This window comes from Flavobacterium sp. (genome assembly GCF_027484705.1).
GTDB lineage: Bacteria > Bacteroidota > Bacteroidia > Flavobacteriales > Flavobacteriaceae > Flavobacterium.
This window is the reverse complement of record NZ_JAIXSL010000012.1, coordinates 115,343-206,011: the sequence shown is the minus strand read 5'-3', so window position 1 is coordinate 206,011 and position 90,669 is coordinate 115,343. Positions and strand designations below refer to the sequence as shown.

At 41.6% G+C, this 90,669-nt stretch carries 76 protein-coding genes, 3 tRNA genes and 1 pseudogene (1 of these 80 running past the window's edge); 36 read left to right on the top strand and 44 right to left on the bottom strand.

The genetic code is table 11. The annotated features are described in order from the left end of the window. Positions 1-228 precede the first annotated feature (228 nt). Both Q0058_RS07640 and Q0058_RS07635 read right to left on the bottom strand, forming a co-directional pair. Positions 229-1,215, bottom strand: coding sequence for a glycosyltransferase family protein (locus Q0058_RS07640; protein WP_298222519.1), 987 nt, complete (start codon positions 1,213-1,215; stop codon positions 229-231). A gap of 41 nt (positions 1,216-1,256) precedes the next feature. Then, entirely contained in the window at positions 1,257-2,609 is a 1,353-nt protein-coding gene (locus tag Q0058_RS07635) for a GH1 family beta-glucosidase (RefSeq protein ID WP_298222517.1), read from the bottom strand. A 336-nt stretch (positions 2,610-2,945) separates the two neighbouring features. Here Q0058_RS07635 and Q0058_RS07630 point away from each other — a divergent pair, with 336 nt between their 5' ends. Continuing rightward, a complete protein-coding gene (locus Q0058_RS07630; RefSeq protein ID WP_298222515.1) occupies positions 2,946-3,701 on the top strand; it encodes a hypothetical protein in 756 nt (251 codons plus the stop codon). Positions 3,702-3,779: 78 nt separating this feature from the next. Here Q0058_RS07630 and Q0058_RS07625 read toward each other — a convergent pair. Then, positions 3,780-3,859: transfer RNA gene (locus Q0058_RS07625), tRNA-Leu, on the bottom strand. A 257-nt stretch (positions 3,860-4,116) separates the two neighbouring features. Between Q0058_RS07625 and Q0058_RS07620 the strand changes: the two genes are divergently transcribed. The 4 genes from Q0058_RS07620 (at position 4,117) to Q0058_RS07605 (ending at position 7,259) form a co-directional block, all read left to right on the top strand. Beyond that, positions 4,117-5,058 carry a ribose-phosphate pyrophosphokinase gene (locus Q0058_RS07620; RefSeq protein WP_298222513.1) on the top strand — a complete coding sequence of 314 codons (942 nt, stop codon included), beginning with the start codon at positions 4,117-4,119 and terminating at the stop codon, positions 5,056-5,058. A 256-nt stretch (positions 5,059-5,314) separates the two neighbouring features. Continuing rightward, a complete protein-coding gene (locus tag Q0058_RS07615) occupies positions 5,315-5,920 on the top strand; it encodes a 50S ribosomal protein L25/general stress protein Ctc (protein WP_298222511.1) in 606 nt (201 codons plus the stop codon). 255 nt (positions 5,921-6,175) lie between these two features. Continuing rightward, on the top strand, positions 6,176-6,742 hold the full coding sequence (gene pth / locus Q0058_RS07610; protein ID WP_298222509.1) for an aminoacyl-tRNA hydrolase: 567 nt from the start codon (positions 6,176-6,178) through the stop codon (positions 6,740-6,742). Between the two features lies 1 nt (position 6,743). Continuing rightward, positions 6,744-7,259 carry a hypothetical protein gene (locus tag Q0058_RS07605; protein ID WP_298222507.1) on the top strand — a complete coding sequence of 172 codons (516 nt, stop codon included), beginning with the start codon at positions 6,744-6,746 and terminating at the stop codon, positions 7,257-7,259. A gap of 80 nt (positions 7,260-7,339) precedes the next feature. On the opposite strand, the gene Q0058_RS07600 is transcribed toward Q0058_RS07605, so the two are convergent. Then, positions 7,340-10,024 (bottom strand): reprolysin-like metallopeptidase, encoded by a 2,685-nt coding sequence (locus tag Q0058_RS07600; protein WP_298222505.1) that lies wholly within the window; start codon positions 10,022-10,024, stop codon positions 7,340-7,342. Between the two features lie 296 nt (positions 10,025-10,320). On the opposite strand from Q0058_RS07600, the gene Q0058_RS07595 reads away from it, so the two are divergent. The 3 genes from Q0058_RS07595 (at position 10,321) to bioB (ending at position 12,957) form a co-directional block, all read left to right on the top strand. Further along, positions 10,321-11,250, top strand: coding sequence for a bifunctional riboflavin kinase/FAD synthetase (locus Q0058_RS07595; protein ID WP_298222503.1), 930 nt, complete (start codon positions 10,321-10,323; stop codon positions 11,248-11,250). A 101-nt stretch (positions 11,251-11,351) separates the two neighbouring features. Next, positions 11,352-11,789 carry a hypothetical protein gene (locus Q0058_RS07590; protein ID WP_298222501.1) on the top strand — a complete coding sequence of 146 codons (438 nt, stop codon included), beginning with the start codon at positions 11,352-11,354 and terminating at the stop codon, positions 11,787-11,789. 88 nt (positions 11,790-11,877) lie between these two features. After that, positions 11,878-12,957, top strand: coding sequence for a biotin synthase BioB (gene bioB, locus Q0058_RS07585; protein ID WP_298222499.1), 1,080 nt, complete (start codon positions 11,878-11,880; stop codon positions 12,955-12,957). A 60-nt stretch (positions 12,958-13,017) separates the two neighbouring features. Here the strand turns inward: bioB and Q0058_RS07580 are convergent, their stop codons facing one another. Then, positions 13,018-16,698, bottom strand: a complete 3,681-nt coding sequence (locus Q0058_RS07580; RefSeq protein ID WP_298222497.1) for a choice-of-anchor D domain-containing protein — start codon at positions 16,696-16,698, stop codon at positions 13,018-13,020. Between the two features lie 167 nt (positions 16,699-16,865). Between Q0058_RS07580 and Q0058_RS07575 the strand changes: the two genes are divergently transcribed. Further along, entirely contained in the window at positions 16,866-17,336 is a 471-nt protein-coding gene (locus Q0058_RS07575) for a regulatory protein RecX (RefSeq protein WP_298222495.1), read from the top strand. A gap of 313 nt (positions 17,337-17,649) precedes the next feature. Next, positions 17,650-17,853: a hypothetical protein gene (locus Q0058_RS07570; RefSeq protein WP_298222493.1), complete on the top strand. Its 204-nt coding sequence runs from the start codon at positions 17,650-17,652 to the stop codon at positions 17,851-17,853. A gap of 212 nt (positions 17,854-18,065) precedes the next feature. Here Q0058_RS07570 and Q0058_RS07565 read toward each other — a convergent pair whose 3' ends face one another. The 8 genes from Q0058_RS07565 to Q0058_RS07530 all read right to left on the bottom strand — a co-directional run bounded on the left by Q0058_RS07565 (position 18,066) and on the right by Q0058_RS07530 (position 24,720). Next, the gene (locus Q0058_RS07565; RefSeq protein WP_298222491.1) at positions 18,066-19,223 is read right to left on the bottom strand and encodes a beta-ketoacyl synthase N-terminal-like domain-containing protein; all 1,158 of its coding nucleotides are present in this window, start codon (positions 19,221-19,223) and stop codon (positions 18,066-18,068) included. Positions 19,224-19,348: 125 nt separating this feature from the next. Continuing rightward, positions 19,349-20,620, bottom strand: a complete 1,272-nt coding sequence (gene bioA / locus Q0058_RS07560) for an adenosylmethionine--8-amino-7-oxononanoate transaminase (protein ID WP_298222489.1) — start codon at positions 20,618-20,620, stop codon at positions 19,349-19,351. A 2-nt stretch (positions 20,621-20,622) separates the two neighbouring features. After that, positions 20,623-21,240, bottom strand: a complete 618-nt coding sequence (bioD, locus tag Q0058_RS07555) for a dethiobiotin synthase (RefSeq protein ID WP_298222487.1) — start codon at positions 21,238-21,240, stop codon at positions 20,623-20,625. Positions 21,241-21,292: 52 nt separating this feature from the next. Next, a complete protein-coding gene (locus Q0058_RS07550) occupies positions 21,293-21,901 on the bottom strand; it encodes a hypothetical protein (protein ID WP_298222485.1) in 609 nt (202 codons plus the stop codon). Continuing rightward, positions 21,891-22,394, bottom strand: coding sequence for an RNA polymerase sigma factor (locus tag Q0058_RS07545; protein ID WP_298222482.1), 504 nt, complete (start codon positions 22,392-22,394; stop codon positions 21,891-21,893). The genes Q0058_RS07550 and Q0058_RS07545 overlap by 11 nt, the downstream gene beginning before the upstream one ends. 4 nt (positions 22,395-22,398) lie before the next feature. After that, complete coding sequence (locus Q0058_RS07540) at positions 22,399-23,256, bottom strand: TraB/GumN family protein (protein ID WP_298222480.1); 858 nt, start codon at positions 23,254-23,256, stop codon at positions 22,399-22,401. A 37-nt stretch (positions 23,257-23,293) separates the two neighbouring features. Continuing rightward, complete coding sequence (locus Q0058_RS07535) at positions 23,294-23,506, bottom strand: hypothetical protein (RefSeq protein WP_298222478.1); 213 nt, start codon at positions 23,504-23,506, stop codon at positions 23,294-23,296. Positions 23,507-23,580: 74 nt separating this feature from the next. Then, positions 23,581-24,720 carry an 8-amino-7-oxononanoate synthase gene (locus Q0058_RS07530; protein ID WP_298222476.1) on the bottom strand — a complete coding sequence of 380 codons (1,140 nt, stop codon included), beginning with the start codon at positions 24,718-24,720 and terminating at the stop codon, positions 23,581-23,583. Positions 24,721-24,891: 171 nt separating this feature from the next. On the opposite strand from Q0058_RS07530, the gene Q0058_RS07525 reads away from it, so the two are divergent. Both Q0058_RS07525 and Q0058_RS07520 read left to right on the top strand, forming a co-directional pair. Beyond that, entirely contained in the window at positions 24,892-25,407 is a 516-nt protein-coding gene (locus tag Q0058_RS07525) for a DUF2975 domain-containing protein (RefSeq protein WP_298222474.1), read from the top strand. 2 nt (positions 25,408-25,409) lie between these two features. Beyond that, positions 25,410-25,619 (top strand): helix-turn-helix transcriptional regulator, encoded by a 210-nt coding sequence (locus Q0058_RS07520; protein WP_298222472.1) that lies wholly within the window; start codon positions 25,410-25,412, stop codon positions 25,617-25,619. A gap of 162 nt (positions 25,620-25,781) precedes the next feature. On the opposite strand, the gene Q0058_RS07515 is transcribed toward Q0058_RS07520, so the two are convergent. From Q0058_RS07515 to Q0058_RS07485, 7 genes are all read right to left on the bottom strand, one after another. Then, positions 25,782-26,063 (bottom strand): F0F1 ATP synthase subunit epsilon, encoded by a 282-nt coding sequence (locus tag Q0058_RS07515; RefSeq protein ID WP_298222470.1) that lies wholly within the window; start codon positions 26,061-26,063, stop codon positions 25,782-25,784. Between the two features lie 96 nt (positions 26,064-26,159). Continuing rightward, positions 26,160-27,671, bottom strand: a complete 1,512-nt coding sequence (gene atpD, locus Q0058_RS07510; RefSeq protein WP_298222468.1) for a F0F1 ATP synthase subunit beta — start codon at positions 27,669-27,671, stop codon at positions 26,160-26,162. A gap of 243 nt (positions 27,672-27,914) precedes the next feature. Beyond that, on the bottom strand, positions 27,915-29,420 hold the full coding sequence (locus Q0058_RS07505; RefSeq protein ID WP_298222466.1) for a G-D-S-L family lipolytic protein: 1,506 nt from the start codon (positions 29,418-29,420) through the stop codon (positions 27,915-27,917). Positions 29,421-29,456: 36 nt separating this feature from the next. Further along, a complete protein-coding gene (locus Q0058_RS07500) occupies positions 29,457-32,303 on the bottom strand; it encodes a TonB-dependent receptor (protein WP_298222463.1) in 2,847 nt (948 codons plus the stop codon). A 287-nt stretch (positions 32,304-32,590) separates the two neighbouring features. Further along, a complete protein-coding gene (glmS, locus tag Q0058_RS07495; RefSeq protein WP_298222461.1) occupies positions 32,591-34,438 on the bottom strand; it encodes a glutamine--fructose-6-phosphate transaminase (isomerizing) in 1,848 nt (615 codons plus the stop codon). Positions 34,439-34,441: 3 nt separating this feature from the next. Continuing rightward, positions 34,442-36,031, bottom strand: a complete 1,590-nt coding sequence (locus Q0058_RS07490) for a DUF4270 domain-containing protein (protein ID WP_298222459.1) — start codon at positions 36,029-36,031, stop codon at positions 34,442-34,444. Positions 36,032-36,052: 21 nt separating this feature from the next. Next, the gene (locus Q0058_RS07485) at positions 36,053-36,859 is read right to left on the bottom strand and encodes a glycogen/starch synthase (RefSeq protein WP_298222457.1); all 807 of its coding nucleotides are present in this window, start codon (positions 36,857-36,859) and stop codon (positions 36,053-36,055) included. A 108-nt stretch (positions 36,860-36,967) separates the two neighbouring features. Between Q0058_RS07485 and panC the strand changes: the two genes are divergently transcribed. The 8 genes from panC (at position 36,968) to Q0058_RS07445 (ending at position 46,886) form a co-directional block, all read left to right on the top strand. Continuing rightward, positions 36,968-37,816 (top strand): pantoate--beta-alanine ligase, encoded by an 849-nt coding sequence (gene panC / locus Q0058_RS07480; protein ID WP_298222455.1) that lies wholly within the window; start codon positions 36,968-36,970, stop codon positions 37,814-37,816. A 12-nt stretch (positions 37,817-37,828) separates the two neighbouring features. Further along, a complete protein-coding gene (gene panD / locus Q0058_RS07475; protein WP_298222453.1) occupies positions 37,829-38,179 on the top strand; it encodes an aspartate 1-decarboxylase in 351 nt (116 codons plus the stop codon). Between the two features lie 25 nt (positions 38,180-38,204). After that, a complete protein-coding gene (locus Q0058_RS07470; protein WP_298222451.1) occupies positions 38,205-39,224 on the top strand; it encodes a lysylphosphatidylglycerol synthase transmembrane domain-containing protein in 1,020 nt (339 codons plus the stop codon). 54 nt (positions 39,225-39,278) lie between these two features. Next, entirely contained in the window at positions 39,279-40,421 is a 1,143-nt protein-coding gene (locus tag Q0058_RS07465) for an alpha/beta hydrolase-fold protein (RefSeq protein WP_298222449.1), read from the top strand. A 6-nt stretch (positions 40,422-40,427) separates the two neighbouring features. Continuing rightward, on the top strand, positions 40,428-41,789 hold the full coding sequence (gene radA / locus Q0058_RS07460; RefSeq protein ID WP_298222447.1) for a DNA repair protein RadA: 1,362 nt from the start codon (positions 40,428-40,430) through the stop codon (positions 41,787-41,789). A gap of 18 nt (positions 41,790-41,807) precedes the next feature. Next, a complete protein-coding gene (locus Q0058_RS07455) occupies positions 41,808-43,763 on the top strand; it encodes a biosynthetic peptidoglycan transglycosylase (protein ID WP_298222444.1) in 1,956 nt (651 codons plus the stop codon). 34 nt (positions 43,764-43,797) lie between these two features. After that, positions 43,798-45,408, top strand: a complete 1,611-nt coding sequence (locus Q0058_RS07450; RefSeq protein ID WP_298222442.1) for a DUF4139 domain-containing protein — start codon at positions 43,798-43,800, stop codon at positions 45,406-45,408. 110 nt (positions 45,409-45,518) lie between these two features. Continuing rightward, on the top strand, positions 45,519-46,886 hold the full coding sequence (locus Q0058_RS07445) for a PQQ-dependent sugar dehydrogenase (RefSeq protein WP_298222440.1): 1,368 nt from the start codon (positions 45,519-45,521) through the stop codon (positions 46,884-46,886). A gap of 71 nt (positions 46,887-46,957) precedes the next feature. On the opposite strand, the gene Q0058_RS07440 is transcribed toward Q0058_RS07445, so the two are convergent. Together Q0058_RS07440 and Q0058_RS07435 are read right to left on the bottom strand one after the other, a co-directional pair. Further along, complete coding sequence (locus Q0058_RS07440; protein WP_298222438.1) at positions 46,958-47,917, bottom strand: OmpA family protein; 960 nt, start codon at positions 47,915-47,917, stop codon at positions 46,958-46,960. 119 nt (positions 47,918-48,036) lie between these two features. Further along, the gene (locus Q0058_RS07435; RefSeq protein ID WP_298222436.1) at positions 48,037-48,798 is read right to left on the bottom strand and encodes an exodeoxyribonuclease III; all 762 of its coding nucleotides are present in this window, start codon (positions 48,796-48,798) and stop codon (positions 48,037-48,039) included. A 123-nt stretch (positions 48,799-48,921) separates the two neighbouring features. Here Q0058_RS07435 and Q0058_RS07430 point away from each other — a divergent pair, with 123 nt between their 5' ends. Then, a complete protein-coding gene (locus Q0058_RS07430; RefSeq protein WP_298222434.1) occupies positions 48,922-50,733 on the top strand; it encodes a lysophospholipid acyltransferase family protein in 1,812 nt (603 codons plus the stop codon). Position 50,734: 1 nt separating this feature from the next. Here Q0058_RS07430 and Q0058_RS07425 read toward each other — a convergent pair whose 3' ends face one another. The 10 genes and pseudogenes from Q0058_RS07425 to serS all read right to left on the bottom strand — a co-directional run bounded on the left by Q0058_RS07425 (position 50,735) and on the right by serS (position 59,588). Then, positions 50,735-51,109, bottom strand: coding sequence for a VOC family protein (locus Q0058_RS07425; RefSeq protein WP_298222432.1), 375 nt, complete (start codon positions 51,107-51,109; stop codon positions 50,735-50,737). A gap of 48 nt (positions 51,110-51,157) precedes the next feature. Beyond that, the gene (locus Q0058_RS07420) at positions 51,158-51,451 is read right to left on the bottom strand and encodes an NINE protein (RefSeq protein WP_298222430.1); all 294 of its coding nucleotides are present in this window, start codon (positions 51,449-51,451) and stop codon (positions 51,158-51,160) included. A gap of 80 nt (positions 51,452-51,531) precedes the next feature. After that, positions 51,532-51,897, bottom strand: coding sequence for a VOC family protein (locus Q0058_RS14535; protein ID WP_366869721.1), 366 nt, complete (start codon positions 51,895-51,897; stop codon positions 51,532-51,534). A 45-nt stretch (positions 51,898-51,942) separates the two neighbouring features. Further along, positions 51,943-52,884: pseudogene (locus Q0058_RS07415) on the bottom strand (2-hydroxyacid dehydrogenase); the annotation flags it as partial. Positions 52,885-53,125: 241 nt separating this feature from the next. Next, a complete protein-coding gene (gene proC, locus Q0058_RS07410; RefSeq protein WP_298222429.1) occupies positions 53,126-53,902 on the bottom strand; it encodes a pyrroline-5-carboxylate reductase in 777 nt (258 codons plus the stop codon). A gap of 12 nt (positions 53,903-53,914) precedes the next feature. Next, entirely contained in the window at positions 53,915-55,264 is a 1,350-nt protein-coding gene (gene mgtE, locus Q0058_RS07405) for a magnesium transporter (protein WP_298222427.1), read from the bottom strand. After that, the gene (rsmA, locus tag Q0058_RS07400; RefSeq protein WP_298222426.1) at positions 55,254-56,033 is read right to left on the bottom strand and encodes a 16S rRNA (adenine(1518)-N(6)/adenine(1519)-N(6))-dimethyltransferase RsmA; all 780 of its coding nucleotides are present in this window, start codon (positions 56,031-56,033) and stop codon (positions 55,254-55,256) included. The genes mgtE and rsmA overlap by 11 nt, the downstream gene beginning before the upstream one ends. 77 nt (positions 56,034-56,110) lie before the next feature. Continuing rightward, positions 56,111-56,437 carry a DUF4286 family protein gene (locus Q0058_RS07395; RefSeq protein ID WP_298222424.1) on the bottom strand — a complete coding sequence of 109 codons (327 nt, stop codon included), beginning with the start codon at positions 56,435-56,437 and terminating at the stop codon, positions 56,111-56,113. A gap of 24 nt (positions 56,438-56,461) precedes the next feature. Continuing rightward, positions 56,462-58,237 carry a tetratricopeptide repeat protein gene (locus Q0058_RS07390; RefSeq protein ID WP_298222422.1) on the bottom strand — a complete coding sequence of 592 codons (1,776 nt, stop codon included), beginning with the start codon at positions 58,235-58,237 and terminating at the stop codon, positions 56,462-56,464. A gap of 79 nt (positions 58,238-58,316) precedes the next feature. Continuing rightward, on the bottom strand, positions 58,317-59,588 hold the full coding sequence (gene serS, locus Q0058_RS07385; RefSeq protein ID WP_298222420.1) for a serine--tRNA ligase: 1,272 nt from the start codon (positions 59,586-59,588) through the stop codon (positions 58,317-58,319). A gap of 195 nt (positions 59,589-59,783) precedes the next feature. Here serS and Q0058_RS07380 point away from each other — a divergent pair, with 195 nt between their 5' ends. The 4 genes from Q0058_RS07380 (at position 59,784) to Q0058_RS07365 (ending at position 63,471) form a co-directional block, all read left to right on the top strand. Then, positions 59,784-61,766, top strand: coding sequence for a M1 family aminopeptidase (locus Q0058_RS07380; protein WP_298222418.1), 1,983 nt, complete (start codon positions 59,784-59,786; stop codon positions 61,764-61,766). A gap of 77 nt (positions 61,767-61,843) precedes the next feature. Then, positions 61,844-63,190, top strand: coding sequence for an RIP metalloprotease RseP (gene rseP / locus Q0058_RS07375; RefSeq protein WP_298222416.1), 1,347 nt, complete (start codon positions 61,844-61,846; stop codon positions 63,188-63,190). Positions 63,191-63,275: 85 nt separating this feature from the next. After that, positions 63,276-63,349, top strand: a tRNA-Asn gene (locus Q0058_RS07370). Positions 63,350-63,399: 50 nt separating this feature from the next. Next, positions 63,400-63,471: transfer RNA gene (locus Q0058_RS07365), tRNA-Arg, on the top strand. Between the two features lie 83 nt (positions 63,472-63,554). Here the strand turns inward: Q0058_RS07365 and Q0058_RS07360 are convergent. The 8 genes from Q0058_RS07360 to Q0058_RS07325 form a co-directional block, all read right to left on the bottom strand. Further along, positions 63,555-64,790: a M20 family metallo-hydrolase gene (locus tag Q0058_RS07360; protein WP_298222414.1), complete on the bottom strand. Its 1,236-nt coding sequence runs from the start codon at positions 64,788-64,790 to the stop codon at positions 63,555-63,557. Positions 64,791-64,877: 87 nt separating this feature from the next. Then, positions 64,878-66,146, bottom strand: a complete 1,269-nt coding sequence (gene preA / locus Q0058_RS07355) for an NAD-dependent dihydropyrimidine dehydrogenase subunit PreA (protein ID WP_298222412.1) — start codon at positions 66,144-66,146, stop codon at positions 64,878-64,880. 29 nt (positions 66,147-66,175) lie between these two features. After that, positions 66,176-67,561 (bottom strand): NAD(P)-dependent oxidoreductase, encoded by a 1,386-nt coding sequence (locus Q0058_RS07350; protein WP_298222410.1) that lies wholly within the window; start codon positions 67,559-67,561, stop codon positions 66,176-66,178. A gap of 38 nt (positions 67,562-67,599) precedes the next feature. Continuing rightward, positions 67,600-68,466: a nitrilase-related carbon-nitrogen hydrolase gene (locus Q0058_RS07345; RefSeq protein ID WP_298222407.1), complete on the bottom strand. Its 867-nt coding sequence runs from the start codon at positions 68,464-68,466 to the stop codon at positions 67,600-67,602. 101 nt (positions 68,467-68,567) lie between these two features. Next, on the bottom strand, positions 68,568-69,950 hold the full coding sequence (gene hydA / locus Q0058_RS07340) for a dihydropyrimidinase (protein ID WP_298222405.1): 1,383 nt from the start codon (positions 69,948-69,950) through the stop codon (positions 68,568-68,570). Between the two features lie 32 nt (positions 69,951-69,982). Further along, entirely contained in the window at positions 69,983-71,440 is a 1,458-nt protein-coding gene (locus Q0058_RS07335; protein ID WP_298222403.1) for an NCS1 family nucleobase:cation symporter-1, read from the bottom strand. Positions 71,441-71,518: 78 nt separating this feature from the next. Next, on the bottom strand, positions 71,519-72,874 hold the full coding sequence (locus Q0058_RS07330; protein ID WP_298222401.1) for an aminotransferase class III-fold pyridoxal phosphate-dependent enzyme: 1,356 nt from the start codon (positions 72,872-72,874) through the stop codon (positions 71,519-71,521). Between the two features lie 131 nt (positions 72,875-73,005). Continuing rightward, positions 73,006-74,463, bottom strand: coding sequence for a CoA-acylating methylmalonate-semialdehyde dehydrogenase (locus tag Q0058_RS07325; RefSeq protein WP_298222399.1), 1,458 nt, complete (start codon positions 74,461-74,463; stop codon positions 73,006-73,008). 294 nt (positions 74,464-74,757) lie between these two features. Here Q0058_RS07325 and Q0058_RS07320 point away from each other — a divergent pair, with 294 nt between their 5' ends. The 9 genes from Q0058_RS07320 to Q0058_RS07280 all read left to right on the top strand — a co-directional run bounded on the left by Q0058_RS07320 (position 74,758) and on the right by Q0058_RS07280 (position 85,759). Then, positions 74,758-76,176: a CotH kinase family protein gene (locus Q0058_RS07320; RefSeq protein ID WP_298222397.1), complete on the top strand. Its 1,419-nt coding sequence runs from the start codon at positions 74,758-74,760 to the stop codon at positions 76,174-76,176. Between the two features lie 742 nt (positions 76,177-76,918). After that, positions 76,919-77,140 (top strand): helix-turn-helix transcriptional regulator, encoded by a 222-nt coding sequence (locus tag Q0058_RS07315; protein WP_298222395.1) that lies wholly within the window; start codon positions 76,919-76,921, stop codon positions 77,138-77,140. A gap of 2 nt (positions 77,141-77,142) precedes the next feature. After that, on the top strand, positions 77,143-78,378 hold the full coding sequence (dcm, locus tag Q0058_RS07310; RefSeq protein WP_298222393.1) for a DNA cytosine methyltransferase: 1,236 nt from the start codon (positions 77,143-77,145) through the stop codon (positions 78,376-78,378). Then, positions 78,379-79,803 (top strand): MutH/Sau3AI family endonuclease, encoded by a 1,425-nt coding sequence (locus Q0058_RS07305; protein WP_298222391.1) that lies wholly within the window; start codon positions 78,379-78,381, stop codon positions 79,801-79,803. It abuts the gene before it with no gap. 173 nt (positions 79,804-79,976) lie between these two features. Further along, on the top strand, positions 79,977-80,987 hold the full coding sequence (locus Q0058_RS07300) for a sugar phosphate nucleotidyltransferase (protein ID WP_298222389.1): 1,011 nt from the start codon (positions 79,977-79,979) through the stop codon (positions 80,985-80,987). A gap of 84 nt (positions 80,988-81,071) precedes the next feature. Further along, a complete protein-coding gene (locus Q0058_RS07295) occupies positions 81,072-82,415 on the top strand; it encodes a tetratricopeptide repeat protein (RefSeq protein ID WP_298222387.1) in 1,344 nt (447 codons plus the stop codon). Next, complete coding sequence (locus Q0058_RS07290; protein WP_298222385.1) at positions 82,415-83,200, top strand: DUF4292 domain-containing protein; 786 nt, start codon at positions 82,415-82,417, stop codon at positions 83,198-83,200. Before Q0058_RS07295 ends, Q0058_RS07290 begins: the two co-directional genes overlap by 1 nt. 20 nt (positions 83,201-83,220) lie before the next feature. Continuing rightward, complete coding sequence (locus Q0058_RS07285) at positions 83,221-84,486, top strand: peptidoglycan DD-metalloendopeptidase family protein (RefSeq protein ID WP_298222383.1); 1,266 nt, start codon at positions 83,221-83,223, stop codon at positions 84,484-84,486. A 16-nt stretch (positions 84,487-84,502) separates the two neighbouring features. Next, entirely contained in the window at positions 84,503-85,759 is a 1,257-nt protein-coding gene (locus tag Q0058_RS07280) for a T9SS type A sorting domain-containing protein (RefSeq protein WP_298222381.1), read from the top strand. 72 nt (positions 85,760-85,831) lie between these two features. Here Q0058_RS07280 and Q0058_RS07275 read toward each other — a convergent pair whose 3' ends face one another. Together Q0058_RS07275 and Q0058_RS07270 are read right to left on the bottom strand one after the other, a co-directional pair. Continuing rightward, a complete protein-coding gene (locus tag Q0058_RS07275) occupies positions 85,832-86,341 on the bottom strand; it encodes an acyl-CoA thioesterase (RefSeq protein ID WP_298222379.1) in 510 nt (169 codons plus the stop codon). Between the two features lie 63 nt (positions 86,342-86,404). Beyond that, positions 86,405-87,367: an SPOR domain-containing protein gene (locus Q0058_RS07270; RefSeq protein WP_298222377.1), complete on the bottom strand. Its 963-nt coding sequence runs from the start codon at positions 87,365-87,367 to the stop codon at positions 86,405-86,407. Positions 87,368-87,468: 101 nt separating this feature from the next. Here Q0058_RS07270 and dprA point away from each other — a divergent pair, with 101 nt between their 5' ends. Then, positions 87,469-88,569: a DNA-processing protein DprA gene (gene dprA / locus Q0058_RS07265; RefSeq protein ID WP_298222375.1), complete on the top strand. Its 1,101-nt coding sequence runs from the start codon at positions 87,469-87,471 to the stop codon at positions 88,567-88,569. Between the two features lie 80 nt (positions 88,570-88,649). On the opposite strand, the gene trpS is transcribed toward dprA, so the two are convergent. Then, positions 88,650-89,630 carry a tryptophan--tRNA ligase gene (gene trpS, locus Q0058_RS07260; RefSeq protein WP_298222373.1) on the bottom strand — a complete coding sequence of 327 codons (981 nt, stop codon included), beginning with the start codon at positions 89,628-89,630 and terminating at the stop codon, positions 88,650-88,652. Between the two features lie 69 nt (positions 89,631-89,699). Between trpS and Q0058_RS07255 the strand changes: the two genes are divergently transcribed. Further along, a complete protein-coding gene (locus Q0058_RS07255; RefSeq protein WP_298222371.1) occupies positions 89,700-90,443 on the top strand; it encodes a lysophospholipid acyltransferase family protein in 744 nt (247 codons plus the stop codon). A gap of 29 nt (positions 90,444-90,472) precedes the next feature. Here the strand turns inward: Q0058_RS07255 and recA are convergent, their stop codons facing one another. Continuing rightward, positions 90,473-90,669: the final stretch of a recombinase RecA gene (recA, locus tag Q0058_RS07250; RefSeq protein WP_298222369.1), read on the bottom strand. It continues 808 nt past the right edge of the window; 197 of the gene's 1,005 nt are visible here — the last part of the coding sequence; its start codon lies off the right edge, out of view — the gene reads right to left on this strand; it ends in the stop codon at positions 90,473-90,475.

Here is a 90,669-nt window from a genome sequence, read left to right as displayed (position 1 = left end):
TGTTTGTACATGACAAATCTAGGGCAACAGCACAACCTCAGGAAATTGCTTCGGTAACTAACCCCAAAACTCGTTGAAGTTACCAAAAATCAAAATCTGAAGTATTTCGGCTAAAAGACATGCATTTTATCGATGCTTTTTGGGATCCAATAAGAGAAATTGACCATAACTCAATAAAAATCTGGTTAAAATAATGCATCGATAGCCTGAAAGGATTGCTTTTTGGGATTAAGCATGCTTGGCAATAATACGATCTACAATGTCCTGAGTACTATCGGGATAGTTCACCGGTACGCGTTGACCATTTTGCAACCATTCAGAAATAACGGAATCCCATTTAGGTTTGAGGCTTTTGATAACCGGCACATTCATCGCTTTTAAAGCCGCTGCATTAAGTTGTTGCTCATACTGATTTTTCATCGGAACCACTAAAAGTTTCTTTCCCAGAAATAATGCCTCTGCTGGTGTTTCGAATCCCGCTCCGCATAAGACTCCTGATGATGAGGCCATACTCGCTGTGAAAAGTAAATTGTTGATCGGTTGAATTACGATATTATCCACCACTAGTTTCTTTTTGTTGTGTTTTGAAAAAACATCCCATTTGATTTTCGGAAATCCCGATAGTTTTTCAATCAGAGCGGCATCATCATAAGAAGGAAGATAAACCGTGTAATGCCCATTGTCCGTAACTTGATGATTCCTGACTTGCTGACGTACTACCGGAGTAAAAATATTGTCACCATGCGATTTAAAATGGAAACCGTATTTGAAATCAGCCGGCGCATAATTTTGCAGGATCAGTTTGCCTATTTTATCGGTTTCATCGGTTTGTGGAAAGCCTTCTGAAAGTACCGCGGCCTGATGGCTAAGCGCAATACAAGGCTTGTTCCTGATGACGCAGGCCCATGATGATACGGGTTCGAAATCACTAATCACCAAATCATAATCCGTTACGGGCAAATCCTGAATGCTTTTGTATAATTTCCGCGGATGGCTTCGCGTGACGGTCTTGAGTAAATCCACACCGCCTTTTTTTCCAAAAATAAAACTCAGCCCTTTCAACTTGTATTTTATGGCAAAAGGCAATTCAAGATCTCCCTGAATCCCGCTGACCAGTATGTCAACCTCGCCATGCTTTTGAAGGCAAGGAATGATATCGATGGCCCTGCTCAAATGTCCGTTTCCTGTTCCTTGTACCGCGTATAATATTTTCATCTTGATGGATTTAAAAAATGATTCCTGTTTTCAAAAAGTGGTTACTTAAGAAATTGCTGAAACCATAAACCGGATTGTTTAATGGTTCTTTCTTGTGTATCAAAATCGACATAAACCAAACCAAATCTGGGATGAAAGCCTTCCGCCCATTCAAAATTATCGGTCAGTGTCCAGACGAAATAACCCTCCACAGGATAACCTTCTTGCTTGGCTTTCAGAACCTGACTCATATGATTTTGAAGGTAAGTCGTTCGGTCAGTATCATTCACTTTCCCATTTTCGACGACATCAGGAAAAGCGGCACCGTTTTCGGTAATGATGAGTTGTTTGATTCCTTTATAACCATTGAATTTCTTGATCATCTGATAAATTGCCGGCGGATAGACTTCCCAGTTCATCTCGGTGGAAGGAACCTTTCGCTTCGATGCTTTGACAATGGATGCGCCGATGTAAGGAACGAATAAGGAAGCTTTTACGATTTCGCGTGTGTAACATTGGATGCCCGTAAAATCGAAATCAAAAGCCATGTTTTTCTCGTCATCCGGTTGCATGTACTTCTCTATTTTTTTGAGGAAAGGCAAATCTGAATGCGGATAACCAAGACCTAAAATCGGCTCGATAAAAGTTCTGTTGAGAAGCGTATCTACTCGGTTTGCCGCAAGAACGTTTCTTTCGGAACTATTTAACGGTTCTATGTGCGTACACGAAAAAGTAGTTCCGATATGGGCATGGTCAATTTGTTTTCGCAAGGCTTTTGCTCCAGCCGCTGTGGCTAAAGTGGCGTGGTGCATGGCCTTAAGGTAATTGGTAAGCCCTTTTTTTCCCGGAGCATGCATGCCTAAAAAATAGCCTGCGCCTGTAAATACTGATGGCTCGTTCAGTACCATCCAATTAATGACCCTGTCGCCAAAATTGAGGGCGCATATTTCAGAATAATCCGAAAACCAGGAAACGATGTCGCGGTTGGTCCATCCGCCTCTGAGTTCCAGTGCATGCGGTAAATCCCAATGATAAATAGTTACCCAGGGAGTAATGCCGCATTTGAGCAAAAAATCTATAACCCTGTTATAATAATCGACTCCTTTGTAATTAATGCTTCCAGTGCCTTCTGGCAGCAGTCGCGTCCAGCTGAGAGAAAAACGAAAGTTTGAAATGTTGAGTTCGCGTACTAAAGCAATATCATCTTTATAGCGGTTGTAAAAATCACAGGCATCTGCGGGTTGGTGCCCATTTTTTATTTTTCCTCTTCGGGTAGCAAAAACATCCCAGATCGATAAGCCTTTACCATCTGCCTCTTTTGAACCTTCAATCTGAAATGCAGCCGTTGATACACCCCATTTAAAATCGGCTCCAAACTGTTGCTTCGAAAAATCAACATGCAGTTTTTTATCCATAATGGCTTAGTGGCAGATACTAATGAAGAAAGCTAGACTGCATTGCCCGAAGAAAAAGCGCTTCCTTAAGGAACGCCAATAAGTTTTTTAGAGAATACCAATAAGAAAATCTGAAGTAGCTCATTACTTTTTTTTCAAAGTAAACCAACAAGTGTGAATAAACTGCTAGGTAATGGTTAAGAAATGGTGTGCTTCGCAATACTATTGATTTGAATGCCTTTGAGAAATAAAAACATATAATCAAACTATCAATAATCCACGGCCTGCTTAAGATTGGCTTAAAAAACATCCGTGTGAGAAATACATTCCTTTATAATCCGTTTTTTTGAATAAAAAATGTCAACTACTGCGTTCCATAAATTACCAGAGATTGCGATTTCCTTTTGGATCATGAAAATCTGCGCCACGACCTTAGGAGAAACGGGCGGTGACTTATTAGCACAAACGATGAAAGTAGGCTATGCCATAAGTTCGTTAATTTTTCTTGGGTTTTTCTTTTTGATGTTTTTCATTCAAATCGTTTCAAAGAAATACAATCCTATTATTTATTGGTTGGTCATTATTGCGACAAGCACCGCCGGAACAACCATCTCGGATTTCATGGATCGGACATTGGGTTTAGGATACGCCAAAGGATCTTTTATTTTGGTGGCTTTATTAATCTTGATTTTGGGAATTTGGAGATTAACAGAAAAATCAATCTCGGTAACGCAAATTCAATCGGTTCGTGCAGAAAGTTTCTATTGGGTAGCGATTCTTTTTTCAAACACTTTGGGAACGGCACTTGGGGATTTCTTATCCGATGATTCAGGATTGGGTTTTGCCGGCGGCGCTGTTTTGATTGGAAGCCTGTTATTGCTTATTATTTTAGCGCACTATTTCACAACCTTCTCTAAAGTGGTTTTGTTTTGGCTGGCTTTCATATTGACCAGGCCTTTCGGAGCTACTTTTGGAGATTTCTTGACCAAACCAACGGATCAAGGCGGACTAAATATTGGAACTGCCTTTTCTTCAATCTTTTTATCCTTGGTGATTTTAGCGTTAATGTATAGAGAAATTCGGCACTTGAATCACCGCCAAAATCTAACGTAAAACCAAACCTTCTGCTTGCATACATTTCTTCACTCCTACAAAATGAAAAAGCTCCTCGGTTAAGAAGAGCTTTTAAAGTACCCGGAGCCGGAGTCGAACCGGCACGGTTTCCCACAGGTGTTTGAGACCAGCGCGTCTACCAATTCCGCCATCCGGGCGTAGCAGACGAAAAATCATTTGCATGATTTAACGCAATAGAAAAGCAAGGCTTTTCCTTTAACACGGTGCAAATGTAAAAAATATAATTACACTTTCTAAAAAAATACTCGAAATTTTCCTTTCCTACATGGATTTAATTCCTAAATTTGCACCTCGTTAACACGACACACAACTAACTAACTACACCCGAGGCGTTTATATCTTTCAGGCTTTATGCCGGATTATATGAGTAGCACGGTATAAAACAACGAATACAATGTCGCACCAAGAACCGGAAGCAAAGATATTTGCGTGTTCGCAAAGTGTATATTTGGCCGAAAAGATCGCCTCACATTATGGCGTTCAGCTTGGTAAAGTAACGTTCTCTAAATATAGTGATGGTGAATTCCAGCCTTCTTACGAGGAGTCGATCCGGGGTTTACGCGTGTTCATCGTTTGTTCGACGTTTCCGAGTGCCGACAACCTGATGGAATTGTTGCTGATGATTGATGCTGCAAAACGCGCCTCCGCCAGACACGTAACGGCCGTAATACCGTATTTCGGATGGGCACGCCAGGACAGGAAAGACAAACCAAGGGTTCCGATTGGAGCGAAGTTGGTTGCGAATCTGCTCGATGCTGCCGGGGCAACCCGCATCATGACGATGGATTTGCACGCCGACCAGATTCAGGGATTTTTCGAAAAACCGGTAGACCATCTTTTTGCATCGACGATATTCTTGCCGTATGTGAAAAGCCTCAACCTCGAAAACCTGACGATCGCATCGCCCGATATGGGAGGTTCAAAAAGAGCTTACGCCTATTCGAAGTTTTTGGAGTCGGATGTGGTGATCTGTTACAAACAAAGAAGAGCCGCCAACGTGATTGACACGATGGAACTCATCGGAGAAGTGAAAGGCAGAAATGTGGTTTTAGTCGATGACATGATCGACACCGGAGGCACACTCGCGAAAGCGGCCGATTTGATGATTGAAAAAGGAGCTTTGAGCGTTCGTGCGATTTGTACCCACGCCATCCTATCAGGAGAAGCTTACAAGAAAATAGAAAATTCCAAATTGCTGGAATTGATTGTTACCGATTCCATTCCGTTGAAGAGGGAATCCAAAAAAATAAGGGTGGTCAGTTGCGCGCCACTTTTTGCAGAAGTAATGAATATGGTGCAGCACAACAATTCCATCAGCGGCAAATTCCTGATGTAAGCGCTGTAAGCTGTAAGCATTAGGCTGTAAGCCGAAAACGAATGTTGAAAGAACGAAATTTTAGGTTTCAATCGAAGATAAGATTTGAAATTTTAGACAGACCGCGTTAGGGATTGAGCAATTGTCTGAGCTCTCCCGATGCAATCGGGAAGCGAGTGCGAAAGCCCGACCCGTAGGGAAACGCCCAAGCCTAAAGCCTATAGCTTACGGCCTAAAGCAAAAAAGAATTTTTTATTATTAACTATATATTTTTACAATGAAATCGATTACGATTAAAGGATCAGAAAGAGAAAGCGTGGGCAAAGTTGCGACTAAAGCCTTACGTAATGCTGGATTGGTTCCTTGCGTGTTATACGGAGGAAAGCAAGCAGTACATTTCTCAGCAGAAGAAATTGCATTTAAAAACTTGGTTTACACTCCAAACGCACACACGGTTGTGATCGAGTTGGGTAACAAAACCTACAATGCGATTCTACAAGACATTCAAGTGCACCCTGTTTCAGACAGAATTTTGCACATTGACTTCTTCGAATTATTTGACGATAAAGAAATCACTATGGAAGTTCCAGTTCGTGTGGTGGGCGTATCGCCAGGTGTTTTGTTAGGAGGTGTTTTACGTTTGAACCAACGTAGACTTAAAGTGAAAGCTTTGCCTAAAAACCTTCCTGATTTCATCGATGCAGACATCTCATCAATGGAAATGGGTAACAAAATGTATGTCACGAAACTTGTTTCAGACCAATACAAATTGTTGCACCCAGACAACACTGTGGTAGCTCAGGTGAGAATCTCACGTGCGGCTATGAAAGCAGCGCAGGAAGCGGCGAAAGCAGCAAAAACACCTGCCAAAGGAAAGAAATAAGAGTCACTCTTTTTCATACCAAAGCATCAGTCGAAAGGCTGGTGCTTTTTTGTTTTAGGGAAGCCGGGAACCTGCTATACGCTCATATCTTTTGTTCTGAACAACAGAACAAAAGGATAACCGCTTCTATCAGGGCTAGGCATTCGATTCCATTAGAACAACTTTTTATCAATCATATTAATTGACTATTTTTACCACATGAAATGGTTGACCGATTTATTTACATCCCAAAAAACAACAGACAATACCGTTGATATGAAGAAATTTTTAATCGTTGGCTTAGGCAACATCGGCGCGGAATATGTCAATACACGCCACAATATCGGATTCAAGATCCTCGACTTTTTGGCCCGAAAAGAAGCGATTGATTTTGAAACGGTGAAGTTGGGTTCGCTTGCCGAATATAAATTCAAAGGAAGAACATTTCTGCTGCTCAAACCCAACACTTATATGAACCTCAGCGGAAAAGCCGTGCAATATTGGATGGAAAAAGAAAAAATTCCACTAGAAAATATCATGGTCATTACCGATGATCTCAACTTGGCTTTCGGAACCATTCGCATCCGTCTAAAAGGCAGCGACGGTGGGCACAACGGACTCAAAAATATCAACCTGATGCTGAATACGCAAAATTATACGCGCTTCCGTTTTGGGATCAGTGACGAATTCAAAAAAGGCCAGCAAGTGAATTATGTTTTGGGCGAATGGAGCGACGAGGAAAACGTCAAACTTCCGGAACGCCTCGAACTTGCCTCAGAAATCATACGTTCGTTCGGTACTGCCGGAATAGAAAACACCATGTCTAATTTTAATGGAAAATAATATGAGAAATTTAGCTTTACTGTTCGTCCTTTTTAGTGTATTGTCGTGTAACTGCAAAAAAGCCGCGCTTCAAACGGCAACCCTTTCCGCTGCGAGCGAATGTCCGAAAGACGGAACTTGCAACATCCAATTGTTGAAGAACAAAACCATCGCCGTCAAGAAAGACGAATTCGGCAGTGTGTTTTATACTTTGGAGGAAAGCACTTCGAAAAGTGTTGTGCAGTATACTTATAAAAGAACCGTAAAGGGCGATATTCAGGATGCGAATTACCGTGAGGAAATTATTTTTGAAATCGATAATAAAACCGAAAACCTAAACCTGTCTGATGTCGCACTCGCCGATACGCAATTGCTTTTTGGCAGGTTTTGTTTCTGCCGCGGACAAACGGGATATTATGCGATCAATCAGGGAAAGCTTTCCGTGAATAAAAATTCAAATGACACCGTCGTTGACTTAAATTTCAAAACGGATCAAGTTCCTCAGATTATTCATCATATTGCTTTTTCTATAAAGTAGCTGAATTTGTAACCGGTCAGTCTTAAACAAAAAAAGAGTCATTATTGCTAATGACTCTTTTTTTATGAAAGTTGAAAGTATTATTTGATTACAATACGTTTCACCATTTTTCTGTCGCCATCGGTAATCGTCACCATATAGATTCCTGCTTGGGCATTGTCTAAGTGCAATTCCTGATTGAACAATCCTGTACTGTTATAATTCTTGTCGAAGATTTTTCTTCCGCTCATATCGTGAACCATGATTCCGATTTTTCCGGTTTGGTTAGAATTAAACTGCACCGTAAAGTTGCTGTCATTCGGGTTTGGATATAAGGAGAAGTTTTCAAACTCAAAGTTACTATTGGCTAATAAAATAAATGACGATGAACAAACTTCCAACGCAATCGAATTGATGGAACCTGTATTTCCTGCTACTGCATCTTTAAATCCGAACTGCCAGTTTCCTTGTTGGCTGAATCCATTAAAAGTATTCAAATCAAGAGATGGTGCAATGTAAGTTCCGGTTGTTGGGCTTCCGCAAGTAAAGGCGCTTCCCTGAGCATCGAACGTGACATTCATATTGGCGCTTCCAGAACATTGTTGGTTGAAATAAGTAGCCAAAGTACCCCCTGGTCTGATCACCGCCATCACTAAATTCTGAAGGTTAGGGTGCGTAGCATTGACGGTGATATTCACATCACTAATCGTTCCTGCATTTGGGACATTAATTTGTTTTACAGTATAACCACTTGCAGCATCCGTTAAATTAAATGGTGTTGTAAAGTTATAAGTATTACATGTTGTAACCATTTGGTATCCGAGATAGAATGCTTTGGTATTTAATGCGAAAAAGATATTGCCAACGGCTTCCACTTTAACCCTGCAATTGGTAGAAACTGCATCTGGTGCTGTAATCACTTCACTACCGTCATTAGGTGTGTTTGTAGCCAATGTATAAGGGAACGTTTGCCCGCCATCAATTGACAATTTAATGTTTACATTAGCAACGTCAACACCATTGGCATCGGTACCGGCAACATCCCAAGTAATGGTTTGTGATGAGTTTTGAGCCCAAGCAGTCGGTGCGCTTTGAGAGGTTACTTTGAAAGGTCCTACGGCAGCATAGGTTAAATTCATAGTCGCTCTCTGCGTTTGTCCACCCAACGGGCTTCTGTTATCTCTAACCACCAAAGAAAATGCCATGGCTCTTGCCACTGTTGGAATTACTTCCCAAGTTGATGATAAATTACCGGCCAAGATATTTGACAATGCTGGGAAATATCTCGTTGGAGAGGCTGTAGGGTTGAACGATCTGAAATTAGGTGCCGTGGTAACTGTTGCAGAAGGATTTGCTGTAGTGGTACCCGCATTGTATTGCTCCCAACAGTAGGTCAGTGCATCGTTATCAGCGTCGGTCGCAGAACCTGTCAATGCAAATGGAGTTCCTACAGGAATGGTATAATTTCCACCAGCATTCACTACCGGCGCAGCGTTTCCATTAGGTTGAATATTACCGCAATTTCCAGCTCCATTCACAAATGATATCATTTGAATAATACTTCTTGCGTGATAGTAAGCATCTGAGTGAGGCTGAACATCCTGAGGCGCACAAATGCCGGCATAAGCCATAATAGTGGTACCACTTCCTGGTTCGAATGCGGATGCAGCTGCTCTGTTTGGTGCAGCGCAATTTCCCCCAGTACCATTGAAAGTGTGAGAACAACCGAATTGATGTCCCATTTCGTGTGCCACAAAGTCGATGTCGTACTCATCGCCCACAGGAGAATCGAGTCCTGTTACCCCTCTTGATTTCGATCCTGTTGCACATGGCGACTGAGGTGTTGCTACTCCACCACCACCTGTACTAGCTACGTGGCCTATATCATAGTTGGCATCACCGATAGTGGCATCAATAGCTGTTTGATTTTGATCAAGCAATATGTTGTTTGTATTGCTGTTATCGTAAGTATCTGAAGTAATGTTGATGATCGCATCGTTATTAGGAATCAACACTAAAGTAAATGACATATCGCGCTCAAAACAACCATTGACTCTTGTCATCGTGACCACCATAGCAGCCAAAACCGCTGCTTTTTTCTGGGCTAATGTTCCACCTGTCAATCCTGCGGCACTCACATGAAATGCGGCATATTCTATCGTACAAGCCAAAGCCAGACGATAGGTTTTAAACAAACTGTTGCTCGCACGTGAAAGCACTTCTGATTCTGGAATATCTTCTGACAAATCAATTCCGCGATCCACTACATTACATAGGTGCGTTTTGGTAGTTGTTAACGAAGCTTTGCTAAAAACCATATAGTTTTTTAAATCTTTAGTGTACGGATCGATGTAAGAAGTTCCATTAACACCTGAGAAAGTCATCGTATGCAAACCAAAAATAGTCGTACTGAAACGAATCATGGCCGTTTTATCTTCTACGCCTAAACCAACATAAGATTGGATTTCAGTATGTTTTGCTGCCAATTCAGGATGCATTACAGAAGCTTCATAGATTCTGAAGTTTTGCATTTGTCCTTGTGGGTTTGGGAATGCAACAATGACATTAGATTCGACTCCGATATTGTTTCTTGAAGGCGCTTTCGATAACTCCGCTTTCAACGCATCAAGGTTAAGAGAATACAATTGGAATTCTGAAGGATGAGAATCTCTTGCTAGTACAGGAGCATTCACTTGGGCATTGGTTATTTTTTTCCAAATAGTATTCTGTGCAAACGAATGGCTAACGGAAAAAAGAACCAATATTAAAAATAGAGCTTTTTTCATGGTTTTTTTTAATAAATTGATTAATAGGGTTCAAATATACAATTTTTAATAAAAAAACCGCCTCGACCAAATCGTTTTATTGTTAAATATTTTGACGCTAATCGTTTGTAATCCAACAGCATTATTTGATTCTTTATTAACCGCAAGTGTCTTTTGCCAAAAAAACAAGTGAAACATCATGAAATCATTGATTTTTATGAATTACTTCCTCAATCAAAAAAATCACAACTTTCCTAAAAATCAAATGGTAAAATGTCCGCGGGATAGTTTAAATTTGCCGCATTAAATTTGATGCATTGAAGATTTTTCACTCCATAAATTCCTTTAAAACCGACAAAAAAACCGTTGTCACGCTTGGGACATTTGATGGCGTACATATTGGCCATCAGAAGATTATTGAAAAACTAATCCTCAATGCCCAAAACAACGATTGCGAGAGTTTGATTCTGACTTTTTTTCCGCATCCGAGAATGGTCTTGCAGGAACAATCCGAAATCCGTTTGCTCAACACGATTGACGAACGCATCGCATTATTAGAAAAAACCGGACTCGACAATCTGATTGTTCATCCTTTCGACAAGGCATTTTCGAGGCTTACCGCTGAGGAATTTGTAAAAAATGTACTGGTTGACCGACTCAATATCCAAAAAATTGTGATTGGTCATGACCACCGATTCGGTAGAAACCGCACCGCCAACATTGACGATTTGATCGAATTCGGCGAAAAATACGGTTTCGAAGTGGAACAGATTTCAGCGCAGGAAATTGAAGCCGTATCAGTGAGCTCTACCAAAATCCGAAGCGCTTTAGAAGAAGCTAATATCAATCTGGCGAATCAATATTTAGGATATCCTTACTTCCTGACAGGTTTTGTGCGCAAAGGAAAACAACTGGGCAGAACGATTGGTTTTCCGACGGCCAATCTTAAAATTGAAGAAAGTTACAAACTGATTCCGCAAAAAGGTGTTTACATCGTTTCGAGCAAACTCGGCGACAAAACCGTTTTCGGCATGATGAATATTGGCGTAAACCCTACAGTTGGCGGCGATTCTATTTCAATTGAGGTTTACTTTTTAGATTTCGACGGCGATCTCTACGACCAAAAAATCCAAGTCGGCTTGTTGCAACACATCCGGTCTGAGGAAAAATTTGCTTCGGTTGATTTGCTCAAAGCGCAATTGGAACGCGACAAAAACACCCTTATATCATTTGTAAAAAATTTATAACGTTTACGGATTCTTTATCGTATCAAAGTTGTTTTTTTGTAAATTTGAGACTCATAATGATTTGATTTTCAATTTAATATTAAACTTTAAAACTAAAGATCATGAAGCTTCCAAAAGAATTCATCAACGGATTAGTTATATTTCTTGGGATTGGGGTTTATTTTTTAATCATGAATTCCCTCGGATTGTCCGACATTACCTTCTTAAGGCTTTTCAATATTCTTTTCATTATCTATGGCGTGAATAAAACTATCGTTTCCAATCTGACTGAAGGAAAAAGAGAATTTCTACCCGATGCAATCTCAGCATTTTCGACAGCTTTTATCGGGGTTGTGCTCAGTATTGCCGGTTTGTGGATTTACAGCCATATGCGCGGCGGCGATGCTTTTGTGGAGACGTTGTCGAAAACCTTTTTCTTCGGAGACAATCCGCCTTTGAGCACTTATTGTGTCTATCTGCTTTTTGAAGGCCTTGGTTCGTGTATTATTGTAACACTGATTCTGATGTTCTATCACAATAATAAATACGCCATCGATTAAATTATCGGTCTTTAATTTAAACCATCCAGATTGGTATTTTAGAACTATTTGACTACTTTTGAGGCATCATAAAATGATCGATAGCCTTATGAAACACAATTGGACCAAAGAAGAAATTATAGCCATATACAACAAACCGATGATGGATTTGCTTTTTGAAGCAGCCACCATCCACCGCGAAAACCACGACCCAAATGTGGTTCAGGTTTCCACCTTACTTTCTATAAAAACCGGCGGTTGCCCTGAAGATTGTGGATATTGTCCGCAAGCTGCGCGTTATCATACCGATATTGAAGGCAATGATTTGATGTCAGTACAACAAGTAAAGGCGCAAGCTTTAAGAGCAAAATCTAGCGGATCATCACGCGTTTGTATGGGTGCCGCTTGGAGAAACGTCAAAGACGGACCTGAATTTGACCAAGTTTTAGAAATGGTCAGAACGATCAATAAACTTGACATGGAAGTGTGCTGCACTTTGGGGATGATTACTGAAAATCAGGCGCAACGTTTGGCAGAAGCAGGTTTGTATGCTTACAACCACAATTTAGACACTTCAGAAGAATATTATAAAGAAGTCATTTCCACACGCGGTTTCGAAGACCGTATCCAAACTATTGAAAATGTCCGTAAAACCAACGTAACGGTTTGCAGCGGCGGTATTATTGGCATGGGTGAATCTGTTGAAGACCGAGCAGGAATGTTAGTAGCGCTTGCTACGTTAAATCCGCAACCAGAATCGGTTCCGATTAATGCTTTGGTGGCTGTTGAAGGAACGCCTCTGGAAGAACAAAAACCGGTGGAAATTTGGGAAATGATCCGAATGGTTGCTACAACACGAATCATCATGCCGGAAACTCAAGTGCGCCTTTCTGCAGGAAGAATGAACATGAGCCGCGAAGGACAAGCCTTATGTTTCTTTGCCGGAGCGAATTCGATTTTTGCAGGCGATAAATTATTGACCACACCAAATCCGGATGTCAATGAAGATATGAAAATGTTCGAAATGTTAGGATTGCAACCACAGAAACCATTCATCAAAATTATGCAGCCGACAACCGTTGAAGCAGCCGATTCGCAATTTGCCCCTTTAGGCGAAAAACCGAAATGGTCTAGACCGGGGCATGTCATTGAAAGAAATCTCGAAGCATCGGTTAAAGGAAAAGCCTAACCATAAATATCAATAAAAAAAGTCCCGTTAAAAACGGGACTTTTTTTGATCTATGTTATATTAATAAATTATTTTCCTTGTAATCATTTGTCCGTTTTTTAATTTGACCCTCACCAACAAAGCCTGTTGATTTTGTATTAGACTACTGATTGATAAAAACGTATAGTTTACTTTTTTACTTTGGTAAAGTTCTCTTCCCAAAACATCATAGATTGTGACATCTGCTATATTTTCCTGAGTAGATTTTATGGTAATCTCGCTATTACTTGCGCCAACCACCACAGTGCTATTGATATTCTGAAAATCATCATTCGCCAGCAATTGATTTTTGTACAACAAGACAAAACGATCGTCTATTTTGCCTGTCGCCAAGCTGTTAAAAACATAAGGAGCTTGCTTTAAATTATGAACGATATTGAGCAACCTATCTTCTAAATATATCGATTGCTCGCCTTCAAACAAACCGTCTACGGCTCCAATTGCAATCGTATACTGCCCTGCAACAGGGAGTAAAACACCCAAAGGAACACTATCATTGCTGTTGAAAGGTATTGGCCTTCCTTGTATACACATGATCTGATCTCCGATAAAGGAATAAATACTCTGACTGCCATCCAATCGGATGAAAGCATCATATAGCACGTCTTTTTCGACTGTAGCATCAGGAACATATCCAACTACCGTTCTTGTGGAATGACCTGTCGCATTCACCAAATCAATCCAGATTCTGGAGCGCTCCGGGTCAACTCCTGTGGCAACATTGCTTTGTCTGAAAAACTGGGCATTGTCGTTAGTACCTTTCACGCGCATTTTGTTATTGAAAGTAAGTGTGCTGTCAAGTCGGTTGCCTTCATTCATTGAAACCAAGAATCCTTGTCCGGCGGCTATATAACCATTAAATCCTAAAGGACCGCTAAGAGTTGCCGTTCCGTTGTGAACGATATAATCGTCATTATTGTAATTATACTGATATGTTGCATAAAAAGGATTGTTTGGCAATACCGGCGGTGAACCATGTGTCCATATTTTTACGAAACCATCTATAATTGGGAAATCTACAGCATTGTATTTTAAAAACTCGGTGACGCTAATGGCAGAAGGATATGGATTTCCCACCAGATTCCAGTTGTCATCAATCACACTAAAAGGTACTCCGTTAGCGCTTGTATACGATCCAAGAGTGGCAGCTGTCATGTCGCCCCTGCTAATGGTTGGTGTTATAATTCCATTATTGGGTTTCCCATAATCTGAAGTGTTGTTGGCAAATTGCATCGAGAAAATCTGCGGCGCAAAGAACGTATTCGGACCTCGAACAATATAACCTTTTCCGGCAATCATAGCATCACCCACAGCAGAAACCCAGTAGCCTTGTCCGCCGTTCGGGTTACCTATTATTGGATCCCATTTAAACATATATCCCGATTGTGTGTTTGGCGAAATGTTGCTTACATTAAAGTTTTTTATTGGAGAAGACCAATACACATAATCAAGTTTGACTATGGGACTGCTCGTGCTTCTGTCCATCGTGATGTTTCCTGTGTTCACTCCGGCATCGCTCACTTGGCATAAAGCGCCCTTATCCTTGATATCTAAAGTCCCAAGAACCGTCAGTCCGTTTTGAATATTGATATAAGTATTCGCCGAAATGGTCGTATTATAGGTTGCTTTGACCAGCAAACTGCAAGCGTTGAAACTACCGTTTGAAGCTGTATTATAATTGGCTGCAATAATGGCTGGCTTGGTTAATGAAGGTGTGCCGATGATATTATTAACATCTCGCCAATCGGTGCCATTCCACGTTAAACTTCCATTGGAAATCTGTACCGCTATGGTGGCAAAATAACAGGTGCCGGAGTTTTCCCGTACCTGACAATAAAACTGATATCCGTCTAAACCTGTGATTGATGAAATATTAAGAATGCTTGTTGCTGTTCCTGAATAAACACCTGCATCCGTTAAGGAAGTCCAGACCGAAGTATTAGGCGCCACGCCATACCATTGATATGCCAACAGATTCCCTCCTAAATACCCCTGCGCAGCTGAAACTGACATTGAAGCTGTAGCACTCGTACAGCTCAAAGAAACAGCGGGTTGAACGGAAATGGTCGGTGGAGTTGGCGGGGTCGAATCAAAGACTCCTAAATTTGCACAGCTTTCCGTATCATTTGAATTCCAATCGGTATCAACAAAAGTAGCAGACGGACCGGTGAGTGATACCCGAATCATAGAAAAACCGACATTATTTCGAGTCTTAACACGATCAATTACTGTATTTCCTGCTCCTTTCGTCAAATCAATTCTGTCATCAGCATTAAACCCAGAACCTAATGTGGCATAAGGTGTTCCTACTTGTGCAGCGCAGGTGATAGTTCCGTCCGCCCTAACCAAAATGACTTGTCCCACAGCAATAGTTCCTGTTAAAGAAACTTCAACTGCAGGAGCTCCCGTGTCTGTAAAATTCGCGTATCTTCTCAATTTATATAAACCAGCTCCCAAATCAATTGGACTCGCAGTGCCATTATACAATTCGATGACACCACCTGATCCTGCTTGTGCATCGTATATTTCGGATACAATCAAATCGGTGTAAACGCCTGAAGTTCCCTCACAAGAAGTTAAGTCTTTAATAATAACTGTAAAGGCGGCTGTTACAGCACAAGGCTGCAAATCGGTAATTACGATTCCTCCCGAAGAAGCTCCGGCTGGCACAACAATAACCAATTTCGTTGGAGAACTTGATAAAACTGTAGCTGAAACGCCTCCAATTTTAGCTGTGGCCGACGTTAAATTTCCAGAACTTGCGGTAATAGTAACGATAGTTCCTTCAGGACCTGAAGCAGGATAAACAGAAGCAATTACGGCCGAAGTACAAGTCGTTCCGGTTCCTTGAATGCTAAAATTATATGGGTTTTCATTAGAATCATTGTTGGCTATAGACAGCGTAGCCGTTCTTAAACCACCAGCTGATGGTGTAAACGTAATCTCAAAAGTGCTCGAGCCTGAAGTGGCCGCCACAGGAGTAACCGGAATTACAGAAACAGAAAAATCTGCGGCATTTGCTCCTGCTATGGTTACATACGGACTTGAACCTGTTAAGTTCAATGCTCCTGTTCCCGTATTTTGAATCACAAAAGCTTTGTTGATGGAATTGCCCACAGATACTAAGTCAAAATCGGTGTTGTCAACTGTTGATGGTGTTGAGTCTCCATCAGCGATGCTCGTGGCATTGCCCTGCACATTCATTTCTGAATTTGTATAAATCGTAGTTGCTACATCATCAATATAGACTGTCGCAGCGGTTCTGTAAAACTGCACTATGATATTGGGGCTTGAATCATTAATAGTGGCCGTTTTCTGAACCGGAGCACCTGTTGTCAGTGCAAATGGCGAACCACTTGCTGCGGCCCACGTTAGTCCTCCATCGGTAGAATAGTTAACTTGAACAGAGCCTGCTGCGCTCGCCGAACCCCAGAATGTAACCGTTCCAACACCCGTAGTAACATTCGGCATCAAAACCATAGCACCCGTTTGACTTCTTAACTGAAGACTATACAGTCCCGATTTTACCCCTGTAGTTCCTCTGATAACCCCATTGGCTTGGCCTGTCCATGTCCCGGAACCCAAAGAATATGATGTGGTACCCGTATAAGCGGTTGGAAGTCCTGATTCAAAACCTTCTGTTATTTGGCTCCATGAGACCGAACTGATCCATAAGAGCAATAAAAGAATTTTTAATTTCATGGCTATAATATTAAATAATATAAACGTTAACTTTAGGGCACAAAAAAAGTAGGCTGCTTGTTTTACTTGTAGATTGGGTAAACAAAATTAATGGTTTTTTTGTTAACCCCGTCATTTTCACATTACTAAATTATCAACAGGACTTTATTATTTTGCATTTTCTATTTATGTCGAAACACCATACGAATCAGGAAGTTATCCAAAAAATGGAACATTTTTGTGCCTACCAAGAACGCTGTCATCAGGAAGTGATTCAAAAAATGCGAAATATGGCAATGGATTCGGGAAACATTGATGAAATCGTAGTACATCTAATACAAAATAATTTTCTTAATGAAGAACGTTTTGCCTGTAGTTTTGCAAGGGGAAAACACCGCATCAAGCATTGGGGGAATGTTCGGATTGTCAACGAATTAAAGGTAAGAAATATCTCTCAAACCAACATTTCGATTGCCCTGAAAGAAATCAAATCCGATGAGTATTTCGCTACTTTTGATGCCTTGGGTGAACGTCATTGGCTCAGTATCAATGAAAAAAACCAACTTAAGAAAAGAAAAAAGTTTTGTGATTTTATGCTTCGCAAAGGTTTTGAAAGCCAGCTGGTTTATGAAAAAGTAAAACAGTTGGAAAACGACTAGCCTCTACCTTTCATTAATTTTTATTACCCTTTAAACTTCTTCCTTACGATACAAAAACTTCGCATTTACCCGACGAAACTGTATTGGCAATTATCTTTTAAAACTTTTCTTATATCAGCTAATGCGGATTTAAAGCTTCTTTTAAAAATTTTATTTTACTGAAAATCAAACTCTTAATTCATTTATACGCATGTTTTAAAAAATTATTTTTTGTAAGAAAAAATATATATTAAATTTATTTTTGTGTATTTAATCGATTTTATTTACATTTGGTCGATTAATTAATTTATGTATTCATCAAAACCTCAAATCTATGAAGAACATTAATTCCTTTAAACTCAAAGAAAAACACGCTAAAATCCTCAAAACGTTGTTTGATCAATTGCATCTTATAATCATTACAATTGTATTAATACTGTATAGTGTTGAAACTGCTTCTGCTGCTATTAATGACAGTGTAGTTCGTGAAGAAAAAGTCGCTTTTGGAAAAGAATTATTTATGGAATCGAATATTTAATAGGAACAAAAACCAATTAGTAGGAGCCGCTGAAAAATAACTTTTTACTGGAAGATTCTTATTTTCGAAAAAAATGCGCCAGATTAAAACAACAAACCATCCTTCGACAGTTGCCTTGATTGCTTATTTAAAAATTAAAGTATATCCGCTGGAAAAAGATCTAGGAATAAGAGTTATTAATAATGTCTCATATTCACTCGCTAGTGATTTTTTTAAATTTTCGAAATTAAAACACTGACCGCATTACCGCCAAAACCTACAGCATTAATCAATACTTTCCGAATTGTTTTTTTTGAAGTTTTGTTTTCAATGAATGGAACACCAATGAATTCCTGATGCTGCATCATTAAAACCGCAAGTTCTATGCTCAGCATGCCCGAAGCGCCCAGCGTGTGGCCGATTTTCCATTTGTTGGTGGTGAGCAATGGCAGGTCGTTTCCGAAAATTTTCTGTATGGCCTTGTATTCTGAAAGATCGCCTTTGATCGTTCCGGGCGCGTGCATCACAATCACATCGACTTCCGAAAATTCGGTGTCTTTTAAAGCCATGCGCATCGATTTTTGAAAACAATTGGCTTCAGCTGAAATCGAAGTATTGTGTTCGAGCAGCTCAGTGGCATAACCGATGCCTTGTATGTAAGCTAAGGCGTTATCTTTTTTTCCGGTTTCGAGACAACAAACCGCGGCACCTTCTCCGAGAATCATTGTATTTTGGGTTTTCTCAAGATTAAGCGCCTGACAAGGAAAGTCTTGATTTTCCTTGGCATAAATCTTCATTGCCTGCATTTGCGATACCGTAAAATCGGTTATTGGGGCTTCACTTCCGCCGACGAGAAACTTCTCAGCCATACCTGATTTAAGCCAAGCAACGCCATTAAGTAAAGCATGCAAAGCGGTCGAACAAGTAATCGAATGCGAGATTTCAGGTCCGTCGGATTGCAAATCATGAGCGACCCACGAAGAAATATTTCCTAAAGTCGTGGTAGGAGAAGCCAGCGTATATGCCCGTCCGTTTTTTAAAAAATCGGCGTGGTGTTTTTCAAATAATGAAGTAGCTCCGCGCGAAGAACCGATGTTGATTCCAAAATGATCATCAGATTTCCAACCGGCTTGTGCGAGGGCTTTTCTTGAAGCGGCCATGGCAAACAAAACGGAATCGTCGAGTGATTTGTATTTTAGGTCTGACTTTCTTAAGGTTTCAATCAATGCTTTGGAATGGGAATCCAATGGTGCGACAAAAGCTTTTTGGGTGCCAAAATACTGTTGCACAAAACAATGGTTTGGGTTTTTGTACTGTTCCCAAATCTGTTGTGGGTCGTTCCCTAAAGGCGACAGCGAACTAATGGCGGTAATGGCAATGGGTTGCAACAAAATAATCTTGTTTAAATAAGTTGTGGTTTGTAGTGGAAAACCCTAGCCCCGATAGTAGCGGTTATCCTTTTGTGCCGTTGTTCGGCGCAAAAGATTGAGCGGATAGCGGGATTAAGCTTCCAAAATTACACTATTTCCAAAGCATTTTCGACAACCTGATAGACTTTTTCGAGTTGATTTTGGGCGATGATGTACGGCGGTAAAATGTAGATGATTTTGCCCACCGGACGCATGATCACGCCATTCGCAATAAAGAAATCATAAAGCTTGTTGCGCAAAGTGCCGTAATAACTTTCCTTGTTTTCGGTCTTGATTTCGAGCGCGAAGATCACGCCTAAAACCCTTGTGGTCTTTACTTTTGGATGTGTTTTTATTTTTTCCTGAAAAGCCACATGACTTTTGTGAACACGCTGAATGTTCACTTGCATGGCCTCAGACTGCAACAAAGTTAAACTCGCTAAAGCCGCGGCACAACCGGTCGGATTTGCGGTAAAAGTATGCCCGTGAAATAACGCTTTGTTCGTATCGTCGTCGTAAAAGCCATCAAAAATTTCCTGCGTAAAAGTCGTGATTGCCATCGGAATCGTACCGCCGGTGAGGGCTTTCGACAGACACATCATATCGGGTTGCTGCGTGAGATAATCGCAAGCGAAGGTTTTTCCGGTTTTTCCGAAACCTGTCATGACTTCGTCGGCAATCGTGAAAAGTTGATGGTCTTTACAAATCGAAATGAGTTCGTCGAGGATTTCCTGCGCGTACATGACCATTCCAGCTGCGCCCTGAACTAGCGGTTCGAAAATGAAAGCTGCGCAAGTATTGGTTTGGATGGCGTTAAGCAAAGCTTCTCTACTTTGGGTTTCATTTCCGGAAGTTGGAACAGGAATCCTAATCACATCTATCAGCGAACCTTGAAATGCTTCGGTAAAAAACGAAATGCCACTCGAAGCCATGGCTCCGAAAGTATCGCCGTGAAACGCATCTTCGAAAGCGATAATCTTGGTGCGTTTTTCTCCTTTGTTGTAGAAATATTGCAAGGCGGCTTTGAGCGCAACTTCCACAGCGGTGGAACCGTTATCGGAAAAGAAAATTTTCTTTTGGTTAGATGGCAAGATTTGCATCAGCTGTTCTGAAAGTAATACAGCGGGTTTGTTCGTGAATCCGCCGAAAAGCACATGCTCAAGCGTGGTCAGTTGTTCGTAAATCGCATCAGCTATGACACGGTTAGAATGCCCGAACGGGTTGACCCACCATGAGGCAATCGCGTCGATGTATTCTTTTCCGGTTTCATCCCAAAGCAGTGCGCCTTCGCCTTTGACAATCGCCGGCAGCAATCCTGTAGTTTTGTGTTGTGTGTACGGATGCCAGTGGTATAATTGGTCTTTTTCGGAAAGGTTCATGCTTATAGGTTTTGTAAATTTTCGCGGAAAGTGTCGGCATATTCGGCAACGACATTGGCATCGAAGTACGGTTCATCGTTGATCCTGCCAATCATTTTGATGCCTGTTTTATGAAGGATAATGGATTCTGTAGCTTGGTTTTCATCGCCGTTGAAGATGATTCTCGCGACTTTGATGTTACGCTGACGCAAAGCTTCAATGGTCAATAAAGTATGATTGATGCTGCCGAGATAATGGCGTGAAACCACAATCACTTTATAATCACTTTGGATGAGATCGATGATGCAGTCTGTGTCGTTCAACGGAACCAAAACGCCGCCTGCGCCTTCGATGACGAGATGGTTTTTGGTTTTTGGTTCAACAATATTTATCAAATTGATGGTAATTCCGTCAAGTTTTGCGGCTAAATGCGGACTCGCTGGCGTATGCAAACGATAACTGTTCGGATGGATTTTCGATTGGGTATTTGAAAGATATCTTTCAATCTTGTGGCTGTCAGAATTGTCAAGGTCGCCCGCCTGAATGGGTTTCCAATAATCGGCTTGCAAAGCTTCGGTGATGATGGCTGCGGCGATGGTTTTGCCGACGTCGGTTCCGATTCCGGTGATGAATAATTTCATGGGTGGTAATTTCCGCAAAGGTAAAAAAACCCATCATAAAGATGGGCTTATATTATTCTTCTTTGAGCTCATCAATAACTTTGCGCATTGCTGCGGCATATTTCCCATAAAAATGATGCACCCACCACTCGAGTGCGAAGCCCATATAGAGAATAGAAAAAACAACTATTGAAAAAGTAGTGACTAAAAAAGAAGTACTATTGATTCCTTTGTTGAAAAATTCCGGAATTTCGTAATATAAAATTCCAAAAAGAAATAAAATTAAAAAAGGAATTAAGGCAAAGCCGAAAGTTTTATAAAGTTCCATATTCAAGCGGATTTCGTAATAAGTTTCATATAAGCTATCCTTAGTGTTTAACGTTGTTTTACCCAATGTCAGATAAAATCGATAGAGTTTGACCAAATAATAAATGCAAACGCCTACGAATAGCGAAAACATCAGGTAAAAAATGGCCATACCTTTCGAAGGAAAATTCATAAATAAAGGAATGAATCCCAGAAAAACAATCGATAAAATTTGATAAACAAACTCATTTTTCAAATTTTTCTTGATGCTTTCCAACGGCATATTGGCCGAGTTTATTTTTTCTAATTGTGTGGGAAGTTTTACGTTTTCAGTGTTTTCGTTCTTCCAGGCTGATTGTAAATCGTTAAAATCCATATCCTTGTTTTTTTATGATTTCTTTTAATTTTTCTTTGGCCCTGTTGAGTTTCACGCGAGCATTTCCCTCTGAAATTCCGAGATTGCTTCCGATTTCCTTATGCGAATAACCTTCAAGTTGGTAAAAAATAATCGCTTTGTCTATTTTATCCAATTGCTGCACCGCTTTATAAAAATGTTGCAACTTCATTTCCTGCTCGTCGGCATCGCTTTCTTCTTCTTTAATATTGTCGGATGCCAAATCGTATTTGTCAACTTTGCGCTTTTCCTTTTTCAAAAAAACAATCGAAGTATTAATCGCCACACGATACATCCAGGTCGAAAACTGACTTTCGCCTTTGAAACTATCATACGCTTTCCACAACTGGAGCACCATTTCCTGAAACAAATCTTGTTGATCGTCAGGATTGTCCATATACATTTTGGAAACCTTAAAAAGGATTCCTTTATGGTTCGCAATGCGGGTTAAAAACTCTTGTTCTTTTGCTTTCAAAGCTTTAGTTCATTATTGGTCTTAAGGAATATCCGGCTTGTTTTAATAAGTTGATGACGCCTTTTTCACCTGCCAAATGCGCCGCGCCAAACGCAAAGAAAACACTTTCTTGCTGCATCATTTCGGGCATGGTTTTGACCCATTTTGCATTTCGGTTGTCTAGCAATATTTTTTGGGTGTTGGTCGACATTGAATCTTTCTCAATCATCATTTGATACAAACCATCCACATCTTGATTGGTGTATTGTTTGACCATTTCCGCACACATATTGGCATCTATTTGTTGCAAATAAGCAATCATCTCATCGTCTGAAAAGGATTGGTTTAAAAACTCGAGTTGCTCTGCTACTTTCTCTAAACCCACAACAGGTTTATTGCTTTCATGGGCTTTAGTAATGAATTCCATTTCATAAAATTTCAAATCCGGGCAGCCGAATGATTTCATAAACAGCAAACTCATCACAGTTTCGAGCGTATAACTGTCTAGTTGCGCCAACGTGCCGACTCCGTTTTTTTGCAAGATGCTTTCAAGATCCGCTTTTTGTTTTGCGGTTAATGTTGTGCTTAACGGTGCTTTTCCCATGGCCATTTGTTGTGCTGTCGCCATTTCGTTGGGATCGGCCATATTGATTTCTAAAGCTAATTTTGATGTTTTGGCGAATGCATCGGTTGCTTTGGGCCACATGACAAAATCTTTTCCGCAGATCATGTGAATGGTGCCAAAAAGATACGACGGTTTTTTTAATCCGTTACCTGAAACTTCCCAGAGCACGGAATTTTTGTTGTTGGATGATTGCGCATTTGAAGATAAACTATATCCGAATGCGATAAGTACGAACAGTATTTTGAATAGATTTTTCATGATTGTTTTTTTGATGAATGATTGAAACAGTTGCTGCTTACTGATGCTTAGGTGCCTTTTTAAAGGATAGCGCCATTTTGGCTAAAATCAAAACGGAAATGACGAATAACGGAAATAGGAACGTCGGTCGCGGCGCGTCGGTGGTCAAAAACCTGATGATTGAATAACTCAGGCCGCAAGACGACAAAAACGCCACTAGAATAATTACGGCCACTTTTAATTGCTGCAGTGTTGTAGTTGCTGGTTTCATGATGTTTCGATTTATTGGATTACCGCCCGTAAGTAATCAAACCACCCAAACGTTACAGAAAAATTTGCTTTTATTTAAAGAAGTGACTGAAGACAAGCCATCAGCGAGGAAATTTCTTCTGAAGTGTTGTAGCTGTGAATGCAAAATCGCAGGCGTTCTTGACCTTCGGGAACTGTTGGCGAAAGAATGGCTTTGACATCGAAGCCATGATGCTGGAGTTTTGAAGCGATGGTTTTTACTTTTTCATTGCCCGGAATAATGGCACTTTGGATGGCTGATTTGCTACGAACAAACAACGGCTTCAGGCCCAACAATAGCTTTTGTTGGTTGAAAATATTGATGTTCTTTCGAAGTTTTTCTAACGAAATTTGGTCTTGCTCCAAGGCTTGATATGCCACATAAATAGTCGCAATCGCGTGCGGTGAAAGCCCAGTGGTGTATATAAAACTACGTGCGAAATTAACGAGATAATTTTTGAGTTCATCGCTTCCCAAAACCGCTGCACCGTGGCAACCCAATCCTTTTCCGAAGGTTACAATTCTGGCGAAAATTTTATCCTGAAGTTGCAGGCTTTGGACCAATCCTTCACCATGATTTCCGAAAACGCCAAGTGCATGCGCTTCATCAATCACGATGTGAGCCTCGTTTTTTTCGGCGAGGTTTGCAATCGCTTCAAGATTTGGTGCATCGCCATCCATAGAAAAAACGGATTCGGTGACAATGTAAATTTCGACAAATTGTGTCTGACATTGCATCAGCAACCGCTCTAAATCTTCGTAATCGTTGTGTTGAAATTTATAGGATTTGGCACTTGACAATCGGATGCCGTCGCGGATGGAAGCGTGACATAACTCATCATAAAGAATGAAATCGCCTTTTTGCGGAACGCTGCTGAAAAAACCCACGTTAGCATCATAGCCGGAATTAAAAATCAATGCGGATTCGGCTTGGTGAAATTGGGCGATTTGATTTTCGGCTAAAGTATATAAGGGATGGTTTCCGGAAAGGAGTCGTGAACCTGTTGCCCCATTTTCGAGATAATCACTGTCGATTAAAAACTGATGGGTTTGATGGAAAATAGTTTCCGATTGGGCAAAACCCAGATAATCATTCGAAGCGAAATCGATGTTGGAACTTACTGAAGGCAATTGGCGCTCGGCATTGTTTTGCTTTCGGGTTTCGAGTTTGTCGGATAGGTTTTTCGGAAACTTCATAAGGGCAAAGTTATGGTTTTGGGGATTATATCAGCCACGAATTCACGAATTAAAATCAATAAAAAATCGAGGACATTGTGATTTAAGAAAAAATAAATTATTGTTTTTTATTGCTTTATTATTGTTTATCAATAATTTTTATATATTTGACCAAACTTAAAACACAGAAAAATGAAAAAAATTTACCAACTTAAAACCATCTTAGATGTTGTTATTGTATTCTCGATGATTGTGATGATAGTCAGCCTTCTTGGTTTACTCTATGGTTTGATTACAGGCAACATGTCGAAGATGAATGTTGAAATTGCGGGTCAGAAAATCGAACATTTCGATACCGCTTTCATTTTTGTAGCTTTATTGATGGTCGCGGGTTATGCCCTATTTATCTATGCTGTTTATGAACTTAAGAAACTCATCGCGATGTTTGTGCGAAAAGAGTTCTTTACGGATTTGTCGGTAAAATCTTTGAAAGCTATTGGTATTTCGATGTTGGTGTCTTCATTACTCGTGACTATTCCGGCTTATATTTATGGCGCACTGAACAATGCGACGATTCATTTAACCATGAGTACAATCAAACCGGAGTCGATGGCGTTTTCTATTATCATATCTTTGTTCTTCATTATTTTGAGTTACATTTTTAATGAGGCTAAAATCATTAAAGACGAAAACGAACTTACCATATAAACATGCCTATTGTTTTAAATCTTGATGTGATGCTTGCCAAGCGGAAGATGCGCTCGAACGAACTTGCCGAACGCATTGGGATTACTACGGCCAATTTATCGATCTTAAAAACGGGGAAAGCCAAAGCGGTTCGTTTCTCAACGTTGGAAATGATTTGCAATATTTTGGAATGTCAGCCCGGCGATATTCTGGAATATGTTGAAGATAAGTAATCCCTAGAACGGTTCCCTAGCCCGGATAGTAATGGAAATCCTTTGGTGCCGTTGTTCGGCACTAAAGATTGGGAATGGATAGCCGGAATAGCTCCTGAAAAAAATATTAGAAATAAAAAACGCCTGACAAATGCCAGGCGTTCTTCTTATAATTTATATTCTTTAGTCGACCAAAACGATGACTTTGTTGTCTTTCATCTCGATGGTTCCCGAATCAATTTTTAGGGTGTACGTCTGCTCGTTGATTTTGGTGAATTTAGCAGCGATTTCCTTATCGAATTTGAATCCTGGCGCTGCGATTTTAATGTCGCCCGCTTTGAGTGTGGCAACGATTGGCGCGTGGTGGTTCAGGATCTGGAAACTACCGTCAACACCCGGAAGCGATACTGAAGTGACTTCGCCCTGAAACAATTTGGATTCTGGTGATACTATTTCTAAAATCATTTTTTTTATTTTGGATTTTGAATTTTAAATTTTGAATGAGACATGTATTGGAATTGAGGTTCCAATTCAAAATTCATCATTTAAAATTTAAAATAATTATGCTTCAGCCAACATTTTTTGTCCAGCTTCCACTACGTCTTCGATGGTTCCTTTCAAGTTGAAAGCCGCTTCTGGCAAGTGATCGAGTTCACCGTCGATGATCATGTTGAATCCTTTGATGGTGTCTTTGATATCTACCAAAACCCCTGGAATACCTGTAAACTGCTCCGCTACGTGGAACGGTTGTGACAAGAAACGTTGTACACGACGCGCTCTTGATACCGAAAGTTTGTCTTCCTCTGACAACTCTTCCATACCCAAAATCGCGATGATATCTTGCAACTGTTTGTATTTCTGAAGGATTTCTTTTACTCTTTGTGCGCAGTCGTAGTGCTCAGCACCTAAGATTTGCGGCGTAAGGATTCTTGAAGTAGAATCTAGTGGATCTACCGCTGGGTAAATTCCTAGCTCGGCAATTTTACGAGACAATACGGTTGTAGCATCTAAGTGGGCAAAGGTCGTAGCCGGAGCCGGATCTGTTAAGTCATCCGCAGGTACGTAAACCGCTTGTACAGATGTAATAGAACCTTTGTTTGTAGAGGTGATACGTTCTTGCATCGCACCCATTTCTGTTGCTAAGGTTGGCTGGTAACCTACCGCAGATGGCATACGCCCTAAAAGTGCCGATACCTCAGAACCTGCCTGTGTAAAACGGAAGATGTTATCCACGAAGAACAATACGTCTTTTCCTTGGTCTGAACCTGCTCCGTCACGAAAGTATTCAGCGATGGTCAATCCTGAAAGCGCCACACGAGCTCGTGCTCCTGGTGGTTCGTTCATTTGTCCGAACACGAAAGTCGCTTTGGATTCTCTCATTCCCGGCATATCTACTTTGGATAAATCCCATCCGCCTTCTTCCATAGAGTGCATGAACGCATCTCCGTATTTTATAATCCCTGACTCAAGCATCTCACGAAGCAAGTCATTTCCTTCACGGGTTCTCTCACCTACTCCTGCGAATACGGAAAGTCCACCGTGACCTTTTGCGATATTGTTGATCAACTCCTGAATCAATACGGTTTTACCAACACCGGCACCACCGAACAAACCGATTTTCCCTCCTTTTGCATAAGGCTCAATCAGGTCGATTACTTTGATTCCTGTGAATAAAACTTCTGATGAAGTTGAAAGATCTTCAAATTTTGGAGCCGGTCTGTGGATGGACATTCCGTTTTCTCCTGTTTTAGGCAATTCCCCCAAACCGTCGATAGCGTCACCGATTACGTTGAACAAACGTCCGTAAACGTCTGCACCGATTGGCATTTTGATTGGATTTCCTGTCCCTACAACTTCATAACCTCTGCTCAAACCGTCTGTGGAATCCATGGAAATGGTACGTACGGTGTTTTCTCCAATGTGTGACTGTACTTCAAGTACCAATAAAGTACCGTCTTTTTTAGTGATTTCTAGGGAATCATAAATTTTTGGAAGTTCAACATCCTTACCGTTGAATACTACGTCCACGACCGGACCGATGATTTGTGCAACTTTTCCTATTACTTTTGACATTGCTTATGTATTTATTAAATAGCTATTTAGGTTTGTGAAATCACAGGCGGGAAACACCTCTTTTTTTCGAGTGCAAAGATAAATTTTTAAAATAAAAAATCAATATTATTTTAATAAAAAAATATGTCTTTTTTATTGATTCCTTTATGAATGCTCTTACAACTGATTAATCTAATAAAGTTTATTAAAAATAAAACCATCCTTATGGCAAGGATGGTTTTGTGACTATCAGAAATGCTTCAATTAATTAAGCGTCGCAGGATATTGGACTTTATATTTCCCTAAATCAACGGGTCTGAATGTTGAACCATATTTAGCGTTGATGGCTTCCATGAATTTATTTGCGATTAGTGCGTATCCTCTTGGACTTGGATGAACGCCATCCATTGAGAATGCACCGCCTACAGCATAACTAGATGATAGATGATAATTATCAAAACGAATTCCGCCGTTAAACACTTGACTTAAAACAGCATTTGCATCAACAAAAGCCAAGTTTTTGGAAGTCGCTAATGCCTTAATCGTTACATTGTAAGCATCTGTAGCGGTTTTTAATTCTGCTACTTCGTTTTTAGATAAAACCCATCGATCAGATAATGGTCCTGCAGCAGTACCATTTCCAGCCGCTATAAATGACTGCGCACTTGTTCCTTGTGAGCTTAACACAATGTAGTCTTGACTGGTAGTTAGTCTCATTTTAATCAAAGCTGGATTCAGTGAGGTAATATCAGTAAGATATTCATCAACCATTACGACCGGTTTTTTTTTGCCAGCAGTAAAAACTATGGCTCTTTGCAACCTTTCCTCTTCAGTAATTATCCCTAAATTCTTAGCTGCCTGAAGCCCCCCATTGTATGCCGCATATCCCGCGTTTAATTGATCTGCTTGAGCTTGAGTCAATTCTGGAATTGGATTATATCCAACTGTGGTGAAAAAAGGAATTGTATTTACGTAAGGAATATTAGCGACAACACCCTTTGCGCCAGAAGCGGTCAAACTTTCAACTAGGAAGGTATATGTAGCATCGAACCCAACCCCTGGAGGCCCCGCTGAAGGTGTAATATCGCTTCCGAATACTGGATCTTGAGCGACATTCATTCCGCCAGCCGTTGCATATCCTAAAACATCATTGTTTCCAATCCAAAGTGAAAAAAATGTTGGATTTTGGGCTAGTGCATCTGCCAAAATCGAAGTCCCTGGAGAAGACGCAAAACGAACAAAATATGGATTTGCTGTTGGTGGAACAGCAAAAAGACCGCTGATATTTCCATAACCAGGCGCTAACAAATGAAAACTTTTTGCTCCTGGAACACCCATATTATTGTATGGACCAGCCAAAGACGTTGACGGATCTGCCACTTCGGTGGTAGGTGGCCCTGCAACTGCTGCTGCTGGAGAAGCTGAATTTCCGGTGAAATATAATCTTGGTCCAAAACCAGGTCTTTGTGTGCCTCCAAATAAAATTCCTCCGATATTATCTTTCATGAATGGAATCTTAAATTCTCCGCCGCCAACTAGCGAAAATTGTTGCGCCAATATGTTCGTGTATGACCCTTGCTGTCCCGCTATAAAAAGTGCACCATCGCTATAACCTGCAGTAAGTGAGTTTCCTAGGGCAACATATTTTGTAAAATCAGCCGAGCCTGCAGTAACTGGCACTTCAACAGGTGTTGCGTCGTCGTCGTCGTTACTGGAGCATGCTATAAAGGTTAACGAAACCAATACTAGCCATTTGAAATTTTTTATCATAATTGAAATAATTTTAAATATTGATTTAATGAATAATTAAGGATTGATGGTCAATGATGCATACCATATTTGTCCTATGGCTCCAGCTCCTATTACTTGGATGTAATCTTTTCCAAATATATTGTTCCCTCCTATTTTTAACATTGATTTTATACCTGGTATTGCATAATTAATTTGTGCATCAAAAACGGTGTTTTCTGGAACCATACCGTCGCCAAAATTAGATTCCCATAAGTATTCTGTATTCCAACGTACATTGGTGTTGAAACCAAAATTTTTAAACAATTTATCATTTCCTAATGATGCTTTTACTCTGTGCTTCGGTGTGTTAAATCCGGCTACAAAAGAAGGATCTTTGTCTTGATCAAATTCAAAATCAGCAAAATTATAATTCACACTTACTTCGAAGTCTTTGTATACTTTTTTACCCAATCCTACTCCAAATCCTACTGACGTCACTTGCGTTTGCGAGTTGGTGTAAACATTGTATTCTCTTCTGTCTTTGTTTTTGATAGCAGTCACTGAGTTTGATCCAAGCGTCACATCCTTTACATCTCCATAATAAGGAGCAAGCACTCTGGCTTGATTTAAGAAGTCGTTGTAAATATTATAATACCCATTGATATCGATTGACAAATCATTTTGTATTACGGTGCGATATCCTAATTCAAAAGCTTGAACTCTTTCAGGTTTTACCAATTCAATATTAGCAACTTGAAGATTTAATGCTGCAGTCTCAGCTGTTTGACCTGCTGAAATTGCGTTATCAAATGCTGTTACAGATTCTTTGGTAAAAGAATTTTTATAAGCTCGTGTACCTTCCATTGTTACTTGTGTTGCACCATTTAAAATTGTTTGTCCTTCATCAGAAATAACGCCACTTCCATTAAAATTTTCTCCTCTAATTTCAGAATAGCGCTCTAAGTTATCCGGAGCTGAACCGACTAACGCGTATGGACCAACATCTAAACCAATGTACTGATCTTGAGTTGTTGGATTTCTAAATCCTGTCTGATAAGAAACTCTAATGTTATGTCTTTTAGAAGCACCAGCAGAGTATACAAAAGCCACTCTTGGAGATACAAATCCATCGAAGTTTTGGCTTTTATCGTAACGAATAGAACCTGTAAATTTCAGACGTTCTTCTTTCAAGAACTTTTTGGTTAATTGAGTGTAGATTCCGTATTCGTTATAAGTGATTTTTCCATCGCCGTCAGTAAAGATACTTCCGTTAGAATTCATTTCGTATTGACGCAGCGAACCACCTACTTGAATTTCAGCGAACTTAATTTTGTCTTTAAAATTATAATTGGCATCGGAATGGTAAATTTTTGATTGGTCTTCAAATTTTGCACCTCCTGTAATTGGGTTAGAGTTACCGATTACTTTGTTTAGCGCAGCTTTATATTCTGAGGTTCCAGGCAACAATCTTGTTCCGTTGGCGCCTCCTAAATTGCTCACTGGAATTGGCAAAAGTGGCGTTAAGTTGTAATCCGCAAAATTTCTTGCATATGCAGAAGCTTGACTTGTACTAAAGCCCAATACAGCACTTGACAATTGAAATGCTCTTCCGTAATCAGTAAACCAGTTTGTATTGCTCTTCCATTCTTCATTTACTTTCAAACCAGCAAAAGTCATGTTGTATGAATTTCCAGCATCTTCTGAAGTCATATACCCTCTAACGAAGAAATTGTTTCCTTTTACCTCAATTTTGTTTTGATTCATGAAGAAATTTTTCAAAGCATATCGGTTGGCTCCTTGATAAATTGTATTTCCTGTTCCTACTTTGCTTTGTAAAATAATTTCGAAGTCATTAGCCCAAGGTTTGATATGTAAAGACAAATCAGCTTTTACACTTTTGATTTTATTATCATTCAAATCTTGATCGCGATACCCGGTTCTACTGACTTGTCCTACATTAGGAATGAAAATAGAAGCTTCATCTCCATAGTAGTTTAAACCGTCGTAATTTTGATTGTTTTCATGTCCAACGAGACCTCCACGTACATCTCGATTGTCTGAGGCTATCCATTCGGTAGCTCTCATGATGTTTAAATTGGCTTTACCGGCTATGTATTTATTGAAAGCATGAGCCGCTCGAATTCCGAAATCCCAATAATCATTAGTTCCGGCTGTTTTTTGAGAAGTTTGTCCGTATTTAATATAGGTACTAATTCCTTGGCTTGTGAAAGGGCTTTTACTATTCATAAATAAAATACCATTAAATGCATTCGCGCCATACAAAGCAGAAGAAGCGCCCGGAAGCAATTCGACACTAGCAACATCTAATTCGGAAAGTCCAATTAGATTTCCCAAGACAAAATTTAGAGCTGGTGAGGAATTATCCATTCCGTCAACCAATTGCATGAAACGGGTATTGGCAACTGTTGCAAATCCTCTAGCATTTATAGACTTGAAAGACAAACTACTCGTATTGAAATGTACTTCTTTAAGGTTTTCTAGTCCATCATAATATGTGGCAGCTGTAGAACCCTTAATCTCTTTTAATCCCATTCTTTCAATCGTAACGGGCGACTCTATCACTCTTTCAGGTGTTCTTGATGCAGAAACCACAATTTCATTTAATTTGGTTTCTTCATCGGTCAAAACAATAGTTACCTTTTGATTTTCACTTGTGATTTTCAAGCTTTTATTTCCGTAACCCACACTGGTAACTTCAATGTTAAATGGAAGTTTTGCCGCAGTGCTTAACTTGAAATTACCGTCGGAGTCGGTCGTTGTTCCGGCAGATTCACCAATAACTTTAACATTGGCACCGGGAATGGGTTGCTTGTTACTATCAGTAACAGAACCTGTGATTGTATTCTGTGCATTAATCGTGCAGCAAAAAAACAATGACATGATGAATAAATACAATTTCATTGGGTTTAAATTTTGTTGGTTTATGTAGCCAAAGTACAAATATTTTTATCATTTCGTAAAAAACACCGCTTAAATTTCACAATCCTCAAAATATTAATTCTTCATTGTTTATATGGCATCAAGCCGACTTTTTAAGTTTTTGTTAACGTATTGGCAATATGCTTAAAAAAAATATTATGCGCGCCTATAAAACAAAAACAATATTGAATTAATCACAATAAAAATTTGTTTAAAGTCCATAAAAAAAGCGGGAATAAATCCCGCTTTAAATTATAGAAGTTGCCTTTTTATTCTACTGTAACCGATTTGGCTAAGTTTCTTGGCTGATCTACGTTGCAACCTCTCATCACAGCGATATGGTAAGAAAGCAATTGCAACGGAATCGTAGTCAATAATGGTGATAATGCGTCTGAAGATTCAGGAATTTCAATAACATAATCTGCCAAATCACGCACCTGCACATCGCCTTTAGTGACAATCGCAATGATTTTTCCGCTTCTGGATTTGATTTCCTGAATGTTGCTCACCACTTTGTCATAATGCCCTTGCTTAGGCGCAATAACAATCACGGGCATCTGCTCATCGATTAGGGCAATAGGTCCGTGTTTCATTTCTGCCGCAGGGTAACCTTCAGCGTGTATGTATGAAATCTCTTTTAATTTTAAGGCGCCTTCCAAAGCCACCGGGAAATTATAGCCTCTACCTAAATAAAGACAATTCGGCGCATCTTTAAATTTAGCGGCGATTTCTTTAGCTTTATCATTCGTCTGCAAGGCTTCAAGCACTTTTTCAGGGATGATTTCAAGCTCTTGCAAATACCTGTGGAAATCAGAATTAGACAAGGTTCCTTTCGCTTTTGCCAAACGCAAAGCAATCATGGTCAGTACTGTAATTTGTGTCGTGAATGCTTTGGTAGAAGCTACTCCGATTTCCGGACCAGCATGCGTATAAGCTCCAGCGTGTGTTTCTCTCGAGATTGATGAACCCACAACATTACATACACCAAAGACAAAAGCGCCTCTTTCCTTGGCTAACTTGATAGCGGCAAGACTATCGGCTGTTTCTCCTGATTGAGAAATCGCGATAACGACATCACCTTTGTTAATGATTGGGTTTCTGTATCTAAATTCTGAAGCATATTCTACTTCAACCGGAATTCTGGCAAATTCTTCGATGATGTATTCGGCAACCAATCCTGCATGCCAAGAAGTTCCGCAGGCAACGATTAATATTCTTTCGGCGTTGAGGAATTTTTCGATATTGTCTTCCACACCAGCCATTTGAATAATTCCCTGGTTGGCTAACAAACGGCCTCGGTAAGTATCTTTGATAACGCTTGGTTGCTCATAGATTTCTTTAAGCATGAAGTGATCGTAACCGCCCTTTTCGATTTGCTCAAGGTTCATTTTCAATTCCTGAACATAAGGATCTACCAAAGAATCGTCTTTAATCTTTCTTATTTTCAATGGTTTGTGCAAACGAACGATGGCCATTTCTTCATCTTCAAGATAAATGGCATTTGAAGTATACTCGATAAACGGTGAAGCATCAGAAGCAATGAAAAACTCATCATTCCCAACTCCTATCGCTAAAGGACTTCCCAATCTGGCGACGATAATTTCATCCGGATTGTTCTTGTCGAAAACACAAATGGCATAAGCTCCGACTACTTGGTTGAGTGCGACCTGTACGGCTTTCCCTAATTTTAGGTTGTCTTTTTTCTGGACTTCTTCAATCAGATTAACCAACACTTCAGTATCGGTATCTGATTTGAAAATATAACCTCTCTTAATTAATTCTTTTTTTAACGGCTCGTAATTTTCGATAATTCCGTTATGGATGATGGCCAAATTACCTGAGTTTGACAAATGCGGATGCGAATTGACATCGTTAGGAACGCCGTGTGTTGCCCATCGGGTGTGTCCCATCCCAATATTGCCTTGAGTAGTATTTTCTTTTAAAGATTTTTCTTCCAGATCCGAAACTTTTCCTTTTGTTTTGGAAACTTTTAATTCATTTCCATCAAAAAGCATGATTCCAGCACTATCATAACCTCTGTATTCTAAGCGTTTCAATCCTTTTATGATAATAGGATAAGCTTCTCTAAATCCGATATAACCGACAATTCCACACATAAATTAGTTTTGTTTAGGTTTAGTATAATAAATTTTAAGTTGTATTCTTTTATTCTCCGGTACGTTATTGCCACTTCCGAATAATATGGTTCCCAACGGGTTGATGATCGAAGAAAATGGCATTTCGCTGATGTTATAGGTTGGAGTGGTCGCTCTTAGTTTTTTATTGGCAATGAGATTGATGCTTTCCGTTACCACCAATCCCAACCTTACGTTGGTAGAGTCTTTATTATTGATTAGCGCCCTAATATGATTCGTAATTTTTATTTTATAGGTGCCATCGCTCTTTTTTATGATTCCACCATGAACAGACTTAGCATACTTTGTATTTGATGCTGAGCTCTGGTCCGAATAATAATCAACCAAGGGTCTTTTGTTTTTCAAATCATACAAATAAATACGGTTTGGCTTTTCGGCCAATCCCATGTCGGCATTATTAATATGAAAAGTCAGGCTCGCATCATTCACGAGCCATTTGTTGTCCCGAAGCTCTTTAAGCTTATCGGCTACTCCGTCTCCGTTCGTGTCCGGACCAAAAAGGTCAATAACAGCCATAGAACCATCGCCTCCTTTTAAATAAATATTATCCGTATTTTGAACCAATGTGGATTCGTTATTAAAAAAACCTACTGATTTTCCGTTTAAAAATAACACAAAACTTTTATCTTCTCTTGTCGTTGTCGTGGTAGTCACCCCGTTAACAGTAGTAGTCGTTGTTTTATCTTGTTTGTATTTTATGGTAATTTTCCCGCCTTTAATATTAAGTAACGCCAACCTTCCTTGATCGTCTCCGGAATTTTCTGCACGAAAATACAATCCTCTGAAATATTCTTTAAAAACATTGTTGTTTAATAATTTACCCGATGGAGCCGACATAATTTTAGAGGTAAAAAATGCTGGATCAAGCGATATCTTCATGCCCGGTGCTGAACGGATCGGCTTAGGGTTCTGATCCTCAGCAGTTACTACTCCTGGTTCCTGAAGCTCCGCCGGACTAAATACAAACTGATCATTCTGGCTCGCATCGCTTGAAGTATTGAGCAGCTGCCCTTTTACAACATCAAACTCATGATCCTGATTGCTATAATATTTTTGAGCGCCCGATGTAGGATTCGGGTCTAAATCTCTGATATAGTATTTCGATTCAAAAACCTGTAACTTAATTTTTGAATTTTCCGGCCCGTAAATAGAGTCTAAGGTATAAAGTGTTTCTCCGTTAGCATTGGTCTCTCCTTTTGTACAAAAATAGGGTATCGTCAGCGTAACGCTTTCAATCGCCGGATGTAGTGCCGTGTCAAAAGTAGGGTTTAAGGATGCTGCATCCATTTGCAATTGAACCGCCACATTGGCTGTAGTCTTTCCAAAAGGAGGGTTATTGAAAACCCCTAAGGCATTAATGGGAAGGTCTAAGGTCTCTACTGGTCCGGTTGGCTCATTGCCCGCGACAACGGCATAAGTTTCTGGAGTTCCTGTTTCAAAATTATCACCTCCGATGATGTCTGAACCTAATTCATTCGAATCATTGTCGCACGAAACGACAGTATTGAGTAAGATGGCGAAAAAAAGTGTTTTAAAAAAAATGTTTTTATACATATCCCTTTAATGATGTTTAAATTACAGAACCGTGTTTTTGTAAAAATTCGTGTACGCTTCTGCGAACTGATCTTTGGGTGTGAAAGGTAAAAAAGGTTTGCCTGAAGATTCAATATATTTTGTTAAACTTGGAGACAGGTTATCTGAAGCAATAATTACCGCATCTGAATGACGGATGGCAGTCATCATCACATGGTCATAATCAGGATTGACCAAGTCGGTTACCGCGTCATCTGGAATACCGTCAAATTTAACCTTATTAATCATTTCAACATCAAGGCTCCCATCAAAGGATTGGCTGTAAACCGAAGTGACGATTTTGGTGTCTACAAACAACGCTTCGTCTTTGTAGTAATGTTTCATGTATATCGGAAGCATCGAAGCCAACCAACCATGAACATGAATGATATCCGGAACCCAGTTGAGTTTTTTCACGGTTTCCACAACGCCTTTGGCAAAGAAAATAGCCCGTTCGTCATTGTCTGGATACAAGGCGCCTTCTTCATCAGTAAAAGTAGCTTTACGTTTGAAATATTCATCATTATCAATGAAATAAACCTGAATTCTTTCCTTAGGAATCGAAGCCACTTTGATAATCAAAGGCATATCCAGATCGTTGATGACCAAATTCATTCCTGACAAGCGAATTACCTCATGCAGTTGGTGTCTTCTTTCATTAATATTCCCGTATCGTGGCATGAAAATCCTAATCTGTCCGCCCTGATCATTGATCATTTTGGGTACATCATAAGACATCAAAGAAACTTCATTCTCCGCCAAATAAGGGACCACTTCAGATGATACGTATAATATCCTCTTATCCTCCATATTGTAATTTACTTTTACTAATTGTCAACAAAAAACAGGCAAAATTACAAAAATTTATGCAGGTATTAACTAAAATCTTAAGTTTGCATACTATTCAAGCATCCTTTCATGAAAATTTTCGAGAAACAAGTCGATTTAAATGCCTACCTCAAGTCGATTTCTAAGGCAAATTCCACCATCGGTTTTGTTCCTACGATGGGCGCGCTGCACCACGGACATCTGTCTTTATTAGAAGAATCGATGCTCAACAATTCCTATACGGTCATCAGCATTTTTGTGAATCCGACGCAATTCAACAATCAGGACGATCTCGAAAAATATCCGCGTACTTTAGCACATGATGTCGAAAAAATCAAAACGGTTTCCGACGACATCATTATTTACGCTCCTAGTGTCGATGATATTTATGAAGGCCATACCGTCTCGCAGCATTTTGATTTTGACGGGCTCGAAAACCAGATGGAAGGCCAATTTCGCCCTGGGCATTATGATGGCGTTGGCACGGTTGTGAAAAGGCTTTTTGAAATCGTAAAACCAACCCATGCTTATTTTGGCGAAAAAGATTTTCAGCAATTGCAAATCGTCAGGAAACTGGTTCAGAAATTAAACTTGCCGATTACAGTTATCGGTTGCCCGATTCACAGAGAAAATAACGGTTTGGCTATGAGTTCGAGAAATGAGCGTTTGTCAGAAACTGAAAAAAAACAAGCTGCTGTTATTTACAAAACATTAAAAACAGCTAAAGCAAAATTCAAAATCGAAAGCGCTTTAGCAGTTACCCAATGGGTTTCTAAAGCCTTTGATAAAATTCCAAACATCACTTTAGAATATTTCCAGATTGCCGACGAAGACCAACTTTTGCCGTGCCTCAGAAAAAATAAAACCAAAAAATACCGCGCCTTCATTGCGGTTTTTATCAACGATATCCGATTAATCGATACGATTTCATTACACTAAAATTCCCAAGTCATGCAAATAGAAGTTGTCAAATCAAAAATCCATCGCGTCACAGTCACTGGCGCCGACCTCAATTACATCGGAAGCATCACGATAGACGAAACGCTCATGGAAGCTTCGAACCTCATCGAAGGCGAGAAAGTCTCGATTGTCAACATCAACAACGGCGAACGTTTCGACACTTACGCCATCAAAGGTAACCGCAACAGTGGCGATATTATCCTCAATGGTCCGGCCGCTCGAAAAGTGCAAAAAGGCGACGTGATCATCATTATGTCTTATGCGCTTTTAGAGTTTGAAGAAGCCAAAAAATTCAAGCCCTGGTTGGTCTTTCCGAATGAAAAAGACAACTCTTTAACTTAGTTTCAATCGCACGATGGGAAAAAAAATGCCACAAGATACCGGCACCGACATGGCTTACGAGCCAACTTCTAATACTGTTTCATTTTCAAATTCAATCAAGAAATGGCTGTCGATTCTATTGCCAATAGTGATCGGTATTTTGCTGACTTTGTATACCTACTACAGTTTCACTTCGGCACAAATCGAGGAAATAAAAAGCTATTTTAAAAACGCAGATTATTTTTACATCTGGCTTGCGGCTGGTTTGGCCCTTCTTGGAAATGCCTCAAGAGCGTACCGGTGGAAATTTTCGCTCGAGCATATGGGTTATGAATCTTCGTTTCTGAACAATTTCATGGCGGTCAGCATTGGCTATGTTTTAAACCTTACCGTTCCGAAATCAGGCGAGGTTTCTAGGGCATTGATTGTAAAAAAATACAACAACATCCCATTTGACAAAGGTTTTGGTAGTATTGTAGCCGAACGCATTGTCGATATTGTTTGCCTGCTGTTTTTTATGATGCTCGCTGTTTTTTTACAATTTGACATCGTCCGTTCTTTCATTATCGATAAAATACCCATGTATAAATTGATGTTGATTTTGAGCGTAGGATCGGTGTTTTTGATTGCCGCGGTTTTAGTCTATAAATATTCCAAAGTAAAATGGATATTGGCCTTCAAAGAAAAAATATCGGGGCTTGAGGAAGGCCTGATGAGTATCGTTTATATGAAGAAAAAATGGACATATCTTTTCCATACGGTATTCATCTGGTTTAGCTATATCCTAACTTTCTACATCGCCATTTTTGTGTTTCCCGAAACAAGTTCTTTATCAGTCGATGCCGTCGTGACTTCGTTTGTCGTTGGCAGTATCGCGATCGCTTTTACCAACAGTGGCTTTGGTTCCTACCCTTTTCTGATGGCCAAAATCCTGCTTTTTTATTCGATTTCTGAAACCACCGGAAATGCGTTTGGCTGGATTGTATGGACTTCGCAAATGCTACTCGTGTTAACTTTAGGTTTCCTTTCATTTATATTTTTACCGGTTTTCAACAGAAAGAAATAAATCATTATCTTGCTCACTGTTTTTATCAATGACCAACAAACAAAACAAAAAAGCATGAAAAAAATAGTGTTCTTCCTTTATGTTTTCTGTACTTTAAATGCTTATTCCCAAAAAATTACAGAAGAAGTTTTCTCTCCAAAACTCAACGAAAAAAGAGAAATCACCATAGGATTGCCACCATCCTACCTAACTAGCCCCAACAAAAAATACCCGATTCTGATTGTCCTTGACGGCGATTATTTATTTGATCCTTTTCAGGGCGCGCTCAATTACGGCGCCTATTGGGACGATTTGCCTGAAGTAATTATCGTAGGCGTGAACCAAAACAAAAACAACGAACGCGAAACCGATTGCACCATCGATCAAACCACCGGATTGCCAGACGAAAAAGGCAACCAGTTCTTCGAATTCATTGGCATGGAGCTTATGGGCTATATGGAAAAGAAATACCGTCTCGCTCCGTTTAAAATCATCGCCGGACATGATATCACAGCAGGTTTCCTGAATTTTTATTTGTATAAAGAAAAACCATTGTTCGATGCGTACATTTCGATGAGCCCGGAATTGCCGACGGCCATGGAAAAAAACATTCCGGACCGTTTCAATGCTTTGGATCAACCCATCTATTATTATCAATCGACTGCCGATGGCGATGTCAAAAAAATGCAGTCCAGAATCAGAGAACTTGATGCTGAATTAAAAAAAATCACCAAACCTTCCATCAATTATAAGTTCGATGAATTTAAAGGCGCTTCGCATTATTCGTTGGTGTTGCATTCCATTCCGAATGCTTTGTACCAGTTTTTCTCGGTATATCAGCCCATATCGACTACTGAATTTATAGAGAAAATTTCCGTGCTTCCGTCGGGTTATGTGGATTATTTAATCAATAAATACAGTACGCTTGAAAAATCGTTGAACATCAAAATGCCAATCCGAATCAATGATTTCAAAGCCATCGAAGCCGCTATTCTTAAAAATAAAGCCTATGCCGAATTCGACAAACTCGCCGATTTGGCCAAAAAGAATTACCCAAAAACAATGTTGGCAGATTATGAAATGGCTATGATGTATGAAAAAACCGGCGACCTTAAAAAAGCCGTCAAAGCCTACCAAAGCGCTTTCCAGAAAGAAGAAATCGGTGACCTGACCAAAGACATGATGCTCGACAAAGCCGACGAATTAAAGAACCAGTAACCATCCATGTCAAAAATAAAAACGTCTTTTTTCTGCCAGAATTGCGGCACCCAATATGCCAAATGGCAAGGACAATGCAATGCTTGCAAAGCATGGAACACCATTGCTGAGGAAATCATCCAGAAAGAAGAAAAGGTTGCCTGGAAATCGGCTTCGTCAGAATCTAAAAAAGTAGCCAAGCCTTTAAAAATAAAAGAGATTGATGCGGCTCAGGAAGTACGTATGAATACGCTTGATGGCGAACTCAACCGAGTGCTCGGCGGCGGCATCGTTCCCGGTTCCCTAATCCTTTTGGGCGGTGAACCCGGCATCGGAAAAAGTACGTTGCTGCTGCAGATTTCCCTCAAACTGCCTTATAAAACTTTATATGTTTCGGGCGAAGAAAGCCAGAAGCAAATCAAAATGCGCGCGGAACGCATCACGCCCAGCGGCGATAACTGTTACATTCTGACCGAAACCAAAACCCAAAACATCTTCCGCCAGATTGAGGAAATCGAACCCGAAATCGTCATCATCGATTCGATTCAAACCTTACACACCGAATATATCGAGGCCTCGCCAGGCAGCATTTCACAAATCAGGGAAACCACAGCCGAACTTATCAAATTTGCCAAGGAAACCAATATTCCGGTGATTTTAATCGGCCATATCACCAAAGACGGCACCATTGCCGGACCTAAAATCCTGGAACACATGGTCGATACGGTGTTGCAGTTTGAAGGCGACCGCAACCACGTCTACAGAATCCTGCGTTCACTCAAAAACCGTTTCGGATCGACTGCCGAATTGGGTATTTATGAAATGTTGGGCAGCGGTTTGAGAGAAGTTTCGAATCCGTCGGAAATCCTGATTTCACACAAAGACATTTCACTTTCTGGAACCGCAATCGCTTCGACTTTAGAAGGCATGCGTCCGCTGATGATTGAAATTCAAGCTTTGGTCTCCACGGCGGTTTACGGAACACCACAACGCAGTACGACCGGATACAACGCCAAACGACTCAACATGATTCTCGCCGTTTTGGAAAAACGTGCCGGTTTCCGATTGGGAACCAAAGATGTTTTCTTGAACATTACCGGCGGTATTTCGATAGACGATCCTGCGATTGATCTTGCTGTAGTTGCTGCGATTTTATCCTCGAATGAAGACATTCCGATTGGCGAAGGCTATTGTTTTGCGGGCGAAGTCGGGCTTTCCGGTGAAATTCGTCCAGTGAATCGCGTCGACCAACGCATACAGGAAGCCGAAAAATTAGGGTTCACCACGATTTTTGTTTCGAAATACAATAAGATTTCGTTAAAAAATACGTTTATTAAAATCCGCTTGGTCTCAAAAATTGAAGACGTCGCGGGCGAACTCTTCGGATAATAACAAGGAAATCTTACCATGGCCAAAACTACAAAGCAGAAACTTTTCCTTACCGCTAAAATCGTCGGCGTTTGCTTTGTGTTGCTAATTGTCAGTGTTTTTGTGTTTCGCGATGCTTTGTTACAAAAAGCGATTGCGCATATTTCGCACAAAATGGAAACCGATTACAACAGCAATTTCACGATCAAAAAAGCTTCTTTCGAAGGCTTCAATGGTGTATCGATGGAAGATATTTTACTGGTTCCGAAGAATGCCGATACGTTGTTGCAAATCGAATCCGTTAAAACCAAAGTCAATTTCTGGCATTTGTTTACCGGGAACATTCAATTGGGAAGTCTTGAAGCCAAAAATGGTTTTGTACAGTTGGTCAAAAATCAATACGGACGCAATTTCGACGCGTTCCTTCCCAAAAAAGATACGGTCGACACCGGTGAAAAACCGAATTACGCCAGACTGGTTTATCGTTTGCTGAACCGCGGACTCAATCTGGTTCCGACCGACATGAATCTGAAAAACCTGACCTTGCGCATGAACGACATGGGCAAAAAAGCCACGCTGCGCATGAACACACTCGTGCTCGCCGACAAACAAATGGAATCCGCGATAGAAGTGCATACCAACACGTTTACCCAACGCTGGAAGATTGCGGGTTTTGCCGATCCTAGAAACAAACAAACCGATCTTCGTTTTTTCAATATCGATTCCGGAAAAATCAAAGTGCCTTATTTTGATGAGCGTTACGGCATTCTTTCAAGCTTCGATTCGATCCGTTGGAAAGTTTCTAATATCGAAATGGATGGCGGCGAATTGCACGTCGATGGATTTACTTCAATCAGCAATTTCACTATAAACCATCCTAAAATCGCGAGCAAAGATGTCGTGATTAAAAAAGCGCGCTTCGATTACCATTTGTTGTTCGGAGAAAACTTTGTCGCAGTCGATAGCAGTTCTACCGCAACGCTGAACCAGATGCAATTCCATCCTTACGTTTCTTACAACAACGAAACGGATAAAATCTATACTTTGAAAGTCGCGATCCCGAAAATGAAAGCGCAAAACTTCATCAACGCTTTGCCCGAAGGATTGTTCCGCCATTTTGAAGGCATGGAAGCGAGCGGCGATTTCGATTTTCATCTGAATTTTGTTTACAACAAAAACAAACCTAGCGCGATTGTGCTCGACAGCCAACTCAACAAGCAAAACCTGGTCATCACCAAATACGGCGAGGCCAATCTGAGTATGCTCAACGGCCCGTTTATGTACCATGCGATCATCAATGATGTGCCGCAACGAGGCGTTTATGTCGGCGATTCCAATCCGAACTTTACGCCACTTAGCCAAATATCGCCGTTCTTGCGCAAATGTGTGCTCACGACCGAAGATCCGTCGTTTTTCTCGCACAAAGGCTTTATCAAAGAAGCGTTCAAGCAATCGATTGTTAAAAATATCAAAACACGAAAATTCTCCCGTGGCGGCAGTACAATCAGCATGCAGCTCATCAAGAATGTATTTTTGACGAGAGAGAAAACATTGTCCAGAAAAATGGAAGAAATCCTGTTGGTATACATTTTAGAAAACAACAGAATCGTCAGCAAAGAACGCATGCTCGAAGTGTATTTCAACATCATCGAATGGGGGCCAAACGTTTACGGCATCGGCGAAGCTTCCGAATTTTATTTCCAGAAAAGGCCTTCGGAACTCACTTTGAACGAATGTTTGTATTTGGCGAATATCGTTCCTAGCCCGAGAAATTTCATGTATCAGTTCAACGCTTATGGCAACTTGAAACCTTTTGCGGTGAGCCGTGAAAGAATGCTTAAGAATATTATGATGCGCCGCGGTTTGATTGCAGCCTACGACACGATCAACCAACTTCCGATTATGATTACAGGCGCCGCACGTTCTTATGTAAAAGTCAAAGAAGAACCCACGAGCGAAGCCGAATCGAATTCCATGGAAGAATTTGATTTTTAGGAGTTCGCTATTTATAAAACTTAATTTATCGTTTATGAAACATCTGATCGCATTACTGTTTTTACTACTGTTTGTAACCGCTCATGCCCAGAAACCCATATTCACGACCGCAAAAGTCGAGGCCGCGACGGTTTATTTCAACGCCGTGGAACTCACGCAATCCACTTCGGTGATGCTTCCCAAAGGCAGTAGCGAAATCGTGGTAAAAAATGTGGCGGATTATCTGAATGAAAGTACCGTTCAGATTGGCGCGCCATCAAATGTCACCGTGCTTTCGGTGCAGTTTACGAACAATTATATTTCGGAATATGAAATTGATGAAAAGTCGCCGTTGATCAAAAAAGTGCGCGACAGCATCAAACTCGTCGAAAAGGAAATCCAGAAAGTGAACAATGCCAAGGAAGCCGAAGCCAAAACGATTGAACTGCTCGATAAAAACCAACAGGTTTCAGGTTTGAATTCAGGTTTGAATGTAGCCGAACTCATGAAAATGATGGCCTATTACAAAACCAAAAGAACCGAAAGCCGCAATGCAATCGATGCACTTGAAGACCGAAGAATCAAACTCAATGAAACTTTATCCAATCTTCGAAACAAACTCGAGATCAACACGCAAAAGGAAGACAAAACCTCAAAAGGGAAACTGATTATTCAGGTGATGAATGAAGTCGCGGGCAACGTTGATTTCGACATCAATTACCTCAGCAACCAAGCGTCATGGTCGCCGTTTTACGATTTGAGAACCGAGAACATTTCAGCGCCGATCAACATGATGTATAAAGCGCAAGTTTCACAAAGCACCGGAATCGACTGGAAAAAAGTAAAATTGACTTTGTCGAGCGGCAACCCGAACCAGAACAACCAAGCGCCACAATTGAATGCGTGGTGGCTGCAATACAACCAACCTTACGCAGCCACAGCAGAATATGATAAAATGGAATTATCAGAAGTCGTCGTCACGTCTCAAGCCATAAGAAAAGAGAAAAAACAATTGGGTTATGCGGCGGCTCCAATCAATGCGAATATTGTAGAAAACCAGCTCAACGTTTCGTTTGACATTGCCATTCCATACGATATCTTATCGAACGGAAAAGCACACAGCGTGGCTTTAAAAGAACTGCAGCTGCCGGCCACTTATAAATATTATGCTGCGCCACGGGTGGAAAAAGAAGCGTTTTTGCTGGCCGAAATCAACGATTATTCGAAGTTCAATTTATTACCCGGAGAAGCCAATATCATTTTTGAAGGTTTGTATGTAGGCAAAACGTATATCAATCCGAACCAAACGTCAGATACGTTGAACCTCAGCATGGGCCGCGATAAGAAAATCTCGATCACGCGTGAGAAAGTCGTAGATAAATCGGGAACGAAATTCCTGTCATCGAAAAAAGAGCAGACTTTTACTTACGACATCACGATACGCAACAATAAAAAAGAAAGCATCCAGCTTTTGTTGAAAGACCAATATCCGCTGAGCTCCGATAAGGAAACCGAAGTGACTTTGATGGAAAGCAATGACGCCAAAAATAACACCGAAACCGGAATCTTGACCTGGGATCTGAACCTCAAACCCAATGAAACCAAAAAGCTTCGCATCAGTTATAAAGTGAAATACCCTAAGGATAAAATCATCGGAAATCTTTAGCAAAACCTATTTATAGGATTGCCCTTTTTTTGTATGTAATTCACTGCTAAAGCGATAACATACAAAAGGTTTGTTTATATTTACGCCGCTAATCAAATAAACAAACCGCTATGAAATCAATCTTTACTTTCCTTATTGGTCTTTTTATGGTCCCGTTTTGTATGGGTCAAACTGTCGGACTAACCTCATTTGCCACCGGATTATCAAGCCCGGTCGCGATTGAACATCCACCCGGAGATACACGAATGTTTGTCGTGCAACAATCCGGAGCCATCCGTATCATTAACCCTAACGGAACGATTAAACCCACTAATTTCCTAACACTCACCACGTCTACGATTTCGACCGGCGGTGAAAGAGGTTTATTAGGATTGGCGTTTCATCCGAACTATGCGACCAATGGCTATTTCTATTTAAATTATACCAATACAGCCGGAAATACGGTGATTGCGAGATATACCGTTTCAGCCAATCCCGATGTGGCTGATGCTACAAGCGCCGTACAAATCCTAACAGTCGCGCAACCTTTCTCGAACCACAACGGCGGTACTTTGAGATTCGGCCCTGATGGTTATCTTTATATCGGAATGGGCGACGGCGGAAGTAGTGGCGATCCCGGAAACAGAGCGCAAAACATCAATGAGAATTTGGGGAAAATGTTGCGTATCGATGTCGATTCAGCTTCCCCTTATGGCATTCCGGCAGACAATCCTTATGCTGGAGCCGTTGCGGGTAACGACGAAATTTGGGCTATCGGATTGCGCAATCCATGGAAGTTTTCTTTCGATATGGCCAATGGCGATTTATGGATTGCCGATGTAGGCCAAAACCAATATGAAGAAATCAACCACATTACGGCTCCGGCCACTCCAGGATTGAATTTCGGATGGAAATGCTACGAAGGAAACCATGTGTATTCTTCCTGTAGCGGTTCGGCTACATTTACCGCGCCAGTGGCTGAATACGATCATTCCAGTACTTGTTCTATAACCGGCGGTTATGTTTACCGCGGTACTCTTTATCCGAACCTTATCGGCAAATATATTTTTGCGGATTATTGCAGCAACAAGGTCGGTTATATCAATGATGCCGGAACTATTGTATGGACTTCAGCCTTTTCAGGAACGAACATCACGACTTTCGGACAAGATATTAATGGCGAAATATATGTAGGCGGCAGCGGAAACGGCACAATTTATAGAGCAATCGACACCTCTCTAAGCACGGCAAGTTTTGATAAAGAACAGTTTGAAATTTATCCGAACCCTGCACAAAACGAAGTGTTCTTTAAAACCAAAGGCTTGCAATTTCCTGCTATGCTGACTGTGGTGGATACTTCCGGAAAAACTTTGATCAAACGATCTATCAACGCTGATACCAATTCGATTTCTTTAGCTTCCTTGCAAAACGGATTGTATATCGTTTCAATTAACGACCCGTCGGGATTAAACATCAGTTCAAAATTATCCGTGAAATAAAAACACCAAAAGCTTTAAATAAAAAAGGTTCAACGTACTGTTGAACCTTTTTTATTGGATACTATTAAAACCTACAACTGATTGAGCATTTTAGAAATCTCATCAAGTTTCGGTGTGAGGATAATTTCGATTCTTCTGTTTTTGGCTTTGCCTTCGGCAGTTGCATTACTCACTAAAGGCGCATATTCGCTTCTTCCGGCTGCCGTCAGGTTCTGTTGGTTGATGCTTTTGTTCTCGCCTAAAATGGTTACAATCGCTGTGGCTCTCTTGGTCGATAAATCCCAGTTGTCGGCAATCGGGCCCGAACCTCCATAGGGATCATCGTCTGTGTGGCCTTCGATGAGTACTGAAATATCTGGGTTTGCGGCAAGCACTTTTCCGACTTCCACAACCGCTCTTCTTCCTTCGGAACCGACTGCCCAGCTTCCGGAACTGAACAATAGTTTGTTTTCCATCGAGACGTAGACTTTTCCGTTCTTCTGTTGTACCGTCAAACCTTTGCCTTCAAAACTGTTGAGCGCACTCGAAAGCGTTTCTTTGAGTTTTCGCATGTTGGCATCTTTGGCGGCCATGATTCTTTCGAGTTCTGCCAACCTTTCTGAACTGGCCTGCAAATCAGATTTTGCTTTGTCGAGTCGGTTTTGTTCTGCTGTCAGCGCTTTTTCCTTGTCGCCCAATTGTTTGAGCAGTTCTCGGTTTTTGTCCATGTTGGCTTCGAGTGCGTCGTTGCTGTTTTTCTCGAGTGCGGCATAAGAAGCCTGTAAAGCCTTTAAGTTATTGCTCGCCGAAAGGTAATCTGCGAGGTTCTTGTCGCTTTCCTGATGCGCGGCCCTGAGTTCTTCCTTGATCGCATTATAAGCCATGTCTAAATCGGCTTTCGATTTGATGCAATCATCGGTTTCGTCCTGAATGCGGCGGTTTTCCTTTTTAAGATCGGCGTATTTGTTTTCTAAATCCTGATAGACTTTCTTGGTGACACACGAAGAAGCCAACATCAGCAAGGTCAGTAAGAGCGTTATTTTATATTTCATAGTTCGGTTTGTTTTGTATTTTCTGTTGTAACGATTTACCTAGCCCTGATAGTAACGGAAATCCTTTTGTGCCGGTGTTCGGCATAAAAGATTGGGAGTGTATAGCAGGTTCCCGGCTCCTAAACAATCTCCACCAACGTCGGGCAATGGTCGGAATGTTTGGCTTCGGGTAAAATCACGGCGCGTTTGATGCGGTCTTTCAGGGTTTCGCTGACCAGACAATAATCGATGCGCCAACCTTTGTTGTTGCCCCTTGCGCCTGCGCGGTAACTCCACCAGGTGTAATGGTGCGGATCTTTGTTTAGATGGCGGAAACTGTCGATGAAACCGGTCTTCATAAACCCATCGAGCCAATCGCGTTCTTCGGGCAGAAATCCTGAAACGGTTTTGTTGCGGATCGGATCGTGAATGTCAATCGCTTGGTGGCAAATGTTGTAATCGCCGCAAATCACAAGGTTTGGAATCGTTTTCTTAAGCTCGTTGATGTAGTTTTGAAAATCGTCCATGAACATGAATTTGTGATCGAGTCTGGCGATGTTCGTACCCGAAGGCAAATACAGACTCATCACGGAAACATCGTCAAAATCTACACGGACGTTTCGGCCTTCAAAATCCATGTGCGCGATTCCGGTGCCGAATTGCACGTTGTTGGGTTTGATTTTCGATAAGATCGCGACGCCGCTGTAGCCTTTCTTTTCCGCCGGAAACCAATAATGATATGGGTAACCCGCGAGTTCAAAATCGAGTAACGGGATTTGGTCGGGAGTCGCTTTGATTTCCTGAAGGCAAATGACGTCGGGGTTGGCGGCTTGCAACCAGGAAATGAATCCTTTGGAGATGGCCGCGCGGATTCCGTTGACATTATACGAAATGATATTCATGCCGGGCGTTTAAATGTTGTCGTCCAAAAGTAATAAAAAACCGCAAAGTAAAATCAACAAAAAAGAAAGAAAATTAGCGTTTTTTGCTATCTTTGTTTCGGGCTCAACAAACAAAAAAACTACATGGGTTTAGTTACTGCTAAAGAAGTTGCAAAAGCGATCAACGCTGAAAAATACGGGATATTGGGCACTTTTTCAGGCTGGCTATTGATGAAAGTGCTGAAGATTTCAACCCTCAACAAAATCTACGACCGAAACAAACATCTTTCCGATGTGGAGTTCCTCAATGCGATTCTCGACGAGTTCCAGATCAATTTTGATATTCCTGAAGAAGATTTCAAACGACTTCCTAAAGACGGTGCTTACATCACGATTTCGAACCATCCTTTGGGCGGCATCGACGGTATTTTGCTGTTGAAACTGATGTTGGAGCGCGAGCCGAATTTTAAAATCATCGCCAACTTTTTGTTGCACCGCATCGACCCAATGAAGCCTTATATCATGCCGGTGAATCCGTTTGAAACGCACAAAGACGCCAAATCGAGCGTGGTCGGCATCAAAGAAACTTTACGCCATTTGAGCGATGGAAAGCCATTGGGAATGTTTCCTGCGGGTGAAGTTTCCACTTATAAAGACGGCAAACTCATGGTCGATAAGGCTTGGGAAGAAGGCGCGATCAAAGTCATCCGCAAAGCGCAGGTTCCGGTAGTTCCGATTTATTTCCATGCGAAGAACAGCCGGTTGTTTTACCTGTTGTCGCGTTTGAATCCGACGTTGAGAACCGCGAAACTACCGTCAGAATTACTCACCCAAAAAGACCGCATCATTAAAGTGCGCATCGGAAAACCGATTACGGTGGCCGAACAAAACGAACATACTACGATTGAAGATTATTCGGAATTCCTGAGAAAGAAAACCTACATGCTCGCGAATTCTTTCGATAAAGACAATAATTTCTTATCGGATCTGAACCAACTGCAACTCAAGCTTCCGAGAAGCCCGAAGCAGATCGCGACGCCTGCCAATCAGGAAAATATGATCGCAGAAGTCGAGAGCCTCAGACAATCGAATTCGCGGTTGACGCACAGCAAAAATTACGAAGTGTTTTTTACGGAAGCCAATAAAATACCTAACATTCTGCACGAAATCGGGCGTTTGCGCGAAGTGACTTTCCGCGAAATCGGCGAAGGCACGAATAATTCCTTAGACCTCGACAAATACGATCAGTATTATCATCACTTGTTTCTTTGGGATGAAGAAGCCCAGAAAATTGCGGGTGCGTATCGTATGGGATTGGGTTCTGAAATTTTCCCTAAATACGGTATCGACGGTTTTTATCTGCAAGAATTATTTCGTTTCGAACCCGAACTTTTCGACATGATGAGCAAATCGATTGAAATGGGCCGTGCGTTCATCACCAAAGATTACCAACTCAAACCCATGCCATTATTTCTGTTGTGGAAAGGCATCGTGCATACGACTTTGCGCCATCCGGAGCACAAATTTTTAATTGGCGGCGTGAGCATCAGCAACCAGTTTACCGATTTCTCGAAATCATTGATGATCGAGTTTATGAAGTCGCATTATTACGATCCGTATATCGCGCAATACATTCACCCGAAAAAAGAATTCCGCGTGAAACTCAAAGATGCCGACAAGGATTTTATTTTCGATGAAGCCGAAGCCGATTTGGTGAAGTTCGACAAGATTATTGATGAAATTGAGCCGGGCACTTTAAGACTTCCGGTACTGATTAAAAAATACATCAAGCAGAATGCGCGTGTAGTGGCTTTTAATGTCGATCCGTTGTTCAACAATGCGATTGATGGTCTGATGTATATTCGAATCGCGGACTTACCCGAAAGCACTATGAAACCTGTTATGGAAGAATTTCAGGCAGAGCTTGAGCGCAAACTCGCGGAAAAAGGCGAATAAATTACGGGATGCGCCACGGCGGATATTTCCTGTTTTTTCCTGCGCAATACAAAATCAACTGATTGTTATCGAGATCTTTGATTCTAGCCTCGCGCCACAACCATTCTTTATCGTTAGGCATTTCTTCAAAAACATAACCTTTCTGAAGGAGTTCCGTTACTTTTTGATCGAGGTTTTCAATTTCAAAGTAGAGCCAAGTGCTGCCATTATTGGGAATTTCAGATTGGTGCAGCGAAAAAGTCGACGCGCCGTCCGGACATTCAAACCTCGCGTATTTGGGCAGCGATTTTACAATCAGGCGCAATCCCAGATTTTCATAAAACTCAATCGATTGTTCGACATTGGAAACGGCAATGGTGATTTGATTCAGATTCATAAACTAAGCTCCAATAAAAAAGAGGAATAAACTTCCTCTTTCTGTTTTTTAAAACCATCCTTTTTTATTGACCTGATACATTTGGTAGAATTCCTCATCGGTTTTGGTCAGGTAGATAATGCCTTCTATAAATCCGATGATGCTGCCAATGCCGCAAGTGACCACCGAAATGACGATTTGAATGATCCCTTCATTGGTGTAGCCGAGTATGAATTTATGAATCCCTAAACCGCCTAATAAAATCCCTAATATGCCGGCCACCACTTTCTTGTTTTCAGGCAGCGACTGTGGCGCTTGTGGCGGTGGCGGCTGGTTCCAGGCCTCGTGTTTTTCGTTTTCCATGGTTTTTGTTTTTATTCCGCTGCGCTCCATACAATTCGGCTGCGCCTCGGGTGTTAGTTGATTTTATAAAAGTAAAAAAATTATTGGAATGCGCTATCGATGGGTTCCCAAAGTTCAATTTTATTTCCTTCCGGATCGAGAATCCAGGCGAACTTTCCGTAATCATAGGTTTCCATGTCGCCCACGATGGTGACGCCTTCGTGCTTTAGATTTTCTAATAAGGTTTTTAAATTTTCAACCCGGAAATTCTGCATGAATTGCTTTTCACTGGGTTGAAAGTAAGTCGTATCGTCTTTAAACGGCGACCATTGCGTAGAACAGTCGTTCCCGTTTTGATCTTTCCACCAAAAGGTGGAGCCGTATTGATCGGTTTTTAAGCCAAGGTATTTCCCGTACCAAGCCACCAATGCTTTTGAATCTTTTGCTTTGAAAAATATGCCGCCCATTCCGGTGACTCTTTTGGGTTCTTCGGTTGATTCAGGTGCGCCGAAATACAACGTTTTGATTTTATCCACGATGACTTGCGCCAACCTTTCGTGGCTTTCAAACGTCCAGCCGGCGATGTGTGGCGTGAGGATGACTTTGTCGGATTGCAGCAAATATTGATACGGTTTCGGCACATCGGAATCGCTGGCGAGGGTTTCAAAAGAAAGGTTCTCATATTCATTGACGTCAAGACCGGCGCCTAAAATTTTTCCGGATTCGAGCGCGGCAACCAAATCAGCAGTCACAACATTTTTGCCTCTCGCGGTATTGAGCAGCCAGAACGGTTTTTGAAAAGCGTTGATAAAACTGTTGTTGACCATGCCGTTGGTTTGCGGCGTCCATGGAATATGTAAACTCAGCACGTCTGACTTTTGCTGTAATTCCTCGAGTGAAACTTGCTTAGCATTGGAATCTCCGACATTTTCAAGAATGTCATAACACAAGACTTCCACCTCAAAACCACGTAGTTTTTTGGCGAACGATTTTCCCATATTGCCATAGCCGATGATGCCTACGGTTTTGCCATCGAGTTCGTGGCCGCGGTTTTTTTCTCGGTTCCAATGACCGGATTTGATGTCGTTGTCGGCTTTGTTGATGTTGTTGAAAAGCGACAAAAGCAAAGCTAAAGTATGTTCGCCGACAGCGTTTCGGTTGCCTTCGGGCGCTGCGATGAGTGTGATATTTTTGCTCGCGGCGTAATCGCAATCGATGCTTTCGAGACCGGCTCCGACGCGTGCGATGAATTTTAAATGGGTGGCTTTGTCTAAAAATTCTTTGTCGATTTTGAAGCGGCTGCGAATCACGATGCCTTGGTATTCGTAGATTTTTTTTTCGATATCGGCTTTTGACGAAGTGAAATCGTCGTCGTTGGTAAAACCGGCTTGCTGCAACTGTTCTTTGAGTAAGGGATGGTTGCTGTCGAGATGGAGGATTTTGATATTCGTCATTTGAGCGGGAATGTGTTTCAAAAATACAAATTTGATTTGGAATTCGGGGCTGCATTAAGGATTGGAACGGCATCCTTTTGTGGCGGCGTTCGACACAAAAGATATAGTGCAAAGCCTGACCCTTTTGGGAATGCCAAAATAAAAATTACCTAGGAAAAATTGGCACGCGGATAACACAGATTTGACGGATTTTACTGATTTATCTGCGTTGATCTGCGAAATCCGCCAAATCCGCGTGCCATCATTCTTTAATTTTGTTGAGCGATGTCTTGATACCTTTAATCAGTGATGAACTGAAACCTTGGTGTTCCATTTCGTTGAGGCCGACAATCGTGCAGCCTTGCGGTGTGGTAACGCGGTCTATGAGTTGTTCGGGATGGATTTTCTCTTCGAGTAGCATTTGTGCCGCGCCTTTTGCCGTTTGGGAAGCAATCGCTAAAGCGGTTTGGGAATCGAAACCGATTTCTATTCCGGCTTGCATCGATGCGCGAATATATCGTAAAGCATATGCGGTTCCGCAGGCTCCGAGTACGGTTGCGGCATCCATGAGTTTTTCTTCGATGACCGGTGCGGTGCCGAGTTTCTGGAACAAATCGACTATGGGTTGTGCGGCAGTTTTGTCTTTGTCGGTGAAGGCAATGCAAGTCGCTGATTCGCCGAACTGGATCGCAATGTTGGGCATGATGCGGACAATGCTGCAAGTATTTTGAGTGGCTGTTTGGAGGTTTTCGAGCGTAACGCCACTGACTGCTGAAGCTAGTACTTTTCCTGAAATGAGCGGGGTGATTTCGTTGAGCACCACATCGACTTGGTAAGGTTTGATCGTCAGAATCACCAAATCTGCTTTTTGGATTTCGTGGATGTTGCTGTTCGAAACCTTGATGCCTTTGTCTTTGAGGTATTCGATGCTTTCGATATTTCTTCTGGTGATGGACACCTGATGTCCGGTAGTATATTTTGAAATGCCCAACGCGATGGCCACGCCGAGATTTCCGCCGCCTATGATGTGTATGTTCATGATGTTGTTGTTTTAAAATCCTAAAATCAATCGTGCGATGCCGAAATAAAGTATGATGCCGAAAACGTCATTCGTGGTGGTGATAAACGGTCCGGTCGCAATGGCGGGATCGATTTTGTTTTTGTGCAGAAATAGCGGAACGAGTGTGCCTAAAGTCGCTGCAAACAAAATCACGACGATGATTGATGTTGATATCGCGACACCAACTAAATATTGCTGGTACATGATGGAATGGTAAATCAAGAGCAGCATCGAAATGATGGTTCCTGAAATCATCGAAACCGTGAGTTCCTTCGTGAAATAGTTACGGCTGAATTGCTTTAAAGTGCCATTGGCCAAACCTTGCACGACAATCGCAGAAGCCTGAACACCAATATTTCCGGCGGTCGCGGAAAGTAACGGAACGAAAATGATCAACGTGGAATATTTTTGGAATGCTGCTTCGTTTCCTTTGAGCACATAAGAAGCAAAGATCTCGATGACCATACCTATTAACAGCCACGGCAAACGCGCCTTGGTCAATTCGAGAACGGTATCTCCCGCTTCAACGTCCTGCGTGATACCCGCGGCCAACTGGTAATCTTTGTCGGCTTCGTCCTTGATGACGTCTACGATATCATCGATGGTGATGCGGCCTACGAGACGTCCGAGTTCATCGACTACGGGAATCGCTTCAAGGTCATATTTCTGCATGATTCTCGCAACTTCAACGTCCTCGGTGTCGACTTTGACGGAATTGAGTTTGCTGATGTAAATATCACGGATTGGTGTTTTGGTAGAAGTCGTGAGTAAGTCTTTCAACGACAATCTTCCTTTGAGACGGTCTTCATCATCGACAACATAAATCGAATGCACGCGCGAAATGTTTTCTGCCTGAATGCGCATTTCTTTGACGCAGGTTAAGACGTTCCAGTTCTCGTTGACTTTCACGAGTTCTTTGTGCATGATTCCACCAGCGGTATCTTCATCGTAACGCAACAAATCGACGATGTCTTTCGCGTGCTCAACGTCTTGCAACTCGGAGATTACTTCTTCTTTTCGGTCTTTGGAAAGTTCGGCGATGATGTCCGCCGCGTCATTGGTTTCAAGCTCATCAAGCTCTTCGGCGATTTCTTTTGGCGACAAGCGGTTGAGTATGTTCTCACGCAAATCGTCTTCGAGTTCGAGCAGGATTTCAGCGGTTTTCTCGCTGTCGAGTACCTTAAAAATATAAGTCGCTTCGTCGAAATCGAGTTCGTCCAGAATTTCGGCAATATCAGCATGGTGCAAGTCATTCAATAAAATTTCGAGTTGCTCGTCATTTTTATTTTGAATAAGTTGCTCTAATTGAACGATTAGCTCTTTGCTGATTTTAAACTCCATCGGCTTCTATTTTTTGGGTGAGCCCGATAAATTGTTCTACTGACAATTGCTCCGGACGCAGGTCAAAGATACTATCTTCTCTTAAATTATTGCTTAAATTTAAAGTTTTTAAACTGTTGCGCAAGGTTTTGCGGCGTTGTTGGAAGGCCGTTTTTACTACGGTAAACAACAATTTCTCATTGCATTCCAAAGTGAAATTTTCTTTTCTGCGCAATCTCAAAACGCCCGATTTTACTTTAGGAGGCGGAATGAAAACGTCTTCATTGACCGTGAACAAATATTCGGCATCATAAAAAGCTTGGGCCAAAACGGAAAGGATTCCGTAGGCTTTGCTTCCTTTTTTCTCGCAGATGCGCTGGGCGACTTCCTTCTGGAACATGCCCGAGAATTCAGGAATCTGATGGCGCAATTCGAGCATTCGAAACACAATCTGTGTGGAAATATTGTAAGGAAAATTGCCGATGATCGCGAAAGGCCTGCCTTCAAAAACTTCATTGATGTTGTATTTCAAAAAGTCTTTGGCAATGATTTTTCCATGAAGTTTCGGGTAATTATTTTCTAAATATGCCACCGATTCGGTATCGATTTCTATGACGTAAGTGTTCGTAGGTTTATCTAAAAGGTATTTTGTGAGCACGCCCATTCCGGGACCGATTTCGAGAATGTCGTTGTAACCTTCAAAATTTAAAGTATCGGCAATCGCTTTGGCAATGCTCTCGTCTTTGAGGAAATGTTGTCCGAGGTGTTTTTTGGCTGTTACTTTTTCCATGGTAAATTACTTACAAAGGCGTTAAGGTTTTACTGCATGAATCTTAAAATCTTACAGTCTTGAAATCTGATAATCCTTTAATTGTTGTTTGGCCAGAATTCCGACAACACTTCGAGTTCAGTTCTGAACGCGAGCATTTTGTCGCCGAACAGCCGTTGCCCTTCTTCTCGCAAACGCGGGGCGTCATTTTGGTAATATTGCTCTAAAGTGGCTTTGCTGTCGGTCGCGTATTGAATCGCATAAGTTTGTCCGCCCATTTCCTCAACCACGAGCACTTTGACCATGCGCGCTGATGAGAATTTCCCGGTGGCCAAAACTTCGGGTATGTGTTTGTCCTGCATCCAGCGGAGCCATTGGTCGTGAACGCTGTCGTCGATGTTGATGGTGACGTTGTATAATAGCATGTGGTTTGGTTATTCGTTAAAACCTTAGAGTGTCGTGTCGCCGCGCAATTGTCTGAATTTCTTCCGCGCATCGGTATAATAAATACTGTCTTCGTGGTGAAAAATAATTTGCTCGTAATACGCTTTTGCTTTTTCGGTGTTGTGTTGTTTGTTGTAGATTTCGGCCGCGAAATAATAAGCTTCGTCAATATAAATGCCGTCTTTATGCTGATCGATAATCGCTTGATATTGCGTCAACGCGGTGTTGTCATCGCCAAGTTTTTCGTAGACTTTTCCCAATCGATACAAAGTCACGGCTTCAATTTCCTGTCCTTTGAAACTTTTTAAAATCGATTGAAATTGGCTTAAGGCTTCCTGATTTTTATTTTGGTACAACAAGTAATCTGCGTGCGCGAATTGTTTGAGCGCGGTTTGCGTTGAGTCGGCTACGGTGTTGTCATTGATCAACAGGAAATATTCCAAAGCGTCGTTGGCAATCAGTTGTGTGGAAGCCGATTTCAATTCCTTGAACTGCTTTTGCGCCCATTGAAAATCGGTTTTAAAATAACTCGTTTTGGCCGCTTTCAAACTCGCTTCGTGTCCGACGACGGCGTTTTTCAGATCATTTTCAATTTGGGAATAATAGATCAAGGCTTGGTTGAATTTCTCTTCGTACAATAAAATATCGGCCAATTCCATTTTGACATCGGCTTTCTGATATTCGTTGAGTGGTAAATTCAAAGCGGTTTTCAGGATGTTTTTCCCGGTTTCCGAATTCTTCAGATAAAACGTGGTGAAGTGCGCCTGCAAAATCTGCAACGACAACGAATAAGGGCTGATGCCGAATTCTTTGAGCAGCAAATCAAGTTCTGAAGCTACAGCCGGATATTCTTTTTCGGTGGCTTGATCGATGCGAAGTTGCATCAGGTAAGTGTGCGACTGAATCAGCAAGTCGAGATCTTTGGTGTTCTCCAGTACGAATTGAAAAATTTCTTTGGCGGTTTCTTTGTCGCCTTCCTCGATGGCTAGTTGCGCTAAATTTACAATGTTCGAAAAGGTTTCAGGGTTTCTTCTGTAAATGGCTTTTTGCTGAATGAATGCCTTTCCGTATTCTTTCTGCTGGACGTAAAACCAGCTCAAATAGTCGTTCCAAAATACATCTTGGCTTTTTTGGGTTTTCAGAATTAATGCTTTGCGTAAGGATTCATTGAAGTTGACATCGGCGTCTTCAGTCATAAAGCGCGTCAGTTGGTTCTGGATCATCACGTTGTTTTGCGGATTCGCGTAGGCTTCGGTCAGGAATTTCTCGATCATCATATCGGTATTGCCCATTTGCCCGTAAAGCAACGCCATCTGGAAATTGAAATTGAATTTCGGCTCGAGCGTCAAGGCGAGTTCGTACGATTTCAAAGCGTATTCCAGCAATGATTTTTTTTCGAAAGTCGTTGCGATATTGTAGACTTCGTTAGGACTTTTTTCGATGGCTCCTAAGGCTTCTTCGTAGTACTTTTTGGCATTCACCCCATCTTTGCGCAGTTGGAAATTATAACCCAATTCGACCAAAAGGCTCGTTTGATGCACAAATTTAATGCGGTCCTGAATGGCTTTGTCGGCCAATTCGAACTGTTGCAATTGCTGCTCACATTCAACCACTTTTTGAAAATATAAACTGTTGTAAGGTTGCGCTTTGAGCAGTTCCTCGAAACTGATCTTGGCTTTTTCGAAGTCGCCTTTGTCAAAATAGTTCTGTGCCAACTGCTCGTTTTGTGAAAAAACGATTCCGGAGCAAAGCAGAGTAAGTAAGCAGACTATTTTTTTCATGTATGGGCAGTAAAAAACAATGTACTAAAGTAACACATTTGTGCCAGATTTAGTACAATCGCTATAGAAAGATTAACTTTTAATTGATGAGGTCAAAACCGGTGTAAGGCCTCAACACTTCAGGAATGACGATACCTTCGGGCGTCTGATAATTTTCGATGATTCCGGCCAAAACACGAGGCAAAGCTAACGAACTTCCATTCAAAGTATGCGCGAGTTGGTTTTTACCATTGGCATCTTTGAAACGCAATTTCAAGCGGTTCGCCTGGAACGTTTCAAAATTCGATACCGAACTGATTTCGAGCCAACGATCCTGAGCTGTTGAAAACACTTCAAAATCGTAAGTCAAAGCGGAAGTGAAACCCATATCGCCGCCACACAAACGCAAAATTCTGTAAGGCAATTTCAATTCCTGCAATAAGGTTTTGACATGTTCGACCATGCCGTCGAGCGCTTCGTAAGATTTATCGGGATGTTCGATACGTACGATTTCGACTTTGTCAAACTGGTGCAAACGGTTCAAGCCACGCACATGCGCTCCGTAAGAACCGGCTTCACGTCGGAAACAAGGTGTGTAACCCGTGCATAAAACTGGTAATTCGTTTTCGTTCAGAATCACATCGCGGAACAAATTCGTCACCGGAACTTCAGCGGTGGGAATCAGATATAAATCATCAATGCCCACGTGGTACATTTGTCCTTCTTTGTCGGGCAATTGTCCTGTTCCGTAGCCTGAAGCTTCGTTGACCAAATGTGGCACTTGGTATTCTTTGTAACCTGCTGCGGTATTTTTATCTAGGAAATAACTGATCAAAGCGCGTTGCAATCTGGCGCCTTTTCCTTTATAGACCGGAAAACCTGCGCCGGTGATTTTCACGCCAAGTTCAAAATCTACGATGTCATATTTTTTGAGCAAATCCCAATGCGGTTGCGCGCCTTCGTGAAGCACGGGAATGTCGCCTTGCTGAAAAACGGTGACGTTCTCTTCGGGCGTTTTTCCTTCAGGAACGATATCGGCAGGAAGATTTGGTAAAGTATATAATTTTTGCGTCAATTCGTGGGCGTAGGCTTCGGCTTTTTCCGCAAGTTCTTTGCTACTTTCTTTAAGAAGCACGGTTTTTTCTTTGAGGATGGCGGCTTTGGCTTTTTCGCCAGATTTCATCAATTCACCGATTGATGCTGATAATTTATTGGATTCGGACAAGGTGTTGTCGAGTTCGACTTGCGTAGCTCGGCGTTTTTCATCCAACTGGACAACTTCTTCTATAGTGGCTCTGACATCTAAATTTCTTTTAGCCAAAGCTTTGATGACTTTCTCTTGGTTTTCTCTGATAAATCCTATTTGTAACATGGTATCCTTTTTATTCGTTGGAATTTTTTCCAAATGAAGCACGCAAATTTAATCAAATGTTTTGAGCTATGGATACCAAAATGAAAAAGTTCCTTCGTTGCTGGTTAGGGTTCGCTTGCCTATTGCTGTTATTTGAGTGAAAATTAACATCGTGGATTTGAATTATTAGTTAAATTCGCAAAAAAAATTGACAAAATGAAAAGAATTTACCTAATGTTGTTACTGATTCCTTTTTTCTCAGTACTAACCCATGCGCAAAATAAAGCGCTCGAGAAGCTTGCCAATGCAGAGATGAAATCAGCTTCCAAGAGAATGAGTGTGGTGACGAATCCAGACACTTATAACTACGATGTGACGTACCATAAATTAGAATTTACGGTGGATCCTGCGGAATATAATATTTCCGGGAAAGTGACCACTACTTACACGGCATTGGAAAATATGTCTACTATCGTTTTTGACCTCAACAGCATTACCGATAATCAGGATCCTAATTTCGCCGATCAGATTGTAGTGAATTCGGTCAGAAAGAACAATGCCGATTTGGCTTTTACCCGCACCGATACCGAACTGATTATTACTTTACCAACCACACAAAACACAGGAGCTTCCGGAACTGTCGAAATCACTTATGCCGGCAAACCTGCTGGAAGCGGATTTGGGTCGTTCATCACCACCGACCACAATGGAACTCCGGTGCTTTGGACGCTATCAGAGCCTTTCGGCGCCCGCGATTGGTGGCCGTGCAAACAGGATTTGAATGATAAGGTTGATTCGATAGATGTTTATATCACCGCTCCTGAAATTTATAATGCGGTATCAAATGGTATACAGCAATCCCGAACCAACAACGGAAACGGCACCGTGACAACGCATTTCCATCACGGTTATGCGATTCCGGCTTATTTGATTTGTATGGCGGTGACCAATTACCAGATTTATAACCAACAAGGTGGGTTGGGCACGGCGCAAAGTCCGTTTTTCCCGATTGTAAATTATATGTACCCTGAAACGGCAGCTCAAAATATTGCGAGTGTCGCTCCCACTCCCGACATCATTAATTTTTATGAATCGGTGTTTGTACCTTATCCTTTCAGAAACGAAAAATATGGTCATTGTCAATTTGACTGGGGTGGCGGCATGGAACATACGACTGTTTCGTTTATGACTGCCGATCAAGACGGTGCATATTCCAGAGAACTTATCGCGCATGAAATGGGCCATCAGTGGTTTGGCGATAAAGTAACTTGCGGCTCATGGAAAGACATCTGGCTCAATGAAGGATTTGCAACTTACCTGGCTTCAATGGTCATACAGCACTTTGATGGTGAAGCTGCGTTTATTGCAGACAAAAGCAACATGATCAGTTTAATCACTTCGGGTCAAACCCTTAATAGTCCTCTTTATATGAGCGATGACGAAGCCTTGGATGTGGGTAGAATATTCGATTTCAGGCTGACCTATAATAAAGGCGCCATGGTTTTAAACATGTTGCGTTTCAAATTGGGCGACACCAATTTTTTTCAAGGCCTCAGAAATTATCTCAATGACCCTGCTCTGGCTTATGGTTATGCGCATACACCTGATTTACAAGCCCACCTTGAAGCCGCCTCCGGAATCAGTTTAACTGAGTTTTTTAATGATTGGGTGTATGGAACGGGATATCCGATTTACACCATCACTTCACATAATATCTCTGCGACCCAAACCCGTATTACAGTCAACCAATCGCAATCTTTTGGCGCTACAGTAAGTTTCTTCGAAATGCCCGTGCCTGTTCGTTTAACCGGAAGTGGTGGGCAATTCCAGGATTATGTTTTAGACAACACCACCAACGGACAGCAATTTATTGTGAATGTACCGTTTACTGCTACCGGAGTAACTTTCAACATCAAGAAAGATATTATTTCGAAAAACAGTACCGCTACTTTAAGCAATGCTGGTTTCGAATTGGACAGCGCTGTTAGTATTTATCCAAATCCGACTGCATCCCTATTAAATATTGAAATGCCTGAAGCGATGACCCTAAAAAGCGCGGCTATTTATAATGCGCTAGGGCAAAAGGTAGGCGAATATCAAACGAGAAATATTCCGGTAAGTGTGCTGTCTGATGGTATGTACACCATCGAATTGCTTACTTCCGAAGGACGTCTTCATAAAAAATTCATAAAAAAATAACCCAAAAAAACATATCTGCCAAAGAGTAAGGTGAAAACCTTACTTTTGTGCGTTCAAAAAGAACCGAAATTTACATTATGGAAATCGTTATCAAGCTATCTCAATTTTTATTGAGCTTATCCTTACTCATTATACTTCACGAACTTGGGCATTTCATCCCGGCCAAACTTTTTAAAACCAGGGTTGAAAAATTCTATCTTTTCTTCGACATCAAATATTCTTTGCTGAAAAAGAAAATCGGTGAAACCGAATACGGCATCGGCTGGCTGCCTTTGGGTGGCTATGTAAAAATCTCGGGAATGATCGACGAAAGTATGGACAAGGAGCAAATGAAACTTCCGCCGCAACCTTGGGAGTTCCGTTCGAAACCGGCTTGGCAACGTCTGATCATCATGTTGGGAGGCGTAACGGTTAATTTTATTTTGGCTTTTGTCATCTACATCGGCATGACTTTCTTCTATGGCGACCTTTACCTGAACAACAGCGAGTTGAAAGACGGAATTGCCGTCACTTCCGAAGTAGGCGAACATATGGGTTTTAAAACCGGCGATAAAATCCTTGAGATCGATGATGAAAAAGTATCCAAATTCAACGATGTTCCCAATAAAATTCTTTTTGCCAAAACGGTTTTGGTCGAACGCAATGGCGCACAACAAAAAATCAACTTACCGGTTGATCTCATCGACAAACTGCTCAAAGGCGAGAAAAGACCTTTCATAGATTGGAGAGAACCTTTTATGGTAGGCAAAGTCGCTGAGGATTCTTCGGCGAACAATAAAGTCCTGAAACCGAAAGACATCATCAAATCCTTGAACGGGATTCCAACACAATATGCCGATCAGGTCGTTGAAATCGCCAAACAAAACAAAGACAAAAAGCTTGATGCGGTTGTATTGCGCGATGAAAAAGAAGTTCCCGTAAGCCTTTACATCAACAAAGAAGGAAAATTAGGGGTTTTCGCGGCTTCATTAGGTGTTAAAAGCCTTGAGAAATTGGGATTATACCATTTCAGCAAACAGCAATATGGCTTCTTTGAATCGTTTCCGGTTGGGATTGAAAAAGGGAAAAACCAACTCGCGGGTTATGGAAAACAGCTTAAAGCGATTTTCACACCGAGTACGGGTGCTTATAAAGGCGTCGGCGGTTTTAAGGCGATTTTCGATATTTTCCCAAAAACCTGGAGCTGGGAAGTATTCTGGAACATCACCGCTTTACTTTCGATCATGCTTGGTGTAATGAATTTATTGCCCATTCCGGCACTCGATGGCGGCCATGTGATGTTTTTAATTTACGAAATGATTACCGGAAAAAAACCTAGCGATAAGTTTATGGAAAATGCTCAAATGGTTGGTTTCGTATTACTTATTGGCTTGCTTTTGTTTGCCAATGGAAACGATATTTATAAAGCCATTTTCCACAAATAATATTTTTTTGAAATTTTACGTTATTTTGTTTGTGTAAAATAATTTTCGTACTATATTTGCACCGCTTTAAAAGTGAAATACACTTTCCTTCTTAGCTCAGTTGGTTAGAGCATCTGACTGTTAATCAGAGGGTCCTTGGTTCGAGCCCAAGAGAGGGAGCAAAAGCAGAAAGGCTGTCAGAAATGACAGCCTTTTTTTATTTATACAAAGGCCTCGTAGTTCAACGGATAGAATAGAAGTTTCCTAAACTTTAGATCCAAGTTCGATTCTTGGCGAGGCCACTGAGATTTACGGAAGAACAAAAACAACAAAGCCACTTTTCAAGTGGCTTATTTTATAGATATTGATGATGTTTCGAAATCCTTTACTTCTTCAAAATATCACGCACAGTTCCCAGCATTACGTTGGCCCCAAGCGCAAGGTCTTCATAAGACGAATACTCTAAAGGATTGTGGCTGATGCCGTCTTTACAGCGCACGAAAATCATTCCGTAGTCACAAGCATACGATAACGCCAAAGCGTCGTGGAAAGGACCGCTCATGAGTTCAGGCGCGTCGAGGTTTAAGGCTTCACATTGTCCGTGGATGATTTCTTTAATCCAATCGGCGCAATACCGCGGATCGCTTTTGGTATCTTCTGAAATGGAATACGTGAGTTGGTGCTTTTTTGTAATCGATTCGATGCAGTCGCGCAGTTGTTTTTCGTAACGGTTTCTACGTTGTAGATCGATGTCGCGTAGGTCTACGGTGAAAATCACTTCTTCAGGAATGATATTCCTTGAGGCCGGAAACACCTGAATCGTTCCAACGGTTCCGACTGTTGGAGCACCCGGAATTTGCGTCGCAATATCATTTACCGCAACAATAATTTCCGCAGCACCCATCAAGGCGTCTTTACGGATTGGCATTGGAACCGAACCGGTATGCCCCGCCATGCCTTTGAGTTTGACTGTCCACCAAAGCGGGCCGGAGATTCCGGAAACAACGCCGATAGGTTTGTGTGCTAAGTCTAAAACCGGACCTTGCTCAATATGCAGTTCGAGGAAACAGAAAATGCTTCCTTCTTTGTATTCAGATTCCTTGAATTTCGAGACATCGCAACCAAAATCTTTTAAAGCTTGTTCGCGCGTGATACCATCCTTATCGGCACGTTGGAGTTCTCCTTCTTCGAGTTTTCCTAAAATGCCTCTCGATCCAAAAAGTCCTTTGTTGAAACGCCAGCCTTCTTCGTCAGCGAATGAAATCACTTCAATCGGTCTTTCGGGTTGGATGCCGTTTTCGGTTAAAGTGGTCACGACTTCAATCGCGCAAAGCACTCCGGCGACGCCATCGAATCGTCCGCCGTAAGGTTGGGAATCGAGGTGTGAGCCCATCATCAGGCAAGGCAGGTTTGGATTTTTGCCTTCGAGACGTCCGATAAGGTTTCCGAAATTATCGATTCGGGTTTTCATTCCGGCTTCCTGCATCCACGAAGCGGCGATTTCGAATCCTTGTTTTTCTAGTTCGGTATGCGCTGGACGGCAAGTTCCGGTTGCTCCGATTTTGCCGATGAGACTCATGGCTTCGAAATGCTGTTGGAGACGAGAAGAATTAATTTTCATTTTATGTTGAATTTTGAATGCTGAATGTTGAATGAAAAAACGTTCTCTCATTCAACATTCAACATTTAACATTTAAAATATTTTTTTTTAATGATCATTCAAAGGCATTCCCTTCGCTTGCCAGTCTTTCCAGTTGACGTATTCGGGAGCGACGCGGTGTTCTTCCATCGTGATGCAACCATCGACCGGACAAACCAATTTGCACAAATTACAGCCGACACATTCTTCTTCTTTGATGGTGTAATTGTTGTATGGATGGCCGCGCTCAACGTTGATCGACTGGTGCGAGGTATCTTCACAAGCGATGAAACACAAACCGCAATGGATGCATTTCTCCTGATCGATGTTCGCGATGTGGTGGTAATTGATGTCGAGGTCTTCCCAATGCGTGATTTTCTCTACCGACTTTCCGATGAAGTCGGTCGTTTTCTCGAAGCCTTTTTCGTCCATCCAGTTGTTGAGGCCTTCGCACATGTCTTCTACGATGCGGAATCCGTGGTTCATCGCTGCGGTGCAAACCTGTACGGAAGTGGCGCCTAAGAGCATAAATTCAACAGCATCTTTCCAAGTGCTGACGCCGCCGATTCCAGAAATCGGAACACGTGAAGTGATTGGATCTTGTGCTACGGTGGTCAACATTTTCAAGGCGATTGGTTTGACTGCCGGTCCGCAATAGCCGCCAAAAACACTTTTCCCTGCAACGTAAGGATTGGGAACTAAAGTATCTAAATCAACACCGGTCACACTTTGAATGGTATTGATTAAACTCAATGCGTTGGTTCCGCCTTCTACAGCACCACGTGCCGTTGGAACTACCGAGTGAACGTTCGGTGTAAGTTTCGTGATGACTGGAATTGTGGCTTTTTCCATAACCCATTCTACAACCATTTTGGCGATTTCGGGATCTTGCCCAACGGCGGCGCCCATGCCTCTTTCGGTCATTCCGTGAGGGCAGCCGAAATTGAGTTCGAAGCCCATCGCACCGGCATCTTCGCATTTCATGATAAGTTCGTGCCAAGCCGTGCGATTGTTATCGGCCATGAGGGAAACAATCATCGCGCGGTCGGGAAACATTTTGACGACTTCGGTGATTTCGCGTAAGTTGATTTCTAGCGGTCGGTCGCTGATGAGTTCGATGTTGTTGAAACCCATCATGCGTTTGCCTCCGTAATTCACGGAAGAGTAGCGCGAAGACACATTTTTGACTTGCGAGCCTAAAGTTTTCCAGACTACGCCGCCCCAGCCTGCTTCGAAAGCGCGGACGACGTTGATTTTTTTATCGGTCGGTGGCGCACTGGCCAGCCAGAAAGGATTCGGCGATTTGATTCCTAGGAAATCTATTGATATATCTGCCATGTTTTTTTATTTAAATGAATAAATGCTGATTAGTTGTTGAATTTTGGTTTCAACTCTGATTCGATGGTATAATCCGGGCTGATAATGACTTTCAAAATCGCGGCGGCTCCGTCTTTTCCGGCTTGTACGGCATCGACGACTTCGCGGCCTCCGTTGACACAATCGCCTCCGGCAAAAACATTGTTTAAGCTCGCTTTCGATTTGCCTTGTACAGCAATTTTTCCGTTGCTGTTTTGAAGATTTTCCGTATTGACCAATTCCGAAAATGGCATTTGCCCCGCGGCTTTAATGACCATATCGACATCGAGCGTGAACGTTTCTCCGGTTGCTATTGGGCTTCTTCTGCCGCTTGCGTCGGGTTCGCCTAGTTTCATGACATCACAAACCAGTTGTTTTACATTTTCGCCGTCGCCCAAAACTTCTTTAGGAGCAGCCAGCCAGATGATATTGCAACCATCGAGTTTGGCGATGTTGAGTTCTTTTTCGGTGCAAGGCATTTCGTCTTGGGTTCTTCTGTAAATCAAGTGCACTTCGCTTGCTCCTAATCTTTTGGCTTGGGTGGCAGCATCAATTGCGGTCATTCCCATTCCGATTACTGCTACTTTATCGCCGACGGCAATTTTGGAATATTCGTTGTTTCGCAAGTCATAGATAAATTTGATGGCATCGACTACGCCGAATAAATCTTCACCCGGAATATCGAGTTGTCTTGCCAGACCAACACCAAATGCGAGATAGACTGCATCGTAATTGCGTTGTAGTTCTTCAATCGTGATATCGCGTCCTAATTCGTGGTTGTATTTGATTGAAATACCACCAATCGAAGTAATATAATTGACTTCATCCTCACAGAATTCCGGCGTCACTTTATAAGCGGCAATCCCGTAAGTCATGAGCCCTCCGCCTTTGGCTTCTTTTTCATAAATCGTGACTTCAACACCTTCTCTACTTAAGGTATGTGCGCAACTCAAACCTGCTGGGCCTGCGCCGATAATAGCGACACGTTTCCCTGTCGAGGGTTTGCGTTCGAACAATTGCCATTGGTTTGCCATCGCTTTTTCGGTTGAATAGCGTTGGAGTTTCGCAATATGAATTGGCGTTTCATCCATTAAATTATAGACACAGGCACCTTCACACAATTTCTCGACCGGACAGACTTTGCTGCATCCGGCGCCCATAATGTTCGAGGAGAAAATCGTGTGCGCGGAACCTTTAATATTATCGGTAGTGATTTGTCTGATGAATTTCGGCACGTTGATCGACGTCGGGCACGATTTCATACACGGCGGATCGTAACAGAACAAGCAACGGTTGGCTTCGGTGAGCGCGGCATCGGCCGTTTCGAATGGCGGGTGAATGTCGGCGAAGTTTTCGTTGTATTCGGTGGTGGTTAATCGGTTATTTTTGATACTCATATTTAATATTTTGAATTGTAAATTTTAAATTTTGAATGTTAGGGTGCTACGATTTCGTTGTAGGTTTCCGGACGGCGGTCGCGGTAGAACTGCCATTTGCCACGGATTTGTTCGATTAAATCCAAATCGAATTCGGCGACCAGCAATTCGTCTTTGTCTTCAGAAGCACAAGCAATAATTTGTCCGAGCGGATTGACGAAATAAGACGTTCCGTAAAAACGTCCGAGATTCCAAGGTTTTTCTTCGCCAACGCGGTTGATGCAACCCATGAAATAACCATTGGCCACCGCATGCGCCGGTTGTTCAAGTTTCCATAAATATTGCGATTGCCCAACAGTCGTTGCCGATGGATTGTAGACGATTTCAGCGCCGTTCAATCCTAGACATCTTGCACCGTCTGGAAAGTGTCGGTCGTAACAAATGTAAACCCCGACTTTGGCGTATTTCGTTTGAAAAACCGGATAACCTAAATTGCCCGGCTTGAAGAAATATTTTTCCCAAAATCCTCCGGTTTGCGGAATATGGTTTTTGCGGTATTTGCCGAGGTAAGTTCCGTCAGCATCGATTACCGCAGCCGTGTTGTAATAAACACCAGCCTGTTCTTTTTCATAGACAGGAACGATGATCACCATGTTGTATTTTTTAGCATAAACCTGCATGCGCTCCGTGGTTGGGCCGGGAACTGTTTCCGCCGATGCATACCAAGCACCGTCTTGCCCCGGACAGAAATACGGTGTATTAAAGATTTCCTGAAAGCACAGAATTTGCACGCCTTGTCTTCCGGCTTCTTCGATGTAGGGAATGTGTTTGTCTTCCATCGCCTTCATGATCTCGGGGATGGTGCCGTCGCCTTCGGTTTTGGCGAGACTTAACTGAATAAGTCCTGATTTTATGATTCTTGCCATGTTTGTTATTTTGAATTTTGAATTATAAATTTTGAATGATTCGTGAATGTTCCGCAGGCGCTTCATTCAAAATTCAAAATTTAGAATTCATCATAATTTTTTTAAATTTTTCCTGCTACTTTATTTCTTTTGACAAATTGCCCGTAACCTTTGCTTACTTTACATTCGTTGTTGTCAATGACGACTTGGCCGCGCAATAAAACGGTTTTGACTTTTCCTTTGACTTCCCAACCTTCGTAACCGCTATAATCCACATTCATATGGTGTGTTTTGGCTGAAAGTGTATGTGTTTCATTCGGATCGAAAATGACGATATCGGCATCGCTTTCTATTGCAATTGTTCCTTTTTTGGGAAACATTCCGAAGATCTTGGCGGCGTTCGTCGAAGCAACTTCTACATATTTGTTTAAGGTGATTCTTCCTTTGTTGACACCTTCGCTGAACAATAATTCCATACGGTTTTCAATCGCCGGATGGCCGTTCGGAATTTTAGAGAAATCGTCTTTGCCCATGAGTTTTTGCTCCCACATGAACGGGCAGTGATCGGTCGCCACGACATTCACCAAACCTTGATTCAATCCTGCCCAAAGCGTTTCTTGGTCTTTCTTTTCACGCAACGGCGGCGACATAACCCATTTGGCACCTTCAAAATTTTGTTCGTATAAAGACGCATCCAAAATCAAATATTGGATGCAAGTTTCTACAAATACATGTTGGTTTCTTCTGGTTGCGAATCGAACCGCGTTGAGTGCGCCTTCACAAGTAAGGTGCACAATATATCCCGGGCAACCTGTGTAATCCGCCAAATCAGCGAATCGGCTGCTGGCTTCGGCTTCCGTCACTTCCGGTTGCGATAGATAATGGTATAAAGGGGAAAGTTTCCCTTCAGATTTGTGTTTGGCAATTAAAAAATCAATCATGTCGCCGTTGGTTGCGTGCACGTTGATCAAACCGCCGTGTTTTTTTACTTCTTGCATCAAACCAACCATTTGACGGTCATCAATCATCAAGGCGCCTTTATAAGCCATGAAGGTTTTGAATGACGTGATGCCTTCAACTTCTATAAAATGCTGGATTTCTTTTTTGGTGTCTTCATTGAAATCAGTCACCGCCATGTGGAAACTGTAATCGCCAACCGCGTTATTATCGCTTCGACCTTTCCATTCCTGTAATGCGGATTGTAAGCTTTTGCCTTGGGTTTGCAGGATGAAATCAATGACTGTAGTCGTCCCTCCAAATAAAGCGGCGCGTGTTCCGGTTTCGTAGTTGTCGCTGCTGTAGGTTCCCATGAATGGCATGTCGAGGTGCACGTGTGGATCGATTCCGCCGGGCATCACGAGTTTTCCTTTCGCATCGATTTCCTGATCGGCCTTAATGTTTAAGTTTGCTCCAATCGCTTTAATAATTTCTCCTTCAATGTAAACATCAGCCACATAATCGTCTGTTGCTGTGATTACCCTTCCGTTTTTGATTAAAATGCTCATTTTTTATTTTATTAGGCGCTTAGATTCTAAGCTCAATTTGTTTTATTTTTCATTGCAATCCAATATACCAGTCCGCTGATGCCGAAGCCTACGAACCAGGCGTAACTGTATAAACCGGTTACCCATTGAGGGCACAAATCGGTCGAAATCACTTTGATGGTCATTAAAAATCCCGGAACGTTGGGTAAAATTCCGAGTATCAATGCCAGAAGCGCATAGCTATTGAAGCCTTTATTAAAACTGTAAATGCCTTTACTGTCATATAAATCTTCGAGAATCAAAGTTTGTTTTCGGATGAAATAATAATCGACGATCATAATCCCGCCGACGGGTCCGAGCAAACTCGAATAACCGACGAGCCATGTGAAAATATAACCGGTCGGATCGGCAATCAGTTTCCATGGGAAGATTAGAATTCCTATAATTCCTGTAATGTATCCACCTTTTCTAAAGTCGATTTTTGAAGGTGCGAAATGCGCGAAATCATTTGCCGGACTTACGATATTAGCCGCAATATTAGTCGCCAATGTCGAAATCGCTACGGCAATCATCGCCGCACTGACCAACAATTTACTGTCGAACTTTCCGGCCAAAACCACCGGATCCCAAATCGTCGTTCCGAAAACAATGGTGGTTGCCGAAGTCACGACTACGCCTACAAAAGCGAATAGCGTCATCGAAGTCGGCAAACCGTATATCTGCCCTTTGATTTGTGCTTTTTGCGAAGTCGCATATCTGGTAAAATCAGGAATGTTCAACGATAAAGTCGCCCAAAACCCAACCATTCCCGTCAATGCAGGAAAGAAAAAATGGAAGAAATCCGACGTGTTTGTGAACTTTGACGGCGTGGACAATATGGGTCCTAAACCATGCGCGGCCACCAATGCCCAAGCTAATAAAGCAAGCGCCGCAACAGGTAAAAATATCGCCTTGAATACCAATAATTTTCGGATGCTCTCAACGCCCAAATACACGACATACATATTGATTAGCCAGAACGCCAAAAAGCAAATCGCCGGTCCGGTCTGCAAACCCCAAGAATCCGGGAAAATTTGCGGTAGGGTTTCCAATGAAGGAATCCACAAACGCATCATCTGATAAATCGCGAAACCGCCAATCCAGGTCTGGATGCCGAACCAACCGCAGGCTACAATCGCACGCAGTAAAGCCGGAATGTTCGCGCCTTTGGTTCCGAAACTCGCTCTGGCAAAAACCGGAAACGGAATACCGTATTTTGCTCCCGCATGTCCGTTGAGGATCATTGGAATCAGTACGATGGTATTTCCTAAAAAGATTGTGAGAATCGCCTGCCACCAATTCATCCCGCCTTCTATGAGTGAACTCGACAGCATATAAGTCGGAATGCAAAGGCTCATGCTGATCCAGAGTGCCGCGTAATTCCAGGTCGTCCAGCTGCGGTTTTGAGCCGTAGCGGGAGCCAGGTCTTCGCTATACAAAGCGGAATCTGAATGGATGCTTTTGTTTGTCAATGTCTGCTTATTTTTTACCACATAGAAACATAGATTTCCGGATAATAAGAAATCTATGTTTCTATGTGGTGAATAATTTTATGAGATTAATGCTGCGTCTGAAATTTTTAAAGCTTCGCTGATAATCGCCAAGCCTTCATCGATTTGAGCTTCCGTGACACATAACGGCGGAGCGATAAAGATATAACCCCAACGCACAAACGTATACAATCCTAATTCGCGGACTTTGGCCGCAATCTGGTTGGTCACTTTTAAATCATCACCGGCAGCGTTGTAAGGCGCTATAAGTTCACCTGTAGTTTTATTTTTCAAAACGTCGAGGCAACCTAAAAGACCAGTATTTCTGAAAGGTCCCATACTTGGATGTTGTGCTCTCATGGCTTCGATTCTTGATTCGAGGTAAGCCCCCATGGCGCGGGTATTTTCAATCAAGCGGTCGCTTTCGTAAATATTAATTACCGCCAAAGCCGCAGCCAAAGCTACCGGATGCCCGTTGTAAGTAAGTCCGATCATCATCGGCGTATTTTCATATTTTTCTGCAATCTTATCAGAAACCATTAAGCAACCTAGCGGCAAATAAGAAGCCGTCAATCCTTTGGCCATACAAATCATATCTGGAATAATGTCGTGGTTTTCGAAACCAAACCATTTTCCGGTGCGCCCGAAACCGCTCATGACTTCATCGGCAACGAATAAGATTCCGTATTTTTCACATAAGGCTTTGACGCCTTTGAGATAACCTTTCGGGTAATGCAGGCAACCTGAAGAGCCGCTTTCGCCTTCGAAAATAAAAGCAGCGATGTTCGTTTTTCCTTCTAAGTGAATGACACGTTCTACGTATTCTAAACTTAAACTTAGTTTCGTTGCGTCGTCCAAATCTTTCATGCCGAAGAAATAGTACGGATCGTCGAGATGCACTGCGTTGGGCATTTGTTGCGAATCGTTAGCGAGTTTTCTTGGGTCACCGCCGACGGTCATACCGCCAATGGAACCGCCGTGAAACGCGCGATAACGACCGATGATTTTATGTCTTCCTGTATATAATCTTGCAAGCTTAATCGCATTATCGATGGATGATGTTCCGCATAAAGTGTAGAATGCTTTGTTCAAATCGCCCGGGCAGATTTCCGCAAGTTTGCGTGATAATTTTGCGCGTACTTCCGTGGTGCAAGAGGGCGTCACGAAACTGACTTTTTCCATTTGCTCTACGACAGCTGCCGTAACGCGTTGGTCGCCGTGGCCGATGTTTACTGACATTAGTCCTGAAGAGAAGTCGATGATGCGGTTGCCGCCGTATTCGTATAGGTAAACGCCTTCCGCACGTTCAATAGCTATTGGGTTGACACTCGCTTGTGCCGACCACGAGAATAAACTGAATTCCTTGCTGTCTTTGATGATTTCCTCTTTCGTCATTGTTTGTTCTTTCGTAATCATTTCTATTTTTAATTTTTAAAATGTGTTTTCTATTTACCGGAATGTCCTAGCCCCGATTGCAGCGGTTATCCTTTTGTGCCGGCGTTCGGCGCAAAAGATAGTAGCGTAAAGCGGGATCAGCTCCTAAACATTTAGCTCATCCAGTTCACACCGGCTTCCGCATTCCACTTGATGGTTGATTTTTTGAGTTTGGTCCAGAATTCTATCGAACTTTTTCCTGTGATGTCGCCCACGCCGAATTTGCTCTCGTTCCAGCCGCCGAAACTGAACGGCTCGCGTGGTACGGGAACACCGACGTTGACGCCGATCATACCTGCGCTGGCTTTGTCGATGATGTAACGCGCCATGCCTCCGTTTTGCGTGAAGACGCTTGCGGCATTTCCGTATGGGTTGGCGTTTTCGATCGCTAAGGCTTCGTCAACCGTGTTGGTTCTCATGATGGAGATTACGGGTCCGAAAATTTCTTCGGTAGCCACGCTCATATTTGGGGTGACATAATCGATGACGGTTGGGCCTACGTAGGTTCCGTTTTCTTTTCCGGCTACTTTGGCGTTGCGTCCGTCGACTAATATTTTGGCACCATCTATTTCGGCTTGGGTGATGTAACTTTCAATACGATCCTGTGATTCTTTATTGATGACCGCCCCTAAGTTTTCGCCCGGAATGATTTTTCTGGCTTCATCGCAAATCTTAGCGACAATGTGATCGATGTTTCCGACGCCGACCATCGCCGAAGCTGCCATACAACGTTGTCCTGCGCAACCGGACATTGAAGCGGCTACGTTCTGGGCTGTCATTTCTGGAATCGCATCAGGCAATACCATCAGGTGATTTTTGGCACCGCCTAAAGACAAACATCTTTTGTAATTGCTGGTCGCTCTTTGGTAGACGATTTTTGCCACTTTGGTTGAACCAACGAATGAAACGGCTTCGATATTAGGATGGTCGCAGATGGCGTTGACGATTTCTACATCGCCATGGACTACGTTGAACACACCGTCAGGCAATCCGGCTTCTTTTAATAATTCGGCTAATTTGCCACAGCTCAAAGGCACTTTTTCAGAAGGCTTGATGATCATGCAGTTTCCTAAAGCAATCGCGTTTGGAATCGTCCAGTTCGGTACCATTGATGGGAAATTGAACGGTACGATTGAAGCTACTACGCCCAGTGGCACGTGCTCGGTTCTGCATTCAACGCCTTTGCTGACTTCGAGCAATTCGCCTTGTACCAATTGCGGTAACGAAGTGGCGAATTCTGTCAATTCGATACATTTTTCTATTTCGGCTACCGATTCTCCGTAGGTTTTTCCGTTTTCTTCGCTGCACAATTCGGCGAGTTCTTTAAGGTGTTTTTCGAGGAGAAATTTATACCTGAAGAACACTTGAACTCTTTCTTTGATGGGGGTTTTACTCCATCCCGGAAACGCGGCCTGAGCGGCTTTTACGGCATCGTCTAAATCTTTGCTGGCTGACATTGGGACTGTTGAAAGCAGGTTGCCGTCTAAAGGCGAAACGACGTTCATGGTTTTGGAACCTGAAGCGGGAACAAACTTCCCGTTGATGTAATTCTGAATAGCTGGGTATTTCATTATGGTTTATGATTTTTGTACAAATAATTAATAAAAATAATAACAATTTATTAATATACAAGTAAGCAAAGTGAATAATTGACAATATTAACACCCATGGTTTTTAGATTGGGATGAATCCTTAAATTATTATTGCGTTATTATTTTAAAAATGAACCCTTTAAGAAAAAGTTCTCAGTGTAAAGCCCATAAAATTATTATTAAAATAAAAATTGCCCCCGCATCAGGCATTGAAAACAATGGCTTCAAATAATATAGTACCTTTGGTAGCTTTTGCTATGAAAAACCATTTTGATGAAAAAAATATTCCTGATATTTCCACTGCTACTCCTATTTTATTGCGGCAACCCGGATGACGCGCTGAGCACCGATTCAGACGCCAATCGTCCTTCGACGCCAGTAGCAGAAACCGATATTTTCAACCTCAAGCAGCTGCCAACGATTACGATTGAAGTTTCGCTGGCACAATGGAACAAACTGCTCGAAAACTATGACCTCAATCCTGCCAACGACAAAAGAGTGGTGTCGAAATTTACGTTTGTCACCAAAGGCAATACCGTAGTACTCGATAGTGTCGGTTTGCGTCTCAAAGGCAATACGAGCCGAAGACGTCCCGAAGGCGATGTTGGCCAAGTGCACAGCGCCACGAGTCCGGATTGGCACCACAGCCATTTTGGGTTCGACTTTTCCAAATACCGCGACGCACAACGTTTTATGGGGCTTGACAAACTCAACATCAAATGGTTCAAGGACGATGCGACTTACATCCGTGAAATATACTGTTACGATCTTTTCCGCCGTTTCGGATGCTGGATGGCGCCCAAAGCTTCTTATTGCCGCGTGACGATCAAAGTGCAGGGCGATGCGACTCCGGCTTATTTCGGCGTGTACGCGATGATTGAAAACATCGACGAGATTTACATCCAAAAAAACGCGTCAAAATGGGGCAACGGAACAGGTTTTCTCTGGAAAGGCGGCTGGAGCGGTTCGAACAACGCCAACTTTGTATCGACGGCGAGCATAGGCGTAGAAAATGTAGACATCAACCCGGCGCTTTCGACCTATTTCGCTTACGACCTCAAAACGCGTAAGGACGAACTTCCGGCGGCGAAAGTGGAATTGCTGCAATTCATCTCCGACCTCAACACCAAAACCGGCGCAGCGTTCCAAACCTGGATCGAACAGCGCATGGACGTGCCGCTGTTTCTAAGAACTTATGCGACCAATGTCATGGTAGGCATGTGGGACGATTATTGGGCAAACGGCAATAATTTTTATTTCTATTTTGCACCGAACGGCAAAGCCTATTTCATTCCGTATGATTACGACAATACTTTGGGGACTTCGCAGATTATGGCAAACTCGGGCACGCAAAACCCACTGACTTGGGGCAATATGACCCAAAGGCCTCTGATTACCAAAATACTGGCGATTCCGCAATACCAAACGATGTATAAAAATTTCATTACTGAACTCGCCAACCCTAATAACGATTATTTTCATGCGAGCAAAAGCATTCCGCGGATTCAGGCTTGGCAGAATAAGATTTATCCTTATGTCACGAATGCGACCGGCGAGGATATGGTGATTGAGGATAAGCCTGCGCCTTGGGGGAATCAGCCGAATTATCGGGTTTTGACTGGAAATGCTTTGGGAGGGAATAGTGGGCCTGGGAATTATTTTAGTAGTAAAAAGGCGAATATTCCTTGGTGATTTTATAGCGTTTCTTTCTTTTGCCTTGATGCAAATCGACGCAGGAGATTCAGCGAACACCTCTGACAAATATTGTTTAGTGAGCTAAAAGAAACAAAAGATCAAGTCTTTATATTTTCGCCTAAATCATCCCAATCCGGCCACCGCGCCACCTGGCTCCTTCGCTAAAAATGTCCACTGGACATTTTCTTAACGCTCGGCCCTCTATCGCAACCACAGCCGTTCGTGCCTCACTCCGTGATTGCTCCTAAAGCCTACGCGCAAAATGCATTGCGTGATTTACGACGAAGAAAATAATAAGACGGGTTTGCGTAGAGTTGGGCGTTTTGTTCTTTAAGGACGTTTGGAGCGTGAGGTTAAGTTTCGGATAGAATTGTATGCCGAAGTTTGTTGCAATTTTTAGCGGTCGTAAAATTTTGCAACACTTTTTGTTGCAATTTTTTTGAGTGACGAATTTTTGCAACAAGTTTTGTGGCAAATTTTGAAATGAAAAATTTTTGACACACTTTTTGTGACAATTTTTTTATATGAAAAATTTTTGTCACAGATTGTGTGATAATTTTTGAGAGGGGAAAAATTTGACACAGGTTTCTGGAATAATATCCTAAATAAATTTATAATTTGATGTAAACCTCGGCGTTATTGCCGGGGTTTTTTCATGGATAAGATTGTTCAAAACATAATTTTTGTGCATACGATTGTATGCGGGTCAATTGTCCGCATCAATTTAATTTTAAACGCTATGGATATTAAAGAAAAATTCGGGAATAAAGTCAAAAATCTCAGAGAGGAAAAAGGATTTTCCATTGAGTATCTGGCGAATATTTCTAATGTGGATCGGAATTATATTTCTGATATAGAAAAGGGGAAAAGAAACATTTCAATAGTAATTGCAGAGAAAATTATAAATGCCTTAGACACTGATTTGACAACTTTTTTCAGTGATAAAAATTTTAAAAAATGAAGATGAAAGAGAAACTAAAAGTAGTGGAACTATTTGCTGGAGTTGGAGGTTTTAGATTAGGATTAGAAAAATACAATAATTACAAAGTGGTTTGGAGCAATCAATGGGAACCCTCTACTAAAACCCAACATGCTTCAATGGTTTATGAAAATCGTTTTGGAAAAGAAAACCATTCAAACCAAGATATTGCTCAAGTTCCTATTTCAGAAATTCCAGACCATGATATTCTTGTGGGAGGATTTCCTTGTCAAGATTATTCTGTCGCCACGTCTTCAAATAATTCAAAAGGACTTATTGGAAAGAAAGGTGTTTTATGGTGGTCAATACATAAAATATTAACCGAAAAAAAGAACAAACCAAAATACCTTTTTTTGGAAAATGTAGACCGTTTGTTGAAATCGCCTTCAAAACAACGTGGTAGAGATTTCGCCGTTATGCTTAAAAGTCTGGACGATATAGGTTATGCTGTTGAATGGAGAATAATTAATGCCGCTGAATATGGAATGCCTCAAAGAAGAAGAAGGGTATTCTTTTTAGGTTATCACAAATCAACTGATTTGTATAAAGCAATTAAAAAATCTGACAAATTAGATTGGTTAATAAATACCGGAACTATTGCCGAAGGCTTTCCTGTTGTGAATGAAAAAAAAGGCGGAATAGATTATTTTAACCTTGAAGGAGATCTAGTAGAAATTACAGAAAACTTTAATAAAACTCAAAAACTCTCCCCTTTTTTAAATACCGGATTGTTAATTGACGGAGAAGTATTTACCACTAAAACGTCTCCAAATTATGACGGAAAAAGAATAATTCTCAAAGATATACTTCAAAATGGAGAAGTAACCGATGACTTCTTCATAGATGAAAAAGAATTGCCAAAATGGGAATATTTAAAAGGTTCAAAAAAAGAAGTCCGTAAAACTGCTGATGATTATGAGTACAATTATAGCGAAGGTGCAATGATATTCCCTGATGCGCTTGACAATGCTTCAAGAACAATAATAACCGGAGAAGGCGGCAAATCACCATCTCGATTCAAACATGTTATAAAAACAAATAAAGGATTAAGAAGACTTACGCCTGTTGAGTTGGAAAGATTAAACATGTTCCCAGATAACCACACACAACTTGAAGGTATTCCCGACACTAAAAGAGCATTTTTTATGGGTAACGCTTTAGTTGTTGGAATAATTGAAAAAATCGGAGCGGAATTATTTTCTAAAATAAACCAGAAATAAATGAATAATTCTTCCTTGCCATACGACGATAGCAATATTAAATCAATTGTTGATTACGCAAACTTATTGCTAAACAAATCGTTGTCTGATGTTTTACCCAAGGAACTAGATTCTGAATTTAAAGGAAAAGGTGGATTTGGTCAAAAAGTAGAAAAACTATATTTTAAGTACGAGCCAAATTCGAAGCCAGAGCCAGATTTTTACAAAGTTGGTGTTGAATTAAAGACCTCTCCTATAAAGAAAATTAAAAAAGGTTATGTTTCTAAGGAAAGACTTGTTTTTAATATTATTGATTTTGAAACTGAGCATAAAGAAAAATTTTCCACGAGTAGTTTTTGGAAAAAAAATCAACTTTTATTACTACTGTTTTATCTTCATGAAAACGATAAATTAGATTTTGATTATATTTTTAAAATAGTCAGGCTTTGGCAATTCCCTTCAACAGATTTAAAAATAATTAAAGACGATTGGGAATTAATTGTCTCTAAAATAAAGCAAGGTAAAGCTCATGAAATTTCAGAAGGAGATACTGTATATCTTGGAGCTTGCACTAAAGGAGCTAATAATTTGTCTCTTCGCAGTCAGCCTTTTTCAGAAATAATGGCTATGCAGCGAGCCTTTTCTTTAAAATCAAAATACCTTAATTTTATCATTGAAAAAGGTCTAAAAAACGAAGTGGTAGCTGTTGATTATAAAGAATATGATATTATTCTAAACAATAACAATACTGTCGAAGAACCTCTTGCAGCATACAAAAGACTTAACTTAGACGATTTAGAACCTATTGTAAAGTCAGTTTCAGAATATGAAGCTGGGGAAACATTTGAACAATTAGTAATTAAAAAATTCAACCCTTTCATTGGATTAACGGAAAGTGAAATAATCAAAAAAATCAATTTCACCGAAACCAAAGCAAAAAATAAAATAAACATTCTTTGCAAAGCTATTCTAGGTGTCACTAATAAAAAAATCGAAGAGTTTGAAAAAGCTGATATTTTAATGAAAACCATTAAATTGGAAAAATCAGGATCTTTAAAAGAGAGTATGTCTTTTGGTCAAATTCAATACAAAGAAATTGTCAATGAAGATTGGGATCAATCTTATTGGTTTGATACCATCTCAAAAAGATTCTTTTTTGTTGTGTTTCAAAAAAATGATTCCAAACAACTTGTATTAAAAAAGGTGTTGTTTTGGACGATGCCTAATAAAGATATCGAAATTGCTAAAGAGTTTTGGTTAGATACTAAAAAGAAAATCAAATCAAATGATTTTGAACATTTCATTAAAATTTCTGATAAGAAAATTTGTCATGTGAGACCAAAAGGAAAAAATAGTCGAGATATGATGGAAACCATAACTGGTTCAGAAGAAAAGAAAAAATGTTATTGGATTAATTCTAATTACATTAAAAGCGTAATTAATTAAAACTTCTTGGATTCAAAATCCGAACATCACTTGCACTAGAGCGAACGATTCTCAAATTCAAGTGCTGTACACAAACTCCTCCCCAAAAACAGTTAATAACCCACTAAAAACAAATTAAAAACTTTATACAGTTTCCCAAAAACTTTGCGAACTTTGGCGCAAAATCTAGACACATGAAAATAATCGTACCCATGGCCGGCCGCGGCTCGAGATTAAGACCCCACACGCTTACTGTCCCGAAACCTTTGATTCCGATTGCAGGAAAACCGATCGTGCACCGATTGGTAGAAGACATCGCGGGCGTCATCCACCAGGACATTGAAGAAATTGCGTTCATCATCCATAAAGACTTTGGCACTGCCGTCGAGAAAGACCTCATCGCCATCGCCGAAAAACTCGGTTCTAAAGGAACCATCTATTACCAAAACGAAGCCCTTGGCACTGCGCATGCGATCATGTGCGCCAAGGATTCTATGACCGGACCGATTGTCGTGGCTTATGCCGATACTTTGTTCCGCGCTGATTTTACCCTAGACACTTCCGCAGACAGCGTGATTTGGGTGAAGCAAGTTGAGGACCCAAGCGCTTTCGGCGTCGTGCAGCTCAATGACAACAACCAGATTGTTGATTTCGTGGAGAAACCCAAAGATTTCGTTTCAGACTTGGCGATCATCGGGATTTATTATTTCAAATCCGGTGAGGCTTTGCGCGCTGAATTGCAATATTTACTCGACAACAATGTCGTGAAAGGCGGCGAATACCAACTTACTGACGGACTGGAGAACATGAAAGTCAAAGGCCTCAAATTCGTTCCCGGCAAAGTCGATGAATGGATGGATTGCGGCAATAAAAACGTCACGGTCGAAACCAATTCGAGAATGCTGGATTTCCTGCATCAGGACGGCGAGAACTTGGTGCATCCTTCGGTGAAAATCGAAAATTCCACGATCATTGCACCTTGCTTTATCGGCGAAGATGTCATCTTGATCAATGCCACAGTCGGCCCGAATGTTTCGCTCGGGAAAGCTTGTCATGTGAGCGATACGCAAATCAAAAACAGTTTGGTGCAAACCCATTCGCACATCAGAAACGCCAATCTGGATAATGCGATGATTGGCAGCCACGCGACTTTCGACGGGAAATTTACGAGCATCAGCATCGGCGATTATTCGGTTTTAGAATAATAAAACACGACCCAAACGCGCTTTAGGATTTTCTTTGCAAATCCGAGCGGCATCTTTGTGTACATTGCGGTTAAATAATCAACAGTGAGAAAAACAGCCTTCATACTTCTTTTTGCCGGAATCTTTTTTCCACAGCTGCTGCGTGCGCAGGACGAACCTGATGCCATTGGTTTGGCGGATGATCAGTTTCAGAATGCGTTCTATGACGCTTTGTTGCAGAAAGGCATCGAGAATTACGATAAAGCAATTACGGCGCTCGAAAAGTGCAAGAAACTCCAGCCCGAGAATGCTGTGGTTTATTTTGAGATGGGCAAAAGTTACCTGCCGCAAAAGAAATACAAAGACGCCTACGATTCGTTTGAGAAAGCCACACAAATCAACCCGAAAAACATGTGGTTTTGGGTCGGGATGTACGACGTTTGTTATGAAACCAAAGATTATACGCAGGCCATTGTGATTGTCAACAAGCTCATCGAGTTCAAAAAAGAGTACAAGGAAGATTTGGTTTCGCTGTATATGAATACGCAGCAATTCGACAAAGCTTTGGATTTGATTAATCAATTGAATTCGACCGTAGGCAAAACCGAACTGCGCGAAAATTACAAACGTGAAATCTTAAATCAGGCGAAATACCAGACTTCTGAAAAAGACAATCTGTTGGCCCAGATTAAAAAATACCCAAAAGAAGAATCGAATTATATCGCACTGATTTTCCTGTATTCGGAAAGCAATCAGGAAGAAAAAGCGATGGAAATCGCCAAACAACTCGAAACGGAAATCCCGACTTCGGATTGGGCGCAGGTGAGTTTGTTTAAATTCCACCTCAACAATAATGATGGTCCGAATGCCGTGATTTCGATGAACAAAGTGCTCGAAAGCCGCAAGATCGACGACAAAATCAAACACAGAATGCTCAACGAATTCCTGATTTTTGTGAAAGACAAACCTGAATTCGATAAAGATTTAGAGAAAGCCATCTCGTATTTTGATGCCGACAAAGATGTTCAGGTCGCTAAGGAAATCGGCAAATTCTACCACAATAAAAAAGACTGGACGCGCGCGGTAAAATATTACGAGTTGCACCTCAAAAGCCATTCGGACGATATAGAAACCGGATTGCTTTTGTTACAGGCTTATACGGAACTGCAACAATTTGACGTTGTATCGAAAAAGGCGACTGCGTTCATCGATTTGTATCCGTCGCAGCCGCAGTTGTATTATTATGTCGGTTTGGCCAACAACCAGTTGAAAAATTATAAGAAAGCCAAAGAATTTTTAGAAATGGGATTGGATTATCTGGTGGATGACGTGGCACTTGAAATCAATTTCAACATCCAGCTTGGCGAGGCTTCGGCAGGTTTGGGCGATATGAAGAAGAAGGAAAGTTATTTTATGAAAGCCGATCAACTGTTAAAACGAAAAAAATAATGCGTCGATATTTAAGCTTGTTGTTTACCGTTTTTTTTGTGGCGCTGACGTTGCTCTCGTGCAAATCGAAGGCGGTTGTCGTCAAGGAAGGCAAAGCGAAAGGCGTACTTTCTTCAGACACGATTGTCAAAAAGCATTACGGTAACCGAAAAGATTTCTCGACACTGTACATCAAATCGAGTGCGCATTATGAAGATCCGAACCAAAGCCAGAACGTCACCGCAGAAATCAAGATCAAAAAGAACGAAATGATTTTGGTCAGCGTCCGTTTCTTAGGAATCACGATGGCCAAAGCACTGATTACGCCGAATGAAGTGAAATATTACGAGAAAATCAACGGCCAATATTTTGAAGGCGATTATTCGTTGCTGAGCCGTTGGTTGGGCACCGATTTGGATTTCAACAAAGTGCAGAATCTGTTGCTCGGACAGGCGCTCGATGATTTGACGAAAGGAAATTACAAGCCGTCGATTGAAGACAATTTATACAAACTTGTCGATGCAAATAACACCGGAACTTCAAAAACATTTTATTTTGAGTCGGGAAATTTCTTAATCAAGAAAGAGCAGATTGCCCAACCCGCGAAGGAACGTTCGGTGCAGATTGTGTATCCGAATTACGGCTATTACAACCAAATGGCGCTGCCTGCCGGAATGGTGATTGATGCCGAGCAACCCAAAGGAAAAGTCAATATCTCGATTGAATATAATGCGGTTTCAATTGATGAGGATTTGTCTTTTCCGTATAGTGTTCCCGAAGGATATGAAAGAATTTTTATTCATTAGCTTTGCCTAAACTTAATATTATGTCAAAACGCATACTTAGCCTTTTATTGCTGTTGGTGACTTCCTTGATGTGGAGCCAGCCGACAAGCCAGCAGGAAAAACTGGAGCAACGCAAAGCCCAGATCCTGCGTGAAATTCAGGAGAAGCAAAACCAGTTGGAGAGCGTACAATCGAAAGAAAAAACGGTGGTCAAGGCGCTTAAAATCCAGACTGAAAAAATCCAACTCAAACAAAAACTCATCAATACGACCGAGAAGCAAACCAAGTTGCTCAACAATGATATGTACATCAACCAGATCAACATCAACCGTCTTAAAAAAGAATTGGTGTTGCTCAAGGAAGATTATGCCGAGATGATTCTGAAATCTTACAAAAGCCGTTCGGAGCAAAGCCGCGCGATGTTTTTGTTGTCTTCGCAAAACTTCCTTCAGGCCTACAAACGCGCGCAATACATGAAGCAATACGCGAGTTACAGAAAAACGCAAGGCGAGGAAATTCAGGAGAAATCACAGGAACTCGAAAATTTCAACCAGAAAATCGGCGTCCAGAAAACCGAAAAGCAAAAGCTCATCGAAGAAAATGAGAAGGAACGCATCGCTTTAGAAAAAGAAAAGCTCGTGCAACAGGAACTCGCACAATCAATCAAAAAAGACAAAAAACAGATTGTAGCCGAAATCAAGAAAAAACAACAGGAAACGCGCAACATCGACAACCAAATCCAGAAATTGCTGAAAGCCGCAATTGCCGCCGCGAACAAGAAAACGGCCGCTGCTGTAGCCAAAGCGAGCCCGAAAACAACGACTGCCGCCGAAACTAAAGCTACCGAAACCTCGACCAAAATCGTCTTGACTTCAGAAGGGCAATTGATTGCTAATAATTTCAGGGCTAACAAAGGAAAATTGCCGTGGCCTGTAGAAAAAGGATTTGTTTCTTTAGGTTATGGCGACCAACCGCATCCGGTTTATAAGACGTTGATTGTGCACAACAGTGGCGTTGAAATTACGACCGATCAAGGTGCTTCTGCCCGAGCCGTTTTTGGTGGTGAAGTGATCAGCGTCATGGTGCTTTCGCCGGTCAACAAAGCCGTGATGATTCAGCATGGGGATTATTTTACGGTCTATCAAAACCTCAGCAGCGTGAGTGTGAGCAAAGGCGACAAAGTATCCACCAAGCAAACCATCGGCCGCATCAGAACCAATGGTGACAGTGGTAAAACCGTATTAAAATTTACAATTTCTCAAAATACAACTTACAGCAATCCGGCAACCTGGTTGTTTAATATGTAATTTCAATAGCTTCCTTATGAAAAAAACTTTATTCCTTTTGGTGTGTATACTGCAATGCAGCGTGACTTTTTCGCAAACCTTAAACGGCCCGGAAAGTATCGAATGGGACGCAACCAACACAAGATGGCTGATTGGAAATAAAGGAAACGGAACCATCCTCGCAAGAAGTGAAAATGGAACGTTGAGTAATTTTGTCACCGGAATTCCATCGGGTCCTTATGGCATCGAAATTCTTGGCGATGTGCTGTATTCTTGTGAAGGCGGATTTATTCGAGGCTATAATTTGACTTCAGGGTCGAATGTTTTTACCTTAAATCTGAATGCCACTTTTTTAAACGGACTAACCTCGGACGGCAATAATAATTTGTATGCGACGGATTTTTCAGCGAAGAAAATTTTTAAAATCGATGTGAATGCGGTTTCGTTTACAACCCTAGCTACCGGATTGGCCAAAACCCCAAACGGAATTCTTTACGATGGGGAAAACAACCGCTGCGTCTACGTCACTTGGGGAAGCAACGCTCCGATTATGGCTATCGATTTAACCACCAACGTGACTTCGACAGTATTGGCAACAACACTGAGCAATTGCGACGGCATTACAAGAGACCGCTGCGGAAATTATTATGTTTCTTCGTGGGGAAATAACAAACTCAATAAATTTGATGCTTCACTGACAGGAACACATACGGTTTTACCAACGGTTTTGAGCAGTCCGGCAGATCTTGATTGCAGGTTCGGAACTACGAGCGATATTGTTGGCAATACGAATGCTAACAATACGATTACACTGACAGAAATCAACCTACCCGTTGCGGAGATTGTTTATGGCAATGCATCGCTGACCACAACGCAAACCTTTGAATCTTATCAATGGTATTTGGACGGCGGACTGATTCCAGGTGCGACAGAACAAACTTACGTCCCTACCATACAAGGCGTTTATTATTGCGTGGTTTCACAAAATAATTGTTCCGCTACTTCGAATGAAATCACAGCGCCTTTCTTGGGCAACAGTTCGTTTACTGTTGGAAATAAAATCAAACTGTATCCGAATCCAGGTAGCGATTTGATTACCGTTTCTTATGATGGAACTTTCGACGGAAATTACTCCATCATCAATGCTTTAGGACAAACTGTTGTAACCGAAAAAGGAAATCCAGCAAACGAAAAATCATTGAAAATAGCCATTTCAAATTTAAAAACAGGCCCTTATATTTTGCAACTGAAGATTGATGGCGTGATGCAAAACATGAAGTTTTTGAAGCTTTAGTTTTATCGACAAAACGCAGCGCCACTAAAAAGTTGTTGTTTTGATTTTCTTTGCGTCTTTGCGAGCTATATTTTACTCAAACAAAGCCTTCAATTCCGTAGCTTCATGTGGTTTCATTTTCCCTGCCAACACCAAACTCAATTGTTTTCTGCGCAGCGCACCCACAAAGCGTTCATTTTCTAAGTCTGTTTCCGGAATGACGGGTGGAACCTCAACAGGTCGACCCATATCATCCACCGCTACAAACGTATAAATCGCTTCATTGGCTTTGCTTCGGATGCCTGATTCCCGGTCTTCCACCCAAACGTCGAGGTAAATTTCCATCGAGCTTTTGAAACTTCTGGAAACTTTAGCTTCCACAGTCACAACACTTCCCAACGGAATCGCTCGGTTGAAAGCGACATGATTTACAGAAGCCGTTACCGTAATTCTTCTCGAATGTCTTCTGGCAGCAATACTGGCTGCGCGGTCCATTCTGGCGAGCAATTCACCACCGAAAAGATTGTTTAATGGGTTGGTCTCGCTCGGCAAAACCAAATCCGTCAAGATGGTCAGGGATTCTGAAGGATGTTTCGGATGCATGTTTTTCTTTTTTGCAAAGATACTCACAAGGCATAAAAAAACCCGCGGGTTGCGGGATATATTTTATAGTGTTTTTACGAGCAACCAAGCATCGGGATTGGTTTCGTGAATTTTCTTCATGGCTTCCTGCGCTTCGGCATTCGTAGCGTAACTGCCGTATAAAACCGGGAATAATCCGTGGTTGTTTGGCGCAATGCGGCGTGCTTTGAATCCTGATTTTAGTAAGTCATTGTAGATGTTCTGGGCGTTTTCTTCATTTCTGAAAGCACCGGCCACAATGTGATACGACAGTTTTTCCGATTTGACGGTAAGCGTTACGGCCGGCAAAGTATTGTCAATCATGAAAGTCGCTTCCTGAATCTTATTCTGTACTTCTTTTTGCACCGCAGTTTCCACCAAAAGCGTCTGCTCGTCGATGTGGTTCTGGTATAATTTGAAACCTATCGAACCTGTAACAGACAAAGCAGCTACAAGAATCGCGGCGTATTTTAAATAACCTCTGCTTTTTCTCGTTTCGGGTTCTAAAGCGATGACTTCTTTTTCCGGTGCGGCAACCTCAACAACTTCTTCTTTGTAGAACGTTTCAGCTTCCTGTTTGTATTGTTCCCTTTTGATCGCAGGGGAAACAAACGAATTCAGTCCGAAAGATTCTTTAAGGTAATTGATATTTTCAGAGGGTGTGAACACCAGGTTTTTTTCTGAGTTTAACGAAAGTTCGCCGATATTCTTCAACGTGAATTTTTCGTTCACCTGAAGGATGGAATTCCAGATTACGACTTCACTTTCGATTGAAGCTACTGCATTTTCGTAAGTGGTTTTTTCGATTCCTGCGATATGGTTGGCGAGCAATCCGTCATTGTTTTTCAAATGCGCATTGAACGAAATGACTTTTTTGGGCGGGTAAAAAGAATTGGTGTTTTCATGCAAATGCGCCGATCGGAATTCGGTCAGAAAAGCGCCGAAGCCCGGAACAGTAACACACTGATGACGGTATAGGAGTTGTGAAATGTAATGCTCAATTTTCATAGCGACAAAGTTATACAATGACTGACGGTGGCAAAATTTTATTCACAATTTTTATTAACAATCGCGATAAATTTTATACTTTTCAGTTTCAATTATTTAGTATGCGCCACGAAGATTTATTTTATGTATTAGCCTTGCTCAAAGTGGAAGGCGTGGGCGATATCATCGCCAAAAAACTGCTGACCCATTGCCCGGAACCGGCATCGATTTTCAATCCTAAAACTTCAGGACTCGATTCCATCCATGGCATCGGAAGTTTCCTGTTGGGAAAGCTCAAAGATAAAACGATTTTTGCGAAAGCCGAAGCGGAACTTTGTTTTATTGAGCAAAACAACATCAAAGTTTCCTACTATCTTGACGAAGATTATCCGGAGCGCCTCAAACATTGCATCGATGCACCGGTTTTGCTTTTTTCATCGGGCAACATCCAATTCAACAACAGAAAAATCATCAGCATAGTCGGCACGCGACAAGTGAGTTCGTATGGCATTGATTGTTGTAAAAAACTCATCTCCGATTTAGCACCACTCGACCCTATCATCGTGAGCGGTTTTGCTTACGGCGTAGACATTGCCGCACATCAGGCCGCAATCGAAAACCAACTGCAGACTATCGGTGTTTTGGCGCATGGACTCAACCAGATTTATCCGAAAGCGCATAAAAAATATGCAACTAAAATAGAAGAAAACGGAGGTTTTATGACTGAATTCTGGAGTTCCTCAAATCCTGAACGTGAGAATTTCATACGCCGCAACCGCATTGTTGCAGGCCTTTCTGAAGCGACGATTGTGATTGAATCTGCCGATAAAGGCGGCTCACTCATCACGGCGAATATGGCCAATGGATACAACCGTGAAGTGTTTGCGGTTCCGGGCAGAATTACCGATACGTACAGTCAGGGTTGCAACAATTTGATCAAAACCCAAAAGGCGCAATTGCTTACCGAGGCCGCGGATTTGATTTACCATCTGAATTGGGATTTGGAAACCACATCGAAGCCCATCCAAAAACAATTGTTTGTCACCCTTGAAGACGACGAACAGAAAGTATACGATTTCCTTCTGAAGAACGGCAAAGAAATGCTTGATTACATTGCGCTAGAATGCGATTTTCCGATTTTCAGAATCTCAGGAATTTTATTGAATATGGAACTTAAAGGTGTGGTTCGTCCGTTGCCTGGAAAATATTTTGAGGCAATTTAATTGAAACGCGGATGTCACGGATTAAGCGGATTAGCGCTGATTTAATCTGTGGAATCCGCGTTCCAATTTTATATTGTTTGTTAACCGCGAAAGCCCAATTTTTCACGCACACGAGCCAACACGCCATTCGCAACAGCTTGTGCTTTTGCCGCGCCTTTGAGTAAAGCGGCTTCAATTTCTGGGAGGTTGTTCATATAATGATTGTACGTTTCGCGCTCGGTTTTGAATTTCTCGACAATGAGTTCGAACAACGCTTGTTTCGCATGGCCGTAACCATAATCGCGGTTGGCGTTGGCATAATTCACTTCCATCGCTTTGATTTGTGCTTCAGTGGCGAGCAGTTTATAAATCGCGAAGATTTTACAGGTTTCCATGTTTTTCGGTTCTTCCAAAGGCGTGCTGTCGGTTTCAATCGACATGACTTGTTTGCGCAACGCTTTATCATCAAGAAAGATGTTGATGATGTTATTGGCAGATTTGCTCATTTTCCCTCCGTTGGTTCCCGGAACATACATTGTTTGCTCGTCGGTTTTGGCTTCAGGCAACACGAAAGTTTCTCCCATTTGATGGTTGAATCTGGAAGCGACGTCGCGTGTGATTTCAATATGCTGCAACTGGTCTTTTCCAACCGGAACAAATTCCGCGTCATACAATAAAATGTCCGCAGCCATGAGCATCGGATACGTAAACAAACCTGCATTCACATCCTCAAGACGATCGGCCTTATCCTTAAAGGAATGCGCCAAAGTCAATCGCTGGAATGGGAAAAAGCAACTCAGATACCAAGACAATTCTGCGGTTTGCGGCACGTCGGACTGACGATAGAAAACTACTTTGTCGATGTTGAGTCCGCAAGCCAACCAAGCGGCGGCCGTACTGTAATTGTTATGGCGTAAAAGATTGCCGTCTTTGATTTGGGTCACGGCGTGCAAATCGGCTATGAACAGGAACGATTCGTTGTTGGGATCATTCGACAATGCAATCGCCGGAATGATGGCTCCGAGCAAATTCCCTAAATGCGGCGTTCCGGTGCTTTGGATTCCTGTGAGTATTTTGGACATGGTCTGTTAAATTTTGGCAAAGGTAAATGATTTGCTAAAAATAAGGATTGAATTCTTACTTTTGAGGGAATGAAAATATTTAAAATAATCTTTTGGGTTCTGTGGCGCATCTGGTTCTACATCATGATGGCCATTCCGATTCTGGTGATGTTCCCTTTTTTGGTGGTTTCGATTCTTCGTGAAACCTGGTATCCGTACTTTTTTGTGATGGCGCGTATTTGGGCCAAATTCATCCTGTTCACTTGCGGATTCTATTATAAAGTGGATGCAGACTTTGAGATTGAAATGAACAAAAGCTATATGTTCGTCGCCAACCACACTTCAATGACCGACATTATGCTGACGCTGGCGGTAGTCAGAAATCCATTTGTCTTTGTCGGAAAAGTGGAACTCGCGAAAATTCCGTTGTTTGGCTTTTTCTACAAACGCACCTGTATTTTAGTCGATCGGAAAAGTTCCAGAAGTCGCATGGAAGTCTTCAACCGCGCCGAAAAACGCCTGAACCAAGGATTGAGCATTTGCATTTTTCCTGAAGGAGGTGTGCCAGCAGACGAATCAATAGTGCTCGACGAATTCAAAGACGGTGCTTTCCGGCTCGCCATCGAGCATCAAATCCCTATTGTTCCAATGACTTTCATGGACAACAAAAAAAGATTTTCGTATACTTTTATGAGTGGCAGTCCCGGTCTGATGCGTGTTTTCATTCACAAACCTGTACCGACTGCAGGCAAAACCATCGAGAACAAAAAGGACATCAAAGAAGTTAAGGAAGAAGTCAGAGCAGTCATCCACGACCAACTTTTGAAGGCATAAAAAAACCCGAACGAATCGGGTTTTAATTTTTAAGCGTTTTGCTCTTTGATGTAAGCTTTTATTTTTTGTTCGATTTCATCAGCTAATTCCGGATTGTCTTTGATCAGTACTTTCACCGCATCGCGTCCTTGTCCTAATTTGGTTTCTCCGTAGCTGAACCAGGATCCTGCTTTTTTGATGATTTCAAATTCAACCGCCAAATCTAAGATTTCTCCGGTTTTAGAAA

Coding starts and splice junctions, on each gene's coding strand:
- Q0058_RS07640 (WP_298222519.1), bottom strand. CDS start 1,215: ATGAAAATATTATACGCGGTACAAGGAACAGGAAACGGACATTTGAGC.
- Q0058_RS07635 (WP_298222517.1), bottom strand. CDS start 2,609: ATGGATAAAAAACTGCATGTTGATTTTTCGAAGCAACAGTTTGGAGCC.
- Q0058_RS07630 (WP_298222515.1), top strand. CDS start 2,946: ATGTCAACTACTGCGTTCCATAAATTACCAGAGATTGCGATTTCCTTT.
- Q0058_RS07620 (WP_298222513.1), top strand. CDS start 4,117: ATGTCGCACCAAGAACCGGAAGCAAAGATATTTGCGTGTTCGCAAAGT.
- Q0058_RS07615 (WP_298222511.1), top strand. CDS start 5,315: ATGAAATCGATTACGATTAAAGGATCAGAAAGAGAAAGCGTGGGCAAA.
- pth (WP_298222509.1), top strand. CDS start 6,176: ATGAAGAAATTTTTAATCGTTGGCTTAGGCAACATCGGCGCGGAATAT.
- Q0058_RS07605 (WP_298222507.1), top strand. CDS start 6,744: ATGAGAAATTTAGCTTTACTGTTCGTCCTTTTTAGTGTATTGTCGTGT.
- Q0058_RS07600 (WP_298222505.1), bottom strand. CDS start 10,024: ATGAAAAAAGCTCTATTTTTAATATTGGTTCTTTTTTCCGTTAGCCAT.
- Q0058_RS07590 (WP_298222501.1), top strand. CDS start 11,352: ATGAAGCTTCCAAAAGAATTCATCAACGGATTAGTTATATTTCTTGGG.
- bioB (WP_298222499.1), top strand. CDS start 11,878: ATGAAACACAATTGGACCAAAGAAGAAATTATAGCCATATACAACAAA.
- Q0058_RS07580 (WP_298222497.1), bottom strand. CDS start 16,698: ATGAAATTAAAAATTCTTTTATTGCTCTTATGGATCAGTTCGGTCTCA.
- Q0058_RS07575 (WP_298222495.1), top strand. CDS start 16,866: ATGTCGAAACACCATACGAATCAGGAAGTTATCCAAAAAATGGAACAT.
- Q0058_RS07570 (WP_298222493.1), top strand. CDS start 17,650: ATGAAGAACATTAATTCCTTTAAACTCAAAGAAAAACACGCTAAAATC.
- bioA (WP_298222489.1), bottom strand. CDS start 20,620: ATGAACCTTTCCGAAAAAGACCAATTATACCACTGGCATCCGTACACA.
- bioD (WP_298222487.1), bottom strand. CDS start 21,240: ATGAAATTATTCATCACCGGAATCGGAACCGACGTCGGCAAAACCATC.
- Q0058_RS07550 (WP_298222485.1), bottom strand. CDS start 21,901: ATGGATTTTAACGATTTACAATCAGCCTGGAAGAACGAAAACACTGAA.
- Q0058_RS07540 (WP_298222480.1), bottom strand. CDS start 23,256: ATGAAAAATCTATTCAAAATACTGTTCGTACTTATCGCATTCGGATAT.
- Q0058_RS07535 (WP_298222478.1), bottom strand. CDS start 23,506: ATGAAACCAGCAACTACAACACTGCAGCAATTAAAAGTGGCCGTAATT.
- Q0058_RS07530 (WP_298222476.1), bottom strand. CDS start 24,720: ATGAAGTTTCCGAAAAACCTATCCGACAAACTCGAAACCCGAAAGCAA.
- Q0058_RS07525 (WP_298222474.1), top strand. CDS start 24,892: ATGAAAAAAATTTACCAACTTAAAACCATCTTAGATGTTGTTATTGTA.
- Q0058_RS07520 (WP_298222472.1), top strand. CDS start 25,410: ATGCCTATTGTTTTAAATCTTGATGTGATGCTTGCCAAGCGGAAGATG.
- Q0058_RS07515 (WP_298222470.1), bottom strand. CDS start 26,063: ATGATTTTAGAAATAGTATCACCAGAATCCAAATTGTTTCAGGGCGAA.
- atpD (WP_298222468.1), bottom strand. CDS start 27,671: ATGTCAAAAGTAATAGGAAAAGTTGCACAAATCATCGGTCCGGTCGTG.
- Q0058_RS07505 (WP_298222466.1), bottom strand. CDS start 29,420: ATGATAAAAAATTTCAAATGGCTAGTATTGGTTTCGTTAACCTTTATA.
- Q0058_RS07500 (WP_298222463.1), bottom strand. CDS start 32,303: ATGAAATTGTATTTATTCATCATGTCATTGTTTTTTTGCTGCACGATT.
- glmS (WP_298222461.1), bottom strand. CDS start 34,438: ATGTGTGGAATTGTCGGTTATATCGGATTTAGAGAAGCTTATCCTATT.
- Q0058_RS07490 (WP_298222459.1), bottom strand. CDS start 36,031: ATGTATAAAAACATTTTTTTTAAAACACTTTTTTTCGCCATCTTACTC.
- Q0058_RS07485 (WP_298222457.1), bottom strand. CDS start 36,859: ATGGAGGATAAGAGGATATTATACGTATCATCTGAAGTGGTCCCTTAT.
- panC (WP_298222455.1), top strand. CDS start 36,968: ATGAAAATTTTCGAGAAACAAGTCGATTTAAATGCCTACCTCAAGTCG.
- panD (WP_298222453.1), top strand. CDS start 37,829: ATGCAAATAGAAGTTGTCAAATCAAAAATCCATCGCGTCACAGTCACT.
- Q0058_RS07470 (WP_298222451.1), top strand. CDS start 38,205: ATGCCACAAGATACCGGCACCGACATGGCTTACGAGCCAACTTCTAAT.
- Q0058_RS07465 (WP_298222449.1), top strand. CDS start 39,279: ATGAAAAAAATAGTGTTCTTCCTTTATGTTTTCTGTACTTTAAATGCT.
- radA (WP_298222447.1), top strand. CDS start 40,428: ATGTCAAAAATAAAAACGTCTTTTTTCTGCCAGAATTGCGGCACCCAA.
- Q0058_RS07455 (WP_298222444.1), top strand. CDS start 41,808: ATGGCCAAAACTACAAAGCAGAAACTTTTCCTTACCGCTAAAATCGTC.
- Q0058_RS07450 (WP_298222442.1), top strand. CDS start 43,798: ATGAAACATCTGATCGCATTACTGTTTTTACTACTGTTTGTAACCGCT.
- Q0058_RS07445 (WP_298222440.1), top strand. CDS start 45,519: ATGAAATCAATCTTTACTTTCCTTATTGGTCTTTTTATGGTCCCGTTT.
- Q0058_RS07440 (WP_298222438.1), bottom strand. CDS start 47,917: ATGAAATATAAAATAACGCTCTTACTGACCTTGCTGATGTTGGCTTCT.
- Q0058_RS07435 (WP_298222436.1), bottom strand. CDS start 48,798: ATGAATATCATTTCGTATAATGTCAACGGAATCCGCGCGGCCATCTCC.
- Q0058_RS07430 (WP_298222434.1), top strand. CDS start 48,922: ATGGGTTTAGTTACTGCTAAAGAAGTTGCAAAAGCGATCAACGCTGAA.
- Q0058_RS07425 (WP_298222432.1), bottom strand. CDS start 51,109: ATGAATCTGAATCAAATCACCATTGCCGTTTCCAATGTCGAACAATCG.
- Q0058_RS07420 (WP_298222430.1), bottom strand. CDS start 51,451: ATGGAAAACGAAAAACACGAGGCCTGGAACCAGCCGCCACCGCCACAA.
- Q0058_RS14535 (WP_366869721.1), bottom strand. CDS start 51,897: ATGGGCGGCATATTTTTCAAAGCAAAAGATTCAAAAGCATTGGTGGCT.
- proC (WP_298222429.1), bottom strand. CDS start 53,902: ATGAACATACACATCATAGGCGGCGGAAATCTCGGCGTGGCCATCGCG.
- mgtE (WP_298222427.1), bottom strand. CDS start 55,264: ATGGAGTTTAAAATCAGCAAAGAGCTAATCGTTCAATTAGAGCAACTT.
- rsmA (WP_298222426.1), bottom strand. CDS start 56,033: ATGGAAAAAGTAACAGCCAAAAAACACCTCGGACAACATTTCCTCAAA.
- Q0058_RS07395 (WP_298222424.1), bottom strand. CDS start 56,437: ATGCTATTATACAACGTCACCATCAACATCGACGACAGCGTTCACGAC.
- Q0058_RS07390 (WP_298222422.1), bottom strand. CDS start 58,237: ATGAAAAAAATAGTCTGCTTACTTACTCTGCTTTGCTCCGGAATCGTT.
- serS (WP_298222420.1), bottom strand. CDS start 59,588: ATGTTACAAATAGGATTTATCAGAGAAAACCAAGAGAAAGTCATCAAA.
- Q0058_RS07380 (WP_298222418.1), top strand. CDS start 59,784: ATGAAAAGAATTTACCTAATGTTGTTACTGATTCCTTTTTTCTCAGTA.
- rseP (WP_298222416.1), top strand. CDS start 61,844: ATGGAAATCGTTATCAAGCTATCTCAATTTTTATTGAGCTTATCCTTA.
- Q0058_RS07360 (WP_298222414.1), bottom strand. CDS start 64,790: ATGAAAATTAATTCTTCTCGTCTCCAACAGCATTTCGAAGCCATGAGT.
- preA (WP_298222412.1), bottom strand. CDS start 66,146: ATGGCAGATATATCAATAGATTTCCTAGGAATCAAATCGCCGAATCCT.
- Q0058_RS07350 (WP_298222410.1), bottom strand. CDS start 67,561: ATGAGTATCAAAAATAACCGATTAACCACCACCGAATACAACGAAAAC.
- Q0058_RS07345 (WP_298222407.1), bottom strand. CDS start 68,466: ATGGCAAGAATCATAAAATCAGGACTTATTCAGTTAAGTCTCGCCAAA.
- hydA (WP_298222405.1), bottom strand. CDS start 69,950: ATGAGCATTTTAATCAAAAACGGAAGGGTAATCACAGCAACAGACGAT.
- Q0058_RS07330 (WP_298222401.1), bottom strand. CDS start 72,874: ATGATTACGAAAGAACAAACAATGACGAAAGAGGAAATCATCAAAGAC.
- Q0058_RS07325 (WP_298222399.1), bottom strand. CDS start 74,463: ATGAAATACCCAGCTATTCAGAATTACATCAACGGGAAGTTTGTTCCC.
- Q0058_RS07320 (WP_298222397.1), top strand. CDS start 74,758: ATGAAAAAAATATTCCTGATATTTCCACTGCTACTCCTATTTTATTGC.
- Q0058_RS07315 (WP_298222395.1), top strand. CDS start 76,919: ATGGATATTAAAGAAAAATTCGGGAATAAAGTCAAAAATCTCAGAGAG.
- dcm (WP_298222393.1), top strand. CDS start 77,143: ATGAAAGAGAAACTAAAAGTAGTGGAACTATTTGCTGGAGTTGGAGGT.
- Q0058_RS07305 (WP_298222391.1), top strand. CDS start 78,379: ATGAATAATTCTTCCTTGCCATACGACGATAGCAATATTAAATCAATT.
- Q0058_RS07300 (WP_298222389.1), top strand. CDS start 79,977: ATGAAAATAATCGTACCCATGGCCGGCCGCGGCTCGAGATTAAGACCC.
- Q0058_RS07290 (WP_298222385.1), top strand. CDS start 82,415: ATGCGTCGATATTTAAGCTTGTTGTTTACCGTTTTTTTTGTGGCGCTG.
- Q0058_RS07285 (WP_298222383.1), top strand. CDS start 83,221: ATGTCAAAACGCATACTTAGCCTTTTATTGCTGTTGGTGACTTCCTTG.
- Q0058_RS07280 (WP_298222381.1), top strand. CDS start 84,503: ATGAAAAAAACTTTATTCCTTTTGGTGTGTATACTGCAATGCAGCGTG.
- Q0058_RS07275 (WP_298222379.1), bottom strand. CDS start 86,341: ATGCATCCGAAACATCCTTCAGAATCCCTGACCATCTTGACGGATTTG.
- Q0058_RS07270 (WP_298222377.1), bottom strand. CDS start 87,367: ATGAAAATTGAGCATTACATTTCACAACTCCTATACCGTCATCAGTGT.
- dprA (WP_298222375.1), top strand. CDS start 87,469: ATGCGCCACGAAGATTTATTTTATGTATTAGCCTTGCTCAAAGTGGAA.
- trpS (WP_298222373.1), bottom strand. CDS start 89,630: ATGTCCAAAATACTCACAGGAATCCAAAGCACCGGAACGCCGCATTTA.
- Q0058_RS07255 (WP_298222371.1), top strand. CDS start 89,700: ATGAAAATATTTAAAATAATCTTTTGGGTTCTGTGGCGCATCTGGTTC.